Origin of the sequence: Psychrobacter pacificensis (assembly GCF_900101915.1) — a bacterium.
Classification (GTDB): Bacteria; Pseudomonadota; Gammaproteobacteria; order Pseudomonadales; family Moraxellaceae; genus Psychrobacter; species Psychrobacter pacificensis.
Genome location: NZ_FNAL01000007.1, coordinates 1 through 115,343, shown reverse-complemented (window position 1 = coordinate 115,343; position 115,343 = coordinate 1). Strand labels below are relative to the sequence as shown.

116 protein-coding genes and 2 tRNA genes are annotated in these 115,343 nt (G+C 44.5%); 33 read left to right on the top strand and 85 right to left on the bottom strand.

From position 1 onward, the window contains the following. Positions 1–68 precede the first annotated feature (68 nt). Complete coding sequence (locus BLR43_RS06180; protein ID WP_093069599.1) at positions 69–1,640, top strand: DUF2254 domain-containing protein; 1,572 nt, start codon at positions 69–71, stop codon at positions 1,638–1,640. A 48-nt stretch (positions 1,641–1,688) separates the two neighbouring features. After that, positions 1,689–2,963, top strand: coding sequence for a cation:proton antiporter (locus BLR43_RS06175; RefSeq protein WP_093069596.1), 1,275 nt, complete (start codon positions 1,689–1,691; stop codon positions 2,961–2,963). Between the two features lie 88 nt (positions 2,964–3,051). Here BLR43_RS06175 and BLR43_RS06170 read toward each other — a convergent pair whose 3' ends face one another. Genes BLR43_RS06170 through BLR43_RS06160 form a run of 3 tightly spaced genes read right to left on the bottom strand, consistent with a single transcriptional unit; the run spans position 3,052 to position 5,936 of the window. Continuing rightward, a complete protein-coding gene (locus tag BLR43_RS06170) occupies positions 3,052–3,537 on the bottom strand; it encodes a DUF2127 domain-containing protein (RefSeq protein ID WP_227674297.1) in 486 nt (161 codons plus the stop codon). 55 nt (positions 3,538–3,592) lie between these two features. Further along, complete coding sequence (locus BLR43_RS06165; RefSeq protein WP_201587837.1) at positions 3,593–4,804, bottom strand: dihydroorotase; 1,212 nt, start codon at positions 4,802–4,804, stop codon at positions 3,593–3,595. A 58-nt stretch (positions 4,805–4,862) separates the two neighbouring features. Then, positions 4,863–5,936: an aspartate carbamoyltransferase catalytic subunit gene (locus BLR43_RS06160; protein WP_071003207.1), complete on the bottom strand. Its 1,074-nt coding sequence runs from the start codon at positions 5,934–5,936 to the stop codon at positions 4,863–4,865. 384 nt (positions 5,937–6,320) lie between these two features. On the opposite strand from BLR43_RS06160, the gene BLR43_RS06155 reads away from it, so the two are divergent. After that, complete coding sequence (locus BLR43_RS06155; RefSeq protein WP_093069590.1) at positions 6,321–7,304, top strand: class 1 fructose-bisphosphatase; 984 nt, start codon at positions 6,321–6,323, stop codon at positions 7,302–7,304. Positions 7,305–7,400: 96 nt separating this feature from the next. Next, positions 7,401–8,195, top strand: a complete 795-nt coding sequence (locus BLR43_RS06150; protein WP_093069587.1) for a TrmH family RNA methyltransferase — start codon at positions 7,401–7,403, stop codon at positions 8,193–8,195. 223 nt (positions 8,196–8,418) lie between these two features. On the opposite strand, the gene BLR43_RS06145 is transcribed toward BLR43_RS06150, so the two are convergent. The 8 genes from BLR43_RS06145 to BLR43_RS06110 form a co-directional block, all read right to left on the bottom strand. Continuing rightward, entirely contained in the window at positions 8,419–9,351 is a 933-nt protein-coding gene (locus BLR43_RS06145) for an electron transfer flavoprotein subunit alpha/FixB family protein (protein WP_058025379.1), read from the bottom strand. A 151-nt stretch (positions 9,352–9,502) separates the two neighbouring features. Continuing rightward, positions 9,503–10,252, bottom strand: a complete 750-nt coding sequence (locus BLR43_RS06140) for an electron transfer flavoprotein subunit beta/FixA family protein (protein ID WP_071003197.1) — start codon at positions 10,250–10,252, stop codon at positions 9,503–9,505. 455 nt (positions 10,253–10,707) lie between these two features. Further along, positions 10,708–11,271: a DUF421 domain-containing protein gene (locus BLR43_RS06135; RefSeq protein WP_093069585.1), complete on the bottom strand. Its 564-nt coding sequence runs from the start codon at positions 11,269–11,271 to the stop codon at positions 10,708–10,710. A 237-nt stretch (positions 11,272–11,508) separates the two neighbouring features. Then, the gene (locus BLR43_RS06130) at positions 11,509–11,721 is read right to left on the bottom strand and encodes a cold-shock protein (RefSeq protein WP_071003179.1); all 213 of its coding nucleotides are present in this window, start codon (positions 11,719–11,721) and stop codon (positions 11,509–11,511) included. 369 nt (positions 11,722–12,090) lie between these two features. Further along, positions 12,091–12,423 (bottom strand): hypothetical protein, encoded by a 333-nt coding sequence (locus tag BLR43_RS06125; protein WP_227674298.1) that lies wholly within the window; start codon positions 12,421–12,423, stop codon positions 12,091–12,093. Positions 12,424–12,774: 351 nt separating this feature from the next. Beyond that, positions 12,775–13,791 (bottom strand): ketol-acid reductoisomerase, encoded by a 1,017-nt coding sequence (ilvC, locus tag BLR43_RS06120; protein WP_058025375.1) that lies wholly within the window; start codon positions 13,789–13,791, stop codon positions 12,775–12,777. A gap of 139 nt (positions 13,792–13,930) precedes the next feature. Further along, positions 13,931–14,428 carry an acetolactate synthase small subunit gene (ilvN, locus tag BLR43_RS06115; RefSeq protein WP_071003178.1) on the bottom strand — a complete coding sequence of 166 codons (498 nt, stop codon included), beginning with the start codon at positions 14,426–14,428 and terminating at the stop codon, positions 13,931–13,933. Beyond that, entirely contained in the window at positions 14,428–16,260 is a 1,833-nt protein-coding gene (locus BLR43_RS06110; protein ID WP_186475416.1) for an acetolactate synthase 3 large subunit, read from the bottom strand. Before BLR43_RS06110 ends, ilvN begins: the two co-directional genes overlap by 1 nt. An 838-nt stretch (positions 16,261–17,098) precedes the next feature. Here BLR43_RS06110 and BLR43_RS06105 point away from each other — a divergent pair. After that, the gene (locus BLR43_RS06105) at positions 17,099–17,596 is read left to right on the top strand and encodes a DUF4124 domain-containing protein (RefSeq protein ID WP_093069580.1); all 498 of its coding nucleotides are present in this window, start codon (positions 17,099–17,101) and stop codon (positions 17,594–17,596) included. Between the two features lie 18 nt (positions 17,597–17,614). On the opposite strand, the gene BLR43_RS06100 is transcribed toward BLR43_RS06105, so the two are convergent. Next, positions 17,615–19,453, bottom strand: coding sequence for an NAD(P)H-hydrate dehydratase (locus BLR43_RS06100; protein ID WP_093069578.1), 1,839 nt, complete (start codon positions 19,451–19,453; stop codon positions 17,615–17,617). A 236-nt stretch (positions 19,454–19,689) separates the two neighbouring features. On the opposite strand from BLR43_RS06100, the gene queG reads away from it, so the two are divergent. Further along, on the top strand, positions 19,690–20,853 hold the full coding sequence (queG, locus tag BLR43_RS06095) for a tRNA epoxyqueuosine(34) reductase QueG (RefSeq protein WP_093069575.1): 1,164 nt from the start codon (positions 19,690–19,692) through the stop codon (positions 20,851–20,853). Between the two features lie 139 nt (positions 20,854–20,992). Here the strand turns inward: queG and lysM are convergent, their stop codons facing one another. The 6 genes from lysM to BLR43_RS06065 form a co-directional block, all read right to left on the bottom strand. After that, positions 20,993–21,502, bottom strand: a complete 510-nt coding sequence (lysM, locus tag BLR43_RS06090) for a peptidoglycan-binding protein LysM (RefSeq protein ID WP_058025369.1) — start codon at positions 21,500–21,502, stop codon at positions 20,993–20,995. A 258-nt stretch (positions 21,503–21,760) separates the two neighbouring features. Further along, positions 21,761–21,997, bottom strand: a complete 237-nt coding sequence (acpP, locus tag BLR43_RS06085; RefSeq protein ID WP_071003168.1) for an acyl carrier protein — start codon at positions 21,995–21,997, stop codon at positions 21,761–21,763. 264 nt (positions 21,998–22,261) lie between these two features. Continuing rightward, positions 22,262–22,990 (bottom strand): 3-oxoacyl-ACP reductase FabG, encoded by a 729-nt coding sequence (gene fabG, locus BLR43_RS06080; RefSeq protein WP_058025367.1) that lies wholly within the window; start codon positions 22,988–22,990, stop codon positions 22,262–22,264. Further along, a complete protein-coding gene (gene fabD, locus BLR43_RS06075; protein WP_071003166.1) occupies positions 22,987–23,955 on the bottom strand; it encodes an ACP S-malonyltransferase in 969 nt (322 codons plus the stop codon). The genes fabG and fabD overlap by 4 nt, the downstream gene beginning before the upstream one ends. Before the next feature lie 423 nt (positions 23,956–24,378). Continuing rightward, positions 24,379–24,561: a 50S ribosomal protein L32 gene (rpmF, locus tag BLR43_RS06070; protein ID WP_093069572.1), complete on the bottom strand. Its 183-nt coding sequence runs from the start codon at positions 24,559–24,561 to the stop codon at positions 24,379–24,381. Between the two features lie 317 nt (positions 24,562–24,878). Then, on the bottom strand, positions 24,879–25,472 hold the full coding sequence (locus BLR43_RS06065; protein WP_093069569.1) for a YceD family protein: 594 nt from the start codon (positions 25,470–25,472) through the stop codon (positions 24,879–24,881). Between the two features lie 182 nt (positions 25,473–25,654). On the opposite strand from BLR43_RS06065, the gene BLR43_RS06060 reads away from it, so the two are divergent. Together BLR43_RS06060 and BLR43_RS06055 are read left to right on the top strand one after the other, a co-directional pair. Further along, positions 25,655–26,398, top strand: coding sequence for an elongation factor P hydroxylase (locus tag BLR43_RS06060; protein WP_093069567.1), 744 nt, complete (start codon positions 25,655–25,657; stop codon positions 26,396–26,398). A 232-nt stretch (positions 26,399–26,630) separates the two neighbouring features. Continuing rightward, positions 26,631–27,251 (top strand): L-threonylcarbamoyladenylate synthase, encoded by a 621-nt coding sequence (locus BLR43_RS06055; protein WP_093069565.1) that lies wholly within the window; start codon positions 26,631–26,633, stop codon positions 27,249–27,251. Positions 27,252–27,329: 78 nt separating this feature from the next. On the opposite strand, the gene rplQ is transcribed toward BLR43_RS06055, so the two are convergent. From rplQ to BLR43_RS05890, 33 genes are all read right to left on the bottom strand, one after another. Continuing rightward, complete coding sequence (gene rplQ / locus BLR43_RS06050; RefSeq protein WP_068408443.1) at positions 27,330–27,689, bottom strand: 50S ribosomal protein L17; 360 nt, start codon at positions 27,687–27,689, stop codon at positions 27,330–27,332. Between the two features lie 19 nt (positions 27,690–27,708). Next, entirely contained in the window at positions 27,709–28,716 is a 1,008-nt protein-coding gene (locus BLR43_RS06045) for a DNA-directed RNA polymerase subunit alpha (protein WP_068408445.1), read from the bottom strand. Positions 28,717–28,797: 81 nt separating this feature from the next. Further along, the gene (gene rpsD, locus BLR43_RS06040) at positions 28,798–29,439 is read right to left on the bottom strand and encodes a 30S ribosomal protein S4 (protein ID WP_068408447.1); all 642 of its coding nucleotides are present in this window, start codon (positions 29,437–29,439) and stop codon (positions 28,798–28,800) included. A 48-nt stretch (positions 29,440–29,487) separates the two neighbouring features. Continuing rightward, on the bottom strand, positions 29,488–29,877 hold the full coding sequence (rpsK, locus tag BLR43_RS06035) for a 30S ribosomal protein S11 (RefSeq protein ID WP_058368279.1): 390 nt from the start codon (positions 29,875–29,877) through the stop codon (positions 29,488–29,490). Between the two features lie 20 nt (positions 29,878–29,897). Beyond that, positions 29,898–30,254 (bottom strand): 30S ribosomal protein S13, encoded by a 357-nt coding sequence (gene rpsM, locus BLR43_RS06030; protein WP_058025564.1) that lies wholly within the window; start codon positions 30,252–30,254, stop codon positions 29,898–29,900. A gap of 252 nt (positions 30,255–30,506) precedes the next feature. Continuing rightward, positions 30,507–30,623 carry a 50S ribosomal protein L36 gene (gene rpmJ, locus BLR43_RS06025; protein ID WP_011279805.1) on the bottom strand — a complete coding sequence of 39 codons (117 nt, stop codon included), beginning with the start codon at positions 30,621–30,623 and terminating at the stop codon, positions 30,507–30,509. Positions 30,624–30,655: 32 nt separating this feature from the next. Next, positions 30,656–31,987, bottom strand: coding sequence for a preprotein translocase subunit SecY (gene secY, locus BLR43_RS06020; RefSeq protein ID WP_178379273.1), 1,332 nt, complete (start codon positions 31,985–31,987; stop codon positions 30,656–30,658). A 19-nt stretch (positions 31,988–32,006) separates the two neighbouring features. Beyond that, positions 32,007–32,447 (bottom strand): 50S ribosomal protein L15, encoded by a 441-nt coding sequence (rplO, locus tag BLR43_RS06015; protein WP_058025566.1) that lies wholly within the window; start codon positions 32,445–32,447, stop codon positions 32,007–32,009. Then, positions 32,447–32,626 carry a 50S ribosomal protein L30 gene (gene rpmD / locus BLR43_RS06010; RefSeq protein ID WP_071003155.1) on the bottom strand — a complete coding sequence of 60 codons (180 nt, stop codon included), beginning with the start codon at positions 32,624–32,626 and terminating at the stop codon, positions 32,447–32,449. The genes rplO and rpmD overlap by 1 nt, the downstream gene beginning before the upstream one ends. Before the next feature lie 20 nt (positions 32,627–32,646). Continuing rightward, positions 32,647–33,162 carry a 30S ribosomal protein S5 gene (gene rpsE, locus BLR43_RS06005; RefSeq protein WP_075106935.1) on the bottom strand — a complete coding sequence of 172 codons (516 nt, stop codon included), beginning with the start codon at positions 33,160–33,162 and terminating at the stop codon, positions 32,647–32,649. A 2-nt stretch (positions 33,163–33,164) separates the two neighbouring features. Further along, positions 33,165–33,515, bottom strand: a complete 351-nt coding sequence (rplR, locus tag BLR43_RS06000; RefSeq protein ID WP_058025568.1) for a 50S ribosomal protein L18 — start codon at positions 33,513–33,515, stop codon at positions 33,165–33,167. A gap of 11 nt (positions 33,516–33,526) precedes the next feature. Next, the gene (gene rplF, locus BLR43_RS05995) at positions 33,527–34,060 is read right to left on the bottom strand and encodes a 50S ribosomal protein L6 (RefSeq protein WP_071003151.1); all 534 of its coding nucleotides are present in this window, start codon (positions 34,058–34,060) and stop codon (positions 33,527–33,529) included. Between the two features lie 176 nt (positions 34,061–34,236). Continuing rightward, complete coding sequence (gene rpsH / locus BLR43_RS05990) at positions 34,237–34,635, bottom strand: 30S ribosomal protein S8 (protein ID WP_058025570.1); 399 nt, start codon at positions 34,633–34,635, stop codon at positions 34,237–34,239. 11 nt (positions 34,636–34,646) lie between these two features. Further along, a complete protein-coding gene (rpsN, locus tag BLR43_RS05985; protein WP_058025571.1) occupies positions 34,647–34,952 on the bottom strand; it encodes a 30S ribosomal protein S14 in 306 nt (101 codons plus the stop codon). 12 nt (positions 34,953–34,964) lie between these two features. After that, positions 34,965–35,501: a 50S ribosomal protein L5 gene (gene rplE / locus BLR43_RS05980; RefSeq protein ID WP_057758706.1), complete on the bottom strand. Its 537-nt coding sequence runs from the start codon at positions 35,499–35,501 to the stop codon at positions 34,965–34,967. Between the two features lie 21 nt (positions 35,502–35,522). Next, positions 35,523–35,840: a 50S ribosomal protein L24 gene (rplX, locus tag BLR43_RS05975; protein WP_058025572.1), complete on the bottom strand. Its 318-nt coding sequence runs from the start codon at positions 35,838–35,840 to the stop codon at positions 35,523–35,525. A gap of 8 nt (positions 35,841–35,848) precedes the next feature. Beyond that, positions 35,849–36,217, bottom strand: coding sequence for a 50S ribosomal protein L14 (gene rplN, locus BLR43_RS05970; protein ID WP_010196702.1), 369 nt, complete (start codon positions 36,215–36,217; stop codon positions 35,849–35,851). A gap of 183 nt (positions 36,218–36,400) precedes the next feature. Further along, a complete protein-coding gene (gene rpsQ, locus BLR43_RS05965; RefSeq protein ID WP_021813375.1) occupies positions 36,401–36,676 on the bottom strand; it encodes a 30S ribosomal protein S17 in 276 nt (91 codons plus the stop codon). Next, the gene (gene rpmC, locus BLR43_RS05960; protein ID WP_025644397.1) at positions 36,673–36,870 is read right to left on the bottom strand and encodes a 50S ribosomal protein L29; all 198 of its coding nucleotides are present in this window, start codon (positions 36,868–36,870) and stop codon (positions 36,673–36,675) included. Before rpmC ends, rpsQ begins: the two co-directional genes overlap by 4 nt. After that, positions 36,870–37,283 (bottom strand): 50S ribosomal protein L16, encoded by a 414-nt coding sequence (gene rplP, locus BLR43_RS05955; protein WP_025644399.1) that lies wholly within the window; start codon positions 37,281–37,283, stop codon positions 36,870–36,872. Before rplP ends, rpmC begins: the two co-directional genes overlap by 1 nt. Positions 37,284–37,286: 3 nt before the next feature. Beyond that, a complete protein-coding gene (gene rpsC / locus BLR43_RS05950; protein ID WP_058025573.1) occupies positions 37,287–38,015 on the bottom strand; it encodes a 30S ribosomal protein S3 in 729 nt (242 codons plus the stop codon). Between the two features lie 3 nt (positions 38,016–38,018). Beyond that, positions 38,019–38,348 (bottom strand): 50S ribosomal protein L22, encoded by a 330-nt coding sequence (gene rplV, locus BLR43_RS05945; RefSeq protein ID WP_021813373.1) that lies wholly within the window; start codon positions 38,346–38,348, stop codon positions 38,019–38,021. Between the two features lie 10 nt (positions 38,349–38,358). Next, on the bottom strand, positions 38,359–38,634 hold the full coding sequence (gene rpsS / locus BLR43_RS05940) for a 30S ribosomal protein S19 (RefSeq protein ID WP_010196682.1): 276 nt from the start codon (positions 38,632–38,634) through the stop codon (positions 38,359–38,361). Between the two features lie 12 nt (positions 38,635–38,646). After that, positions 38,647–39,474, bottom strand: a complete 828-nt coding sequence (gene rplB / locus BLR43_RS05935) for a 50S ribosomal protein L2 (protein WP_058025575.1) — start codon at positions 39,472–39,474, stop codon at positions 38,647–38,649. An 11-nt stretch (positions 39,475–39,485) separates the two neighbouring features. Next, positions 39,486–39,836, bottom strand: coding sequence for a 50S ribosomal protein L23 (gene rplW, locus BLR43_RS05930; RefSeq protein ID WP_071003149.1), 351 nt, complete (start codon positions 39,834–39,836; stop codon positions 39,486–39,488). After that, a complete protein-coding gene (rplD, locus tag BLR43_RS05925) occupies positions 39,833–40,435 on the bottom strand; it encodes a 50S ribosomal protein L4 (RefSeq protein ID WP_058025577.1) in 603 nt (200 codons plus the stop codon). The genes rplW and rplD overlap by 4 nt, the downstream gene beginning before the upstream one ends. A gap of 14 nt (positions 40,436–40,449) precedes the next feature. Further along, positions 40,450–41,088, bottom strand: coding sequence for a 50S ribosomal protein L3 (gene rplC / locus BLR43_RS05920; protein WP_093069562.1), 639 nt, complete (start codon positions 41,086–41,088; stop codon positions 40,450–40,452). A gap of 49 nt (positions 41,089–41,137) precedes the next feature. Beyond that, positions 41,138–41,449 (bottom strand): 30S ribosomal protein S10, encoded by a 312-nt coding sequence (gene rpsJ / locus BLR43_RS05915; RefSeq protein WP_010196670.1) that lies wholly within the window; start codon positions 41,447–41,449, stop codon positions 41,138–41,140. 408 nt (positions 41,450–41,857) lie between these two features. Beyond that, positions 41,858–43,462 (bottom strand): Rne/Rng family ribonuclease, encoded by a 1,605-nt coding sequence (locus BLR43_RS05910; RefSeq protein WP_093069559.1) that lies wholly within the window; start codon positions 43,460–43,462, stop codon positions 41,858–41,860. Between the two features lie 120 nt (positions 43,463–43,582). Next, positions 43,583–44,269, bottom strand: a complete 687-nt coding sequence (locus BLR43_RS05905) for a Maf family protein (protein ID WP_093069557.1) — start codon at positions 44,267–44,269, stop codon at positions 43,583–43,585. Positions 44,270–44,343: 74 nt separating this feature from the next. Further along, positions 44,344–44,829 carry a rod shape-determining protein MreD gene (mreD, locus tag BLR43_RS05900; RefSeq protein WP_071003141.1) on the bottom strand — a complete coding sequence of 162 codons (486 nt, stop codon included), beginning with the start codon at positions 44,827–44,829 and terminating at the stop codon, positions 44,344–44,346. 132 nt (positions 44,830–44,961) lie between these two features. Then, complete coding sequence (gene mreC, locus BLR43_RS05895; protein WP_093069554.1) at positions 44,962–45,816, bottom strand: rod shape-determining protein MreC; 855 nt, start codon at positions 45,814–45,816, stop codon at positions 44,962–44,964. Positions 45,817–46,046: 230 nt separating this feature from the next. Beyond that, a complete protein-coding gene (locus BLR43_RS05890; RefSeq protein WP_071003137.1) occupies positions 46,047–47,084 on the bottom strand; it encodes a rod shape-determining protein in 1,038 nt (345 codons plus the stop codon). Positions 47,085–47,704: 620 nt separating this feature from the next. On the opposite strand from BLR43_RS05890, the gene gatC reads away from it, so the two are divergent. From gatC to BLR43_RS05865, 5 genes are all read left to right on the top strand, one after another. After that, a complete protein-coding gene (gene gatC, locus BLR43_RS05885) occupies positions 47,705–48,019 on the top strand; it encodes an Asp-tRNA(Asn)/Glu-tRNA(Gln) amidotransferase subunit GatC (protein WP_093069551.1) in 315 nt (104 codons plus the stop codon). Between the two features lie 81 nt (positions 48,020–48,100). After that, positions 48,101–49,597, top strand: coding sequence for an Asp-tRNA(Asn)/Glu-tRNA(Gln) amidotransferase subunit GatA (gene gatA / locus BLR43_RS05880; protein ID WP_093069548.1), 1,497 nt, complete (start codon positions 48,101–48,103; stop codon positions 49,595–49,597). Beyond that, positions 49,597–51,123, top strand: a complete 1,527-nt coding sequence (gene gatB / locus BLR43_RS05875) for an Asp-tRNA(Asn)/Glu-tRNA(Gln) amidotransferase subunit GatB (RefSeq protein ID WP_093069545.1) — start codon at positions 49,597–49,599, stop codon at positions 51,121–51,123. Before gatA ends, gatB begins: the two co-directional genes overlap by 1 nt. A 114-nt stretch (positions 51,124–51,237) precedes the next feature. Next, positions 51,238–51,314 (top strand) — tRNA-Pro (locus BLR43_RS05870). A gap of 214 nt (positions 51,315–51,528) precedes the next feature. Beyond that, on the top strand, positions 51,529–52,497 hold the full coding sequence (locus BLR43_RS05865; protein ID WP_093069543.1) for a DUF1853 family protein: 969 nt from the start codon (positions 51,529–51,531) through the stop codon (positions 52,495–52,497). Positions 52,498–52,559: 62 nt separating this feature from the next. Here the strand turns inward: BLR43_RS05865 and BLR43_RS05860 are convergent, their stop codons facing one another. The 7 genes from BLR43_RS05860 to BLR43_RS05830 all read right to left on the bottom strand — a co-directional run bounded on the left by BLR43_RS05860 (position 52,560) and on the right by BLR43_RS05830 (position 60,799). After that, the gene (locus BLR43_RS05860; RefSeq protein WP_093069541.1) at positions 52,560–53,090 is read right to left on the bottom strand and encodes a DUF2726 domain-containing protein; all 531 of its coding nucleotides are present in this window, start codon (positions 53,088–53,090) and stop codon (positions 52,560–52,562) included. A 298-nt stretch (positions 53,091–53,388) separates the two neighbouring features. Next, a complete protein-coding gene (locus BLR43_RS05855; RefSeq protein WP_093069539.1) occupies positions 53,389–54,531 on the bottom strand; it encodes a LysM peptidoglycan-binding domain-containing protein in 1,143 nt (380 codons plus the stop codon). 248 nt (positions 54,532–54,779) lie between these two features. Beyond that, a complete protein-coding gene (locus tag BLR43_RS05850; protein ID WP_093069536.1) occupies positions 54,780–56,138 on the bottom strand; it encodes a bifunctional folylpolyglutamate synthase/dihydrofolate synthase in 1,359 nt (452 codons plus the stop codon). Positions 56,139–56,324: 186 nt separating this feature from the next. Next, positions 56,325–57,269, bottom strand: coding sequence for an acetyl-CoA carboxylase, carboxyltransferase subunit beta (gene accD, locus BLR43_RS05845; protein WP_201587847.1), 945 nt, complete (start codon positions 57,267–57,269; stop codon positions 56,325–56,327). Positions 57,270–57,753: 484 nt separating this feature from the next. Next, on the bottom strand, positions 57,754–58,578 hold the full coding sequence (gene trpA / locus BLR43_RS05840; RefSeq protein WP_093069534.1) for a tryptophan synthase subunit alpha: 825 nt from the start codon (positions 58,576–58,578) through the stop codon (positions 57,754–57,756). A gap of 139 nt (positions 58,579–58,717) precedes the next feature. After that, a complete protein-coding gene (trpB, locus tag BLR43_RS05835; RefSeq protein WP_223334750.1) occupies positions 58,718–59,992 on the bottom strand; it encodes a tryptophan synthase subunit beta in 1,275 nt (424 codons plus the stop codon). A 135-nt stretch (positions 59,993–60,127) separates the two neighbouring features. Then, positions 60,128–60,799, bottom strand: coding sequence for a phosphoribosylanthranilate isomerase (locus BLR43_RS05830; protein WP_093069531.1), 672 nt, complete (start codon positions 60,797–60,799; stop codon positions 60,128–60,130). 201 nt (positions 60,800–61,000) lie between these two features. Here BLR43_RS05830 and BLR43_RS05825 point away from each other — a divergent pair, with 201 nt between their 5' ends. Continuing rightward, positions 61,001–62,620: a cryptochrome/photolyase family protein gene (locus BLR43_RS05825; RefSeq protein ID WP_093069528.1), complete on the top strand. Its 1,620-nt coding sequence runs from the start codon at positions 61,001–61,003 to the stop codon at positions 62,618–62,620. 1 nt (position 62,621) lies between these two features. On the opposite strand, the gene BLR43_RS05820 is transcribed toward BLR43_RS05825, so the two are convergent. Then, positions 62,622–63,365 carry a DUF4230 domain-containing protein gene (locus BLR43_RS05820; protein ID WP_083328867.1) on the bottom strand — a complete coding sequence of 248 codons (744 nt, stop codon included), beginning with the start codon at positions 63,363–63,365 and terminating at the stop codon, positions 62,622–62,624. A 715-nt stretch (positions 63,366–64,080) separates the two neighbouring features. Between BLR43_RS05820 and BLR43_RS05815 the strand changes: the two genes are divergently transcribed. After that, the gene (locus tag BLR43_RS05815; protein WP_071002226.1) at positions 64,081–65,799 is read left to right on the top strand and encodes a proline--tRNA ligase; all 1,719 of its coding nucleotides are present in this window, start codon (positions 64,081–64,083) and stop codon (positions 65,797–65,799) included. A gap of 74 nt (positions 65,800–65,873) precedes the next feature. Here BLR43_RS05815 and queF read toward each other — a convergent pair whose 3' ends face one another. The 4 genes from queF to BLR43_RS05795 form a co-directional block, all read right to left on the bottom strand. After that, positions 65,874–66,743 (bottom strand): NADPH-dependent 7-cyano-7-deazaguanine reductase QueF, encoded by an 870-nt coding sequence (queF, locus tag BLR43_RS05810; protein ID WP_093069525.1) that lies wholly within the window; start codon positions 66,741–66,743, stop codon positions 65,874–65,876. 84 nt (positions 66,744–66,827) lie between these two features. Beyond that, positions 66,828–67,601: an ABC transporter permease gene (locus BLR43_RS05805; RefSeq protein WP_093069637.1), complete on the bottom strand. Its 774-nt coding sequence runs from the start codon at positions 67,599–67,601 to the stop codon at positions 66,828–66,830. 29 nt (positions 67,602–67,630) lie between these two features. Next, entirely contained in the window at positions 67,631–68,593 is a 963-nt protein-coding gene (locus BLR43_RS05800) for an ABC transporter ATP-binding protein (protein WP_093069523.1), read from the bottom strand. 299 nt (positions 68,594–68,892) lie between these two features. Continuing rightward, positions 68,893–69,534, bottom strand: a complete 642-nt coding sequence (locus BLR43_RS05795) for a c-type cytochrome (protein WP_379542912.1) — start codon at positions 69,532–69,534, stop codon at positions 68,893–68,895. A 367-nt stretch (positions 69,535–69,901) separates the two neighbouring features. Here BLR43_RS05795 and BLR43_RS05790 point away from each other — a divergent pair. Continuing rightward, a tRNA-Arg gene (locus tag BLR43_RS05790) sits at positions 69,902–69,978 on the top strand. 269 nt (positions 69,979–70,247) lie between these two features. On the opposite strand, the gene BLR43_RS05785 is transcribed toward BLR43_RS05790, so the two are convergent. Beyond that, positions 70,248–70,610: a hypothetical protein gene (locus BLR43_RS05785; RefSeq protein WP_093069519.1), complete on the bottom strand. Its 363-nt coding sequence runs from the start codon at positions 70,608–70,610 to the stop codon at positions 70,248–70,250. 35 nt (positions 70,611–70,645) lie between these two features. Here BLR43_RS05785 and BLR43_RS05780 point away from each other — a divergent pair, with 35 nt between their 5' ends. After that, positions 70,646–71,446, top strand: coding sequence for an NAD-dependent deacylase (locus tag BLR43_RS05780; protein WP_093069516.1), 801 nt, complete (start codon positions 70,646–70,648; stop codon positions 71,444–71,446). A gap of 100 nt (positions 71,447–71,546) precedes the next feature. On the opposite strand, the gene BLR43_RS05775 is transcribed toward BLR43_RS05780, so the two are convergent. The 4 genes from BLR43_RS05775 to BLR43_RS05760 form a co-directional block, all read right to left on the bottom strand. Beyond that, on the bottom strand, positions 71,547–72,545 hold the full coding sequence (locus BLR43_RS05775) for an adenosine deaminase (RefSeq protein ID WP_093069514.1): 999 nt from the start codon (positions 72,543–72,545) through the stop codon (positions 71,547–71,549). A 167-nt stretch (positions 72,546–72,712) separates the two neighbouring features. Next, on the bottom strand, positions 72,713–73,237 hold the full coding sequence (locus tag BLR43_RS05770) for a TPM domain-containing protein (protein ID WP_093069511.1): 525 nt from the start codon (positions 73,235–73,237) through the stop codon (positions 72,713–72,715). 138 nt (positions 73,238–73,375) lie between these two features. Then, on the bottom strand, positions 73,376–74,563 hold the full coding sequence (locus BLR43_RS05765) for a TPM domain-containing protein (protein ID WP_093069509.1): 1,188 nt from the start codon (positions 74,561–74,563) through the stop codon (positions 73,376–73,378). A 117-nt stretch (positions 74,564–74,680) separates the two neighbouring features. Continuing rightward, positions 74,681–75,307, bottom strand: a complete 627-nt coding sequence (locus BLR43_RS05760) for a LemA family protein (RefSeq protein WP_093069506.1) — start codon at positions 75,305–75,307, stop codon at positions 74,681–74,683. 1,017 nt (positions 75,308–76,324) lie between these two features. On the opposite strand from BLR43_RS05760, the gene BLR43_RS05755 reads away from it, so the two are divergent. After that, the gene (locus tag BLR43_RS05755) at positions 76,325–77,863 is read left to right on the top strand and encodes an alanine/glycine:cation symporter family protein (protein ID WP_071002236.1); all 1,539 of its coding nucleotides are present in this window, start codon (positions 76,325–76,327) and stop codon (positions 77,861–77,863) included. Between the two features lie 220 nt (positions 77,864–78,083). Here the strand turns inward: BLR43_RS05755 and BLR43_RS05750 are convergent, their stop codons facing one another. Both BLR43_RS05750 and BLR43_RS05745 read right to left on the bottom strand, forming a co-directional pair. Then, positions 78,084–78,704 (bottom strand): fasciclin domain-containing protein, encoded by a 621-nt coding sequence (locus BLR43_RS05750; RefSeq protein ID WP_093069503.1) that lies wholly within the window; start codon positions 78,702–78,704, stop codon positions 78,084–78,086. A gap of 424 nt (positions 78,705–79,128) precedes the next feature. Then, on the bottom strand, positions 79,129–79,683 hold the full coding sequence (locus tag BLR43_RS05745) for a fasciclin domain-containing protein (protein WP_093069500.1): 555 nt from the start codon (positions 79,681–79,683) through the stop codon (positions 79,129–79,131). A 571-nt stretch (positions 79,684–80,254) separates the two neighbouring features. Here BLR43_RS05745 and metH point away from each other — a divergent pair. Both metH and BLR43_RS05735 read left to right on the top strand, forming a co-directional pair. Continuing rightward, positions 80,255–84,058 carry a methionine synthase gene (gene metH / locus BLR43_RS05740; protein ID WP_093069498.1) on the top strand — a complete coding sequence of 1,268 codons (3,804 nt, stop codon included), beginning with the start codon at positions 80,255–80,257 and terminating at the stop codon, positions 84,056–84,058. A 209-nt stretch (positions 84,059–84,267) separates the two neighbouring features. After that, positions 84,268–85,200: a bile acid:sodium symporter family protein gene (locus BLR43_RS05735; RefSeq protein ID WP_093069496.1), complete on the top strand. Its 933-nt coding sequence runs from the start codon at positions 84,268–84,270 to the stop codon at positions 85,198–85,200. 108 nt (positions 85,201–85,308) lie between these two features. Here BLR43_RS05735 and BLR43_RS05730 read toward each other — a convergent pair whose 3' ends face one another. From BLR43_RS05730 to BLR43_RS05695, 9 genes are all read right to left on the bottom strand, one after another. After that, positions 85,309–85,809 carry a hypothetical protein gene (locus BLR43_RS05730; RefSeq protein ID WP_093069493.1) on the bottom strand — a complete coding sequence of 167 codons (501 nt, stop codon included), beginning with the start codon at positions 85,807–85,809 and terminating at the stop codon, positions 85,309–85,311. 26 nt (positions 85,810–85,835) lie between these two features. After that, the gene (locus tag BLR43_RS05725) at positions 85,836–85,982 is read right to left on the bottom strand and encodes a DUF2256 domain-containing protein (protein ID WP_093069491.1); all 147 of its coding nucleotides are present in this window, start codon (positions 85,980–85,982) and stop codon (positions 85,836–85,838) included. Positions 85,983–85,997: 15 nt separating this feature from the next. After that, the gene (locus BLR43_RS05720; protein ID WP_093069490.1) at positions 85,998–86,252 is read right to left on the bottom strand and encodes a hypothetical protein; all 255 of its coding nucleotides are present in this window, start codon (positions 86,250–86,252) and stop codon (positions 85,998–86,000) included. Then, positions 86,242–86,490 carry a hypothetical protein gene (locus BLR43_RS05715; RefSeq protein WP_093069488.1) on the bottom strand — a complete coding sequence of 83 codons (249 nt, stop codon included), beginning with the start codon at positions 86,488–86,490 and terminating at the stop codon, positions 86,242–86,244. Before BLR43_RS05715 ends, BLR43_RS05720 begins: the two co-directional genes overlap by 11 nt. 216 nt (positions 86,491–86,706) lie before the next feature. Next, the gene (locus BLR43_RS05710; RefSeq protein WP_093069486.1) at positions 86,707–87,726 is read right to left on the bottom strand and encodes a PD40 domain-containing protein; all 1,020 of its coding nucleotides are present in this window, start codon (positions 87,724–87,726) and stop codon (positions 86,707–86,709) included. 157 nt (positions 87,727–87,883) lie between these two features. After that, positions 87,884–88,372, bottom strand: a complete 489-nt coding sequence (locus tag BLR43_RS05705) for an META domain-containing protein (protein WP_093069483.1) — start codon at positions 88,370–88,372, stop codon at positions 87,884–87,886. Positions 88,373–88,822: 450 nt separating this feature from the next. Then, a complete protein-coding gene (locus BLR43_RS13920) occupies positions 88,823–88,954 on the bottom strand; it encodes a hypothetical protein (protein WP_257785223.1) in 132 nt (43 codons plus the stop codon). 173 nt (positions 88,955–89,127) lie between these two features. Further along, on the bottom strand, positions 89,128–90,228 hold the full coding sequence (locus BLR43_RS05700; RefSeq protein WP_093069481.1) for a lipase secretion chaperone: 1,101 nt from the start codon (positions 90,226–90,228) through the stop codon (positions 89,128–89,130). Positions 90,229–90,255: 27 nt separating this feature from the next. Next, a complete protein-coding gene (locus BLR43_RS05695; RefSeq protein WP_093069478.1) occupies positions 90,256–91,332 on the bottom strand; it encodes a lipase family alpha/beta hydrolase in 1,077 nt (358 codons plus the stop codon). Positions 91,333–91,631: 299 nt separating this feature from the next. On the opposite strand from BLR43_RS05695, the gene map reads away from it, so the two are divergent. Together map and glnD are read left to right on the top strand one after the other, a co-directional pair. Continuing rightward, positions 91,632–92,423 (top strand): type I methionyl aminopeptidase, encoded by a 792-nt coding sequence (gene map, locus BLR43_RS05690; RefSeq protein ID WP_379542917.1) that lies wholly within the window; start codon positions 91,632–91,634, stop codon positions 92,421–92,423. A 241-nt stretch (positions 92,424–92,664) separates the two neighbouring features. Then, positions 92,665–95,421: a [protein-PII] uridylyltransferase gene (gene glnD, locus BLR43_RS05685; RefSeq protein WP_093069474.1), complete on the top strand. Its 2,757-nt coding sequence runs from the start codon at positions 92,665–92,667 to the stop codon at positions 95,419–95,421. Positions 95,422–95,456: 35 nt separating this feature from the next. Here the strand turns inward: glnD and BLR43_RS05680 are convergent, their stop codons facing one another. Continuing rightward, the gene (locus tag BLR43_RS05680) at positions 95,457–96,128 is read right to left on the bottom strand and encodes a hypothetical protein (RefSeq protein ID WP_093069471.1); all 672 of its coding nucleotides are present in this window, start codon (positions 96,126–96,128) and stop codon (positions 95,457–95,459) included. 253 nt (positions 96,129–96,381) lie between these two features. Here BLR43_RS05680 and dapC point away from each other — a divergent pair, with 253 nt between their 5' ends. From dapC to BLR43_RS05640, 8 genes are all read left to right on the top strand, one after another. After that, on the top strand, positions 96,382–97,614 hold the full coding sequence (dapC, locus tag BLR43_RS05675; protein ID WP_093069469.1) for a succinyldiaminopimelate transaminase: 1,233 nt from the start codon (positions 96,382–96,384) through the stop codon (positions 97,612–97,614). Between the two features lie 142 nt (positions 97,615–97,756). Continuing rightward, positions 97,757–99,703 carry a DUF294 nucleotidyltransferase-like domain-containing protein gene (locus BLR43_RS05670; protein WP_093069466.1) on the top strand — a complete coding sequence of 649 codons (1,947 nt, stop codon included), beginning with the start codon at positions 97,757–97,759 and terminating at the stop codon, positions 99,701–99,703. A 34-nt stretch (positions 99,704–99,737) separates the two neighbouring features. After that, positions 99,738–100,343 (top strand): 3'-5' exonuclease, encoded by a 606-nt coding sequence (locus BLR43_RS05665; RefSeq protein ID WP_201587558.1) that lies wholly within the window; start codon positions 99,738–99,740, stop codon positions 100,341–100,343. Between the two features lie 99 nt (positions 100,344–100,442). Beyond that, positions 100,443–102,431: a D-alanyl-D-alanine carboxypeptidase/D-alanyl-D-alanine endopeptidase gene (gene dacB, locus BLR43_RS05660; protein ID WP_093069464.1), complete on the top strand. Its 1,989-nt coding sequence runs from the start codon at positions 100,443–100,445 to the stop codon at positions 102,429–102,431. Positions 102,432–102,583: 152 nt separating this feature from the next. After that, positions 102,584–103,069 carry an ABZJ_00895 family protein gene (locus BLR43_RS05655; RefSeq protein WP_093069462.1) on the top strand — a complete coding sequence of 162 codons (486 nt, stop codon included), beginning with the start codon at positions 102,584–102,586 and terminating at the stop codon, positions 103,067–103,069. 149 nt (positions 103,070–103,218) lie between these two features. Continuing rightward, complete coding sequence (locus tag BLR43_RS05650; protein ID WP_093069460.1) at positions 103,219–103,767, top strand: DUF421 domain-containing protein; 549 nt, start codon at positions 103,219–103,221, stop codon at positions 103,765–103,767. An 89-nt stretch (positions 103,768–103,856) separates the two neighbouring features. Beyond that, a complete protein-coding gene (rlmH, locus tag BLR43_RS05645) occupies positions 103,857–104,345 on the top strand; it encodes a 23S rRNA (pseudouridine(1915)-N(3))-methyltransferase RlmH (RefSeq protein ID WP_093069457.1) in 489 nt (162 codons plus the stop codon). 82 nt (positions 104,346–104,427) lie between these two features. Continuing rightward, the gene (locus BLR43_RS05640) at positions 104,428–105,321 is read left to right on the top strand and encodes a DODA-type extradiol aromatic ring-opening family dioxygenase (protein WP_093069455.1); all 894 of its coding nucleotides are present in this window, start codon (positions 104,428–104,430) and stop codon (positions 105,319–105,321) included. 49 nt (positions 105,322–105,370) lie between these two features. Here BLR43_RS05640 and BLR43_RS05635 read toward each other — a convergent pair whose 3' ends face one another. Together BLR43_RS05635 and BLR43_RS05630 are read right to left on the bottom strand one after the other, a co-directional pair. Beyond that, positions 105,371–106,864, bottom strand: coding sequence for an amidase (locus BLR43_RS05635; RefSeq protein WP_093069453.1), 1,494 nt, complete (start codon positions 106,862–106,864; stop codon positions 105,371–105,373). A gap of 233 nt (positions 106,865–107,097) precedes the next feature. Continuing rightward, entirely contained in the window at positions 107,098–110,427 is a 3,330-nt protein-coding gene (locus tag BLR43_RS05630; RefSeq protein ID WP_093069451.1) for a DNA translocase FtsK, read from the bottom strand. 546 nt (positions 110,428–110,973) lie between these two features. Between BLR43_RS05630 and trxB the strand changes: the two genes are divergently transcribed. Genes trxB through BLR43_RS05615 form a run of 3 tightly spaced genes read left to right on the top strand, consistent with a single transcriptional unit; the run spans position 110,974 to position 113,277 of the window. Next, on the top strand, positions 110,974–111,996 hold the full coding sequence (gene trxB / locus BLR43_RS05625; RefSeq protein ID WP_093069449.1) for a thioredoxin-disulfide reductase: 1,023 nt from the start codon (positions 110,974–110,976) through the stop codon (positions 111,994–111,996). After that, positions 111,997–112,809 carry a leucyl/phenylalanyl-tRNA--protein transferase gene (aat, locus tag BLR43_RS05620; protein WP_093069447.1) on the top strand — a complete coding sequence of 271 codons (813 nt, stop codon included), beginning with the start codon at positions 111,997–111,999 and terminating at the stop codon, positions 112,807–112,809. Positions 112,810–112,842: 33 nt separating this feature from the next. Then, positions 112,843–113,277 carry a MerR family transcriptional regulator gene (locus BLR43_RS05615; protein ID WP_093069445.1) on the top strand — a complete coding sequence of 145 codons (435 nt, stop codon included), beginning with the start codon at positions 112,843–112,845 and terminating at the stop codon, positions 113,275–113,277. 74 nt (positions 113,278–113,351) lie between these two features. Here the strand turns inward: BLR43_RS05615 and rimI are convergent, their stop codons facing one another. From rimI to BLR43_RS05600, 3 genes are all read right to left on the bottom strand, one after another. Continuing rightward, entirely contained in the window at positions 113,352–113,843 is a 492-nt protein-coding gene (rimI, locus tag BLR43_RS05610) for a ribosomal protein S18-alanine N-acetyltransferase (RefSeq protein WP_227674164.1), read from the bottom strand. 290 nt (positions 113,844–114,133) lie between these two features. Further along, complete coding sequence (locus BLR43_RS05605; RefSeq protein WP_093069443.1) at positions 114,134–114,661, bottom strand: peroxiredoxin; 528 nt, start codon at positions 114,659–114,661, stop codon at positions 114,134–114,136. Positions 114,662–114,929: 268 nt separating this feature from the next. Further along, a partial coding sequence (locus BLR43_RS05600; protein ID WP_342021342.1) for an EF-Tu C-terminal domain-related protein occupies positions 114,930–115,343 on the bottom strand: 414 nt, incomplete at its 5' end.

The following is a 115,343-nucleotide window of genomic DNA, read 5'->3' as shown; positions in this document are numbered from 1 at the left end:
CGCGAATATTGGACAAACACCCTGAAAATGGCTTTTTTAAGCGACTACTCTTATTTTCAGTGCAGAGAATGAAGGCGTTTTCGCAGCTTTGGTCGTTACAGACATTGGCTGACCTGCCCGATCGTTTAAGAAACTTGTGGCAGGAGTTGATCGGCTCTTATTGGTTTATTCCGACTGCTTGCGTCATCGCCGGCATCTTACTGGCGCCGGTACTGGTGACGATAGATCAGCACTTTGATCGTGAAACGGTCCGAGAGATCTCTTTTGCGTTTACAGGTGATGACGATGCGGCGCGCGCTATCATGACCGCTATTGCTGGTGCGGTGTTGGGCGTTGCTGGTACGACGTTCTCAATTACGATTGCCGTGCTGTCGATGGCCTCCTCCCAGTTTGGCCCACGGCTATTACGCAACTTTTTGACAGATACGCCCAATCAATTTGTACTTGGCGCTTTCATTGGTACCTTTAGCTATAGCCTACTCGTCTTAAAATCTATCCACAAATACGATGTGTCCTTTGGCGTACCGCAACTGGCGGTGACCTTTGGGATTATCATGGCGATCATCTGTGCGCTGTTGCTGGTGTATTTTGTACAACATATGGTACATGCCATTCAAGCGTCTCACGTCATCCAAAATGCCAGCAACGATGCGATTAATAATATTTATTCTTGGTACAGCGATCGATGCGACATCCAGCATCAACGTGATGCTGAACATCATGATGTCGAGCAGTTTCACCAGTGGCAGGCAACGCCGATTTATCCGCCGCAATCGGGCTACCTGCAGCACATTTATTTGGAGTCTTTAATCACCCTGACTCAAGAGTATGGCGGCGTGGTGCATCTACAGAGCAACCTCGGTGATTATGTCACTGACAAAAACGTCATTGGGCATTTTTATCAACGTCCGACAGACCATCCCAATAATCGGCAAAAAACCGCAACGCCGCAGTTGGCTGTGGTGCCACGTTCCCCTGATGGTATGTTTTGGCAGCGCTTTGCCGGTTGTATTCGTATCGAGCAGCGACTGGCACACTCCAATGATATTGCCTATAGTCTGGGGCAGATGACCGAGATTGCGGTGCGCGCCCTCTCACCTGGTATCAATGACCCAAAAACAGCCGTCAACTGCGTACAATCGCTCACCAGTTGCCTGAGCATTATGATGCGTCGTCAGCCGCCTAGCCCCTATCATTTTTATGTACCTGCCGAGCACCGTGACAAACCGCCGTATACCGCTAGACCAAAACAAGTGGTGGTGCAGCAGCGCGTGGCTATCTTGACCGTGGTGACTTATACGCCCAAAATATCAGAATTCATCAATACCTCACTTGGAGAGATTCGGCGCTATGCCGCAGCTGATGCCATGGTCCTAAAGGCGCTGTGTCAAGCGATGGTCAATCTCAACTATGCCTGTATCAATCAAGCACAGCAGCAGACCTTGCTGCATGAGCTACAGCTAATTGAGCGCGCAGGAGAAGAAAACCTAAGCTACCAAGAGCTTATCGATGACCTAAGCGCGATGTGCCAGCAAGCCAAAGCCTTTATTATTGATAAAAACTCGCAGCACCAACACTTTTACTATGTCAGTGACTTTGCTGCCAGCATTCGCCAAAGTCTACAGGCGCACACTAAATAATTTGTACTGATTACTTTTACTACTTATCACTCATAAGAGACCTGCTTTATGGCATCTGCAACCAGCCTGACCATACTTGAAATCAGCGCTATCTTTTTATCGATTACTGCCCTGCTGACCTATGTCAATCATCGCTTTATCGGTCTGCCCACGACCATTGGAGTCATGGTCATCTCGATTGTCCTATCTATCGGTGCGATTTTTTTGGGGTTTTTGGGGTTCGACCAGCTCATTGATTATGAAGTGAGCTTACTAGAGCAGCTAGATTTTACCGAGGTGCTATTGGACGGTATGCTCTCGATGCTTTTATTTGCAGGGGCGCTGCATGTCAATATCAGTGACTTAAAACGCTATCGACTGCCCATTGGTATTCTCGCCTGCGTGGGTACCCTAGTCTCAGCCTTGCTAATCGCCACTGCGCTCTATCTTATGTTGCCCTTCTTTGGATTTGGCTTGCCGTTTCTTTGGTGTTTGTTGTTTGGCGCTTTAATCTCGCCGACCGACCCTATCGCGGTGATGGGCATCTTATCATCCGCTGGCGCCCCAAAAAGCTTAGAGACCGTCATCGCAGGCGAGTCGTTGTTTAATGATGGTATCGGCGTCGTTATTTTTGTCCTGCTACTTGGTATTTTATCCAGCGGCGATATCCCAACAGCCAACTATGTGGCCCATACCTTGGCCGTTGAGGCAGGAGGCGGCATTGTGTTTGGTCTGGTGCTCGGGGCGATTTTGTACTATATGCTAAAGAGCATTGACAGTTATCAAGAAGAGGTGCTATTGACGCTGGCGGGGGTGATCGGCGGCTATGCGCTGGCCAGTCATTGGCATCTCTCAGGGCCACTGGCCATGGTCATGATGGGACTGATGGTCGGTAATCGCGGACGAGCACTGGCGATGAGTGATAAAACACGGCACTATATCGATCTATTTTGGGAGCTGATCGATGAGATTCTCAATGCGATTTTATTTGTCTTAATTGGACTTGAGGTGGTGATGATTGCATATTCTGGCAATCTATTTATCGCTGCAGGTTTGACGATTGTTATTGCCTTGCTTGCCCGTTTTATCGTTGTCGGTATGACCACAAAGACCCTTCAGCGGCAGCTTGACTTGCCAACTGGAGCGTGGAAAGTACTGACATGGGGCGGACTGCGCGGCGGCATCTCGGTGGCACTGGTGCTGCAGCTACCAACGGGCGCAGAGCGTGACATTTTACTGGCGCTCACGTATGCGGTAGTGATATTTTCTATCTTGGTACAGGGCCTCAGTGTTGGCAGAGTCGCCAAGAGCATTCGTAAGGATAAAGAAATAACAGAGGCATAAACCACAAATACAGCACGTATAAAAAAGCCAGCCTGAGACATGATGTCTTAGGCTAGCTTTGGCTGGCTTTTTTGAGCAGTTTCAATGGTTATATTAAACCCTTTCTTTTCATATTACGATAAACCACGATAATAATAAGCAGATTAGAAACCAATATTACCAGTTTAAACCAATCAAATGGACTGGTTATCAGATAATAAACCTCTATAGGAATAAAGACACCATAGCCCAGCACACCAAACCAATACGCCCATGTCTTATCGCGCCATAATCCATAGGCTTCTAGGAAGCGCAAACTGGCATAAGCAAATATCAACAATAAAAACACTGGCCAGTTTTTGCTGGCCTGTTGGGCAATACTTACTACACTGTCGATTTGCGGTGCAAGTAGGTGGCCAAAGGTATGGCGCCAAGAGCCAGTCGCGGTCGTCAGCCAATGCTCAAGATCGGTATGCCACGACCACAATGCACCTGCACCTAATAATGCCCCCACACCTTTGACGACTTCATAGATGGCCACTGCTTTGATAGACTCACTGGCTGTGCTGTGCGTTTTTTCTAGAGGGTCAATCATTTCACCCCCTTTATCCTTCGAGGATAGCGGTAGACTATCATCCTGTCGGGGCAAATTAGCCAAAGAACGTCTCCACAACACGTCCTTGCAACTGCTGATTAAAAAATGGTGTGTTTTTACCATTCGATAGCATAGATTGCGCAGTCACTTGCCACTCAAGATTCGGGTCAACCAATACCGCGCCGCCGATCGCTTCATACTGCTCATGAATACCCGCAATCTTTGCCGGATTAAGACAGATTTTATCAACCAGCTCTGAGAGTGTTAGTACCTCATCATTGACCAGCTGACAGGCCAGCGCCATAAAAGTATCAAAATTCGAGATACCTGGCGTACTCTCAGCAAATGGCGCTTTTTTCGCCGTACTGTTCAGTGGCTCGTGATGACTACAGATGGCATCGATAGTGCCATCTTTTAAGCCACGGCGGATTGCCTGCTGGTCGGTATTACTACGTAGCGGTGGCAAGACATATGCCTGAGCATTAAAGCCTTCAAGATTGTCATCAGTTAAATACAGCTGATGCATCGCAACATCACACGTAACAGGCAAGCCTTTATCTTTTGCCCAGCGCATCAGCTCAATCGAAGACTTGCAAGACAGCTGGCTGAAGTGAGCGGCTATCCCCGTCTCTTCAACCATCAACAGCTGCTTAGATAGTGCAACCGTTTCCGCAATCCAAGGAATCCCTTGTAAACCATGATAAGAGGCGATATAACCCTCATGCGCCACGCCATCTCCAGACAGACTTGGCTCATCAGGATAAAAGAATACTTTCATACCAAAAGTCGCCGCGTACTCTAGTGTTCTTAGCAATACTAAGTCATTGCGAAAAGGTCTACGCGCATTGGATACTGCGATACAGCCGCCCTTTTTAAGCCCTGCAATATTAGACGGTCGTTCGCCCTCTAACCCTGTGGTCAATGCGCCCAAAATATGCAAGTAAATACCGCCATCACTCAAGGCGCGCTCACGCAAGCCCTTTAAGAGGGAGCCATTTTCTAAAATAGGATTGGTGTCAGGTGGCGTGACTACATGCAAAAACCCGTTACCACGAGCTGCCCTACCTTCTGATGCCAGCGTACCGTGTTGCTGTTGGCCCGGCTCACGCAAGCGCGCGCATAGATCTACTAATGGTGGTAGTAACCACATCTCATGTTCAGCATCAAGCGTAGACAATTTTTCTGTTACAGTTTGCGGCAATGCATCTTTAAATGCTTTTGGTAAATGGTCAAAGATGGGTGCATCCGTATTAAGCATGGTAGACATAACGTTATTACCGTATCAATAAAATGAAATAAATGAGAATAAGTCGCGCGGCAAGCTGTTACTTGCCAGCCGCTTGATGAGCACGTTGACCTTCCATCGCAAGCGACAAGACCGCCATTCGTATGGCAATACCGTTATTTACCTGCTTTAAGATCACCGATTGCGCGCCATCAGCCACACTAGAGGCAATCTCAACACCGCGGTTCATTGGCCCTGGGTGCATAACTAGCGCATCAGGCTTGGCCAATGCTACTCGCTCTGGCGTGATCCCATAATGCTTATAGTATTCACTTGACGATGCCAATAGCGGCGAACCGATACGCTCATTTTGTATTCTTAATCCCATAATCACATCACAATCAGTGACACACTCATCCATATTTTCATATACTTTTACGCCAAAACGCTCAATACCTTTCGGCAGTAAAGTACGCGGCGCACACACACGGATATCTGTCACACCTAGGGTTTGCAAGGCGCTAATATCAGAACGGGCGACGCGTGAGTGCTTAATATCACCAACGATTGCGATAGACAGCTCTTCAAACGGGCGCGGTGCCTCACGGTGAATGGTCAACATGTCGAGCATTCCCTGAGTAGGATGCGCATGCCAGCCATCCCCCCCATTGATGATAGCAATATCAGGGGTCACTTCTGTCGCCATAAAATGCGCAGCGCCTGATGCTGAATGTCGAACTACAAAAATATCTGCGGTCATCGCCTGTAGATTCCACAAGGTATCGCGTAGACTCTCGCCTTTTTTGGTACTAGAGCGTTCGATATCGATATTAAGTACATTAGCACCCAAGCGTTTTTCTGCTACTTCAAAAGTCGTCCGGGTACGAGTCGATGGTTCAAAGAACAAATTCATGACCGTATAGCCATCTAACTCAGGACGATTGATGAGCTGCCCGTTTTCATCAAAGAAAGTCTCTGCTTTTGCGATAATAGCTTTGAGCTGTGCTTTATTAAGACCTTCAACACCCAAGAAATGCCTGATACTGCCATCGGTGTTGAGCTGCGGACGACTCAGTGAGGTATTGAGTCTTTGATGAATTGTATTGGGATCAAATTTTGCATAATCAGTCGGTGAGACTGGTTGTGTAGCGCTACTATCGAGAGAATTTGACATAATGACGAGTCTTTATTGTGGGTTTATATGAGTCTGTCGTAATCGCTTATTCATCTTTGTTCAATCATTTAGCACCGATAGGCACAGAGACGAGGACATTTTGACGCTTATTTGCTACAATTTACCGTAATCAAATTCGACCAAAACCGCCTCAGCAGACAATCGGAAAGCGTAAATAGACATGCTATATTCTCATAGAGAATAATTCTGACAAATCTATAAATGAATAACAATAGATATAGTGTAGCCGATTTTGTGGTCAGGACAAAGATACCGTATAAGCTATTTAAAAACTCAACCATTTAAGGTGTGCCAAATGCCGCCTATGACCTGACTCTAAGACCATCCATTTTTTACTTTCCATACCCTCTATTAGGAAGCTTTATGACGACCTTAGCAGATTATCTAAACCAACATGCCTCTAGTCCTGCACTCAACGATGTAATTACCACGGTCACTAATGTTGGTAAAACCATCTCACAACTACTTAGAAAAGGTGCTCTGGCGGATATTTTAGGCGAGGCTGGCAATCAAAACGTCCAAGGCGAAGATCAGAAAAAACTAGACATACTGGCCAATGACTTACTGCTAGATGCATTGGCAAAGAATACCCATTGTGCCGGCGTTGCATCAGAAGAGCTTGATGATGCCACCCCTGCTAATGACGATGGCAGTCTATTGGTTTTGTTTGACCCACTAGATGGCTCATCAAATATTGATATCAATATGGCAGTAGGTACGATTTTTTCTGTTCTGCCGTACGAGCGTCAAGGTCAAACCAGTGAAAACAGCGACTATCTACAGGCAGGTAACAAACAGCTAGCAGCAGGGTATTTGTTATATGGCACCTCTACGGTACTGGCGTTGACCATCGCAGATAAGGTCGTGATGTTTAGCCTAGATCCAGAAACTGAAGACTATGTGCTAATAGAAGACAACGTGCAAATCGATGCCGATACGAGCGAATATGCGATCAATAGCTCAAATTATCGCTACTGGCGCGCACCGATGCAACAGTACATCGATGAGTTAATCGCTGGCGAGACAGGCGTACGTGGACGCGATTTCAATACGCGTTGGGTCGCCGCTATGGTTGGTGACGTCCATCGTATCTTATGCCGCGGTGGCCTCTTCACTTATCCGTTTGATACCAAATACGCGCATAAAGCAGGTAAACTACGCTTGATGTATGAAGCCAATCCAATGAGCTTATTGATTGAACGCGCGGGTGGCGGTGCGACAGACGCTGTCAATCGTATCTTAGATATCGAGCCCACTGACATTCATCAGCGTGTTCCTGTGGTGCTCGGTAGCAAAAACGAAGTCAATTATGTTAGAGACTTACACGTCAATTATTCTGAGCAGTAATTGATATAAGTACTTTCTAAAAATAACCAGCTTACAGCGAGATTATAAGCTCGATGCTGGTTATTCGCCCTTCTACTCTTCTCTAAGCGATCCACTATGGTACTAAATCCCACCGAGCTGATTACCTCAGATAAGAACACCACCGTCAAGCTTGTAAAAGCCCTATTGGCACAAGCACGTCAACGCAAAAAGCATGGTCAGACCGTCATAGAAGGTGTTCATCTGATAGATGCTGCGCTGCGTAGCGACTATCCTTTTGCCCAGATACTACTGTCTGAGTCAGCGCGTAGTCATCCTGAAGTTCAGCAGGTATTAACTCGCCTGCCGACTTATACGCCTATTCTTATTTTATCCAATTCACTGTACGAGAGTATTCGTAGCTTAGGTACTGGTATCGATATCATGGCGATTATCAACGTACCAACGCCTAACTTATCAATGATTGATGAAGATTGCTTGATCTTAAATGATGTACAGGACAGCGGAAATGTCGGCACACTCCTGCGTACAGCAGCAGCCGTTGGTATTCGCAACATCTTATGTACCAGTGCTACCGCGCAAGCTTGGTCTCCCAAGACGTTACGAGCCGGTATGGGTGCACAGTTTGCCCTGACTATTTATGAAGGCTTAAGTACGCAAGATATTTTAGATCACGTAAAAGTTCCACTGTTGGCGACCAGCTCACATACCGATACTATCATTTACGATCACGATTTATCTGCGCCTGTGGCGTGGATTATGGGTCATGAAGGTCAAGGCGTCAGCGATGATTTGATGCAATGTGCCACCCCTATCGCTTTACCGCAGCCAAATGGGCAAGAGAGTCTTAACGTGGCGATTGCTGGGGCTTTATGTCTGTACGAAACCTTGCGCCAAAGACAATACTCTTAGCGTCCATTTATAACTACAATTAAAATCTTCTCTATCAAGCAATAAAAAAACCCACTACCGATTGATAGTGGGTTTTTGTTATCTGTCTACTACTAATATAGTCAAAGAAGTCTAAAACGATTACAAGGCAGCCGACTGCAGATTGTACAAGTAGTACCTCTAAGGAGGGTAACGCCGTAGCCGTTTAGTAATTCTGTGACTATATATTAAACCTTGCTAGATATTAAACCTTGCTAGTTAGCTCAGGCAGTGCTTCGAACAAATCAGCTTCTAAGAAATAATCAGCAACGCTAGCGATAGGCGCTTCTGGGTCATTGTTGATCGCAACGATGACTTTAGAATCTTTCATACCAGCCAAATGCTGAATCGCGCCTGAGATACCAGCGGCGATATATAGCTGCGGTGCAACGATTTTACCGGTTTGACCAACCTGCATATCGTTTGGTACATAGCCTGCATCCACAGCGGCACGTGATGCGCCAACCGCAGCGCCTAGTTTATCAGCCAATGGCTCAATGTACTTAGTGAAGTTCTCACCGTTTGCCAATGCACGGCCACCAGAAACCACGATACCAGCTGAGGTCAATTCTGGACGATCAGACTTAGCCATTTCTTCGTTCACGAAGCTAGCTTTGCCAGTTTCTTGTACATTATCGATCGTTTCAACAGTCGCTGAACCACCTTCGCTTGCTACTGGGTCAAACGCAGTCGTACGTACGGTTAGTACCACTTTGTCTTCTGTCGTTTTTACGGTTGCCGTTGCATTACCTGCATAGATAGGACGCTCAAACGTTTGCGCATCGACCACACCTGAGATTTCTGAAAGCATGCTGACGTCAAGTAACGCGGCAACGCGTGGCATAAAGTTTTTACCAGTCGTGGTCGCAGCTGCTAGGATATGGCTATAATCACCAGCCACATCAGCAACCAATAGTGCCACATTGCCCGCCAATTGATGCTCATATGCTGCATTGTCTGCCAGTAATACTTTTGTCACGCCTTCTGCTTTTGCTGCTTCATCAGCAACGGCCTGCGCGCCACTACCTGCCACTAATACATGGATGTCATCACCGATTTGCTTAGCAGCAGCGATGGTGTTCAAAGTTGCCTTTTTTAGACTGGCATTGTCATGTTCTGCATATACCAAAATTGCCATGGTTTTAATCCTTTATTTATTCGTATTATCTATTCATGCGGTTGTTTGTGTACAAAGCCCTTTGAGCAACTATCGTTTAATATAAATAAAGCAGTCAAATTCTTAGCTTTGTACAGGATATGCCGTAGCGAAGTATCTAATCATTGAAAAATTAAATGACTTTTGCTTCATTTTTTAGCTTATCGACCAACTCATCAACTGACCCTACTGTAATACCAGCTTTGCGCTCAGCAGGTGGCATGACTTTAATAATTTCTTGCTTAGACGCCATATCGACACCGAAATCTGCTGGCGTTTTCTCATCAACCGGCTTTTTCTTCGCTTTCATGATGTTAGGCAGTTTCGCATAACGTGGCTCATTCAAACGTAGATCAGTTGTGATGACTGCTGGCAAATCAAGGGCAACGGTTTGTAGACCGCCATCGATTTCACGCGTTACGTTGACTTTGTCGCCTTCAACCTTCACTTCTGAGGCAAACGTACCCTGACCGATACCCATCAATGCCGCTAGCATCTGACCGGTTTGGTTGTTGTCGTCATCAATCGCTTGTTTACCCAACAAGATAATATCTGTGCTTTCTGTTTCAGCGATATTTTTTAGAATCTTGGCAACTTGTAGTGGATACGGTTTTTCGTCACTCACGACTAAAATACCACGATCAGCACCCAATGCTAGGGCTGCACGAATTTGCTCTTGTGACTCTTTTGGACCGATAGACGCGACGATGATTTCATCAATGACGCCAGCTTCTTTTAGACGAACGGCTTCTTCTACTGCGATTTCGTCAAAAGGGTTAATCGACATTTTGGTGTTTGATAGATCAACGCCAGAGTTATCGGCTTTTACACGTACTTTTACGTTATAATCAATGACACGCTTGACCGCTACTAATGCTTTCATACGTTCCTCGTTTATTAATGTTATGAATTAAAAAATATCAGTTAAGAACCAAATTTTCGTTGTGGTTCAAGTCGTCGTTCAAAATACTACTCAAGGTTATTACTATATCAACAGATGTATAACTAATTAAGAAAAATACGCCAATATTCGAAATTATATTAGCATTGCACTTCTTACGGATAAAATCTGCTAAAGCTAAGCCAACCGTTCTTATCAGACCTATGTATCTTGCGTGAGCCTGCAGATAAGGTCAAGACAACGCCGTGAATAATGCGTCATAAATTTGTCACTATTCTATAATAAATAGTTATAAGCACGTGATCTAGTGATTTTTCTTTGACAATAGCCTTAAGAGTCCTCCTCTTTATAGCACTCTCAATGGTATGTTTATTTAATATTTTGTTATTATTTATTTCCTAGGGTTTAACTAATAGTAGTCGCGAAGAACCCAACAGCTATATGTCGCTGTCTTTGTTAGAGCTCATTAACAACTCACTGTCACGTATGTCATCAAACAACGCCCAGTCAGGAGTTACATCATTATTTTTGATGACGCTCATGTCTCCTGTCGTCTCCATAATGACCGCAAATATTTCAGTTTTGGCTTTGATGCCATTTTTGCGCAGCACTTCTTGAACATCGCTGGTCGTAAGATTCGCTTCTTTTAAGTTATCTGAGAAGTATTCGCCATGTGCCATGAGTATGATGGCACGATTGTCTATCAGCGCTTTTAGAGGTTTAATCTTGCGCCTCACTATTGAGATAGCACCTTGAATCAAAAACAATACCGCAACCGCAAACAGTCCTTGCAGTAACGATGGTTTATCCGCCAATATAGTCGACGCTAATATACTACCAATACCAACTGTCATGGCAAAATCATGACTTGATAGTTTGGAAAAGCTGCGCAGACCCATCAGTCGGGTAAAAAGCATTAAACCTATATAGAAACCCACCGCAGACAATGAAATGCCTAACAGCTGTTGCCAGTCAATTGAAAACCAAGTTTCCCATTTCATAATAGAGCCTTATTTATTATTGAGTCAGTACCTATTATGAACTGATAATTATTAAGAAAATCAATCAAACGCTACTTCAGATAAAATGATATAAAAAAAGCAACCTGATAAGAGGTTGCTTTTTTTTAAAGTCTAAACAGTATTTTTATTGTTTTTATAAACAAAAATTTTATGTATATCGTCACTCTCACTGTCATCGAGCGTACTAAACATCAGTGTGCCCAAACAGCAAAGAGATTATAGTGCTTCGATTTGCTCAGCTTGTGGACCTTTTTTGCCCTCACCTAAGATGAACGACACTTTTTGGCCTTCGGCTAGCGTTTTGAAACCGCTACCTTGGATAGCGCTGTAGTGAGCGAATACGTCTTGTCCGCCGTTGTCTTGAGCGATAAAACCAAAACCTTTAGCTTCATTAAACCACTTTACAGTGCCTTCAACTTTATCTGACATAAATTTTCCTGACTCTTTAACTGTTGGCGAGACTTGTGTCATCACCGATTAATTGATATATACCCATGCATCTTTTGCTGAACGCTACGGTTCAAAATTGCAAATAATCTAAGAGAAAACCTGAATTTTTTACCTCAAATACTTTGAGTACAATCTGATTATAACAGTTTTCTATACAGGTAACAGTCTAAATTGATGATTTTTGTAAATAAATTCCAGCTATTAAAACCCATCAAAATAGCTAGCATTTTTGCCGTTATCATATTGATATTGAATAAATTTCTAACATATGAATATTAGGCTACAATTGCGAAGCCATCGTTAAATACGACAAGAAAGACCCTTATAGGTTAAAAACTCATTCATTACCTATTGCAATATCGTTAACCATGGTGAACTTAATACAAGCAAACATAGCCCAAAAAATATCAACGAAAACGACTGACTATAAGCAATATATTTGGCCGGTATGACCATGTCTTTAGGAGAATCAGGGATACCTTTGCGCTTTAGTAGTCGCGTACCGTAAACCCAACCAAAGGTCGTATAAATGCCATAAGCGGCAGGTACAGCAATCGCGAGCGGTGCCAAATCAATCACGTATAGGACAACAACAGAGATAAAGAACCAGATGGTATCTAAGATTGAACTGATTTGGAAAAACTTAGATTTAGGCAGTTTACCATCGGTTTTCTTAAGCATTTCTCCTTCTATCCAAATTAAAACTGCTACGACAGCGCTAAGAGTAATATACACGAATTGCGGCGTTAGCCAGTCTGGATAAGATATTTGCACAACATACAACCTGTAATCTATAGAAAATATGAATGAGGACTCATCTACTTTGATCAATCAAAGATAAATAAGCACAATAAAAGCCCACTGGCTAATGTGAAGATGCCTGCCTATATTGGGCAGTTTTTACTGGTTTTCAACCAACACATATAGCGGTGTAACCATATGTCAAAAGTAGGATATAAAAAACCCGTGCTATCAGGTGATAACACGGGTTACTTAATAAACTACCAAATACTCTATTTAAGTAGTATCGAATTAGTTTTTGTCTTTATCGATAATTTTGTTACCACCGATCCAAGGCATCATAGCGCGCAATTTGGCACCTGTGGTTTCGATCTCATGCGCTGCATTGTTACGACGACGAGCTGTCATTGATGGATAGTTGGTTGCACCTTCAGAGATGAACATTTTTGCGTACTCACCAGACTGGATGCGTTTTAGCGCGTTACGCATGGCTTCACGAGACTGCTCATTGATAACTTCAGGACCAGTCACATATTCGCCGTATTCAGCGTTGTTACTGATTGAATAGTTCATGTCAGCGATACCGCCTTCATACATTAAGTCGACGATAAGCTTTAGCTCATGTAAACACTCAAAGTAAGCCATTTCTGGCGCGTAGCCTGCTTCAGTAAGGGTTTCAAAGCCCATTTTTACCAATTCAACCGCGCCGCCACAAAGAACCGCTTGCTCACCGAATAGATCGGTTTCAGTCTCATCTTTAAATGTAGTTTCGATGATGCCTGAACGACCACCACCAACGCCAGCAGCGTAGGATAATGCTAATTGCTTAGCTTGACCTGAAGCATCTTGGTAGATGGCGATTAAGTCAGGGATACCGCCACCTTTGGTGAACTCTGAACGTACGGTGTGACCTGGTGCTTTTGGTGCTACCATGATAACGTCAAGGTCGCTACGTGGCACTACTTGGTTATAATGGATAGCAAAACCGTGAGCGAAAGCTAATGTCGCGCCTTCTTTGATGTTTGGCTCAATGACATCGTTGTAAAGCTCTTTTTGGAACTCATCAGGTGTCAAAATCATGATAACGTCAGCAGCTTTTACCGCTTCTTCGACTTCAGCAACTTTTAGGCCCGCATTTTCAGCTTTTTTCCATGAGCCTGAGTTGGCACGTAGACCAACCGTTACATCAACGTCTGAGTCTTGTAAGTTAAGCGCGTGCGCATGGCCTTGTGAACCATAACCGATAATGGCCACTTTTTTACCTTGGATAATGGATAGATCACAATCTTTGTCATAAAAAACGTTCATAAATAGAGTCCTTGTCCTCAATCATGGCTTACCATGGATAGTAGACGCTTATACTGTAATCAAGATAGTGATTAAGATAAGCGCTTTGTTGATTTAGATAAATAGTTCTTTAATAAAATAGGATATTTGGGCATTAATTCTAGGTGCTAAGGGTTTTCTCACCGCGGGCAATACCAATCACACCCGAGCGAACCACTTCCATAATACGGTCACGTCCAAGTACGTCAATAAAGCCATCAAGTTTTGCTTTGTCACCAACGATTTGAATCGTATATAAGTTGGCATTCACATCGACAATCTGCGCACGGAAGATATCTGCGCTGCGTTTCACCTCTTCACGTACGCTGCCAGTCGCTCGTACTTTGATGAGCATCAATTCACGCTCAACGTGTACATTCTCTGTCAGATTATGCACTTTAACCACTTCAATCAATTTATGCAATTGTTTGGTGATTTGTTCAATTCTTTCTGGTGAGGTAATGGTCGTTAAGGTCAAGCGTGAAATGCTTGGGTCATCAGTAGGCGCGACGTTGAGCGTTTCGATATTGTAGCCACGTTGTGAGAACAAACCGACTAGACGCGACAACGAACCCGCTTCGTTTTCCATCAATACCGAAATCAGATGTTGTTGTTGCATTAGGTACGCTCCCCTTTTGTTAACCACATATCACGCATGGCTTGTCCAGCGATTTGCATCGGATATACATGCTCATTACGATCGACATAAACATCGATAAATACCAACTTGTCCTTCATGGCCATCGCTTCAGCCAACTGCTCTTCCATCGTATCAGGGTCAGTAATCTTGATACCAACATGACCATAGCTTTCAGCCAATTTGACAAAATCTGGCAAGGAGTTCATATAAGACTGTGCATGGCGACCTTCATACAGCATGTCCTGCCACTGCTTCACCATACCTAGCTGTGCGTTATTTAAATTTAGAATTTTAACTGGCAAGTCATACTGCAAGCAAGTTGACAGCTCTTGGATATTCATCTGAATAGAGCCTTCGCCTGTGATACACACCACATCACGCTCTGGATTAGCAAGCTTGGCTGCCATGGCATACGGCAAGCCAACGCCCATCGTACCTAGGCCGCCTGAGTTCAGCCATTGGCGAGGCTCATTATAAGTATAGTAAAGGGCTGCAAACATCTGATGCTGACCGACGTCACTTGTGATAATAGCGTTACTGTTAGTCACTTTATCTAGAGCTTGTACGACACTTTGTGGCTTAATGCCATTATCTGTGCTGGTGTCATAACGCAAACCATGGCGCTTACGCCACTCATTAATTTGTGACCACCAATCGAGCAATGCGTGTTGCTCTAATTGCTTATCTTCTCCAACGATCTCTAGCATATCGGTTAAGACAGATTTTACATCGCCAACGATAGGAATATGCGCAAGGATGGTCTTTGAGATCGACGCAGGATCGATATCGATATGGATAATCGTCGCGTTCGGACAGAATTTTTTAACATTATTGGTGACGCGATCATCGAAACGCGCACCCACTGCCAAAATAACATCGGCATGATGCATAGTCATGTTGGCTTCATAAGTACCATGCATACCAAGCATACCTAGGAACTGACGATCAGAGCCAGGAAATGCACCAAGACCCATCAATGTATTGGTCACTGGTAAATTAAGACGGTGAGCCAGATCAGTCAACTCTTCGTGAGCATTGCTCCAAATAACGCCGCCACCTGCATATACGACAGGACGCTGGGCAGATAGTAGTGTCTCGACCGCTTTTTTGATCTGACCATTATGGCCTTTGAGCGAAGGCTGGTAAGAGCGTATAAATACCTCTTCTGGATATTTATAGGCAAACTTTTCACTAGGCGCAGTCATGTCTTTTGGCACATCAATAACGACAGGACCTGGTCGGCCAGACTGTGCAATGTGAAATGCCTTTTTGACAATCATCGGAATTTCGCTAGCATGGCGCACCTGAAAACTATGCTTAACGATCGGACGCGATACCCCCACCATATCCGTTTCTTGGAAAGCGTCTTCACCGATTAGACTACTTGGTACCTGACCTGAAATCACGACCATCGGTACTGAATCCATAAAAGCGGTCGCAATAGCGGTAACCGTATTGGTGGCACCAGGTCCTGAGGTTGCCAGTACAACCCCCGTCTCACCAGTAACTCGTGAATAAGCATCTGCCATGTGTCCTGCCGCCTGCTCATGGCGCACTAAGATGTGCTCAATGGCTTCTTGCTGAAATAGTGCATCATAGATGTGCAGAACGGCACCGCCTGGATAACCAAAGATATATTTGACACCTTCGTCTGTCAGCGCTTGTACCAGCATTTCAGCGCCCGATAGCATCACAGGCTGAGCGCTGCCTTCTGCAAGACGTTGTTGTTTTTCTTCAAAATTTTTGGCGGCATTACCCGTTTGGGTATGTCCCGTCATATTCGGACTTTGCGTGGTTTGCGTCACTGTCATCACCTTTTTTTGCGGCGAGAATTCGCAGTATGTTATGACTGAAGATAACCCCTTATAGGTATTATTTTCACGCTCATAAGATGGGTGCCAATTCTTGTCCATATCAAGAATATTTGCCTATCATATTTAAGTAACGTTGTTTTTTTAAGACAGCAAATTACTCAAACATAGCAATGTATGTAAGGTCAGTTTTGTGATGGATGTTTATCGATATACAGTGACAAGATGCGGACGCACCTATGAAAGAAGCTTATTATTGAGTCTTTCTATAAATAAGTACTGATAATAAATTCATGAGTGCAAAGACGTAGAGATAACAGGATATTTATACCCAAATACTATGCATAAGTTACTAAAACTTATAACAGAGGCTTTGGCGTACTTTTTTATAACCAGTACTGTATCGTATTTTGCACAATTGCCAGAATTACATTTAGCACAGTTCAAATAATAAGTTTATCTTAGTCATTGTAGACAGATAAGTCCGGAGACAATGTATAGTTATGAGTAGCCAATGCTACGTGTGCTATATCATCATCACAAAGAAAATAACACTGCATAAACTACCGATAAGTAGCTCGTAGTGATCATTTTCAAGTGCCACGGCAATATCATAAAAGCCGTTCACTGACCAATCAACTTCTATTATATTCGATGGTTTGCCCGCTATTGTCAAGAAAAACTTCTAAAGCCTATCCCAAACTATTAGTTATTAAATAATATACATTGATAAGTATTATTTGTTAGAATCGAAAGTCAGTATATTACTACTGTCAATCAACCATTCAAATGTTATATTTATACGAATCTGCTTTTATCAAACAAAAGGATTGCTGCTATGGCATATGCGTCTAAAATAGCGACTGCTGCTAAATGGCTAACGAGTACCACCTGTATGCTAATGCTATCCATGAATACCAGTCAGGCTATTCAAGTTTATAAATCCATTGGCGCATATGGCGAAGTTAAATATAGCCAGCACGCACCGCAAAATGGTAAAAACGTTGAGTTGATTGAATTTCGTAGTGACGGTAGACAAAACAACGCCGGACAAATGGCTGGCAAAACAGACCCCAGCCAAAGCAATAATACTCAAACGGCAGAAGAACAGCGCGTAGCCGCACTTGAAGCGCGTATCAAAGAGCAAGAAGCGCAAGCCAATGCTCAGCGCTGCCAATCGCTACGTAACAATTTAACGAATCTAAACGTTGGCGGACGTATCTATGAGATGGATGCAAATGGCAAGCGTCAATATCTAGATGGCCGTGAAATTGAGCTAAAACGTGAACGCGTACAGCAGGCAATCGACCAATACTGTAGCAGCGCTACGACCTAGTCTTTATACTAATGATGACTACTCAACTATCATTAATTGCATAACATGACGAATGGCTGCTGGCATATCTTGCGCTTGCAGCCCTCGTTGTCCAATCATAAGTCTGTTTTCACTATGACAATCACTATTTTGGTTGACCAATACATCTCCTGCAAATCCATGAATAAGCACTGCCTGAGATAAACTGTACGACTCTGCTGCTAAGTCTTGTTGTGCTAATAATCCAGCAATCACTCCAGATAGAATATCGCCCATGCCAGCAGTTGCCATACCAGCATTGCCCGCATCACAGACATATACTCGCGCTCGTCCTGATTTTTGCTCCAAAACTAGCGACCCTGCTCCCTTTAATACCCAGTCACCACCATAAACTGCAGCGCATTGTTTTATGGCTCGCAATCTATCACTTTCTACCTCGCTTATTTTTTGATCGAGCAATCTAGCCGCTTCGCCGCTATGCGGTGTCAAGCAAACTCGATGATTGATGCTATGTTCGCGAAGCTCTGTTACCAGTTCATGGCTATCCATTTGCAGCGAGGCCAATTGATAAAGACCATCTGCATCGATCACTATTGATTTTTCATGAGCTATGGCAGCCTGTATATAGTCGATAAATAACATTTTTGCTTTTTCGTCACGGCCCAATCCCATACCAATCGCGACAACACTGACTTGTTCAATCAGTGCCTTTAACCCATCTGCATCGTGCAGATTGATAGTCATCGCATCTGGCAGTGACGTTAATAATGCACCATGAAAAGCCTCATGACAGGCAACGGTTATTTTACCAGCGCCAGTTGCCATGGTGCTTGATGCAGACAGTATCGCAGCACCGCCCATCCCTTGAGAGCCATCAACGCGATTTCCACCAATGATTAGCGCATGACCGTAGCTACCTTTGTAACTGTTTTGGCGGCGCGGCTTCATACTATGTGCAGCCATCAGCAGTATGGCAACAGGTTCAAATGCTTCAATAGTATTTTGCTTGGTATTTTTATCAGATATTTTGTGAGGTTTAGCTGTTTGATAAGGTATTAACGGTATATCGATTATGTCTCCGCTATAATCCGCACCATCTTTGGTGTGTAAACCAAATTTGCGCGCAATCAGACATAAGGTGACATCAGCTTGTACTGCTATACGATCAAATACCGCACCAGTAGAAGCCACCAATCCACTTGGAATATCGACGGCGACTGCTAGTGCGTTTTGTTGCTGAGTAGTACGATTAAAAGCGCTAATAGCCTCCTTATAGACACCTTCTGGCGCACGATCTAGCCCAATCCCAAACAGTGCATCAATATAAATGTCAGCTAATAAAGCCATTTTCTCTGACTCATTTTTCTCTGACTCATTGTGACTGCTATGAATCTCTTCGAAGCGTTGATAATGACAGTTGGCAGATAGCGCTATTTGAAGAGCCTTTGTTGCGTCAGTTATACGGTCATTATTGTGGTCTTTCTTATTAGAGATGGCCGACTGAGTACGAGTATCAAAATCATTGACATCAAAACCGACAGTGACCACTTCTACTTGCCAGCCTGCTTGCTGCAAGTAATAAGCAATGAGCCAACCGTCCCCGCCATTATTCCCCTTGCCTACCCAGACACTTACTCGGCGCAAACGCTCTGTACGATAATAAACGTTGGTATTAGCAGAATGATTAGCATTGAGACATTTTTGTTCATAAAGCAATTCTATCTGCTGTGCCATTTGCCAAGCTGCTTGCTGCATTAAGCCAAAACTATCATATCCTTGAGCAAACCACGCTTGCTCCATGGTATAAATTTGCTCACTACTATAAAGCGCAATAGGTTTTGTATTTTTTATAGGTGATAAATTGGTAAAATTCTTCATTTATTATCCTCGGCCATGTTTTTCTGATATTTTTATAGTGTTGAGAGTCTAGTTTCTAAACTTTGATATCAGCTTAGCAAAAGCTCATGTCTACTTATGTATCAATATGAATGTGAGTTTATTTTCTTTTCTACTTGCGCTCTATGCTCACTGTCTTATCATAATGGTGTTCACACTGCCACTGATTGTGAGAAAATACCGTTTTGAAAATAGACCGCCAATAAGCACCTATCTCTATGCCTACCGATAAAAACAAGATTGCCGTTAGTAACTCAACAGTCTTTGCAACAACAGCAGATGTTAAACAATGGATCAAAGTGCAAGCGCAAACATTAGGGTTTGCTGACTGTGGGTTTTTATCTGTCCATCATCCACTGTTTACTAAGCAAATCGAACAGCTACAGAAGTGGCTGGATAAAGGCTACGAGGGTCAATTGCAGTTCATGCACAATAACCATCACCTGCGCGCTCATCCTGAGCAGTTGGTAGAGGGTGCAAAAACCATTATCAGTGTAAGGATGGACTACCTAACCAAAGCCCCAACACCGCGTGCTGTCACAGACAACGACCATCCCAACCAAGGCATCATTGCGCGTTATGCAAGAGGTCGTGATTATCATAAGACAATGCGTAGCCGTTTAAAGCAATTGGCTCTGAATATCGAGGCCATGCTTCCTGAATGGCAACATCTCGATATTGGTTCAGATAAAGAGTTTGTTTTTAGACCCTTTAGTGATTCTGCGCCTATCTTTGAGCGGCCTATTGCCGATGCTGCTGGTCTGGGCTGGACAGGTAAGCATACGTTATTAATCAACAAACAAGCTGGCTCATTTTTTGTGCTAGGTGAGCTGTTTTTAAGCTTAGAGCTGCCCGATGACCAGCCTGTTAAAGAGCATTGTGGCAGTTGTAGCGCTTGCATTGATGTATGCCCTACCCAAGCGATTGTAGCGCCTTATGAGCTCAATGCCTCTGCCTGTATCTCTTATTTGACGATTGAACACGATGGTATTATTGATACCAAGTATCGACGCGCGATTGGCAATCGGGTGTTTGGCTGCGATGACTGTCAGCTGATCTGTCCATGGAATCGTTATGCCAATCTGACTACCGTTAAGGACTTCGCACCAAGGCATGGTCTCGATAACAGCAGTTTGCTTGAATTATGGCAATGGCAAGAAGCGGATTTTTTGAACAACACACAAGGAAGCCCGCTCAGACGCACAGGCTATATCAATTTCTTACGTAATATCGCGATTGGTCTTGGCAATGCCAATGCCAGTTTGGACGTGGTTGAACAGTTAAAATCCAAGCTCACTATACACAATGCTATGCTCGACGAGCATATCGAGTGGGCCTTGAATGAGCAGCAAAAAAAGCTGAAAGACAGCACCCAAGTCTAAATACTTCAAGTATTAGCCACTATTAGAACTTCATATCCATTGCTATATCATTTTAAATAATAAAAAAGCCTCTTATAAAAGAGGCTTTTTTATCATCGATTTTTTGTACAGATTATTTATTGCTTATATCATCAATTTGTTATGGCTTAGGAATGCGTAACACTTGGCCTGGATAAATCTTATCTGGATCAGATAGCATTGGCTTATTGGCTTCAAATATCTTCATATAATCGCCAGACTCACCGTAAACATCTTTCGCAATCTTAGATAAGCTATCGCCAGATTTTACCGTATACATCGTTGACTCAGGTGCATCTTCTTCGATATCGATATTATCAATGACCTTAGCAACATTTTGTACGTTACCAATAGCAATAATCGCTTTTTCACGATCAGCTTGAGTTTTCGCGTTACCGCTGATTTCTGCTGTATCTGTAGAGCCGTTATATTTGATTTTTAAATTACTGATATTTAGGTTCTGTTGCTGAATACGACGCAACAGAATGTTAGCAACTGATTGAGCTGAAGGCTCGCTGCTTTTTACCGGTGTATTGGCATCTGCCTTGGTCTCTGATTTGGCATCGTGTTTCTCGTCATCACGATTAAAGATTTTATCACCGATATCTTTTGCAAAACTGAACATACCCATATAACTGCTCCTTGAAATATTGTTATTTATTATTCATATTTATTTTCGGTGGTGTGTTATTGAACATCACCGTGCTTTGTACTGTTTACCATGATGAGTATAGACAAACGAACCAAACGTGAATAGTAAGAGTATGTTGAGTAATGTTAATTGACGTAGCTTATGTTAATGCAACTGATCAATTAAATCACCCTCATAAAAAAACCGCCTATCTATTAAGATAAGCGGCATTATAAAATTTGCTAAACAAATGGCAAATTACAGCTGGGCTTGTACGTAATCAATTGCTTTTTGAACAGTAGTCAATTCTGCAGAGTCTTCGTCAGGAATAGTGATACCAAAATCACTTTCAAAAGACATCACCAATTCAACTAGGTCCAACGAGTCCGCACCTAGGTCTTCCATGAATGAAGCATCATTATTGATGTCTTCAACGTTCATACCTAGTTGCTCAGCAACTGCTGATTTTACTCTTAGCTCGATATCATTACTCATATAGATTACTCCATTATCATCTATTATTTTTAATAAACTGCTATAGCGCCTTATTTAAGCTCTATAGCATGATATATAAAATGTATTTGCCAGATCAGCATCGCTGTCTGAGTACTCTATGACTTGTTACACAGTCTGTCTAATAAAGCCCTGTTATCATACAGGGCTTTGACTCAAAAGTATTCGTAATTATAGCATCCTTTATTATAGTTTACACTCGTTCACACAGTTTTTTATTATAACTATGTAACGTCCGTGTATTGACTACATATACATGCCACCATTGACCGGAATGACCGCGCCGGTGATATAGCTGGCTTCATCACTGGCTAAGAAATGTACTGCTGCTGCGATGTCTTCTGGTTGACCAAGACGGCTGATAGGAACGGCATCTAGCATAGAATTCAATAGGCGCTCGTCGAGCTCATCTGTCATATCAGTCTCGATTAAACCTGGTGCCACGCAATTGATAGTCACTTGGCGTGAACCGATTTCACGTGCAAGCGTACGACTGAAACCTTCTACACCAGCTTTAGTCGCGGCATAGTTAGATTGACCTGCATTACCCATTTGAGCAACAACAGAGGTGATATTAATAATACGACCACGGCGCGCTTTCATCATACCGCGTACTGCGCGTTTGCTCATGCGGTAAACTGAGGTCAAATTCGTATCGATGACATTTGACCAGTCATCGTCTTTCATACGCATTAGCAGACCGTCTTGCGTGATACCTGCATTGTTAACCAATACTTGTACCGCTCCATAGACGCTTTCGATCTCTTCAAACAATTTATCAATTTGAGTAGTATCACGTACGTCTAAGACGCGACCGATACCACCACTATCATGAAGATAGTCATCAATAAGTTCAGCACCTTTTTCAGTGGTCGCGGTGCCAATAACAAAATGTCCTTCTTTAGCAAAGCGTTTGGCGACTGCCTTTCCGATACCGCGACTAGCGCCAGTTACTAATGTAATCGTACGGCTCATGATAACACCTCTAATAGTTTTTCTAGACGGGCAGGCTTGTCTGTAGGATAGCTTGCGATTGGCTGCGCTTGACGCTTAGCCAAATTGCTTAATACGTTGCCACTGCCACATTCGATTAATAGATTAATTTGCTTATCAGCCAGTTCCTGCATGGTTTTTGACCACAGTACTGGCTCACTCAGCTGTTCAGTCAATGCTTGTTTGATACCTACTGCACTGGTTTCAACACGCGCATAGCGATTTTGAATCACAGGAATGGTCGCTTGATCAAATTGAATACCTGCTAATATCTCAGCTAAGGCATTACTTGCAGGCTCCATTAATGCACAATGAGATGGCACACTCACTTTTAAGGGCACAGATTTTTTGCCCGTATTTTTGACTTTGTCGATTACAGCGTTAACGCCAGCAGCGTTACCCGAGATCACTACCTGTCCTGGGCTGTTGAAGTTAGCAGCGCCAACAATGGCACCCTCGACATGCTCTGTTGCTTGCTCACACAGATTTTCGACTCGGTTGTCTTCTAGTCCTAACACGGCAGCCATAGCAGTATCGACACCTACAACGGCCTCTTGCATCAACTGACCGCGCTTATGCACTAGGGTGACGGCATCACCAAGCGATATCACATTGGCAGCACACAGGGCGCTGTACTCGCCCAGAGAGTGACCAGCTAAATAGCAAGGCGTCTCTTCTATTTTTTGTTGTAAGACACGCCAAATGGCAATGCTAGCTGTCAGTAGCGCTGGCTGAGTATACTCGGTTTGATTGAGTTTTTCTTCATCCTGACAGATTGCCCACAAATCCTCACCAAGCGCCTCACTCGCTTCGGTAAATGTATCGCGTATCTCTGGGTAGATTTCAGCAAGCTCACTCGTCATCGCGACTGCTTGAGATCCTTGTCCAGGAAAAATGACCGCGATACGAGCGGGTTGCTTTTTTACCATATCGGGTACAGAAGCCATAACCAATATCCCTTATCTGATTAGAAATATCCCTAAAACAATGGGGTGTATTATATTATTAGATGTGATACAAAGCCGCTAGTTCAATTATTTATCTAAGAAAACGGATTGTCAGTAAACTATACACTGACACACACTATTATCATAGCGGATGCAGACCGAACAACGATAGGAAAACACAGTACCAATCAAAATCACTAACGTTTGAGTACGTGTTTCTATCTGCTAAAAATAAAAAGTCATCTAAGCAATGAGTTTAGTCATAAATAACAAAAAGCCAAGTTATCCAGCCACATAATATATGATAGCGAAATAACTTGGCTTTTTTTAGCTCAAAGCTTATTGACCAATGATAGCCAGGTAAATACAACAACAGTCACCAGTACTGTCACTATTTTACCTAGCTATCATAGGGCCAATGTCTTAGGCATCTTGACTAGCTTTGAATAGCTGACGACCACGGTAGAAACCATCTTTAGTCATGTGATGACGACGATGTTTTTCACCAGTGGTAGCATCTACGCTTAGTTCAGCAATTTCCATACGGTGATGTGAACGGCGCATGTCACGACGAGAACGGCTTTTACGACTTTTTTGAACAGCCATGATATAGCTCCTATACTTAAAAGGGATAAGCTTGAAATTCAGCTTTAGTCGATACTGACAGAGGCTATATAATCACAACAACCTAAGTCTGAAGCATCATTAGTTAAATAGATTGTTACTTACATAAAGCGCTAACTATGTCTGAAATTTATAAAAAATTTACCTAGTCAGCTTCTATCAGCACGCAACAGGTTGCTCGAATGCAATAAACCGGACATTATACGCATGTTTATTAGATTAATAAAGCCCTGCCTTGCACTCTTCTGTACAAAGCAGATAGAAGGCTTCTCAAATACTTGAATAAATAAATTTGGCTCTTATAGCTTACCTTTTAAGGAGGCTAAAGCAGCGAATGGATTTTCATTCTCTTCTTCTTCTGGTATCTCGCCAAACTGCTCAACTGACATCTCACAATCATCATGCTTTGGCGCCATTGGTATTTTGAGCAATATCTCATCTTCTACCAGTTTTTTAAATGGTAATAGACGCTCCGGAGACTGCTCAGTGACGATTTCATCAAGTAACAAGTAGTCTTGCTCTTCATCAATCAAGCGTACTTGGCTGTCATTTTCGAGTAGTGCAATGTCATAATCATCAGATAAGTCTATCGCAATTGGTTGTAAACAGCGTTGACACGTTAGCCAAACATCACCTGTCAACGTAAATGCCAAATGCAAAACATTATTACGGCGATAGAGTTCAGCGTTTAACTGAGTGTTTGACTGATCATGCTCGGCGCTCAACGTCGTGGCAAGACGTTCAAAAGAGTTTGGATCGACTTCTCCTGACCACTCAAAACCCGTGTCTGCCCATTTGTCCAAAGAAATGTGCTCAAGCATGCTAGTAGATACAGGCGCTTTTTTATTGTCAGCGTAAGGTGCTGACGGTTTAGTTTCTGGAGTGCTTGACATGCGCGGCCTCATTCATAAAAACGGTGTATAATATTGCCTGCCATACTAACGGAAAGTGCCATATTCTGCTAGCGCTAGTATGTTAAGATTTTTTGATAGCAAATATGTTCAAGCTTTTTTACTACTTACTTTTTTACCTAAAATTTTTTGTCTTTAATATTTATTAAGTCAATGTCTTCTCTATGAATCTACCTGATAATAAAATTAATTTTTCTGATTTACTTTCTCCTGCTACAGCAAGTTCGTTGCTGCAATATCTTACTCAACTAGATCGTCATACTGAAAATGCTCTTAGCAATAGACTGTGCCTCGATGAAGATGAGTATTTAAGAGAATGGAGAAGTCAGTGGCAAAAGTTATCTACTACTCAGCCTGACAATACTTACTCAGCAGGGTTGATAATTGATAGCGAACGATTAGCCACTGATTGGCTCATACAGCTATTTAATACTTTATTTACTAACCAGCAAGTGATATTGGTTCGTAGTGAGGGTGAGCCAGAGTATTTCCCTGCTCAAGACAATGAGCCTGCCAGAATTGAATTCGCTCATGGATTTTTTGCCAGTGCCCTGCACGAGCTGAGTCATTGGTGCCTGGCTGGTGACGCTCGTAGACAATTACCTGACTTTGGCTACTGGTATGCTCCAGACGGTAGGACAGAAGCTCAGCAGCAAGCATTTGAGCGCGTAGAGATCAAACCACAGGCATTAGAATGTTTATTCACCTTAGCGTGTGGTCGAAACTTCCAAGTCTCACAAGATAACTTGTTTGCCGACTTCGACACTAGCAGTAGTACCTTTGCTAATGATGTCTATCAGCAAGTAGAAAGCTATATAGCCAAACCTTATACTCTGCCGCGTGACGCTAAGACTTTACTGACTGCTTTAATTAGCGTTTGTACTCCTTCATCTGAAATCAACGCTTAATTCAAATTACTAAGTGTTCCTACTTATTAACGATTTTCTACGGTTGGTAACGCCTTGCCACTAAACTTATATTTGCTTTAAGCTATACTGATAACTAAAGTAGTATGTTAAAAATACAGATTTTCTTAATTTTTAAAATAACTTTTTTAATATGTCTAATGATTGAACTACATCTAATTAATGAAAAAATTGTCTCAATTAAAAACCAATAATTAAAAAATAAGGAAAAATCATGCAAGTATTTTACATTCATCCGGACAACCCACAACCGCGGCTTATCGAACAAGCAGCGGATTTATTACGTAATGATCAATTAGTTATCTATCCTACCGATACCAGTTATGCGTTTGGCTGCCGCTTAGGCGCTAAAGACGCGCTAGAAAAATTAAAACATATCCGTGAGCTTGATGATAAGCATCAATTTACCTTGTTATGTCGCGATTTAAGTGAAATTGCCAACTATGCCACGGTAGACAATGTGCAATTTAAACAGCTAAAAGCCCATACACCGGCACCGATTACCTTTATCTTAAACGCCACCAAAGATGTACCTAAGAAGTTGGCGCATCCTAAGAAAAAAACCATTGGTATTCGCGTGCCAAGCAATCCTATTGCGCAAGCATTGCTAGCAGCGATGGATGAACCTATATTGACCAGTTCACTCATATTGCCGCATCGAGATGAGATATTGGATGATCCATTTGAGATTGAAGAGTTACTCGGTAATCAAATAGATGGTCTCATTAATGCTGGTATCAAAACCACCAAACTGACTACTATCGTCGATATGACCACTAATCAGCCCGAAATCATCAGACAAGGTGCTGCTGACGTCAGCTCACTCGTACCATAAAAAAATTTTAAGAATAAAAGGCATAAAAAAAGCTCCAAATTATTGGAGCTTTTTTTATTATACAATGAGCGTATAAAATTAGTCACGATCAACCAATTCTACATAAGCCATTGGCGCATTGTCACCATCACGGTAACCGCATTTTACGATACGCAAATAACCACCTGGACGAGTTTGGTAACGAGGACCTAACGTGCCAAATAGTTTGCCTACCATAGTTTTGCTACGCATGCGGCTAAATGCCAAACGGCGATTAGCAACGCTGTCTTCTTTAGCCAAAGTGATTAATGGCTCAGCAACACGGCGCAATTCTTTTGCTTTTGGTAAAGTTGTTTTGATCAGTTCATGCTCAAATAATGAGTTGGTCATGTTCTGAAACATTGCCTTACGATGACTGCCGGTACGACCCAGCTTGACTCCACTCTTACGATGGCGCATAGTCAAAAATCCTTAAAGTTTAACGGCTACGATAAGAAAAGCGATCATCGACACGAAGGTCAGCTGGTGGCCAATTGTCTAGGCGCATACCGAGCTCTAAATCTTTAGACGCTAATACGTCTTTGATTTCGGTCAATGATTTCTTACCAAGATTTGGGGTTTTTAGTAGTTCAGTCTCTGAACGCTGTACCAAATCACCGATATAGTAAATGTTTTCAGCTTTCAAGCAGTTGGCTGAGCGAACCGTTAGTTCAAGATCGTCCACAGGGCGTAATAGCACCGGATCAACCTCTTCTTTTTCTTTCACAGGCTCAGGCGCTTCTTCAGCTTCTAGGTCAACAAAGATAGAAATCTGTTGTTGTAAAATAGTGGCTGCTTTACGAATTGCTTCTTCTGGATCGATAGTGCCATTAGTTTCAAGCTCGATGATAAGACGATCAAGATCAGTACGTTGTTCTACACGTGCGTTCTCAACCTGATAAGCAACACGCAGTACTGGACTAAAACTTGCATCAAGCTTTAAGCGTCCAATCGCTTTAGTGTCGCCATCTTCACGGCGCTGGTTTGCTGGCTCATATCCACGACCCATTACCACACGCAAACGCATCTTAAGATGACCACGGTCGCTTAATGTACCCAATACCAATTCTGGATTGATAATGTCGACATTATGCGGCAACGTGATGTCTGCAGCAGTAATAGTGCCTGGACCTTGTTTATCCAAGGTCAAGAATACTTCATTTTGGTCATGAAGGGTGATTGCCAAGCCTTTTAAGTTCAAAAGCAAGTCAAGCACGTCTTCTTGTAGTCCTTCAAGCGTTGAGTATTCATGGTCAACACCATCAATCTCAGCTTCAATGACTGCAGCACCAGGTAATGAAGATAACAAGATGCGACGTAAGGCATTACCTAAGGTATGCCCAAAGCCGCGTTCTAACGGTTCGAGCGTGACTTTCGCAATCGTTTCATTAACCGTATCCACGTTAATGGCGTTCGGCGTTAGAAACTCAGTTGCACTTAGCATCATGATGTCACCTCGATTTATTAAACTGGTTTAATTAACGTCAATTGCTCAATGCTATTGTTATAACATCGAGCAGTACGTTACTTACTTAGAGTATAGCTCAACGATCAAGCTTTCGTTGATTTCAGCAGGTAGATCAATGCGATCAGGCGCTTGTTTAAACGTGCCCTGTAGCTTGCTGTGGTCAACATCTAGCCATTCTGGAATACCACGTTGTGTCGCTAGTTCAATAGCGTTTTTAATACGTAGTTGTTCGCGAGACTTCTCACGGATAGCGACGACATCACCATCTTGCAACTGAATTGATGGAATGTTCACACGAACAAACTCATCGCGGCCAGCTTTTTTTACCATCACAGTGCGATGGCTAACGAGCTGACGTGCTTCAGCACGAGTTGAGCCAAAGCCCATGCGATATACTACGTTGTCTAAACGGCTCTCAAGCATGGCTAGTAGGTTCTCACCAGTAGCACCACGCTTACGAGCAGCTTCTTTATAGTAGTTCGCAAACTGACGCTCTAGTACACCGTAGATACGCTTAACTTTTTGTTTTTCACGTAACTGCAAAGAATACTCTGAGCTTTTGTTACGGCTTACACCATGTTGACCAGGTGGACGAGCCGCTTTTTTCGTTTTTACGTCATATGGTTTAACACCAGACTTAAGGCCTAAGTCTGTACCTTCACGACGTGATAATTTGAGTTTTGGTCCAATATAACGGGCCATTGTTATGTCTCCTATAAGCTCTTATGATAAAAAGCTTCGTCTTTAATATTAGACGCGGCGCTTTTTCGGCGCACGGCAACCATTGTGTGGGATTGGGGTCACATCAGAGATGCTGTTAACTTTATAACCCAATGCACCAAGTGCTCTTACCGCAGACTCACGACCCGGTCCTGGTCCTTTGACCAAAACGTCGATATTCTTAACACCGTATTCTTGAGCCGCTTTACCAGCGACTTCAGCTGCAACCTGAGCTGCAAATGGTGTAGATTTACGTGAACCACGGAAGCCTTGTCCACCTGAAGTGGCCCAAGCCAGTGCATTACCTTGACGATCGGTAATCGTAACAATGGTGTTATTAAAAGACGCATGGATATGGGCAACGCCCTCCGATACTGAACGACGAGTCACTTTTTTGCGACTACGAGTGTCTTTAGCCATCTTTTAGCTTCCTAAGTTAATTATCTTTTGAGAGGGCGTGTCGGACCCTTACGAGTACGAGCGTTGTTCTTGGTGTTCTGACCTCTAACTGGCAGGTTACGGCGATGGCGGATGCCACGGTAACAACCAAGATCAACCAAGCGCTTGATATTCATCGACACTTCACGACGAAGATCACCTTCAGTCATGTAATTTGCAACTTGTGCACGGATAGCATCTAACTGTGTATCATCTAACTGGCTAACTTTAGTAGTAGGGGCAATGCCAACTGCTTCTAAGATTTTCTGAGCAGTGGTACGACCGATACCAAAGATATAAGTTAGTGAAATAACAGCATGCTTATTATCCGGAATGTTTACGCCGGCAATACGAGCCATTGATTTCTCTCCATTAAAGAAAAATAAGCGTTATTTATCAATAAGGCATTATTCTTCAGATTTGTTGCTGTTAATACTAGATTCTTTATAACGATAGTCGTTCTTTTGACTTAGTTAAAAGCCTATTGATCGAAAACATTATAAGACATTCTGCATAAACACGGCAAGTGGCGGATGATATCCCATCCGCCGTTATTTTTCAAGTATTAATTTAATTAGTAACAAAAGTTAAAAAACTTATGCTATCAAATATTAACCTTGACGTTGCTTGTGGCGAGGTTCTGCGGTACAAATAACATGTACACGGCCTTTACGGCGCACAACTTTACAGCTACCACAAATCTTCTTAACTGATGCTTGAACTTTCATAGCATACTCCTTTGAGATATCGTACCGCTCATTTAAGGTTGAGTGGGCGATTGAATTAACGTCTGATCATGATATTGATGGGTCATCAAATGCGCTTGGATTTGCGAAATGAAGTCCATTACCACAACCACCATAATCAGTAATGACGTACCACCAAGTTGAAACGGCACACCAAACGATGACTGCACGACCATTGGCATTAAACAAATAACCGTCATATACATCGCGCCAATAAAGGTCAGTCGGTTTAATACATGATCGAGGTAACGCTGAGTTTGTTGTCCGGGGCGGATACCTGGGATATACGCACCACTACGTTTAAGGTTTTCTGCTACTTCACGCGGGCTAAAGACCAATGCCGTATAAAAATAACAGAAGAAAATAATCATTGCGCCAAACAGTACTAAATACAGCGGTTGCCCTGGAGACAATACCAATGCCATATTTTGTAGTATTTTTTGTACGAAGGTAGGATCTGTTGATTGACCAACCCACTGTCCTAAACTCGCTGGAAACAGCAGCAAAGAACTGGCAAAAATAGCTGGGATTACCCCTGCCATATTAAGCTTTAGCGGCAGATGTGACTGCTGCTGAGCATATATTTTACGGCCTTGTTGCTGTTTCTGTGCATAGTTAACAGGAACACGGCGCTGAGCACGTTCAATATAAACGATACCAGCAGTGACCGCGATGCCTAACAATACAAAAATAAATAGTACAATCAAGTTCATCTGACCTTGATTGACCTGTTCGATAGATTGCGAAATCATACCTGGCGTACCCGCCACAATACTCGCAAAAATGAGCATTGAGATACCATTACCAACGCCGCGTTCTGTAATCTGCTCACCAAGCCACATCAAGAACATTGCGCCCGCTACCAATGAAGTAACGGCTGGAATATAGAAAGTCAGACCAGATGATAAGGTAAGATTTTGGCTGATTAAGCCAGCACACATTCCTAATGACTGTACTAGTGCTAAAGCAAGCGTTCCTTGACGGGTATACTTGTTCAGCTTGCGTCGTCCCGCTTCACCCTCTTTTTTGAGAGCTTCAAGCGATGGCAATACCGCAGACATCATCTGTACGATAATCGATGCTGAGATATATGGCATAATGCCAAGCGCCATAATAGACATACGCTCTAGCGCACCACCTGAGAACATGTTGAACATGCTCAAAATGGTATTTTCGTTGCGCGAAAACAGATCAGCCAGATTAACCGGATTAATACCCGGGACTGGAATGTGCGACCCTAAACGATAAACAATCAATGCGCCGATTAAGAATAATAAACGCGACCATAGCTCATCATACTTACGTATAAATGCGAATGGATTAAGCGGTATACCAGCCGATGACATTGATTGCTTTGACACGTTACTACTCCTCGATGCTACCACCAGCAGCTTCGATTGCTTGCTTAGCACCTTTAGTCACTTTGATACCTTTGAAAGTATAAGCTTTAGTGACTTCACCTGATAGCATTACACGAGCACGTTTCATATCGTGACGGATAAGGTTAGCAGCTTTAAGTGTTTCAAGGCTAACTACATCGCCTTCAATTTTATTCAGTTCAGAAAGACGTACTTCAGCAGTCTTCATAGCCAGTTTACTGGTAAAACCAAATTTTGGTAGACGACGATATAAAGGCATTTGACCACCTTCAAATCCTGAGCGAACGCTAGAACCTGAACGAGATTTCTGACCTTTTACACCACGACCACCAGTCTTACCAAGACCTGAACCGATACCACGACCACGACGTTGGGCAGTTTTCTTTGCGCCAACACCTGGTGATAATTCATTTAATCTAAGACCCATTACGCTTCCTCCACTTTTACCATGTAGTTAACGCGATTAACCATACCACGGGTTGAAGGAGTATCTTCAACGACCACACTATGACCAATACGGCGTAAACCCAATCCTTTCAAGCTCGCTTTGTGGCTCTTTAGGCGATGGGCACCCGATTTAAATTGAGTGACTTTCATTTTTTTCATCGTAACTCACCTAGTCTAAGTTAACCCAAGATTTCGTCTACAGATTTACCACGTTTAGCTGCCATCTTCTCTGGAGTTGACATATCACGTAAACCGTTAAACGTTGCACGAACAACGTTAGCAGTATTGGTAGAACCATAACATTTAGTCAAAACATCTTTGACACCAGCAACTTCTAATACAGCACGCATTGCACCACCAGCGATTACGCCAGTACCTTCAGATGCAGGTTGCATGTAGACTTTACTAGCACCATGACTTGCTTTGATCGGATGATACAAAGTTGCATCATTTAGCTCAACAGTAATCATATTACGTTTGGCAGCTTCTAGTGCTTTTTGAATAGCAGCTGGCACTTCACGCGCTTTACCACGACCAAAACCAACACGACCATTACCGTCACCCACTACAGTCAACGCAGTGAAAGAGAAAATACGACCACCTTTAACAACTTTTGCAACGCGATCAACGGTAACTAAGCGTTCTACTAGACCGTCAGTCTGTTCATTTTTATCATTTTTATCATTTCTAGCCATGATTAAAACTCCAATCCGTTTTCGCGAGCAGCTTCTGCTAAAGCTTTAACTCGACCATGATATTTGAAACCACTACGGTCAAAGGCAACTTTAGTAATGCCAGCTGCTTTTGCACGTTCTGCGATCATTTGGCCTACAGACGTTGCTGAATCAGCGTTACCAGTCGCGCCTGAACGCAAGCTGCTGTCTAAGGTAGATGCCTGAGCAATCACTTCACCACCATTTGGAGAGATAATCTGGGCATAAATATGTTTTGACGTGCGGTTAACCGTTAAGCGATGAACGCCTAGATGACGGATATGCGCGCGTGTTTTCTTAGCTCGACGCAGACGAGCTGCTTTTTTATCAAACATTTCAACTCACCTTATTTTTTCTTAGCTTCTTTGCGAATCACATGCTCGTCACTATAACGAATACCTTTGCCTTTATAAGGCTCAGGTGGACGGAAACCACGGATATCAGCCGCTGCTTGACCAAGCTGCTGTTTATTGTTTGATTTCAAAACAATTTCAGTTTGCGTTGGGGTTTCAGCCGATACACCTTCAGGTAGCGTGTATTCTACTGGATGAGAGTAGCCAACGTTCAAGGTTACTTTGTTACCAGCAACTTGTGCGCGATAACCAACACCAATCAATTGAAGACGCTTTTCAAAGCCTTCATTTACGCCAGTAACATAGTTGTTAACAAGAGCGCGCATGGTGCCAGTGTGCATCATAGCTTCTTGTGAATCGACTGCAGGTGAGAAAATGATAGCATCATCTTCCTGTTTCAGCTCGACCAATTCATGCAGGTGTAAAGACATAGTACCGTTCTTGCCTTTAACTTCGACCTGCCGATCGTTCAAAGTAACGCTTACGCCATTTGGCAGCGTTACTGGGGCTTTAGCCACACGAGACATAGGAATATTCCTTAAAAAATTTAACTTGCTTTTATTAGCGAAAAAACTAACAGGCTAAAAAGCGTGTTAGTTTAGCATAGTTGACTGTGTTAGACACCTATCAATTTGAAATAATTAAACATTACTCAATCGATAGAAGCCTAACCACCATCAAATAGACTTCATCGTCGTATAGCTTACGCTACAAATGCAACGATTTCACCACCGATACCAGCAGCGCGTGCAGCACGATCGCTCATGATACCTTGGCTTGTAGATACGATAGCAACACCCATACCTTGCTTAACAGTAGGGATTTCGTCTTTACCGCGGAACTGGCGTAGACCAGGGCGGCTATAACGTTGAATAGTTTCGATAACCGCACGGCCTTCGAAATATTTTAATTCAATAGTAAGGGTTGCTTTGTTGTTTTCTTCTTCAGTAACAACAGCGCTCGCCACATAACCTTCGCTAACTAGCAAATCAGCAATTGATTTACGTAATTTAGAGCTCGGCATTGCTACCGATACTTTGTTAGCCATTTGTGCGTTACGGATACGGGTTAGCATATCCCCAACGGTATCTTGCATACTCATATAGTTACTCCTTACCAGCTTGCTTTACGAACACCAGGCACATCGCCTTGCATGACACGCTCACGCAGCATATTGCGTGATAAGCCAAACTTGCGGAAGTAACCGTGAGGACGACCGGTGATAGCACAACGATTACGCAGACGTACTGGTGATGAGTTGCGTGGAAGAGCTTGTAGCTCTAACATCGCGTCCATACGCTCTTCGTCTGATGCGTTGATATCACTGATAGTTTCTTTTAGCTTGATACGCTTTTCAGCATATTTAGCAACCATTTTTTCGCGCTTTAATTCGCGGTTAATCATGCTCTTCTTTGCCATAACGTCTTTACCTTATTTAAATGGGAAGCCGAATGCTTTAAGCAACGCACGACCTTCTTCATCAGATTGAGCTGACGTGGTGATTGTCACATCCATACCACGGATACGGTCAATCTTGTCAAAATCTACTTCTGGGAATACGATCTGTTCTTTGATACCCAATGAGTAGTTACCACGTCCGTCAAAGGCTTTAGGTGAAAAACCGCGGAAATCACGAATACGAGGAATTGCAATGGCAACGAGACGATCTAAAAATTCGTACATTTGCTCACCGCGTAGCGTTACTTTACAGCCAATTGGCCATTCTTCACGAATCTTAAAGCCAGCAACTGATTTACGCGCTTTGGTGACAACAGGTTTTTGACCAGCAATCGCGGTCATGTCAGCTACAGCACCTTCAAGCAATTTCTTGTCTTGAGACGCGCCGCCTACACCCATGTTAAGTGTGATTTTAGTGATTTTAGGCACTTGCATCACATTGTCCAAACCAAGATCTTCTTTGATTTGCTGCTTTAATTTATCGTTATATAAAGATTTTAATCTTGCCATTACCATTACACCCTTAGTGTCTTACGCAGTCGCCACTACTTCACCGTTTGAACGATAGACGCGTTGTTTCTTGCCATCTTCGCCAAACTGATAAGTAATACGGTCTGCTTTTTGGGTTTGCGCATTTAAGATTGCGACATTTGAGATATGCATAAAAGCTTCTTGCTTAAGAATGCCACCTTCAACGCCAGTCGCCTGATTTGGCTTCTGATGTTTAGTAACAATATTAACGCCTTCAACTTTAATACGATCGTTTTTTACAGCTTGTACAGTACCTTGCTTGCCTTTGTCTTTCCCAGCAATCACGATAACTGTATCGCCTTTACGTAATTTTGACATGGATTACCTCACAATACTTCTGGTGCTAGTGATACAATTTTCATAAACTGATCACCACGTAGTTCACGAGTTACCGGTCCAAAAATACGAGTTGCAATCGGCGCTTTATTTTGGTTCAACAATACCGCAGCATTGTCATCAAAACGTAACACAGAACCATCTGGACGACGAACGCCTTTTTTGGTGCGTACAACTACTGCATTCATCACGTCGCCTTTTTTTACACGACCACGAGGAATGGCTTCTTTAACCGTTACTTTAATAATGTCGCCAACTGATGCATAACGACGATGAGAACCACCCAGTACTTTAATGCACTGAACTCGCCTTGCACCGCTATTGTCTGCAACTTCCAGCATTGACTCAACCTGAATCATAGCGTTACTCCACACGTATGAGCAATAAAAACCAGTTGCTGCCGCTAGCACAGAATGAGTAGGACGGCATTTTAATATAAATAACCGCAGCTTACTCTTAATGTGAGTGATATGCGACGGGCGCAATCAGCATCCTTAAAAAGGCGGCTATTTTAACAGCTTCTGGCTTTCAATGCAATTTACTTAGATTTTTTCTACTTTTTCAACCACATCAACTAAAGTCCAAGACTTAGTTTTTGAGATTGGACGCGTTTCTTTGATGCGGACAAGGTCGCCTTGTTGACAAACATTGTTCTCATCATGTGCTTTGATTTTAGTAGAACGACGAAGCTGTTTGCCATACAAAGGATGACGAACCAGACGCTCAATCAAAACTGTGATGGACTTGTCCATCTTGTCGCTGACAACTCGTCCTGTCAATACGCTAGCATTGGTAGCTGTTTGATTGTTATCGCTCATGAGTCGCCTCGTTGTTTCTCGTTAATCAAAGTCTGAAGCTGAGCAATCGTACGACGATTGGCACGTACTTCATGGGTATTACCCAACTGACCAGTTGCTTTAGCCATACGAATACGGAAAGCATCAAGCTGCTTTTCATCAAGTAACTGGGTCAGTTCTTCTAATGATTTATCACGTAATTCACTGATCTTCATTACATTATCGTCCGCTTAACAATGGTAGTTTTAAAGGGCAGTTTTGCTGCAGCAAGCGTTAATGCATCGCGAGCAAGCTCTTCAGATACCCCTTCAATTTCATATAGCACTTTACCAGGCTTGATTTCGCATACCCAGTACTCAACTGGACCTTTACCTTTACCCATACGTACTTCTAATGGTTTGTTGGTAATAGGCTTGTCTGGGAATACACGAATCCAAATCTTACCGCCACGCTTGATTTTACGAGTGATGGTACGACGTGCTGCTTCGATTTGACGGGCTGTCATACGACCACGCGTCAATGATTTTAGACCAATTTGTCCGAATGCAACGGTGCTTCCACGATGAGCTAGCCCAGTGTTACGACCTTTATGCATTTTACGAAACTTGGTACGTTTTGGCTGTAACATAGTTTAACCTCTGTCTGAGTTTCGACGGTTTCCGTTTCCGCGACCACGGCGTTTTGGCGCACGAGTCTGCTCTTCTTTGACGGGATTATAAACACTGTTCATACCGTCAAGGATCTCTCCGCGGAAAATCCAAACTTTAACACCGATGGTGCCGTAAGTTGTCTCTGCACGAATTGACGCATAGTCAATATCAGCACGAAGTGTATGCAAGGGCACACGGCCTTCACGATACCATTCGCTACGAGCAATCTCAGCACCGCCAAGACGACCAGACAGCTCAACTTTAATACCTTTAGCACCAGAACGCATGCTGTTCTGTACAGCGCGTTTCATCGCACGGCGGAACATAACACGACGCTCAAGCTGGCTTGCGATACCCTCTGCTACCAAACGTGCATCAAGATCAGGTGACGTGATTTCTTCAATGTTGACCTGAGCAGGTACGCCCATAATTTTGGTCAATTCTTTTTGAAGTCTTTCGATATCTTCGCCTTTCTTACCGATAACGATACCAGGGCGCGCAGTGGCGATGGTAATCTTAGCAGCGCCAGTAGGACGCTCGATCATGATGTTGCTGATCATTGCGTTATCTAGCTTTTTACGTAGATATTCACGAACTTGAATATCGTTGATTAGGTATTCTGAGTATTGTTTAGGATCAGCATACCAGTTTGCGTTATGCTTTTTTACAACACCAAGACGAATTCCGATTGGATGTACTTTTTGACCCATAACTTATTCTCCTACCTTTATAGTGATGTGACAAGTACGCTTGCTGATACGATCAGCGCGACCTTTGGCACGTGGTAGGATACGTTTTAGCGTAATGCCTTCATCAACATAGATAGTAGCGACTTTTAGGTCGTCAATATCTAGGCCGTGATTATGTTCGGCATTGGCGATAGCTGAGTTAAGACATTTCTTAACAAACACAGCGCCTTTTTTATTGCTATACGTTAGGATATCCAAAGCACGCTCAATAGATTTGCCACGAACTTCATCAGCAACGAGTCTAACTTTTTGTGCCGATATGGCGGCACCGCGTAATTTTGCAGTTACTTCCATGGTAAGCACCTTATCTCTTAGCTTTTTTGTCAATGCCATGACCACGATACGTACGAGTCGGGGCAAATTCACCTAGTTTATGACCAACCATCTGCTCACTTACGATAACCGGTACGTGAGTACGGCCGTTGTGGACAGATAAAGTCAGGCCAACCATTTGTGGTAGGATCATCGAGCGGCGCGACCAAGTTTTAATTGGCTTGCGTGAGTTGGTGTCTAATGCATTCTCAACTTTAGCAAATAAGTGCGCGTCTATGAATGGACCTTTTTTCAATGAACGAGGCATGAAATTCTTCCTTTATTTCTTCTTGGCGCGGCGGCGGATGATCATGTTGTCAGTACGCTTATTATGACGCGTTTTAAGTCCTTTAGACTTCTGACCCCAAGGGCTAGTTGGATGGCGACCTTTGTTACGACCTTCACCACCACCATGTGGGTGATCAACCGGGTTCATCGCGACACCACGAACTGAAGGACGAACACCACGCCAACGTGAAGCACCAGCTTTACCAAGTGATTTCAAGTTGTTTTCAGTGTTAGAAACTTCGCCAATAACAGCACGGCAATTTACGTGTACACGGCGAGTTTCGCCTGAACGTAGACGTAAAATAGCGTAGATACCGTCACGGCCTAATAACTGAACGCTAGCACCCGCAGAACGAGCCATCTGTGCACCTTTACCGATTTTAAGTTCGATATTGTGAATCACAGTACCCAATGGAATGTTTTTTAGCGGTAGGCAGTTACCTGGACGTATTGGAGATGTTTCGCCTGACATTACTGTATCGCCAACTGCTTGTTTTTTAGCAGCGATGATGTAACGACGTTCGCCATCAGCATACTTAAGTAATGCAATATGTGCAGTACGGTTAGGATCGTATTCAATACGCTCTACCACAGCTGGGATATTGTCTTTAGTACGTTTGAAGTCGATAATGCGATAATGTTGCTTATGACCACCGCCAATGTGACGAGTAGTAATACGACCATTATTGTTACGACCACCTGACTTACTTTTTGATTCTAGAAGCGCTGCATAAGGACGACCTTTATAAAGGTGTGGATGCACCACTTTTTCAACAAAACGACGGCCTGGTGATGTTGGCTTTGCTCTTACGATAGGCATGAGTGTAATCCTTATTCGTTATTCGCTGTTTCACTAGTAGAAGCAGTCGTGTTTGCGACTTCTTCACCAGCATCAGCCATTTGTACATCTTGACCAGCTTTTAAGGTAACATAGGCTTTTTTATAGTCGTTACGACGGCCGATACTTTTACCAAAACGCTTTGTCTTACCTTTAACATTCAAAGTGTTTACTTTAGTAACTTCAACACCTTCAAACATCAACTCAACTGCTTTTTTGACTTCAAGCTTAGTAGCGTTAGAGTCAACTTTAAATACCTGCACACCAAGTGAGTCGCCAAGCATTTGAGATTTTTCTGAGAATACAGGCCCTCTTAAGACCTGATAAAGTCTTGCGTTGTTCATGCTAGTGCTTCCTCAAATTGTTTCGCAGCTTCAACTGACATGATCACTTTATCAAATGCGATCAAGCTCACTGGATCCACTTCGTTTGTACCAAGTACATTGACGTGCGGAATGTTGCGAGCAGCTAAGTATAAGTTTTCGTCAACTTCTTTGGTGACGATCAATGCACGTGGTGCATCAAGCTCATTTAGCTTTGCAATCAGTTCTTTAGTTTTCGGCCCAGAAACGCTCAACTCTTCTACCAAAATCAGACGCTCTTGACGAATCAATTCTGCTAGGATGCACTGCATCGCACCGCGATACATTTTACGGTTTACTTTCTGTGACCAATCTTGTGGTTTTGCAGCGAATGCACGACCACCTGAACGCCAGATTGGGCTACGAATAGAGCCCGCACGAGCGCGACCAGTACCTTTTTGGCGCCATGGCTTGATACCACCGCCAGAAACTTCGGCACGGGTTTTTTGAGCGCGTGTACCTTGGCGAGCACCAGCTAGATAAGCGGTGACGACTTGGTGCACTAATGCTTCATTGAATTCACGACCAAAAGCCGTGTCAGAAAGCTCAACCGCTGCACCTGTAACTGTTTTTAAATCCACGTTAATCCCCTTGCTTAGGCTTTGACTGACGGACGTACGATAACATCGCCACCGGTGGCACCTGGGATAGCACCTTTGATGACAAGTAACCCTTTTTCGGCATCAACCGAAATCACTTCTAGGCCTTGAACAGTAACACGCTTGTTACCCATCTGACCCGCCATCTTTTTGCCTTTGAATACTCTACCTGGTGACTGGTTTTGACCAGTTGAACCATGTGCACGATGAGACACTGAGTTACCATGAGTAGCATCTTGCATACTAAAGTTGTGACGTTTGATTGGACCTTGGAAGCCTTTACCTTTGCTTTGTCCTGTCACATCAACCTTCTGACCTTGTTCAAACAAGTCAGCTAGAATCTCACCGCCAATCTCACGACCTTCAAGATCGCTATCGTTGACACGAAATTCCCAAACACCACGACCAGCTTTAACGCCAGCTTTCGCGAAGTGACCTTTTTGTGCAGCAGTTACGCGACTGTCACGACGGGTACCTGTGGTGACTTGGATGGCTTGGTAACCATCTACATCAGTATTTTTTACTTGAGTAATGCGGTTTGCATCGACCTCAACCACTGTTACAGGAATAGATGCGCCTGTTTCAGTGAAGACACGGGTCATGCCGCATTTTTTACCGACTAAACCGATCGCCATTTTAGACCTCTTTATATCTTATATTAATGGGTTGGGTGTGTAATGTGCATTAACCCAAAGCAATTTGGACGTCAACACCCGCCGCTAAATCTAATTTCATTAGCGCATCCACAGTTTTGTCAGTAGGCTGAACGATATCAACCATACGCTTGTGAGTACGGATTTCGTACTGATCACGCGCGTCTTTGTTAACGTGTGGTGATGTTAGAACGTTGAAGCGCTCAATGCGAGTCGGCAACGGTACAGGACCACAAACTTGCGCACCGGTGCGCTTTGCAGTATCAACAATCTCTTGTGCAGATTGATCAATCAGACGATGATCAAAAGACTTAAGACGGATACGGATTCTCTGGTTAGCCATGCCAGCAAGCTCCTAATATGTGCTTTCGTCATTCTTGGTTTGCAAGACTATGATCAAAAGCAGTTTGGTTAAATATTCACTTAAAGCGGCCTTCTGTTCTTAACCAGAATCAGTTCTTTATCCGAACTTATAGCGTGCCAAAAGCAAAATAGTTTAAAGCCCCGCCAACTCTCCTGTAATGGATGTCAGCAAAGGCATAATGAAATAGTGCCAGAAACGATGCTCCAGCTGTCATAGCGCCAGCTTTTTTAGTCAGCTGCGCATATATAATTCAGTGGTGTGTATTATACAGAGTATTTTAGGTATTGCAAGGGCAATATCTAGCGTAATTAAAGACCTCAATTTTCAGAAAACTGTTTTGTTGGTCAAGATACTTGTAACAAGTCTCTGGCAGTAGGCTCAGTAATCTCAGTCCAAAACAATATCATACTGCTCTTGGGTATAGAGATTTTCTACGTCAAATGTAATCACTCGACCCAGTAGATACTCTAGATCGGCTACTGTATCTGACTCTGATGTCAGCAATAAATCAATGACTGCCGCATGAGCCACTACTGTGAATTTCTTAGGAGAATTATAAGTACGAGCGCAGCGCATGATCTCACGGAAAATCTCAAAGCAAACGGTCTCTGCGGTTTTAACGAACCCACGACCTTGGCAAGTTGAGCACGGCTCACAAAGCTGCTGACCCAATGATTCACGCGTGCGCTTGCGTGTCATCTCCACTAAGCCAAGTTCACTAACCTGCGTAATTTTGGTTTTGGCATAGTCTTGGGTTAGCTGCGCCTGTAAGCTCTCTAGTACATCATCCTTATGCTGCTGCTCTAGCATATCGATAAAATCTAGAATAATAATGCCGCCTAGATTACGCAGGCGCAGCTGACGTGCGATGGCATGTGTGGCTTCTAGATTAGTCTTATAAACGGTGTCTTCTAATGAGCGACCGCCTACAAAAGAGCCTGTATTCACATCAATCGTCGTCATTGCTTCTGTTTGGTCAATAATCAGATAGCCACCAGACTTCAAGTCAACACGACGTTTCAATGCGTCACGTAAATCATCTTCAACCCGATGCACGTCAAACAGTGACTGCTCTGCCGTATAATGCACGATTTTATCGTAAATGAACGGTACAAACTCTTTGGCAAAGTATCTGACTTGTTCATAAACTTGCGTATTATCGATGATGACTTTTTCGGTATCAGCATGTACCAAGTCACGAATAGAGCGCAGTGGTAGCGATAGTTCTTGATAAATCAGCTCTGAGCTTTGGTGATGATTGATCTCTTGGCGACGAGCACAGATGGTACGCCAAAGCTGCAACAGGTAATAAATATCCTCTTCTAGCTTGTTTACAGGAACACGCTCGGCGGCAGTACGAGCGATGAGTCCACCTTTTAGATTGACCGTTTGCATTAAGCTACTAAGCTCAGTTTTTAGACGCGTGCGCTCTTCTTCACCATCAATACGCTGTGATATACCGATATGATCGCTTGATGGTAGATAAACCAGATAGCGAGATGGCAACGATATATTGGTCGTTAAGCGAGCACCCTTACTGCCTAATTGATCTTTGGTGACTTGTACCAAGATACGCTGGCTTTCGTGTAATCGATGCTGAATCAAGGTCTTAGAAACAGGCACGACCTCCGTACTTTGAGCACTGACAACAGGTGGCGTGACTGCTAAGCTATCCGTGGATGTTTCTAAGATGGCGCTATTGTCACTATTATCTTTTTTGATATTTGTAGCGGCTTTGCTTTTGTCTTCTGCAACTGGGCGAGGCTCACGCTGCATATCATTAACATGTAAAAACGCTGTCCGCGATTGACCGATATCAACGAAGGCTGCCTGCATGCCTGGAAGGACACGTACGACTGTGCCCAGATAAATATTGCCGACCAAACCCAGTTTGTGATGTCGCTCAATATAAATCTCACCCAAGATGCCATTATCTAAAACCGCAACACGGGATTCCATTGGACTAATATTAATCAGCAGCTCTTCGGACATAGTTTTTTCTCTTATCTCTCAGCTTTCTTATCAGACGGTCACCGTCTATTAGATTGACAGTGTAACAAATGCGCCTTGCTCTTGCCCATTGCCCTACCGTGTCATTATGTGCATATATAATTATAACGGGTCAACGATATCCTCACTGCCTTCTGTCATGTCTTTGATTAAGGCCAGCGTTTGCGCCAGTGGAAATCCAACGACATTGGTGTAACTGCCGTTGATACGGCTGACCCAAGCAGCACCCAAACCTTGAATACCATAGCCACCCGCTTTATCAGCAGGCTCTCCACTGTCCCAATAATTGCTCATCATCTCTGTAGTCAATGGTATAAAGGTTACTGCTGTACGCTCAGTAATTTGCTGCTGGTCGATAATTTGAAATGCCTGAGTGCGCTTTGATGCATTGTGTTCTGTTCCTTTAGGTAGCCGCTGTATTTTGGTGGCTTGTACGGCAGTCCATACTTCATGGATATTATCTGACATCTGCTGCCACATGCTATAAGCATGCTCACGATCGGTCGGTTTGACCAGTACTGTCTTGCCATCTGGTAACACTCCGATGGTATCAGAGGTCAAAATGATAATTAATTCGTTGGTACCGTTCTCATCGATTTCTAATGTGCCGTTTAGTTGCTCTATGGCAGCCATGGCTTTGGTAGCGACCATACGCTCAATATAGTCTTTGGGTAATTCATCATCTTGCGGCGTTTCGTCAATATCTACACTCAATACTCTAAAATCTAACTGTGCTCTTGCTAGTAGCTCTCGACGGCGCGGCGAACCAGACGCTAAAATGATATCCATCGCTCTTCTCTTTATTTACAGATTTATGAGGTATGTATTTTTTAGATATTTTGCATATAAGTTAATAAACCTCATTAACGCGCAAACTTGCGTAGAGCCAGTAAGACAAGTGGCCAGCTGATGATACTCATCATAAGCGACAAAGCAGATTTTGCGATAAAGGTATTTTGGATAAACATCTGCAGCATCCATAAATTTAGCTGAAAAACAATTAATCCTAAACTGGCTATCAACCATGCGCTGATGGTATTTAGTTGTCTAACATAGATACTAGTAATTTTGATCACTAGTGCCACCACGACAGCGGCAAAGGCTTGTTGTCCTAGATGGGTGTCCATCAGCAAATCTGTAATAAGCCCAATAGTAAATGCGGTAAAGATACCCACATAGCGCGGCTGGAACAGTAGCCAATATATCAGCACCATAATCATAATCATGGGCCGTAATGTTGCCATACTTGGGCTTAACGGATAGACATTGAGCGATGAAGCAATGATAAAGCTTAGAACAATGACCACAATCAACAGTGCCGTTGAATTCTCAGAATCAGGATACGACATGAGTATTTACCTTCGATTGTGTAGCGACCGCTGTTATAGGATGCATTGGGTAATAATGAGATAGTACGATAGGCAAAATTTTGATAAAAAAGGCAGCTGACATTATTGGTTAAAACGTTATGACATCAGAATTCATTGACTACTGCTCTTACTCTTAGTGAGCATCTTGTCTTGTAATATCAAGACATAAGCGTTGTCAATAAAGTTTGCAGAAGGCGTGACCTCAATGATTCTAAAGTTATCCGCTTGCCCATCTTTGATGTGAGCAATACGGCCAACACGATAGCCCGCTGGAATTCGCCCACCCAAACCAGATGATACCAACTCATCACCCACGCGCACGTCTGAAGTCTTAAAAACATAGTTTAGGCTCAGTGCAGATGGGATACCTTGGCCTGTCACAATAGCCCGCTGACCAGTACGTTTGACAGTGACAGCCACTGACTGCTGGTCATCTGTAATCAATAACAAACGGCTCGTATTAGGATAGACGTTAATGATCTGTCCTAAAATACCATCTTCATCGATAACCGTTTGTCCCACTTGTACACCATCTTGCTTGCCTTTATTGAGCACAACAATCTGTCTGAGTAAGTTGGTATCTGTACCAATGACTTGCGCCAAATTCAAATCAAACTGCTCAGGCTTCGTGGTGGATAAAATCCCTTGCAAGCGTGCGTTTTGCGCCAAGATATAATCTTGTTGCTGCAGTTTGGCATGTGCATGAATGAGTTGCGATTTTAGCTGCATGTTTTCGCGGCGCAGCGCTTCTTTTGACTGCAAACTACCACTCGCCCAATGCTTGGCATAGCTCGGTAATAAAGACATCTCATAAATAGGCTGCATGGCAGCATGACTGGTACTACGTACTGGATTGAACCATTCCGAGTTTTTGCTATCAAACCACATCAGTATTAAGGCTGCTATCAATACAATGGCAGTCTTACGAAGGGATAAAGCTTGGCGCGCAAAGATACTTGGAGTCATAAGTCGTCTAATTTAAGAATTCTAAAATGAACAATAGCACTTATTTAGAGCATAAATGTTTATCGGTGATATTGGGTTCTAGCATGGATTAATGCAATTAAAGGCAGCGCAGTCGGCTACCTTTAATTTATATACTTGTCATCGCATCGGCTACATCAATGATTGATGCATAAGCCATGAGGCATTATAGATATCCTAACAGGGAAACCATGCTCATGAGCAAAAGCTATTTAGACAAAAATCATATTCAAGCTTTTGTTATTGATGAAATCAAGGGCGATACCACCACCACGGCTAACGCAGGTTAATGGGTCTTCTGCTACGGTCACTGGCAAGCCTGTCTCTTGTGAGATAAGCTTATCTAAATCGCGTAGCAATGCGCCACCACCCGTCAATACGATACCGCGCTCTGCGATGTCTGATGACAACTCTGGCGGTGTCTGCTCAAGAGCGACTTTGACTGCACTGACAATACCGCTTAGTGGGTCAGTCAATGCTTTTTGTACTTCTTCTGAATTGACGATAAAGGTTTTTGGTACGCCTTCTGCCATACTACGACCACGAACCTCTACTTCTAGCTGGCTATTTTCATTCAATGCAGAGCCAACTTCTTTTTTGATGCGCTCAGCGGTCGTCTCACCGATCACACAACCATGCGTACGGCGCACATGTGTAATAATCGCCTCATCAAACATATCGCCACCGATACGGATAGATTCAGCATAGACGCAACCAGATAGCGCGATAACAGCAATCTCAGTGGTGCCACCACCGATATCGACGACCATAGAACCACTGGCTTCATGAACAGGCATGCCAGCACCGATAGCCGCAGCCATTGGCTCTTCTAGCAATAATACTTTGCTCGCGCCTGCTGATGATACTGCCTCACGAATCGCCTTACGCTCAACCAAGGTAGACTTACATGGTACACAAACCACCACGTTAGGCTGTGCCATAAAACGCTTGGCTTTTACCTTAGTGATGAAGTGTTTTAGCATTTTTTGCGTCACTTCAAAATCAGCAATCACACCGTCTTTTAGCGGGCGAATCGCTGTGATATTGGCAGGCGTACGACCCAGCATTTGCTTGGCATCGATACCCACAGCAGCGACGGTCGGGTTTTGAGTACGATTGCTTCGTAATGCGACCACCGTAGGCTCGTCAAGTACGACGCCTTTATTAGGAATAAAAATAAGGGTGTTCGCAGTACCGAGGTCGATAGCGATATTATTTGATAAAAATCCAAACAGGTTCATGACTAATATATCCAGCGTCTTACGAATGAGGCGAATGAGATTGACTGAGGTGTTACTCGTCAGTGTTGAGCAGGTCGTCGTTAGACATTAACGGGAGCGAAAGTGAATCATCGCAACCAGTCAAACCTAAGCAATAATGATGAAATGAAAAACTGAGCTAAATTATACCGATTTAGCTCAAAAAAAACATAGGTATTTGCATCAGTAAGCAAGGATTTTTGTCTGAGACGCTAAAAGTTGTTACAAAGTTTGAAATAATAGTAGTGACTATCATTCAACTCAATGAAACTGCTTTTAATGTGATAACTAACAAGGCTCTACAGGCAGATAATTGTTTTGCTTAGTAGTAGGTGCATACTGTAACGTATTTTAGAACCTAATTGGGAAGCAATTGAAAATCAATCATGAATTATGCGGTCAGTTTTGCAAGTATTTGCGTATTGCTATGCCGGCACTCTGCCCTGATTGATACGGATGTTGATTGATATTGTGCATCAATCAAGCCTCATACTCTGTAAACTTGGGTCAGATGCTTTATAATAAGCCAACTTTATAGCCAATTACATTTGAGCGCTTATATATTTGCCTTATCCCTACTCTAACAAAAACTGTCCTTAACTGGAGAAACTATGTCTCAGCAATCAGCAACGTCTGACAACACTGTCAGCCGTGAAGAAATCCTGGAAGTTGCCAACCTTGCACGCTTGGGTGTCAATGAAAGCACGGCCGATAGCTATGCCGCCGATATCAGTAAAGTATTAAAATTGATGCATACCTTATCTAACGTTGATACAACAGACATCAAACCACTAGCCAATATCCATGAAGCTTGCCAAGAGTTACGTGCTGACGTAGCCAAACACGATATCAATCGCGAGCGCAATCAGTCAGTCGCGCCTGCCGTTGAAGATGGCTTATACCTTGTACCTCAGGTGATTGAATAATAGTGGCTGAATAATACAACCACGCATTTGCCATTATCCTATTTTATTTTATGCTATTCACATTTTGACGGACGACACCTTATGTCTGAACTTCATTTATTAAGTACCGAGCAGCTAATTACTGGCTTGCAAGACAAACAATTTAGCAGCGCAGAATTAACCGAGCATTACATCAAGCGTATCGATGCGCTAGATGGCAAAATCAATAGTTTTATCACGCATACTTCTGAGACAGCACGTGCACAAGCAAAAGCCGCTGACGAGATGCGTGCACAAGGCGATCAGCGTCCACTACTTGGCGTACCAATGGCGCACAAAGACATCTTTTGTACCCAAGGCGTATTAACGACTTGTGGCTCTAAGATGCTGCATAACTTTGTCTCACCATATGACGCGACTATCGTCTCTAACATCGACAAAGCTGGCATGATTAGCTTAGGTAAGCTCAATATGGATGAGTTTGCCATGGGCTCAGACAACAGTAGCTCATACTACGGCACCGTACAGAATCCTTGGAACCTAGAGCGCGTCCCTGGTGGCTCATCAGGTGGTAGTGCCGCTGCCGTTGCCGCAGGTTTTGTCCCTGTTGCGACTGGTAGTGATACGGGCGGCTCTATTCGCCAGCCTGCTTCATTCTGTGGCCTAACCGGTATCAAACCGACTTATGGCCGTGTGTCACGTTTTGGTATGATTGCTTATGCCTCAAGTCTAGACCAAGCGGGTAGCATGGGACGCAGCGCTAAAGATTGTGCTTATTTGCTACAGCCAATGATTGGGCACGATCCGCGCGATGCCACTTCTATCAAATACGATATGCCCAACTACGTACAAGACATCAATGATGCAGAGGCTGCGGCTGGTGATAAGCCATTTGACGGTTTGCGTATTGGTGTGGCAAAAGAATATTTCAGTACAGGGCTTGATAGCGAAATCGAACAAGCAGCACGTGCCGCTTTAAAGAAATACGAAGAGCTGGGCGCAACGATTGTAGAAGTGAACATCACTGACCCTGAAATCACGCTCGCCACCTATTATATGCTAGCACCTGCCGAAGCGTCTTCGAACTTGTCACGCTTCGATGGCGTACGCTTTGGCTATCGCTGTGAAAACCCAAACGACCTGATTGATCTATATACACGCTCACGTTCTGAAGGCTTTGGCCCTGAAGTACAGCGCCGTATCTTGACAGGGACTTATGCGTTATCTGCTGGCTACTTCGATGCTTACTATACTAAAGCACAAAAAATCCGCCGCCTAATCGTCAAAGACTTTGATGATGCTTTTGCCAATTGTGACGTCATCGCCAGTCCCACCGCGCCGACCGCAGCTTATAAGCTGGCAGAAGACCTTGACCCTGCGACCATGTACCTAGGCGACGTTTATACCATCGCGGTCAACCTAGCGGGTCTACCTGCGCTCAGTCAGCCAGTAGGTTTGACGACAGAAGGCCTACCTATTGGCTTGCAATTAATCGGTAAGCACTGGCAAGAGAGTCAATTGCTCACGACTGCGCATTTGTTCCAGCAGCATACCGACCATCATCTACAACACTCTACCATCGCAAAGGAGACGGTATAATGAGTACAGCTACTACTGATAACAGTGCCGTCCGCGAGCACGCTGTGCGTAAAGAGCTATTCGTCGATAGCTATGAAGTGGTCATCGGTATCGAGATTCACTGCCAGTTGAATACAGAAAGCAAAATATTCTCAAGTGCGCCAACTGTCTTCGGTCATGAGCCAAACAGCCAAGCCAGTATCGTCGATTTAGGCTTACCTGGTGTATTGCCAGTATTAAATGCTGGCGTGGTCGATCGCGCGCTAAAATTCGGTATCGGTGTCAATGCTGAGCTGGGTCTGTTTAATACATTTGATCGTAAAAACTACTTTTATCCTGACTTGCCTAAAGGCTATCAAATCACTCAGATGGCCAATCCTATCGTGGGTGAAGGCTATATCGATGTCGTGGTCAACGAAGGCGAGAAAAACGAATATCCAAAACGTATGGGTATTACCCGCGCCCATCTAGAAGAAGATGCGGGTAAATCTGTCCATGACGCAGTCGATGGTATGACGGGTGTGGATTTGAACCGTGCGGGTACGCCGCTGATCGAAATCGTCTCTGAGCCAGACATGCGCTCTGCTCACGAAGCGCTTGCCTACATCAAAGCCATTCACCAGCTGGTCACGTGGCTCGGTATCTCAGACGCTGTGATGGCTGAAGGGTCATTCCGCTGTGACTGTAACGTCTCTGTACGCAAGCCAGGCGCTGAGCTTGGTACCCGTACTGAGCTAAAAAACCTAAACTCGTTCCGCTTTATCGAACGTGCTATCAATCGTGAAATCGAGCGTCAAATCGACATCCTAGAAGATGGCGGCAAAGTCGTACAAGCAACGATGCTATATGATCCAGAGCGCGATGAAACACGCACCATGCGTACCAAAGAAGACGCCAACGACTATCGCTACTTCCCTGATCCTGACTTGCTACCTGTCCGAATTGAGCAGCATACCGTTGACGCGATCAAAGCAGCCATGCCAGAGCTACCCGTCGCTCGCCGTGCACGCTTTGAAGAAGCGCTGGGCCTGTCAGAATATGACGCTCGTATCCTAACGGCCAGTCGTCAGATTGCTGATTATTTTGAAGCTGTGGTCGCAGAAGTTGGGCAAGCAGATGCCAAAATGGCTGGCAACTGGGTCATGGGCGACTTGCTCGGCGCACTGAACAAAGACGATAAAGACATCACCCACTCCCCTATCAGCGCCAAACAGTTGGCTGGTATGCTAAAACGTATCAAAGATGACACGCTATCTGGCAAATTGGCCAAAAAAGTCTTTAGTGCCTTATATGAGCGCGAAGGCGGCGACGGCGATGACGCAGCAGATAAGATCATCAAAGAAAAAGGTCTCAAGCAGGAAACTGACACGGGCGCTATCAAAGCCATGGTCGAAGACGTCATTGCAAAAAATGAAGCGATGGTCGAAGAATATCGCGGCGGTAAAGAAAAAGCCTTTAACGGTTTGGTCGGTCAAGTCATGAAAGCCAGTCGCGGTAGTGCTAACCCGCAGCAAGTGAACCAAATTCTAAAAGAATTGTTAGGTTAACACGAGCAGCGTAGCAATTAGACTGATTATGCTAGGCAGAAAGGTATTGTAGATTTTGACTAATATAAATAGCCCTTGCAATATACATAATTTTGCGTAAAATAGTCAGTCATTCGGGGCGTAGCGCAGTCTGGTAGCGCACTACACTGGGGGTGTAGTGGTCGCAGGTTCAAATCCTGCCGTTCCGACCAAACATAGCAGTAAAGAGAAAAGCCAATCATTGTTTTCAATGGTTGGCTTTTTTTTGTGCTAAATTTTACTGTTATCAACATTCATATCCATCACATTAATATCATATTTTGAAGCCAAAAAGCTTAGCACTGCCATCGCCGATACTCGTGTCCTATAGACTTTTATAGAGCGAGCCGTTAGGGTAAATGCCTCACCACAATGATGGTTTATCCTATGTCCGATCCTATCAATCAGCCCACACATAATCGCCTCATAAATAATGCTCCTTGGGAGCGTTTCCGCCGGCCCTACGTGCGCGATTTGGCTTATGTACTGGCATGTCCTAATGTCTTGACCACGTGGCTAGACTTTGCACCGCATCAGAGCACACATACCGTTGCTGTGCATAGTGCACAATTTTGGCAAACACAGTTTGAAGCGTATGAGCAACGATTAACAGAGCTAGACACCACTGCCGCCTATCAAGAGCTGACCCGCTATTTACTCAAACGCCCTAGTCCCAATCGATTGGGCTTTCATTTTGAGGGACTACTATCGTTTTGGTTAGAGGATGGGTTTGCGCGTAATCTGCATCCGTACGAGACACTAGCTAATAATGTACAGCTGTACAATGGTAAGCAGACTGTCGGTGAGCTTGATTTGATTTTGTATAATCATGAAGAGGATCTGGTGGAGCATTGGGAACTAGCCATTAAATTTTTTATGGGATCAGCACCTTTTGAGCCTGTGAACTGGGTAGGGATTAACTCCAATGATAATCTACAGCGTAAGATGACGCACATGCAAACCAAGCAATTTCGAGCCGTCTGGGTAGATACGGAAGATCACGGGCAGGTCAAAATAGACAAGCGCTATGGTGTGATCAAAGGGCGATTCTTTTTACCGATTAACACAACCAACCTTGGCGATTATGATTGGCCTCATTGGCTAACACCCAGCTTTCCGATACATGAATGGTGTGACAAGAGAGATAAAACCGCTCTTGCGACGATTGACACCACTTCATTGCGAGCCGCGCATTATATTGAATGGTTCACTAAGCGCGACTTTTATGACCGCTATGGTCGGTTTCAGCCGCCCCTTACCTACCCTGACACGCCAAACCTCAGAACAGGATTGTACTTCGAAGGTGAGCGACTGATTGTCATTTATCCAAGGCAGTTAAGCCAAATAAAAGAATAGTCTAAGCTAGATAGTTTGAATAACTGTCTCATTTTAACAACCAAAGAAGCTTAGTGAGCCATTTAATAACTCTCTATCACCTGCATTAGCTCATATCTCAGCATATCGGCACTAGGCATACGCTCAGCGTGAAAACGAACGATGGCGATGCCTGCACTCGCCAGGGCTTTGTCTTTTTTATCATCAGCCTTTTGCCGCGCTTTGCTGCTATGTGTCCAGTCATCAAGCTCGATGGCAACTAGCGTGGTCTGAGCGTCAACATCCACGATTACATAATCAACGCTCTGACGGCAAATACGATTGAACCAAAAGCTGCGCTCGGATGTCTCGTCACTATTGGCTTCAATGATTCGTGACAGCTGAACTTGCACGAAGATATGATACTCTGGCAGCGCATTTTTTAATTTATTAAAAAATATCACTTCAGTGTCGGTCATGATTGGCATTGGGGCAAATGGCCAGATAGCGAGATCATCACCGCGCACAGGCTTTGGGTCTGGCTCTGCGACTGGACGTCTGGCCAATAGCTTTGGTAACGTAATCAGCCCTAAAAACCCAACGGCCAAGATTAAAAATATAGCGCCAAATGACATGGTTTTACCTTATACAATATAACAGTGACCGGCTAGCGTTCAAGACTCTGAAGAGTCAATGATCGGCTGATCACCACAGGGCAACCTATATAGGCTGACAGGTTATACAAAAATGAGTAATAAAAATGGTGCTCATCGTAACCAAGCTTGCGCCAATCGGCAAACGATAAAACAAAAAACACGACAGCGAATGTCGTGTTTTGATCATTAAATAATAATTCAAGTCAGTACTAAAGAAAATATCTCACTTATCTACTCATCAATCTCTGAAGACAGTCGCTGAGTCTATAGTTATAGCTTAACGCCAGTAAAGCACCCAAGCACCGGTCGTATTGACGTTAGAATCACTATTGATCTTATCTTTTAGTGCCAATGCGGCGACCTTTCCACGTTCAGGACCAACAATGACGCGTACACCGCGACTGGTCGGACTGGTCTTCACTTGATATCCAGCCTCTTTGAATTTTTTCGCTAGTTGATCCGCTTTGGCCTGATTATCTGCGAGCGCTACTTGCACCCCAAAGCTGCCTTTCGCATCGGTTTCTTTGACTTCTTGACGAGCCTCACGAAGCTTTTGCTGAGCCTCTCGCTTAGCCTCAGCCGCTTTTTCGGCAGCAGCGGCTTCTCGCTCCAGACGTTGCACTTGACTGCGCGAAGGTATGGTAATGTTTTGACCCAGCTGTAATGAGGTCGATGGTGAGATGTTATTTGCTTGAGCCAAGACTTCGACAGGCATATTGTACTGTCTTGCAAGCTTAATCAGCCCATCGCCTTTTTTGACTTGATAATCAGAGGGCGATTTTGGTGGTTCATTTTTAGCCGCTTCAGCTGCCTCTCTCTTTTTTTCGGCCGCAGCTTGAGCGTCCGCTTGTCTTTTCGCTTCTGCTTCTTTTTTACTTTCTGCTAGTTTTTCAGCAGCGGCTTTTTCTTGTTTTGCTTTGGCTTGTTGCTGCTCATCTTCCGCCTGCTTTTTTGCTTTGGCTTCATTCACTGCATCATCGGCTGCCTTAACCAATTTTTCAGCATCTTGCACTTCCTTACTTTTGACAATTTTGTCTGTGTCTTTTACGTCTTCTGAACTCTCACTCTGTTCATTTGTCGCCGCGATATTTTTGACATACTGCTGGCTTTCAGCACGGGCTTTGGCCAACGCTTCTGCTTCAGCCACTTCTTGTTCTGTCAAAAACTCCTGTGCGCGTCTCTCCTGCTCGGCAACACGAGCCGCACGTTCTTTTTGCTTTTGCGCAAGGATACGTTTTTCTGTCTCAATGTCAGTCGTTAGCGGTTGCGGAGATTCTTGCTCGGTCGTTGGTTTCTCTATCATCGCTGATGTTGGCTGTGGCTGGTTGCTCTCGCTAATCTGCTGCACCATGGCGTATAACATCACGCTACCGCCTAGAATCATCCCAATGCCCAATAAGGCTTGTCTCGAAAAGTTCATCCGTTTACGTCTCTTAGTTGGTGATAAGGTTGATTGAGCGGCGCAGGGACTGTCTTACAGCAATATAGATAATTGCGCTAATAAATACCTCGTACCGCCAGTTACTGCCATCAGTGTTCAAAATCTATGCCGACCCATTTATGCCAGTCTTGCAAATCATTTTGATTATAAAGCATATTTTTCGTGCTGTCTGCTATCAGGCAAGTACTAAGATTAACACTAAACAGGCGCCACTTTAACTTAAATGATCATACGGCGAGTGCAGCAAGCGCTTCGCCAATCGTATGAAACGAACCACATACGACGATTAGATCTTGTGGCTGACTATCAGCTATTACCGCATACGTCGCTGCATGCAAGCCATCGAATTGATATATGTTGGCGCTATCCACATATTGAGTTAAGACGCCTTGTAGCTGCTCGTTACTCGCGGCACGAGGATAATCAATCTCAGCAATGAACCAATCACTAATCGGCAAGCCTGCTTGAGTCAGACGTTGTACTACTTTGTCGATATCTTTATCACCCAACATAGAGAACAACATTTTGATTTTTGGAAGGTCTCTATCAGATTGGCTGCCGTGTTTACTCAAATGCTGATGCCAAAATGGCAATAACTGCGCTAATAAAAATTCCACACCTTGCTCGTTGTGCGCCACATCAAACAACCAATGACGATGATGGCTTTCACGATAATCAAAGCGCCCTGCCAGTTTGACAGTTTGCAATGCCTGCTCGATGGCACTTATATCGACTTTCAACGGGCTTGCAAGTACCGCCGATAGTGCATTAGCAGTATTGGTCAAGGATAGCGCAGGGCGTGGTAATTGCAAGGTAACTGCCGCATTACTGTATTGCCAAATCATTGAGTCAATATCGCGGTAGCTAAAATCTTGCCCAATTTGATAACAAGTCGCTTGCTTATTATTGATAGCGTGCTGCACGCTAGATGGCATTTCAATAGCACCATAAACTAAAGAGATACCTTGTCGCAATATACCTGCTTTCTCGCGACCGATGTCCTCAACATTGTCACCGAGCCAGTCGACATGATCGATACCAATATTAGTAATCACTGCCATATCAGGATCAATAATATTGACCACATCTAACCGTCCGCCTAATCCAACTTCTAACACCCATACATCACAGTCTGCCTCAGCAAATATGAGTAATGCTGCCAGCGTTGTCATCTCAAAGAATGACAAGGTCAAATCGCACTCTAAACGTGCTGCTTCGACTTTGCTAAAAGCATCAATCAGCGTCTCATCGCTGACCATTTTGCCATTGATACGCACGCGCTCATTAAATACGCTCAAGTGCGGCGATTGATATAGTGCCGTCTTATAACCTGCGGCTTTACACATTTCGGCGATAACAGCGGTCGTAGAGCCTTTACCATTGGTGCCTGCCACAGTGAAGACATAAGCGTCATCTTTAGCTGACTTTACTACTCCTAGCGCTTCGGCAACAGGCAATACACGCGATAGTCCCATATCTATCGCAGACACATGTATTTGCTGCATATAATTTAGCCATTCGGTCAAGCTGACCAAACCAACGTTGTCGTTAGGGCTACTAGAGTTGGACGCTACAAGATCAGACATGGATAAAACCTATAGTAAATTTAATAAGAAATAGAAATATATGTGTTGGCTAAAACCAAAAATAGCATTTACCGTGCAATGACGATAAATGCTATTAGAGGGTCTTGCATATGCAATAGATGTTAGCACGCGGCTAGGCGTTTATGCACTCAATAATTGACTCATGATACTGAGCCATACATCTTATTAAGCATCTACATTAGGTACGTGGCACAGTTTTGCGAGCAAACGATAGATCGTATCAATCAGTTGATGACGATGCACCACTTCATCTACGACGCCATGCTCTAATAAGAACTCTGCACGCTGGAACGGCTCTTCTAACGTCTCACGCACGGTCTGCTCGATTACACGCTTACCCGCGAAGCCAATCATCGCTTTTGGTTCTGCCAGATGGATATCACCCAGCATCGCCAATGACGCAGTCACACCGCCGTAGACAGGATTGGTCAATACCACAATATACGGAATACCAGCGATTTTTAGACGTTCAATCGCTGCCGCCGTGCGTGCCATTTGCATCAATGATAACAGACCTTCTTGCATACGCGCACCGCCAGAAGCAGCAAAGCACACTAACGGTACTTTTTGCTCAAGCGCTCTTTCAGCGGCTTGTACAAAACGATCGCCAACCACTGAACCCATCGAGCCGCCCATAAAATGGAAATCAAAGGCACAAGCGACAATATCAAGGTTACGCAGCTTGCCGTACATGGCAACCAGCGCTTCACTCTCGCCCGTTTTTTCTTGTGCTTCGCTCATACGCGCAGGATATGGCTTGCTATCCACAAAGCTAAGCGGATCTTTGGCAGTGAATTCTTGCCCTGTCTCACCGTCTATTTGATCAAGCAACCAATTTAAGCGCTCACGAGCACTCATCGGTAAATGATGATCACAGTGCGGACACACATAGCAGTTAAAAATCAGTGCGGTGTTGGTAATCACAGAATGACAATTGCTGCATTTGGTCGACGGTTCAGTCTCTACCGCGGTCAATTGCGCAGTTAATTGCTGCTTGATACCTGGTATAGGACGGTTAAACCATGACTGCCTATCCGCGTTGCTGTTTGGCTCGGCTTTAGCAGTATTATTATCGAGTTTTGTTGCTGTATCAGTCATATTATTTGCCATCATAAAAGGCTTATTGACAAGTTGGCTCATTCGCTTGTCATTGAGAGTTTAATGGTTGTCTAAACAAAGCGTCAAACCCAGTCATAACATGAGCAATTATGCGACACGCTAATGTATCAATCTTACGTGTCGATCATTTGGTTAGGTGCTTGTTGATAGATGATGTGCTTGTTGAGACTTTTTGGCAAATGCTTTTTGGCAGATGCTTTTTGAAACTAGTCACTGACAAATCACGGCTATCAGACGCCATATAATAGTCATGTTAGTTTACACTCGTAAACTAAATTTAGCAAAGTCATTTAACGTCATCTTTCAGTAACGTTTTTGAGTCATTGATTCCCATTATTTAACTTCGCGATTCAAGGACAACTACTCAAAATAACCCCTTCAAACCAGCTATTACCTTTATCAAATTGCCTCAATGAGATACTTAAAACATCTTGCCGCTGTTAGATTAATAAAAGCGATACTAGGATAATGAATATTAAGCACTCAGACTGTCTAATGCTGCACGCAGCTCATCCATTTTTGCCATGATGTTTTGCTGAGCCTTGGCCACAGCCGCGGTATCATTGGCATCAATATCTGCAAAATTCTGTACCAATGCACTACCCACGATAACGCCATCCGCATGAGTACCAATTGCTTTTGCAGAAGCGCCATCACGGATACCGAAGCCTACACACACAGGCAGGTCTGTCTCTGCTTTGATCGCTTGCACTTGCGTCGCCACATCATCGGTATCGAGCGTGGCTGAACCCGTCACGCCTTTTAGCGATACATAGTAAATATAACCACCGCAATGGGTCAATACTTGCTCGCGGCGCTCAGGCAAAGTGGTCGGCGACAGCAAGAAAATCTCATTCATCGAATGGTCGGTCAAATGCTGCGTAAAGCTACCCGCCTCTGCTGGTGGCAAATCTACCATTAGTAGGCCATCAACGCCTGACTGCTCGCATAGCGTGACAAAATTGTCATAGCCGATAATCTCTACAGGATTGAGATAACCCATTAAGATGATTGGCGTTTGCGTGTCGGTTTGGCGAAACTCTGCCACCATCTTTAGCGTGTCACGTGTGCTCGTACCTGCGGCTAAGGCACGCTCACCTGCCAGCGATACGACTGGACCATCTGCCATCGGGTCAGAGAACGGCAGACCGACTTCGATCATATCTGCACCGTGCTTCACTAAATCGTGCAATAGACCGACAGTGGTTGCAGGATTAGGATCGCCTGCCATGACATAAGGAATCAGGGCTTTTTTATTTTGTGATTTTAAAGTTTCAAAGGTGCTTTCAATTCTGGTCATAGTGGTCTCTTAATTATTATAAACTGGCTTGTCTGACCCTTTATCTAATACTTCTTGTTAAATAAAGGGTCTAAGCGATTTTTCTTATGAGGAAGTGGCTAGCAACTTATAAATTGATCATTCATCAAATGACTTGTTACTACATCTCAATCCCTTCTGCTTTCATTACTGAATGCAAATCTTTGTCACCGCGACCTGACATATTAACGATGATTGTCTGATCAGGCGTCATGGTTTTCGCCAGTTTCAATGCATAAGCGATAGCATGAGAAGTCTCAAGCGCAGGGATGATACCTTCTTTGCGCGTGGCTTCATGGAAACCTTCTAGCGCCTCTTTGTCAGTACAGCCGACATACTCAACGCGTTTCATGTCTTTTAGGAAGCTGTGCTCAGGGCCAACACCAGGATAATCAAGACCGGCTGAGATAGAATGCGTCTCTTGAATCTGACCATCATCATCTGCCATGAGGTAAGTACGGTTACCATGCAGCACGCCAATACGACCTGCAGCCAATGGCGCAGAATGACGACCTGACTCGATACCATCACCCGTGGCTTCGACGCCATACATCTTAACGTCAGTATCATTGAGGAAATCAAAGAACAAACCAATAGCATTTGAACCACCACCAACACAAGCAACCAATGCATCAGGAAGCTTGCCTGTTTTTTCTAAATGCTGAATGCGCGCTTCTTTCCCAATAATCGCTTGGAAATCACGAACCAATAGCGGATAAGGATGCGGCCCTGCGACCGTACCAATAATATAATACGTGCTATCAACATTGGTCACCCAATCACGCATGGCCTCGTTCATCGCGTCTTTTAGCGTGCGTGAGCCAGACGTTACTGGCACCACTGTCGCACCAAGCAAACGCATACGATAGACGTTCATTTTTTGACGTTCAACATCGTCAGCACCCATATATACGATACACTCTAGCCCCAAGCGTGCTGCAATCGTTGCGGTCGCGACACCATGCTGTCCTGCGCCAGTTTCGGCGATGATACGTTTTTTGCCACACATCTTGGCAAGCAATGCTTGTCCAATGGTGTTGTTTACTTTGTGCGCGCCAGTATGGTTCAGGTCTTCACGCTTAAAGTAAATTTGCGCGCCGCCGATCTCATCACTCAAGCGTTTGGCGTGATACAGCGGCGTTGGACGACCGACATAATTGACCAAATCGTTATGATACTCTTCCCAAAACGCTGGATCTGCTTTGACTTTGGTATAAAGCGTCTCAAGCTCTTCTAATGCGGCCATCAGCGTCTCAGAGACAAAGCGTCCACCATGTACACCGAAATGGCCGCGTGCATCAGGGTATTGGTTAAAATCTTGCACGTTTTCAGGATTGGTAAAGGTGTTTATAGATTGTGCTGTAGTAGATAAATCTTTGTTCGCGACATGACTCATGGTAATTCCTACTGTAATAAGTGGTATTTTTTAGAATAAATATAAAGAGAAAAATGAAATAAGATTGGAACGGATAAATCGGAATAACGACCAAATAAGCCTATTATATATAGAAAATAACCTACGATAACAAACTTAAATGGCGTCAGTGACCGTAGCGTTTTGCCATCGGTCGCGCTTGACCGCTTTCATAAAGGCACGCATCTTAGCAGCATCTTTTTTGCCTTTATCAACCTCGATACCACCACTGACATCAACGCCGTAGATGGGCAGATTTGATGTCTCTGCGACATTTTGCGCATCAAGACCACCAGCCAGTACAATGGGTAACGCGCTGTCATGGGGAATGAGACTCCAGTCAAAGCGCTGCCCTGTCCCGCCATATGCCGCTTGATGATACGCATCCAGCAAAATACTACTGGCACCTGCATCAGCAAACTGTGCAACCTGAGCACGAACGCTATCGGGCGTGTCTTGCTCTACATTGATACGCAATGCTTTGATCCAGCGTTTATTGACACGGCTTGCCAGCTGCTCGCATTGTTCGGGCGTTTCATCACCGTGAAACTGAAGGATATCAAAAGGTACATCGTTTGCTAATTTGACTAGCTCTTCTTTAGGCATATTGACCACTAACGCCACCACGCTCACAAAAGCAGGCACGGCAGCACTCAATGTCTGTGCTTGCTCTATCGTGACCGCACGCGGACTTGGCGGATAAAACACCAAACCGACTGCGTCTGCACCTAACTGTGCCGCAGTCTGTATGTCACTAAGCTGAGTAAATCCGCAAAACTTAACGTGCATTTTGTGACCTTGGATTTTATATACATAAATCTGACATCGATTATAGCGGCATCAGATAGCGTCAGACTAAAGATAAATCGTGAGATATGATGAGAATTTGTTACGCAAACGGCAAAGCCATTGCATCCAAAAACTTATCCTAGCATACTTTTATGCCGAGTTTTGTTTATGATTGCGATTGATTCATATAGGGATACTTTGATGTCAAAGACTACTAACAACAATGGTAGCAATAATAAAAACAATGACAGTAGCGATAGCGACAGTCCGTTGCATTACTTGATGTGGTTTCGTCGAGATTTGCGCATTCATGATAATACTGCATTGGCAGCACTGTGCGAGCGGGCTAATGAAGACAATGCATCGGTATCCGCCATATTCTTTTTGACACCTGAGCAGTGGCAACAGCATGACACCTCTCTGGTGCAAGTCGACCATATTGCCCGTACGTTACCTATACTAGCAAAGGATTTGAAATCACAACTGAATATCACTTTAACAGTACAGCTCTGTCCAAGCTTTTCTGACTGTATAGAGTCTCTGACGAGCTTATGCAAGGACAACGACATCAGCTGCGTCATGGCTAACCATGAATACGAAGGCAATGAGATTGATCGTGATGAGGCATTGAGTGAGCAGCTTGCAAAAGACGACATCGAGTTTGTCCGCTGGCATGACCAATGTAACTTGCCACCGCTGAGTATTACGACAAATGACGGCGATAGTATGTATAAAGTCTTCACGCCGTTTTATAAGAAATGGCGACATACGCTAGACGTTAGCACCATTCAAATGCATGACGCACCAGCAGTCGACTGCGATGATAAAATCGAGCTAAAATCATCGAAAAATAGTGCCTATACAGCTGACGATATCAAAGCCCTCAGTGAAGAAATGCTTGGTGATTATCAAAAGACGCTGCAAAAAGAGGACTCGTTACAGCATATCGATATAAAAGCCCAACTCACTGCCGCAAGGGACGCCTATCCTGCAGGGGAGTCTGCTGCTTGCCAGCGCTTAGATGAGTTTGTCGCTGATGATATCAATGACTATGATGTCAGCCGCGATGTGCCGCACCTGCATGCCACCAGTCAGCTATCCGCTTATCTCACTATAGGCACTATCAGCCCTCGGCTCTGTTATTTACAAGCCAGCAAAGTACAAGAAAAGCTACACGGTAATGATGGCGATAATGAAGATATCGACCGCTGGATAAGCGAGCTTGCTTGGCGAGATTTTTATCGTCATGTGCTGATCGATAAGCCAAACCTGATTCGCCATAAAGCGTATAAAGAGGACACTGACACCAAAGTGAGTTGGTCATACGATGAAGAGGATTTTCAAGCATGGTGCACGGGCAAAACAGGCGTACCACTCGTTGATGCGGCGATGCGCTGTCTAAACGCTACTGGATTTATGCACAATCGACTGCGCATGGTCACAGCAATGTTTTTGACCAAAGACTTGTTGATTGATTGGCGCTTGGGTGAGCGCTACTTTATGCAGCAGCTCATCGATGGGGATTTTGCCTCCAATAATGGCGGCTGGCAATGGAGCGCATCAACAGGTACTGACTCAGCACCCTACTTCCGTATTATGAACCCCTTTAGCCAAGGCAGCACTCATGATAAAAAAGCGATATTTATCAAAACGTGGCTACCAGAACTAAAAGACATCCCCGCGAGCACTTTGCATAGTGAGGATAAAATGCGTAAAGCACTGGCGAAGGGCGGCAAGTTTGCTGATATCGACTACCCTGTGCCGATGGTCGAACATAAATCAGCACGTAAGCTCGCCATTGCTGAATTTAAAAAAGAGTAAACTAGCTATTAGTGACTGCTGGCAACTGACATGCGCCTGCACCCTGCGTGTTGACCGTCACGACAGCACCCGTTAAAGCAAACAGCTGCTGCAATTGCGTTTGAGCATTTTGCAGCGCCATATTCATGACATCTCCTCGGCAGGCACGCTCTAGCACTTCTTTTTTTGCCATGGTTTGTGCTTGCGCCAATATCTTAGGATCAACTTGCATCATGCCAAAAGCGCCTGTCTGCCAGTCATAAATCTCGATATCATCTAAATATACTGAAAATATCTCTGTAGGTGGTAAGGTAATATTGATTTGTGGCATGGCTGAGGCAGGTGCATTATTCGCTGCTTGCTCATCCTCTGCATCAGTTATAGTCTGAGTAGGCTGAATGACCTGCACCATCTCAGGCGTCAAAGCACTCAGATCAACCCCTGCTTCGACGCGGCCATGAGCAATGAACAGCGCTTTTTGTTCATCTTGCCACAACTTCATCCAACTCCCTGGACGCTCACTCGTAATCACCGTATCAACACTAAACGCGACGGTATGGAGTCTGTTTAATTGCTGGATTTGCGTGACCACGCCTTCTCGAGTGATGGTTTCTATCGGTTCTTCTTCTGTGATTTTTTGCGCGCTATAAATAGCAAAAACGATGGCTGCTAAGCCAATGAGTAATATTACCCAAGACATCATGGCAATAGGCTGCTTCGCTGGCTTGTGGGTGCCATTGGTATTGTTCATATCAGGACTACTCATAGAAGTTACCTTTATAAAGGTGCATCGTTATAAGAGTGCATCGTTTTTCAGATGACCAACGGTTTTATATAATTAAAACAAATACTTAACCTGTAAATGCGACTATTGTGCAGTTAATTCAAGTAGTGGCTACCAATCTTCTACATAATACGTAAATTGTGTTCATCTTAAAATCTTATAAATATAGTGAATTCAGTATAAAAACGACACAGTGGGACTGGGATAAATTTTTCGCAGCATCGAGCAGCGTAGGCACAGCACGCAAGGAAAATTTAGACCAGTTCCACCTTGATATATAATGTATCTGTTTTATTTAGGATTGACTATAACTCAATTATTCGAGTCTCATCTCAGCCTTTGTATAACGTTCGGTCTGAAAAGATAAAAAGTCATTGCGTCTTAGGCGAACTTTACCTAACATAGTCAGATTGTATGTATAAAATGTCAGTCTTTTAGCATTATCAGGCTCTTGCCCTGAATATATTGCATTTCGGCATATTCATACCTTAAATCAAATTTGCCTCTCTTGTTTACTCTTATAAGAGGGGTTCTTACTGATGTGCTTTTTTATACCAGCATGTGAGTAACTAGGAAATACCCTAGAATATTGCTAAGTGATAAAGGTAAGCTTGCGGCGGCAATGAAACGATTAGCCATACGCTCAACATCCTACTATTTCTTATTTTTTTATCAAAGATAAGGTTACGCTTTATTTATGAAAGCCAGTCAATTTTTATTTGCCACACTAAAAGAAACCCCAAGTGATGCCGACATCGCCTCAAGCCAATTGATGGTGCGTGCTGGTCTTATCCGCAAGATCGCTTCTGGATTGTATATTTGGTTGCCCATGGGTCTGCGTATTTTGCAAAAGGTTGAGCGCATCGTTCGTGAAGAGATGCAAAACATCGGCGCACAAGAGTTGCTGATGCCGATGACGCAGCCTGCTGAGCTATGGCAGACCAGCGGACGCTTTGAAGACTACGGCCCTGAGCTACTGCGTTTCAAAGACCGTCATGATCGTGACTTTGTGCTGGGTCCAACGCATGAAGAAGTCATCACCAATCTGGCAAAAGGCGAGCTACGTAGTTATAAGCAACTACCGATTACTTTCTTTCAGATTCAAAGCAAATTCCGTGACGAGATTCGTCCACGCTTTGGTGTGATGCGCGCACGCGAATTTACCATGAAAGATGCTTACTCGTTCCATATCGATCAAGCCTCACTTGCTGAGACTTATCAAGATATGTACGACGCCTATACTCGTATCTTTAGCCGTTTGGGTTTTGACTTTCGCGCGGTACAAGCGGATTCAGGCTCTATCGGCGGCTTTGCCTCACATGAGTTTCATGTTTTGGCAGACAGCGGCGAAGATGACATTGCCTTCTCCACCATCTCTGACTATGCGGCCAATATTGAGCTTGCTGAAGCCATTAGCACAGGCGAGCGTCAGCCTGCGACCCAAGAACTGACCAACGTTGATACCGTTAATATGCCAACCTGCGAAGCAGTTGCTGAGCATTTAGACATTCCACTTGCCACCACCGTGAAAACCTTGATTGTTAAAGGTCATACGCCAGAAGGCGAAGAGCAGTTGGTTGCGCTGGTACTGCGCGGCGATCATACGCTCAACGACATCAAAGCGGAAAAAATCGAAGAAGTAAACACGCCGCTGACTATGGCGAGTGAAGAGGAGCTAAAAGCCGCAGGACTGCTCAAAGGCTATATCGGTGTCGATCTAGATATCCCTGTGTTCGTCGATCGCGCAGCGGCTATTCTCTCTGACTTTGTCGCTGGTGCCAACGAAGTCAACAAGCACGCAACCGGAGTCAATTGGGATCGTGACGCGCACATCACACGCATCGTTGATATCCGCAACGTACTCGAAGGCGACGCCTCACCTGATGGTCAGGGAACCCTACAAATTAAACGCGGTATCGAAGTTGGTCATATCTTCCAGTTGGGTGATAAGTACTCACAAGCACTTGGCTGCAGCGTCTCAGGCGAAGCTGGCAAGCCTGTAACCTTGATGATGGGCTGCTATGGTATCGGCGTCAGCCGCATCATCGCTGCTGCCATCGAGCAAAACCACGATGATAACGGTATCATATGGCCACAAACGCCTGATGTAAAAGACTCACTTGCGCCTTTTGAAGTGGCTATCGTACCGATGAAGTCAAAAGAAGAGACGGTCATGCAGACTGCCACTGAGCTTTATGAGATGCTAAAGGCCAAAGGTGTCAACATCCTACTGGACGATCGTAACGAACGCCCAGGAGTGAAGTTTGCTGATTTAGAATTGATTGGTATTCCACACCGTATCGTCGTGTCTGATCGTAACATCGCTGAAGACAAATACGAATATGTCAATCGTCGTGACGGTGAAAAAGAGTTGCTTAGCCGTGACGAGCTACTGGCAAAATTGGGCTGCGAGTAAACTGGTTAATACACAAAAAGCGCCTCATAAGTAGGCGCTTTTTTTATGTCTGTCATATCATGATTGAATGATCACTACTGGCGAATCAAACGACTCGGCGCAGGCAATAGTGCCATATCACTGACACGGCAAGGATTGATATCGATACCGCCGCGGCGTGTATACCATGCGCGTACCATCAACTCACTTGGCTGATAATACTGACTCAAATCCGCAAAAATCTGCTCAACACACTGCTCATGAAAGCCGTTATGCTGACGGAAACTTAATATATAACGTAGCATATTTGCGTTGTTAAAAGTCTTGTCAGTCGTTATCGACACAGCTAGTGTGCCCCAATCTGGCTGATTGGTCACAGGACAGTTACTACGCAGCAGATTAGAATAAAAAACATAAGGCTGATTGCTGTTATTTGCCACACGTTCACTGCTCGCTTCTGTTTCATCATTACTCAACAGTGATGCATCAGGATGCTCAGTTAACGCGATTTTTCCCGTGCTACCTGCCAATGCGTCATCAATACAAATACCTGTTGGCTGGGCTATTAGCAGGCTTGCTGCATCATTCAGCGTAAATAACTCCACCTGTACTTCCGCTTGCAAACAGGCTGACAGGTCTTTAGCGATCAACGCTTGAACGTCATTCCAACTGGCGAACTCAGTAAAATTGATACTGTTCAAATATAGCTTGAGCGATTTTGACTCGACGATAAAGGGCGAGCTGGCAGGAATACTAAACCGCACCATCGCCACTTGCGAAATACCTTGTAGATTTAACCAAGAGAGCTCGAATGCCTGCCACCAATCTACGCCGACCGTTAGTTTGTCAGCGTGCCAGCCAATCACATCACGTCCCATACTACGTGCAATAGGATATAGCGTCTCTGGGCTATACTCAGTCGGATAATCGGTGGTTTGCTCACCTAAAATGCCATGAATACTCATTTACTTTCCTACTATTTAATCGTTAAACCCTAACTGCTCAACCGACAGCGCTTTGGGCATCGCTATCGCTTCACACGCTGACCATCACAAGCGCACGCGTGAGCCGTTATCAAGCAGACGATAAGCGATGATATAAAATATCACGCAAAATACAAAAATCGCTGCCATCGAATACCAAACGTTGACATCAGAGTAGCCCAAGATACCGTAACGGAAAGAGTTGACCATATAGACGATAGGGTTAAGCAATGAGATGTTTTGCCAAAATGGTGATAAATTTTCCATCGAATAGAACACGCCGCCAAGATAGGTCAGCGGCGTCAATACAAAGCTTGGAATGATTGAGATATCATCAAATGATCGCGCAAACACCGCATTGATAAAACCGCCTAATGAAAACAAGGTAGACGTGCCAAGTACCGTAAATACAGTGACAAATAAATGCTCAATACCAAGGTCAGTAAAGAATAGCGCGACAATCGAAACAATGACACCGATGGCCAGTCCACGGAAGATACCACCGCTGATATAACCCATCAAAATTGCATGTTTGGACACAGGCGAGACCAAAAGCTCTTCAATACTAGATGTAAACTTGGCACTAAAGAAACTCGAAACCACGTTCGAGTAACTGTTGGTAATGATCGACATCATGATCAAACCTGGTACGATAAACTGCATGTAGGGCACGCCACCCATCTCACCTACGCGCGAGCCAATCATCTTACCAAAAATGACAAAGTACAAGCTCATCGTAATCACTGGCGGTAAGAGCGTCTGCGGCCAAATACGCAGAATACGGCGCACTTCTTTGAACCAAATAGTACGAAACGCAATCCACTTTTTACTCAGTGACATCGTTTTATTATGATCGATTAGTTCCTGACTCATAATCCCGCCTCCTTCATGCTGTTTGCACTTTCAATATTTTTGTCAACCAAGCGCATAAACAACTCTTCTAGACGGTTGGCTTTATTACGCATACTGCCGACTTTGATGCCTTTATCAGACAACTGATCAAAGACACCATTTAATGACTCGCCTTCTGTCAGGGTGACTTCTAGCGTCTGCTTATCTGGCTGGGAGATGTCTGTCACTCCGGTCAGAGCCAATTGCTCATTGAGCGGCGTCTCTAGATCAAAGACAAACGTCTCTACAGATAACTGCGCCAATAAACCTTTCATTTCTGTATTGATACGAATCTCACCGTGATCCAAGATCGCAATGCGTTTACACAACTGCTCGGCTTCTTCGAGATAGTGGGTGGTCAAAATAATCGTGGTGTTTTCTTCGATATTGATCTGCTGCATAAACTCCCACATCGAGCGGCGCAGCTCAATATCGACACCCGCTGTGGGCTCATCGAGAATCAGTAATTTTGGTTTATGAATCAAGGCGCGCGCGATCATCAGACGGCGTTTCATACCGCCAGATAAATCACGCGATTTGCTATCACGCTTGTCCCATAGCCCCAGTGCTGTCAGCAGCCTTTTTGCGCGAGGTCTGGCTTCTTTTGCTGGAATACCAAAGTAACCTGCTTGCGTAATTAAGATATCTTCGACTTTCTCAAACATGTTGAAATTAAATTCTTGCGGTACTACGCCAAGGTACTGTTTGGCAATCGAAGGGTTCTCTAATAAATCTGTCCCAAAAATATGGACACTACCCGTTGTTGGCTTAAATAGTGAACTGATAATGCCAATCATGGTGGACTTACCTGCGCCATTTGGGCCAAGCAGTGCAAAGAACCCACCTTGTGGTACGGTTAAATCAACCCCTTTTAACGCCGAAAACCCATTGTCATAGGTTTTGGATAAGCCTTGGATAGAAAGTGCTGGTACATCAGACATGAAGACCTCTTATTTTTTATCAATTTGTATAAAACACGATTTTAGAATAATAGGCCGTGTTGAACATTCGACTGTCATTATCATACTGACCGAGGCCATATAAAAATGTTCAACACGCTCTACTATCTAGAAGACACGGTGTAATCTCATAAAATGAGGCTGCTAATCGCAAATTTCAACTGCTTTATATTTGAAGTACCGTATTAATAATACTTATTATAAAAAAGCGCCTATCTCATTACTGAAATAGGCGCTTTATCGATAACTGTTGTAAGAGCCAGCAAAGCCGCTAGCAAAAATTAGCTGGCTTCTGCAACCATATAGTCTACAGCGTTTTGGACTTCTTCATCAGGAATGTCCGCGCCGCCTTTGGCAGGCATCGCATTGAAACCGTTGATAGCATGGGTATATAGCGTATCTTTACCTTTCGCGATACGTGGTCCCCAAGCGCCAGCATCACCAAAGATAGGTGAACCTAACAAACCAGAGGCGTGACAAGTATGGCATACCGCATTGTATACTGCTTTACCATCACGAGGACCGTCGCCAGCAGATGGGCCAGATGAGCGTGCTGTTACGTCACACACTTCATCGTCTTCAAAACATACAGTTGCAACAGGTTGAATACGCGCAATCAGATTAGGATACAAAGCAATCAGCTTTTGTACTTGCGGCGTATCTTGCGGAATCGGCTCTTCGTCAGTGGCAGGCGCTGCAGCGGCGGTCTCTTCACCTTCTGCTGGAGCGGCACCATCAGCAGGTGCAGCGCCATCTGTTGTGTCTGCAGCAGCTTGGGGCTCACCACCTAGCGTTTGAGGTGCCTCTTCTACGACTTCTTGGCCTTCTGCGACGTCAGTCACAGTTACAGGCGTGTCGACAATATCTTCAGCTTGGCTCACCGCGATACTAGCGATTCCTAGAATGGCAGCTGCCGATAACATAACTACTTTTCTCATTCGTCACGTTCTCTTATTACGTATACAAGGACTAGCACGGCGCGGACATTCTGTCTGTCCTCCTTTGACGACCTCTAAGTCCTCAATAGCAGACAGCCATCCCGCGTGCCAGCGCACTTGCAATCGGTGATTATAAATATGAATTCTCCCCAACATTATAAGGGAAAAGGCAGGTAAATTGCCATGCTTGTTTAATGACTTGGCTGTTTTTTCTTAAAAAACCTCAATCACGACTGTCATTTATTGGCTTTATGCGTTTTATTTGTTAGACTAAGCGGTCTTTATTTCTAGGCATCTTATGCTGGTTATCATGCGCATCTAAGCGTGACAGTCAGACATATCGTTATCATATGCGCTCGTAGCTCAGTTGGATAGAGTATCGGTTTCCGAAGCCGAGGGTCGTGGGTTCGATTCCCGCCGAGCGCACCAATCATCGTATTTCACCCTTCCTCAGTATTACCTAAAACCTCTAAAGCCCTTTAATATCAAAACTTTAAGTCTTTTGATATTACTTGTCATTACCTAGTAGCCTCTATCAAGTGTTGTTAAATTTACTCGCAGCCTCTGACTTGTTATTCGTCACGTGACTATTTAATTGAGCCGCTTCTTTTAAACGGCCAGCTTGTTAAATGACCAGCTCTAAAAAAACTTTCTCTTAAAATACCCACTTGCTCTTTATCCACTGATACAAGCACCGCCTACTCTGCCTCTTGCAAATGAGTAGCAAGCTGGGCGCGGCTAGGCACACGGTGATAATTAATCACTGGCACCTCACCCAAACGACGCTTACCTTCAGCAATTTTTTTATCAATGGTAATCATCGCGATTTTTTTGCCTTGTTGGCTGATGAGCAAATGATTTGCCTTACGAGTGACTCGATAAGCAGGAAAATACTGCTTTAATAATGCGGATGTTTTTTGCAGGGCATCATTCGGTACTGTATTTTTTGACTTGGCACTACCGTGCTTTTCGCCTGCTTTTGCCCCGCGCGATTTTGCCACCAACCATAAAATTACGATGATGGCGATTAATATGACAAGCCACCAAATTCCGTCTATCATAAGTAAAAATATCCATTACTAACAAAGGTTGGCTCATGTTAGCAGAATTATCACCAGCGGTAATAGCAGAAGTAAAACTTGCGGCAACATTGTTGGCATCGAAAGAGCGCATTTGCATTTTGACAGGGGCAGGCATTTCAGCCGAAAGTGGTATTCCGACGTTCCGAGATAAGCAAACGGGCTTGTGGGAAAACTACGGCGTCGAGGATTTGGCCACTCCTGAAGCATTCGCTCGCGATCCAAAGCTTGTATGGTCGTGGTATCAGTGGCGCAGGCAAGTGGTCGCAGATAAAGTACCAAATCCAGCCCATCATGCATTGGCTCAGTGGCAGTATCATGCGCAAACCTCCGATCAAACAGTGACACTCATCACCCAAAATGTCGATGACCTACATGAGCAGGCTGGAAGCGCAGTGACTCATTTGCACGGTCATCTGTGGCGTGATCGCTGTGCTCAGTGTGAGATACCTTATCCAGAACAATCAAGAACCGCCTATATTAAGCAAGATACGATACGTTTTGATGATAAGCTGATTACTTGTCCGCATTGCGTCGGTTACATCAGACCAGATATTGTGTGGTTTGGCGAAGCACTACCTGTACAAGCATGGCAGACTGCCGAAGAGGCTGCGGCTAACTGTGATGTGTTTATCAGTATCGGTACCTCAAGCTTGGTCTATCCTGCGGCCGGACTCTCACAGCTAGCTAAGCAAAATGGTGCGCAAGTTATCGAGATAAACCCTGACCCAACACCGAATACCATCGTCGATATCACGCTAATAGAAAAAGCTGGAGTGATTTTGCCGTTACTTATAGAAGAGATTACTGCGTTATAACTGCGACTGCTTAATGTCATTACCTGATAAACAATAAAAAAGGCTTAACGATTGCTATCAACCGTTAAGCCTTTACTACTAAAAATAAGCTCGCTAAAGCTTATTGCAATACCGCGTCCACTTTCGCCAAGTAATCTTCTTTTAGCTCGTCGCTGATAAATGCCGATCTAAATGAGTTTTTTACTAACGTAATAATATCCTCTTCTGTTATCGGTAGATTCTCATATAAGTTGATAAAATTTTGGTTCACATAGCCTTTGAAATAGGCAGGATCGTCTGAATTGACGCTGATATTAAGCCCATAGTCTAAAAGCGCTTTGATATTATGCTCTTTGTAATTATCAAAAACTCGCAGTTCGATATTTGAGTTCGGGCAAACGGTTAGTGGCATTTGCTCGTCTTTGAGTCTCTGCATCAGCTCTGGGCTTTTTATCGACTGCACACCATGGTCGATGCGGTTGATATTCAATAAGTCTAGCGCTTCGTAGATATATGAAAAGTCCGCTTCTTCGCCTGCATGAGCGACCAGTTTAAAGCCTGCTTCTTTAGCTTTTTGAAAGACTTCTTTGAACTTCGATGGTGGGTTACCAAGCTCTGATGAATCAAGGCCAACACCGATGATGTCCTCTTTAAATGCCATTGCTTGCTCTAATGTTTCAAACGCTGCTTCTTGCGATAAATGGCGTAAAAAACACATGATGATACAAGAGGTGATGCCGTATTTTGCTTTGGCATCTGCTAGTGCTTCTTTGATACCTGTGATGATCGCTTCAAAAGCCACGCCGCGCTCGGTATGGGTTTGCGGATCAAAGAATATTTCTGTGTGGATGACATTGTCTTCAACACACTTAAGAATATACTCCCACGTCAAATCATAAAAGTCGTCTTGGGTGAGTAAGACATTTGCGCCAGCATAGTAGATATCTAAAAAACTTTGCAGATTATTAAAGTTATAGGCGGCGCGCACGTCTTCTACGCTGTCATAAGGGATCTCTACGTTGTTCTTTCTTGCCAGTCTAAACATCAGCTCAGGCTCTAATGACCCTTCGATATGTAAATGAAGTTCCGCTTTTGGTAGTTTCTGTATTAAATCAATCATAGTATTCCAATAATGGTGTCATCGAGACGAGCCGTGGACAATTTATATATTTGTACCGTCTTTAAACGGTACGAACATTTTGCGTGCGATATTTTAGCATCAAAACCCTAGAGACGAGAACAGTCACCTTCGACTCTATCAATAATGCGCTTCAAGATGCCGTATTACTATTTTAAAAATACCACGGTATCAGACAGCTCATTGCCTGCTGGATTGTGCTCAAGCTGATAGTACTGGCGCAGCACTTGTCCCACTTCATCCAACAATTGGGCCAAGCTCTCTTCTGTCTTCTTGTTGCTGATACCTGATACTGCTTTTTCGCACATAGCACTCCAGACAGTTGGGCTTACATGAGTGCTGATACCGCGATCCGCCACAATCTCTAACTGATGCTCGCAGATATTGACATAGATGAGAACGCCTGTGTTCTCTTCGGTATCCCAAACTCGATATTCACTAAACAGATCAATTGCTCGCTTGCGGCAATCCATATGATAAGCGTCTTGAATCGGTAAATGATTCTCTACAATCAAAAACACCTCACCGCGATGCCCACGCTCAGCGCGTGTCACCTCATCTGTCAGGCGTGCTTTGGCTTCTGCTGTCAGCCACTTGCTATGTAGCAAAGGGACAAACAAGACCTGACGCCACCATCGAGCAAAGCTAGAAGTTGAAGCATGATTTTCTGCCATTATATTTTTCCTCAATTACGTCATTTTTGATGGTTATTTGGGTCTATGTACTGGGACTCTATTTTTGGCTTTTATTAATTTGAGTCTTTACTAATCTGAGCTTCTAATAACTAAGCTGAGCTTTTAATAAATAGACACTTACCACGAGCCACCAGCACCGCCACCGCCAAAACCGCCGCCACCACCACCAAAGCCGCCACCACCGAAACCACCACCGCCAAAGCCGCCACCACTTCCGCCGCCCATACCGGGTAAGAAAATCATGCCACCGCCTCTACGCCCACCTTTACCGCCGCCGCCTTTGCCACCACCGCCGCCACGGGAAATCAAGAACATCCATATAAATATCGCCATGATCAATGTCATAAAAAAGCCGCCGCCAAGCGCTAATGAACCGGCGAAAAAGCCGCCTGCCGTGATAATAGAACCAAATACTCGGCCCAAAATATTGGTAATAAAGCTACCAAATATCATCGCCATAATAAATAAGAAAATAGGTGATGGTAGCTCATCTGAGCCTTGCACGGCACTACGCTCAGCAGCTTGGGCATCAGCACGCGCCAATACCTCAGGGTCAGCCGTTAGACGTGCCTTGAGTGCATCCACGCCAGCCAGTATCCCAGCACCATAGTTGTTTTGCTTAAATAATGGTGTGATGTCCTCACGGATAATACGATTGACCGCAGCATCTGGCAATACACCCTCTAACCCATAGCCTGTGAGGATATACATGTCACGGTCATTGACTGCTACGACGATGAGCAGACCATCGTCAATATCTTTGTCGCCCAATTGCCATTTTTCTGCAACCTGTAAAGCATAGTCAAATATAGGCAAACCATTGGTTGTTGGTACGATGACCACTGCTGCTTGTGCCAAACCCTGCTGATAAATATTTCTTAGCTGCGCCTCTAGACGCTGTTTTTCTTGCGGATTTAAGATATTGGCTTGATCAACGACTGGTTCATTCAGTATTAGTTTGTCAGCATCAATGCTCTGGGCACTTGAGGTTACTGGTGGCTGAGCTGGCGCTTGCGCACTAGCGGTTGCCTCATCATTTGCTGCGCTTTGATTAATAGCGTCATTACCAAGCACCGCACCATTGATGGCATCATTATTTAATACCGCATCATTGATCGCTTCATTGGATTCACCAGCTTTGGCAATGGCTACCAAGTCTTCAACACTACGATTTTGCAGATTTGAGGGGCTATCTGTCGCTACAGCCGTGCCAACATCGTCACCAGGCGCAGCATGTGACATCGATACACCACTGACACTCAGTGTAAACAGTAATGCTGATAAGATTGCTTTTGAATTATTCATCTAATCTCTACCACCTCAAATGACATCTTTATAAATTAATAGACATTAACTAATAGTCATCAGCTAAATAAATAGAGCGGCATACACCGCTCTATTTTTGTATATATCAATTGCGCTCTACTCTGCTTTTGCAGAATCGCCAAAATCAACACTTGGCGCTGTCGAGATGGCATCTTCATTAGCAACGGTAAAGTTTGGTTTGGTATCCATGCCAAATACTTTTGCGGTGATATTGGTTGGGAACTGGCGCACGGTGGTGTTGTAGCCTTGCACTTCTTGGATATAGCGGTTACGAGCAACCGTGATGCGATTCTCAGTCCCTTCTAGCTGCGCTTGCAGATCTTGGAACAGCGCATCTGATTTTAGCTCAGGGTAACGCTCAGACACTGCCATCAGGCGTGATAATGCGCCTGTCATTTGCTCTTGCGCAGCAGCATAACGCTCCATTGCTTCTGGGTCATTGAGCACTTCAGGCGTCACCGTGATGCCGCCCGCACGCGAGCGCGCTTGTGCCACTTGGGTGAACACCTCTTGCTCTTGTTCAGCATACTGCTGTACGACTTTGACCAAGTTTGGTACCAAATCGCTGCGGCGCTGATATTGGTTGACCACTTCTGACCACGAAGCCGTTACTTGCTCGTCTTGCGCCTGCAGATTGTTATAACCGCAACCACTCAAACCGACAGTAGAGGTCGTCAATAGTGCTGCTAGCAACATCGGCTTCATAATAGATTTACGCGTCATCGTTGTTTCTCCTAATAATGATAAATAACAAATATCTGGTAACACGTTTTTTAATAATTTTTTTGCGCTTATGCCTTCAAAATCATCTAACGGTCATATGCGTTCTATATTTTATATAAAGGCACGTGCTTGTAGCTTTTATATCTACAGACACAACATGAAAAACCACTCATGCATATTGCTCAGTCTTATAAGCTACAAGATATACTGCTCATAATGACGCTATCATGATGCTTTTACAATTGACCGTTACCAAAACACAACCGCAACAACTGGGTGTCATTTTTTTGGTTATACCTTTATGTAGTGCTATTACTTTTTAGATAGACGAAAGTTTATTAAATGAATTGCCAGTTCATAAATTCGCTTCTTTATTAAGGCTAATGATGCATAAATCGATGGTCCAAAAATAAAACTTATCCGTCCATACACAAAGAAATTTCTAGTAATTAGGACAAAAATATGGCAAATTGCAGTTACGTAGCCGTATGGTTTGAATACATTTGGTAGTGGACTTATAGCTTGATACGTATTAGCGAGTTGATCGATGTGTAAAGAAGACATTATTCAACTTACGAATACTCCACTAATACCATCAATTCGCCCTACCAACAGTGTAGTCAATCGGGACGGCTCATAGCAAATTAAATACCCTTATCATGAAGAGTATTTAATTATATAACCGCCTGTTTTATCCGCGGACTTATAACTCATCTCATTCATAACGTGATGATAGGACACCGCAGTAGTTGAGGCTGTAGAACAATCAAACACACAGCTGATATTAATGCTATCAATGACAAGCGCTATAAAAATAGTCTATGTCACTGATGAAGCCAAGCGGATAAATACAGACAACTACAGTCCATTCTTGGTGGCTAAGCACGTATGAGACTTAACTAATATAGATATGAGTCGATGCAGCTAATTTAACTGCTTAACTTAAATAAGTAAGTTAACCAGTTAATTTACTCCTAGCATACAGAGCCACCTTGAGACAGTACTAGGAATATACATATGGAAGGTTTAGTTAACTTGGTAAACGGAATTATCTGGAGCCCAGCACTGATCTATCTGTGCTTGGGCGCTGGTCTGTTCTATTCCATCATGACGCGCTTCGTACAAGTACGTCTATTCGGTGAAATGATCAAACTACTATTCACTGGTAAGTCCAGTACTGATGGTATTTCGTCATTTCAGGCACTAGCCGTTTCCCTCGCAGGACGTGTGGGTATGGGTAACATCGCTGGGGTAGCTGCTGCTATCGGCTTCGGTGGTCCAGGTGCTGTATTTTGGATGTGGATCGTGGCGTTCTTAGGCGCGTCTACTGCCTATGTCGAGTCTACCCTTGCACAGATTTACAAAGAAAAAGATGTGGTAACTGGCGAATATCGCGGTGGCCCTGCTTATTACTTTGAGCGTGCGCTTGGTCAAAAATGGTACGGCATCCTCTTCGCCATCGCTTCTATTTTATCATGCGGTATGTTCTTACCTGGCGTACAGGCCAACGGTGTTATCAGTGCATTCGCACAGTTAATGGGCGAAGGTACGATCATGAACGTTGCAGGCCTAGAAGTTGGCTCTATGCGCTTGGTTGGCTTGGCCATTATCTTAGTCGTATTAGGTGTCATCATTTTCGGTGGTATTAAGCGTATTGCAACCTTTACTGAGTTTGCCGTTCCATTTATGGCACTTGGTTACATCGTCCTCGCCTTAATCATCATGCTCAGCAACTTCAGCTTGATTCCAGATGTATTTGGCATGATCATTGGCGATGCATTCACTGCACAAGCAGGTTTTGGTGCAGCAATCGGTTGGGGTGTTAAGCGTGGTATTTACTCTAACGAAGCCGGTCAGGGTACAGGTCCTCACGCTGCCGCAGCTGCTGAAGTTGAGCATCCATCACAGCAAGGTCTTGTTCAGGCATTCTCAGTATATGTTGATACATTGTTGGTTTGTTCTGCGACTGCATTCATGATCTTATCTACTGGCATGTACAACATTCAAGGTACACTACCAGATGGTCAGTTCATCGTTCAGAACGTTGCCGCTACGACTGAAATCAATGCGCCTGCGTTTACGCAGATGGCAATGGAATCGGTATACGGTACATTTGGTAACGCGTTTATCGCAATTGCTGTATTCTTCTTTGCCTTTACAACTATCCTAGCGTATTACTACATCGCTGAAGTAAACGTCGCTTACTTGACACGCTTCCTTGGTCGTAACGCAAACAAAACTGGTCTATTCCTCGTTAAAGTATTGATCATGGCGATGGTTGCTTATGGGGGTCTTAACTCAGCTGGTTATATCTGGGCCATCGGCGATATCGGTGTTGGTCTTATGGCTTGGCTCAACATTGTTGGTATCCTTGTTATCTTTATCGTGGCTCGTCCAACGCTTACCATGCTTAAAGACTACGAAGCACAACGTAAAGCTGGTGTGGCACGTTACAGTTTTGATCCTGCAAAATTCGGTATCAAAAACGCACCTTATTGGGAAGAGCGTCATCTAGCAGACCAAAAAAGAACGAATGTAGACCCACTACGTAAGTAATAGAGATAATATGCGCTAACGTAGCTACTGCTCAATCTTATTCAGTCTTCCTAAAAGCCCGAGGCAATGGTCTCGGGCTTTTTTATTGCAAATAAATAACACAGATTTTTAAGATACCGCTGTTACGTGCCACCATCTTATAGACACAAAAAAGCCCAGCATTATAGCTAGGCTCTTTTACTCTTCTTAAGTCTCAGAGTAACTTAACTAAATATTAATCTTACTCAGGCATCAATACTGTGTCGATTGTATGAATCACGCCGTTGCTTGCCATGATATCAGTACCTGTGATGTTGGCTGTGTTACCAGCCGCATCAGTAATAACATTGTCTTCGCTGATTGAGATGGTTTTGCCGTTCGCCGTTTCGATATCGGTACCATAAGGGATATCAGCTGCTTTCACTTCCATTGGAACAACATGATAAGGCAATACGGTTTTTAATAAGTCTTTATTAGCCAATAGCTCGTCTTTGGTCACGCCTAATTTTTCTAATACAGGGGCAAATGCATCATCAGTTGGTGCAAATACAGTGTATTTGGTGTCTTCCATCAACATGGTGTCAAGACCCGCTGATTTTAGTGCCGCTGTCAGAATAGTGAGATTGTCGTTGTTTGCAGCGATTTCTGCGATGGTTTGTGTCGCTTCCATATTCATGTCATCTGCCATTGGCTCGGCTTCAACCATTGGCTCGGCTTCGGTCTCTGCTACTGGCTCAACCACCACTTCTTCAGTAGTAGCCTCAGGCTCAGCTGGGTCTGCGACTGTTTCAGTATCGTTACATGCTGCTAATGACATCGCTGCTGTTACTACTGCGATCGATAATAAATTCTTCTTTAACATGGGTCATTCCTTTTAATAATTGGATGTCTGGTTTGTCTAGCGAATAACTGTCTTTACTACATGAATAGCTGACGCTAATACGTATATCAATAATTGACATTTTTTAGCTATAGACAATTTGCTGTAAGTAATTATTCGCTATATCAATAGTTTCAATTCTAAATGTTTAATTTTTAATTGATACTTACTTAAGTAGTAGCACTGTATCAATCACGTATATACCATTGTTCACTTGTATATCGGTTATTGTGATGTATGAAGGATCGCGCTTATTGGTCATGCTCACTCATTAAAATAGGCGTTATTTATATCTAAATCATGCCAATTAAATAGTAAAACAGCCGTTATCTAATGAAAAATTCATCAAATAATGGCTGCTCACTAAATCTTCATAATATAAAAAATAATTATTTTTTAATGAATCTTATTTAGGTAGTAGCACTCTATCGATGACATGGACAACGCCATTGGTCGCTGAGATATCTGTTTTTACGATATTGGCAGTGCGACCGTTTTCGTCCATCAACTTACCTTGATTCGTCACCATTAGCGTGTCTTTGCTTGCGGTCATGACATTACCAGGTTTGACATCTTTGGCATACATGGCCATGTCGCCACTGATGACATGATAACCTAGTACTTTTCTTAGCATTGCTTTATCAGCAAACAGTTGCGCTTTAGTCATGCCAGTCTCTTTCATTGCCTGCATAAACGCCTCATTGGTTGGGGCAAATATGGTGTAGTGAGCGTTAGGATCAGACAGCATACCCGTTAGACCTGCTGCTTGTACCGCTTCTACTAAGACTGAAAAATCAGAATTACTTTGAGCAACTTGTACCACGTTCATTTTTGCCATTTGTTGGCTATGCATTGGCGGCTTCATATCTGCGCTTTTTGCTGGCATCATATTGTTACAAGCACTTAAGCCAGCGATAGAGATAGCTAGCGTGCCGATAGTCGCAATTTTAGTCAGTTTCATAACATTATCCTTAATGATTGAGTATGTATTCGCTTATTGTCTTATAGGTTATATTGTCTTCTGATATCAGTTGCTCGTGCTATTCAAACGCTTATTTCTTGATAAGCAAAATCTAGATAGACCAACAGAACAATAATAAATTTTTGCCCATAAGTTATTTATAAGAAAAACTTAACAAATGAATGATTGTCATTAAATAAAATTAACATGTATAAAACCTTTATCAACCTGCCTTTACGCAACTTTTTGTAGTACCGGTGTAAACTCTGTTGGACTTTTAAGCACAAGCGTTGGCTTTCATTTGCATAAGCAAAGCTTTATGTAATCCATAAACGAAATGATATTCATTTGTGCACATATTCTTTACGAAACAGAATTTAATGCTATGCTCAGCAGTTCAATGAATAGGTATCTGCTTGTCTATGGTAAAAGTAGAATGAACAGTATCCATGTGTGCTATATTTTTCATGCTAAAATAATTCAAATTTGATGTTTTCCTTTATAAGACTTTGTACTCTATTGGTTTGTTATTCCTTCCTTTTATAATATTGACGATATAAGCAGCGCACCTATGACTCAAACGATGACCTCACCGACCTCTTCTCAATCTGATACTACTTCTGATGCATCATCCGCTGATGACTTTATTTTGACGCCACCTGCTGTCTTTCCTTATAAGGAACAGCAGCTCACCGCGCGCGCCCGTATCACTGAGCAGATGGCTTCACGCATCTTGATGTTGGACGGTGCAATGGGTACGCAGATTCAGACCTATAAACTAGAAGAGTCAGATTATCGTGGTGAGCGTTTTGCCGATATCGACCAAGATGTGCGCGGCAATAACGATCTGCTCGTGCTCACGCAGCCGCAGATGATTACCGATATCCATCATGACCACCTAGCCGCTGGCGCTGATATTATTGAGACCAATAGCTTTAACGGTACGCGGCTATCGATGGCTGACTATGACATGCAGTACTTGGTGCCTGAGCTCAATAAGACAGCAGCCAAGATTGCGCGCGAGGCGGCCGATGAATTTACCGCCAAGACGCCTGAGAAACCGCGCTTTGTCGCCGGTGTGGTGGGGCCAACCTCACGCACGTGCTCGATATCACCTGATGTCAATGATCCTGCCTTTCGTAATATTACCTTTGATGAGTTGGTCCTAAACTACCGTGAAGCAACCTTGTGCTTGATAGAAGGCGGCGTCGATCTTATTTTGATTGAGACAATCTTTGATACGCTCAATGCCAAGGCAGCGATATTTGCCATCACGGGTGTGTTTGATGATATTGGCTTTGAGCTGCCTATTATGATTTCGGGTACGATTACTGATGCCTCAGGTCGCACGCTATCTGGTCAAACGGCAGAGGCGTTTTATAACTCGATCCGCCATGCCAAGCCATTATCCGTTGGCTTTAACTGTGCGCTTGGCGCGGATGCGCTGCGTCCGCACATCCAAACGCTATCGAACATTGCTGATACTTACGTCTCTGCGCATCCAAACGCGGGGCTGCCCAATGAGTTTGGTGAATATGACGAAACCGCTGAAGAGACCGCCGCCCTACTCGAAGGCTTTGCCAAAGCGGGAATCTTAAACATCGTTGGTGGCTGCTGTGGTACCACCCCTGAGCATATCCGCCACATTGCAGATATGGTGGCGAACTATCCGCCGCGCGCCATCCCAGAGATTGCGCCTGCCTGCCGCCTCTCAGGGCTTGAGCCGTTTAACATCACGCCTGATAGCTTGTTCGTCAACGTCGGTGAGCGTACCAACGTCACAGGCTCCAAGAAGTTTTTGCGCCTAATTAAGACCGAAGCCTATACCGAGGCGCTCGATGTCGCGCGTGATCAAGTCGAGGGCGGTGCGCAGATCGTCGATATCAATATGGACGAAGGCATGCTCGACTCGAAGCAAGCCATGATTCACTTCGTCAACCTCGTCTCAGGCGAGCCAGATATCAGCCGTGTGCCCCTCATGATTGACTCGTCCAAATGGGACATCATCGAAGAAGGCCTCAAACGTACGCAAGGTAAATCTGTCGTCAACTCCATCTCGCTAAAAGAAGGTCATGCTGAGTTCGTTGAGCGCGCCAAATTATGCATGCGCTACGGCGCTGCCATTATCGTCATGGCATTCGATGAAGACGGTCAAGCCGATACCTACGAGCGCAAAATCGAGATATCTAAACGCAGCTACGATGTATTGGTCAACGAAGTAGGCTTCCCTAGCGAGGACATTATTTTTGACCCCAATATCTTTGCGGTCGCCACGGGTATCATCGAGCACAACAACTACGGCGCGGACTTTATCAATGCCACGCGCTGGATCACAGACAACCTGCCCAATGCGATGGTATCAGGCGGCGTGTCCAACGTTTCGTTTAGTTTCCGTGGTAATCCGATTCGTGAAGCGATCAACTCTGTGTTCCTATTTCACGCGATCAAAAATGGCCTGACCATGGGTATCGTCAACCCGTCGATGCTTGAAGTCTATGACGACATCCCTGTCGAGGCGCGCGAGGCGATTGAGGACGTCATGCTCAACCGCAATCAAGGCGAAACTGGTCAGGATGCGACTGAGCGTCTGATGACGGTTGCTGAAAACTACCAGGATGGCGGCAAGAAAAAAGACAGCACCGTCGATATGAGCTGGCGCGAGGGCACGGTAGAAGAGCGCATTGCCCATGCACTGGTCAAAGGTATCACCACCTTTATCGAAGAAGATACAAAAGAAGCGTGGGAGAAATACCCCAAACCGCTAGAAGTTATCGAAGGGCCACTCATGGACGGTATGAATATCGTCGGTGATTTATTTGGCTCGGGTAAAATGTTTTTGCCGCAAGTGGTCAAGTCGGCGCGCGTCATGAAACAATCGGTCGCGTGGCTCAACCCGTATATCGAAGCGGAAAAAATCGAAGGCGAAGTCAAAGGTAAAGTCCTGATGGCAACCGTCAAAGGCGACGTCCATGATATCGGCAAAAACATCGTCGGCGTGGTCCTCGGCTGTAACGGCTACGATATTGTCGATCTGGGCGTGATGGTGCCATGCGAGACCATTCTCGATACCGCTATCAGAGAGAAAGTCGATATCATCGGCCTATCAGGACTGATTACCCCGAGTCTCGATGAGATGGTCTATGTCGCCAAGCAAATGCAAGAGCGCGGCATGACCCTGCCACTGATGATCGGTGGTGCCACCACATCTAAAGCGCATACGGCCGTCAAGGTCGAACCGCAGTATCAAAACGATGCGGTCATCTATGTCTCTGATGCCTCGCGCTCAGTCGGCGTGGTAACCAAGCTGCTATCCAAAGAGCACCGTACCGCCCTCATCGATGAGACCCGCGAAGAGTATGTCAAAGTCCGCGAGCGTCTGGCAAAGCGTCAACCAAAAGCGGCGAAGCTGACTTATGCTGAATCAGTTGAGGGTGGTTTTCAATACGATTGGGACAACTATACCCCGCCTGTACCGAATCAGCTCGGTCAGGTGATATTGGACGACTACCCTATCGATAAGATGCTGCCCTATATCGACTGGACGCCGTTCTTTATCTCGTGGGGTCTGGCAGGTAAGTATCCAAAAATCTTGCAAGATGAGGTCGTTGGTGAAGCGGCGCGTGATCTGTTCGATAATGCGCAAAACCTGATGCAAAAAATGATTGATGAAAAGTTAATCATCGCTAAAGGGGTGTTTAAAATTGCTCCAGCCAAACGCACTGGCGCAGATACGATTAGCGTTTATGACAAATCGCCTACAGATGGTGGCCAACCTACGCATACCTTTGAGCATCTGCGCCAGCAGTCGGACAAAGCCAGCGGCAAGCCAAACTTTAGCTTGGCCGACTTTATCTCACCGTCGGACACGCACACTGATTATCTAGGCGGCTTTACCGTCTCCATCGTCGGCACAGAAGACCTCGCTGAGCAGTACAAAGCGGCAGGCGATGATTATAATGCCATCATGGTACAAGCGCTGTCTGATCGCCTCGCCGAAGCCTTTGCCGAGCATCTGCATGAGCTGATTCGTAAAGAATATTGGGGCTATCAGGCTGATGAGACCCTCACCAATGATGAGCTGATTAAAGAAAAATACGTTGGCATCCGCCCAGCGCCTGGCTACCCTGCCTGTCCTGAGCATACAGAAAAAGGCAAATTGTTTGACTGGCTTGGTACGGTCGAGGCAATTGGCACGACGCTCACCGAAAGCTATGCAATGTGGCCAGCGTCTTCGGTCAGTGGCTTTTATTATTCGCATCCTGAGAGTGAGTACTTCAATGTCGGTAAAATCGGCCGAGATCAGTTGGAGGATTATGCCACTCGTAAAGATTGGGATATAAAGACGGCTGAGAAGTGGTTAAATCCGAATTTGTAAGAACATACAAATCAGTTAACGCCTAGATCATTTATCGCTATTTTTTGGCTTATTCATTTAACATGATTAAGCCTTTTTATTGTGTCCTCTTCTGTCTGCTCTCAGCAAACTTATCGCTGCACGTATCACAAAATACTTTTATCATTCGCTGCCAATAACCATGTTAAATTATTGTCTATTTTATCCCTTTTATCGTTGTGAGACAGGCTATGAATCAGATTGCATTACTCTCTAGTTGGATTGGCAAAACGTTTGCAATCTGGGCATTGGTCAGTGCTATTTTAGGATTTGTTTTTCCTGAATTTTTTGCCTCGTTGGCATTTTTGATTGTCCCAATTCTTGGCATTATTATGTTTGGCATGGGCATGACGCTTAAAACAAAAGATTTTCTAGAGATTGTCAAACGTCCCAAACCCGTGTTGGTAGGACTATTGGCACAGTTCACGCTGATGCCATTGATTGCCTATTTACTGACGGTCATCTTTAACCTTGATCCTTTAATCGCGGTGGGCGTTATCTTAGTTGGCTGCTGCCCGGGCGGTACGTCGAGTAACGTGATTACGTTCTTAGCTAAAGGGGATGTGGCGCTGAGCGTGGCGATTACCTCTATCTCTACCCTACTTGCACCTTTTTTGACGCCTATCCTGTTAAACGTGTTCGCGGGTCAGCTGATCGACATCGACCTAGCCAGTATGATGATGACGATCACTAAAATCGTCATCTTGCCTATCTTATTGGGTATTATCTTTCATAAGTTTTTGGGTAAAAAAATCGAGTTCGTTAGCGAGGTATTGCCAATGGTGTCAGTCTTGGGTATCTCTATTATCATCGCAGCTGTAGTCGCCGTGTCTAAAGCGACGATCTTAGATAGCGGTGCAATCGTCTTTATCGTGGTGGCTCTGCACAATATGCTGGGCTATACCTTAGGATATGTGATCGCGCGCTTGTCTGGGTTTACGGAGAAACAGCGCCGCGCCATTATGGTGGAAGTAGGTATGCAAAACTCTGGTCTGGGCGCTGCCCTTGCAGCGACTTATTTCAATCCTGTCGCCGCCTTACCGAGTGCGATATTTAGTGTCTGGCATAACTTTAGTGGCGCGTTGGTGGCGAATATTTTTGCAAAAAGGGATGATGTTGTTTAAATAGACAACTGGTTTAGATCATTAATAATGGTGTATTCAAAGCGATTTGGATACGCTATTTTTTATGATTTGTTATTATCAGCCTATCAAAAGCAATAATAACTGACCTTAACTCTTTGGAACAAACAAAACGTCATATAAAGCTTCGATACTATCGTAACGATCAAATCGACCTCTATTGATAGTGCGGATATTAGGCCGTTCAGCTTTTATACCATCCGCATTAGCTTTAGTATGTTTTGCAATTTTAGCATTCTCTAGCCCAGTTAGTGGTTTTCCAGCTTCAGACCCAAAAAAATAAAACGAACATAGTCCTAAAGTATGTTCATCAAATTCTATCCAAACAATACATCCCGAGGGCTTGTTAGCTAAACGTACGTTAACATTTTGACCTGATTTTTTAGCACCAAGTTTTGAAGTTTTTAGCTGGATATGACGAATGATATTATTCTCTTCAAGGACAATGTCACAACCAGCGTTATCGACTTCAGGTTTCATGACTTCTAATTGGCAATCATCTTTTTGCCACGAAAGTTTAAGCATTTCACCAATAAATAAGTGTTCAATAAGCTTTTCTCGGAAGCTTGAATGTTCATAATGCTTGCTCATAATTTACCTTAATACTTTGTAGTAACTCAATCAGCTTTACTCTTCCCCCGCCGACACCGTTCCGAACAATAAATTACATTGTCCCAATCCTTCTCCCACTTCTTGCGCCACGTAAACGGACGCTGGCAGACGGGGCAGGTTTTTTGTGGTAGGTTTTGTTTTTTATGTGCCATGATGACCCTTACCGATTACTCATAACCGTCAAATATTTTATTTAGGCGATTGAGACTGTTGACGATCAGCTTACCAGATTGATCAGTACTACTATCAATCGCGAGCTTCTCATCCATGCGCATCGTCATCAGTGGTGCCAGCGCCTGCTTGAGGGCATTGGCCATCAGTGTGGTCTGCTCATGGATATCAGGCGCATCGTTCTCTACGGCTTTACTGTCATCGTTCTTAATCAGACTTTCGGCTAAGCTACGAGACAAGCTATCTGCCATATTGTGTGGCAATTTGTGGCAATTGCTCCACGGCATCGACCAGCTGATCCATCAGCGCTTTTTGCACGTCTTGGTTTTGCTTGAGGTACTCGCCTTCCGCTTTATGGTTATGCTTATATATTTGTAGCAATTGGCTCACGCTTTTCTCAAAGCCATTATCAATGCTATCGCTGACGACTTTGGCATTATTGATCACGCTATCCGCGAGGATTTTTTGTGAGGCGAGCTGCACCTTCATCTGAGTTTCTAACTGAGCCTTACGCTCTGCTTCTCGTAAACGCGCGATTTGCTCTGGATCGTTTTTGGTTTTTAATCACTCAGTTACATAGTTTGGTATGACATGAATGACGATTGCTCGACTTGATGCCGTTATATTTCTATTTTTAGAATCGACTTATGTTTCTTTATAGGTGATTATATATACATTTCATTACATAATATATAGCTGTGGCTATTAACGACCCCATATCGGTGAGCGTACGACGCCACCATTTTGGCTATTAATGGCGTAACTTGTGTGCCCTAAGAGCGAATGAATAACCAAATCGCCACCTTTTTGACGTCCTAAACTTTGACCGCCTACTTGCCCGCTGACTTTTGAAAAACGCGTTGGGTAGACCGCATAATTTCCAGAAGGAGATAGACGTGCCGGTTCATCGAGTCCAGTTTCTGCCAGGCTGACTACTTGTCCAGTCGTCAGTGTCATGACAGCCGCCTTACGACCATTTAGATAAGCCATACGCTGACCATCTATACTGAGCTGAGGACTGGCGACATAACCATTTGTCGGTACAGGTACGGCTTTACCAGTCGCGAAGTGATAGCGATAGATACGGGGACGACCAGCACGGATTTTGTCACTGGTATAAACAAAGCTTTTGCCGTCAGCGGCATAGCTGGGCTGTACCTCAGTGCTCGGTAGTGTCGTTAATTGCTCAGTTGTCCCATCACTTAGGCGCATCTTATAAATATCAGCATTGCCGCCGACCGTTGAGCTATAGAGCAGATATTGACCGTCAGGTGAAAATGACGCTGACAGATTACTGCCTTCAGCATTGACGACCAGATTGCGCGTTTTGCTGCTTTTATCATAAATATATATTTTAGGATGCTCGCGCGGGGCTTGTTTGCTATAAGCAAGCAGTTGACCATCAGCCGACCACGCTGGCGCATAGATATAGCCTGTGATCTGATCGATGAGCTGACGATCACTGCCATCAGGGCGGATGCTATAGAGTGTCGATACTTTTGCGCTCCCTGACCCTTGCTCTTCCACATAAGCAATGTGTCCTTGACGATCAATGGCAGGCATAGCAGCAGTCAGTGGATTGCTATTCACTGTGCTGGTCGGCTTTTTCATTTCAGCACTAGGCAGTGTCTGACAGCCAGTGAGAGCCACCAATATAGCGATCGTCGTCGCCCTTTTTATCGTGATGTTATTCGTGGTTGGTTTTGACATAATAGTTTTAAACATAAAATAGTATCCAATAAAATCGCTAAGGTGTAACAGCAGCTTTACACTAGTGTAGCGCAAAATTCGACAAACTTTGGACGAAAAAAAGACCCCACTTATTAGTGAGGCCTTATCAAATCTAACCAGAATGTCTATATCGCTTTACTCAATCACCAAGTTATTTAGAGACAGCTTTAAAGTAAGCCACTTGGTTATCATTTTTGATGGTTAAGACAGGGACATTTTTGGCATTTTTACTGAGGCTGTATTTGCCTTGTACGGTTGCTAGGGTTGCTGTGTCAAAGCTGGCTTGCGGCTCAGGACAGGCCATCATTGTGCTGATGCCGTTTTTGATCTGCACATCACCATTGACGACACTGTAGCCCGCGCTCATATTGTTGCACGTGTTCATAAATGCCACGTAGTTTCTACCATTGTCGTTCATGAAGCTCAAAGTGAGCGGCTTGGCTGGATCAAAGAACAGCTGAGACACCTGTTCACCGTTGCTACGTTTGGCATCAACCAGCTGCCAATTGTGCGCTTGTAATGCCTCTACAGTGACGGGCTGACTGACTGGCGCAGGTAATGTAGGCGTTGTCTGACAACCAGCGGCAAGAGCACTAACTGAAAAGGTAGCTGCCATCATCAATTTAGTCATATTTTTCATATACATTCCTTTTTTATTGAATCCAAAAACCTTGCCGAGCATAAGGTCATACTTGACACAAGACCCAACAAGCGCATTCAGAATTTTGATTTATTATGGTAATTGTCTTATTCACTGTTTCAGACAGTAGCGATATTTTGTTTGACTCACCAGTGACTGTCATTATCAATTGAGTAAGTATTTAGCGGATATTTTTTGCCTCATACATACTACTGACTACTGACTACTGACTACTGATATTTACTATTGACGCTATTTCCCAGTGATAATGTCACTCTTCTTGATGAGGTTTTATTTAAACCTTCTCTTGGCAGATGTCAGCTGATATGAAAACACCCCACTAAATAGTGAGGTGTTTTTATCGTGCGACTATCGCATCTGATGACTGATATCGTTTATCGAAACCTTAAGTAATACATATAGGTCTCAGTACACGTATTAGCAACTGCTTTAGATCACATCTGTACCAGTAATGTTTGGCTCTTCAGTCGCAGGCGCTGTCATACTTGACATCGACTGGCAACCGACGAGTACCGTTACCATGACAATACCAGTCATCAATGCTTTGGTTAAGTTTTTCATATAAGCTCCTAGAATAATTTTAATAAACGGTTGGTTTTAACAAAGTATCACTATCGTTGTATTAAAGCCACAGCCATTGGATCGTACTTCTCCCAATGATCATAGCTTATTCACACTTTTAGCATACCCATCTCTTATATTGCTGTAAGTTAATTAATGTTAAGGAAATATGCTTACTGAGTTTTGGTTTCCTGCAACGCTGCATAACCGGATAAACGCTTGCGCTCAGCATCATTAAACAACTGCTGCTCAAGTTGGTCTATCTGAATTTGCGCCTCTGCTGGATTGGCACTTTGATTTAGTAAGCGCTGTTTTTGCGTTTGATACTGAGTGAAGCGCTGATCGAAGTCGGCATCTTCTTGCTCGACTTGTGCCAGTCTCTCTGCCGCTGGTGCGCCCACTAGCTCTCGACGCATATTGTATAGTGCCTCAGGGCTGGCACCTGCCGCTTTCATCCGTTCAGTACGAGCCATAAGCTCATTAAGATTGGCTTGCTGCATGATATTGGTTTTGATCGCACCATCTGGTAGACGGCTCACATAATCTTGTCTGGCAGCCTGTTTTTGTGCCTCACTCATTTGCTCATTTTGATTGATTCTGACCATCTCCATACTATAGTCATCATAACTATCGCTAGCACCAAAGAAGGCTTCGATGGTGGTTTTGTCAAAATACTGCTGACGTAAACTCGCCACATCCTGCTTTTGCTGAGCAATGGCATTCAAATCTAGCTCACCATTTTGGGTCGCTTGCAGTTGCAGATTGCCATAACGCTTTTCTATCTCAGGAAGCGCTTTGAGATACGCCACATATTTGCCAAAGATAGCGACCGCTTGGCTGGCAGCTGGCTCTGGCGTGTGGTGACGGATATAACTCTCGACACGCGCAAAAATAACGGCTTCGTCCTCCTCTCCTATTGCTGATAAAAAATAATCGAATAAACGCCGCAGACCTTCAGTGACGACCAACTGCTTGTTTTCATCGATGATGATTTCGCCGTCCACTTGCGTGCCCTTTAATGAGGCTGGCAAACGCTCTAACCCAGTGACAAATAAAGCATCGCTTTGAGCAAATGGTGCCTCAGCTTGAGTATTGCTTTGCGCCGTGGACAGTGTACTCTCAGACTTATCAGTGGGTGAAGCAGATAGCGACTGCTGAGTCGCCATCGGTTTATTATCTGGTTTAAACCACACAATCACCGCCGCCGCGATGACTATGATGACCACAGCGATGATAGCGATTGGTAAATAGGCTGGACGGCGATTATTCGACATAGATGAGAGTTCTTTTTACAAGTCAGCTTAAAGGTTGGCGTTTTTTAGGCGATTGACCTGAGTACGATAGATAGATTTTGGCTCAGACTCGCCCCATGCGGTCAAACCTAATACCTGATCGGCTGAATCTAGATGGTTCATGATGTAGTTGTCACGAATCACATACCCAAGTCGGCTTGAGCAGACAGAGACCAGACCATCATTGGCATCAGATAAAAACGGTACGCCTGTTACTGCAAGCAGATAATCACTAGGGTCAAGGGATCTCATGACTTGTCCGACGCCACTAAATGAGTAATATTTGATACCGTTTGCAGAGGTACTGGTTGGCTGACCACAGTAACTTGTTGGCATTGCTGCGGGGAATTTGGCATTGAATTTGGCCGCACCATCGGTTGATAGCGCCATGAGTGCTTGCCAGCCATCTTGCGCTTGTATCTCTTTAAAGCTGATGCCTGATCCCACATCTGTAAAGCCGCCAATCAAATTAAACACCCCTGATACTAGCTGTGTCGTGACGTTTGATGGCTCACCTGTGTCATTGTTTGGTTCAAGGACGTTTTTGACAAAATCGGCTGTTTTTGAGCCTTGCTCTGGACTTGATACGGCGGTGACCGAGGCGACGTATTTTGGTGCAACGCCAGCGACATAGCGGATGTCTATACCGCCTTGACTGTGCCCAAACAAATTGACTTTTGGATCGCCTGAAATGGCAGTGATAGTTTTGACTTGCTGTAATAGCTGCTCGCCGCGAACTTCGCTATTATTCACCGCTGATGTTTTGGTGGTGTACACCTCTGATCCACCTTTCATCAGCTCACTAGGAATCCCGTTGAAATAATCTAAGACCCCAAACATCTTGGTAAAGCCGCCAAGCCCATGCGCCAGGACCACTGGATACTGAGTCTTGGTATAACTGGAGGTAAAGTATTTGCTATCGACTAGCGTGCAGCCATTGGCGTTGGCACAATTATAGTACTGCCCTGCCGCTTGCGCTGAGGTGGTTTGCATGGTCATTAATAAAACGCCAGTACTGATAGAGCCCAGTATTGGTAAAAAAGTGCGCGGCGTGAGCGCAGCACGAACGTACGAAAAGAGCGTCATAACAACATCCTTGTCATCATTAATGGTGAGTGCCTTTACCTCATAACATCGGCAAAGACTGCTGCTAATCCCTTTAGCATGCAAAATTACATTACTTCTATCTTTTACAAGATTCAACTAAATTGTCAAAATATGAATATATTATCGTGACTGGAGGGTCATAACGGCTCAAATGGGGCTGTAAAGCAACTATTGTCAATAATAATGATAGATTTAATATCACTTATCATAAAACTGCCATTCATCCATTTATGGTATAATCTCCCCACATTAAACCCATAATTATAAGACACAAGATGATGACTAAAAAATCCCTTATCCAGTCCCCAGAGGCCATAGAAAAAATGCGTGTGGCCGGCAAACTTGCCAGCGACGTCCTTGTCATGCTCGACGAACATGTCAAAGTTGGCGTCAGTACCGAAGCCCTCAACCAAATCGCTCATGACTATATCGTCAATGTGCAAAAAGCCATTCCTGCTCCGCTGAACTACAATGGCTTTCCTAAATCTATTTGTACCTCAGTCAACCACGTGGTCTGTCACGGCATCCCAACCGAAAGCAAGCTACTCAAAGATGGTGATATCATCAATATTGATGTGACAGTGATCAAAGACGGCTACTACGGCGACACCTCAAAAATGTGGATCGTCGGTAACGGCTCTATCATGGCGCAGCGTATCTGCAAAGTCGCACAAGACGCGCTATATGCTGGCATGAGTGTGGTCAAAAACGGCGCGCGTCTCGGTGATATTGGTGCAGCGATTCAAGCAGTGGTCGAGCCTGAGCGCTTTAGTATCGTCCGTGAGTTTTGTGGTCATGGCATCAGTGATGAATTCCACCATGAGCCACAAGTCATGCACTACGGCAAAAAAGGCACAGGCTTTGAGCTAAAAACGGGCATGACCTTTACCATTGAGCCGATGATTAACCAAGGCACGTGGCAGACTAAGATTTTGCCAGATGAGTGGACAGCGATTACCAAAGACCGCAAACTGTCCGCTCAGTGGGAGCATACGATGGTCGTAACCGACAATGGCTGTGAAGTATTTACCACGCGCCCTGAAGAAGATTTGAGTTTTTTGACACAGTAAGACCATAAAAGATCGCCTAGGCGGTCTTTTTTTTGGCCGATGGTTAGCGTGTATCGAGTTAGGACAGATTGAGTATTGTGCTTACTGGCTTTTTGTCTTTATACTCGATGATGTAATCCCTTATTGTGGTGCCTTTATTCATGCATGCTATTTGAGACTTTTATCAGCATTCAGTATGCTGTTGGTGCGCCGCTTTTTAGCCCAAACGTTTTATTTTTAAACTCTTAACTGGATAACACTCATGTTTACTTGTGATGTCGCTTCTATTGATCTAACGCCCCTACCGCTACTATCAAATGATACGGCGACAGATAACTCGCTGTTGTCAGAGCAAAATACGACAGATAAAGCGCTGCTTGGCATTCCTGAATGGTTGGCACAAATCAATGAGGATATCAGCCGTGCCCTTGAGCGTGGTGCCAATATCCGTCAATTGGTCGAAGCACGTGCCTGCGCGATTGATAGCTTACTCATTGCGCTATTCAAATGGTTTGAGCTAGATAAGACGGATTTGGCATTGTTTGCAACGGGTGGCTATGGACGCGGTGAGCTGTCGCTTTATTCAGATATTGATATCCTGCTGTTATCTCCTGACGAAATTGGCGCTGATGCCAGTGGTAAGATTGATAAATTGGTCGCATTGCTGTGGGATATCGGGCTGGAGCCTGCGCTATCTGTGCGGAGCGTCAACGATGCGTTAGAAGCTGCACTTGACCATACGATAGCCAGTGCCCAGCTCGAAGCTCGATTGTTAATCGGCAACGAAGCACTGCGAGATATGCCCATCCAAATCGTTAACAAGCAGTGGTCTCCTCGTGCCTTTTTTGATGTAAAAATGGAAGAGTCCAAGGCCCGTTATCTACAACATAATGCCACCGAGTATAATCTTGAACCCAATATCAAAACGGCCCCAGGTGGTTTGCGTGACATTCATATCATCGGCTGGGTGACCAAACGCTATTTTCGCGTGGGCAAGCTCTATGACTTGGTACAACAAAACTTTTTGACCGAAAAAGAGTTTGATGAGTTAAGCTTTGCAGAAGGCTATCTATGGCAGATACGGCATTATCTGCATGTGCTGACCGGACGTAACGAAAACAAGCTGTTGTTTGATTATCAGCGTGAGATTGCTCAATTAATGGGTTACGAGACCCAGCCAGATGACCAGCCCAATGCGGCCGTTGAACGCTTTATGCGTGATTACTATCGCTGTGCCATGCAAATATCAACGCTGTCTGAGATGCTGACCAACCACTATTATGAGACCATCATAGAGCCCAGCCTGCCTGATGATGAGCGCCCCAAAAAGCAGCCGATCAATGCAAGATTCAACCGTGTCGGCGATCATATTGCTATAGCGCACCATCGGGTTTTTGCTCAGCATCCTGAGTCTATTTTAGAGATGTTTTTATTGATGGGTCAGCATGGTATCGACAAAGTTCGCACCCATACCTTGCGTGCACTCAAAATTGCGGCGCGCGGCATTGACCAGACCTATAGAGACAACCCTGTTCACAAAGCGTTATTTTTATCTAATCTAAAAGAGCAAAACTATCTGTTCCATCGTCTGCGCACCATGAATCGCTATGGGGTATTGGGCAACTATATTCCTGCTTTTGCGCAAGTCACGGGTCTGATGCAATATGATTTGTTCCATCGCTATACGGTGGACGCGCATACTTTATTTTTGATTCGAATTTTGCACCGCTTTACCGATCCTATGTTTTCTGAAGAGTTTCCACTGGTCAGCACTATTTTTCAGCGCATCGAGCGCAAAGAGATTTTGGTACTGGCCGCGATGTTCCATGATATCGCCAAAGGTCGTGGCGGCGACCATAGTGAGCTTGGTCAGACAGAGTCCATTGAGTTTTGTCTGTCACATGGCATGAGCTTAGCCGACGCCAATTTGGTTGGCTGGCTGACTCGCTACCATCTATTAATGTCGATTACCGCACAGAAAAAAGACATCTCAGACCCTGAGGTGGTGACTGTCTTTGCAGACCTTATCGGTAATGTGACGCACTTGAATCATCTGTACGTACTCACCGTTGCTGATATGAATGCAACCAACCCGCAGCTTTGGAACAGCTGGCGGGCAACGCTGATGAAACAACTCTACTCGCAGACACGGCGCATTTTGCGCGCCGATATTGATGCGCCGACCAATCGCCAAGATATGATCAGTGCCACACGTGCGCAGGCGCTCGCGATGCTAGACAATGTCAATAATCAGCACATGAATCGCGATGAAGTATTGCGACTATGGGACGATTTGGGCGATGAGTACTTTTTGCGAGAGATTGCAGAAGACATCTTGTGGCACACCGAAGCCATCTTAAACCATCCACCGATTGGGCTTGCTTCTAATGCGGATAGTCCGCCACTGGTGGTTTTGCGTGAGCATCGCGAGCTGGCACTGGATGCCGTACAGGTTTTTGTCTATACCCAAGATCAGATGAATCTGTTTGCCGTTACGATGGCGGTGTTCGATCAAATGAATCTTGATGTATTAGATGCGCGTATTATTACGGCTACCCGCGACTTTGCCTTGGATTCTTATGTGCTGCTAGATCCTAGTGGTACGCTGTTGGTCGATGAAGACAGTCAGCAAGAGCTTAAACAGCGCCTGATTAATGCCTTTAAAGATCCAACAGTACTAAAGCTCACCAACAAACGTATGCCACGTCAGCTCAGGCATTTTGAAGTGGCTACGGTGATTAACTTTGAGTTTAATGAGGCATCTGACCAGCATATCATGAGCTTAGAGACACTGGATCAGCCAGGACTCTTGGCTCGGGTTGGACAGATATTTTTGCAGGAGCAAATTGAGGTTCATGCGGCTCGTATTACGACCTTAGGTGAGCGCGCAGAAGATATGTTTTATATCAGTGACCAAAATGATAAGCCCTTATCTGCTGAACGACTTGATGCGTTAAAATCAGCACTGCTCGCCAGCCTAGCGACCAAAAGAGAAAACAACGTGGTTTATAGCTATTAATTGAATGACAACATCTTTGGTGACAAGGGCGCGCTTTACAGCGTGCTCTTGTATATTATATTGTCAGCATGTTCTATCAGCTCTACATCAGCAAGCTCTGGTGGCAAAACACCTACTTCAAGTAGCTGCTGCTCCATGATTAATCGTCCAGCCTTGATTTCTTTTTGTAATAAGCAATGCAAGCTTGATAAATGAAACTCGCCATTAAGATAGTCACCCAGCTGCCTCAAAGAAATAGGCGACTTGGCATGCACGTCAGGATACAGACTATCCTCTGCCAAAATAATCATTTCATTGAACGCCTCTTCACCTAGCAGCTCATCTTTATCTATCTCATTCTGCAACTTGTTCGCTAGACGGCCTTTCGCTGCAAGAATACCGACAAAAAATATGGTCTGTAAGATAAATAAGGCAATGTATTGCCATAAAGATAACGATATATTCAACATATTATTTAGCAGCATCAGTGCCATGGCGACAACCACGTAACCAACCAACTGCCATAGTAACCACATGATTAAGCTATTTTCGCCATACCAAAAGATTTTCTTCTCTTGATGCTCAATCAATTGCTGCCTCGCCTGCCACCAGCACGCTTCACGTTCTTTTAGCAGCGCATATACGTTAATAGGATGCGCACCTGCATCAGGAGTGTCATTATTGATATTTTTAGCGATGAAGTTATTATGATTTAGTACACTAGGCATATCAAACTGTCCTTAAAATGATCTGTCTCTGGCACTGACAGTCATCTTTTATATTGTTATAAGTTATCAGACGCGAAGCGTTCAATGCGCTTTGTAAGTACGACTGAATGGGCTATGATAAGGTCAGCCGTTCAAGCACAATAAATTCGCATTCACGTTATGAGAAGAAAAAGGCAAAAGAGGTATTACACTGCTCTAATGTAAATTTTCTTTATAACTTTATTATTAATTGTCTATTATAGTTATCACACTTATGAATCACAACTTAAAGCATCTACATCCTTATCCCTTTGCCAAGATGGTAACCTTACTCGCTGACAGCATACCTGCCGACGGTTACAGCGAAATCAAACTGGGTATTGGTGAGCCAAAACATGAGCCACCAGCATTTGTACTGGACGTACTACGCGAAAACTTGGACAGAATAAGTCGTTATCCGACCACCAATGGTATGTTTGAGTTACGTCAGACGATTGCGCACTGGTTAGAGAAGCGTTTTTTTCTTAGCCATGTCGATGCCAACACCCAAGTTTTGCCAGTAATGGGTACTCGCGAGGCCATTTTTAGCTTTGTACAAGCCGTCATAAATCATGATGCCGCTGATAACGAAAGCACGTCCTCTTCAGCCTCTAATGCCTCGCCTTTGGTTGTCATGCCCAATCCGTTCTATCAGATATATGAAGGTGCAGCAATATTGGCACAAGCGACGCCCCATTTTGTTCCCTGTACGTTAGACAATGACTTTAAGGGGGATTATCGCGCGGTGCCAAAAGACGTTTGGGCACGCACGCAGCTTGTATTTGTCTGTAGTCCGAATAACCCAACGGGTTCGGTTATGACTATGGAGGATTGGGAATATCTCATTCGTTTATCAGACCAATACGGTTTTGTCATTGCCAGCGACGAGTGCTATAGCGAGCTGTATTTTGATACTGCTCCGATTGGCTTACTGCAAGCTTGCGCGAATCTGGGTCGCCGTAATTTCAAAAACTGTATCGTATTCCATTCGTTATCCAAACGCTCGAACCTACCTGGTTTACGCTCTGGGTTTGTGGCGGGCGATGCCAAGATTTTGCAGTCTTATTTGCAATATCGTACTTACCAAGGCTGTGCGATGCCGATACCGCATCAGCTTGCCTCTATCGCTGCGTGGCAAGATGAAAAGCATGTCGCACACAATCGCGCCCTTTATCAAGAAAAGTTCGCGCTATGGATGTCAGAGCTTGGCGAGTTGCTAGATTTGCGCATGCCAGAAGCTGGATTTTATTTTTGGATAAAAGTACCTGAACCGTTCGATGGCGATGATGAAGTATTTGTCAAAGCATTATACGAGCAGGCCAATATCCATGCATTGGCAGGACGCTACTTGTCACGCGAGGTTGATGGGAATAATCCTGGAAAAGGCTATGTCCGTGTTGCTTTGGTCGCGAGTGTCGAGGAGAGCCGCGAAGCAATCAGTCGTATTCGAAAGTTGCTGGCGGCATAAACAGCCACTCAAAAAGCTTTTATCTTGAGCTAATAAAGCAGCCTCTAATAACCACAATATAAATAGGGTTATTAGAGGCTTTTTGCATGAATAGTGCTATAGTAAAGTCTCTACTGCAAAATATACCATCAAGGATGATGCCATGCCCCATCTTGACTTTACCCAGCCGCCCTTTGACGTACTGAGTCTAGCTGAACGTCAAAGCATCAGAAAAAACACGAAGATCCGCTATCTTGCTAGAGATGAGATCCTACCCGCAGCAGACTTGCAGTATCTATATGTGGTCATCAAAGGACAAATTGAGCAATCACTGGGTGGTGAATTTGTCGCCTCTTATTTGGGCAGCAACCATTCTGATGAGCCAAACAATAATGACTGGTTTGATAGTCGCCGCTTACCTGAGTCACTCATAAAAAATGGTGTGCCAGAAAGTAAAAACACGCCTATACAGCCGTACCAGTTTCGGGCCAGTGAGGAGACATTGCTGCTACAAGTCGATGGTGCGACTGTCGATAAAATCAGCGCGCAAAATCATCTGGTACGCCAAATGCTATCAGACAAGCTACCCGAAAGACTAAAGGCATTGCGACAGCGCCGTAGCAACAAAGCCCTAAACCCTGCTGGCTATACCCATCAACAAGAAGTGCAGCAAATCATGCTGCAACCTGTCAGCGACGTCCATTTATTGCCAGTACATATTGTCGATGCCAATAACAGCTTGTACGAAGCTGCGCGTATCATGACCGAGGCTGGGCTAAAACACGTACTGGTACGACCGCTGAACTATGTAGAAAATATACGAGACACTGAGCAGCCAAAACTGCTGTTAGGCATTCTCACCGATACGGATATTTGTCGCGCTGTGAGTGACAGACAAGATCCCGCTATTACGCTTTGCCAGCGCTATACCAATTTTAACCTGCGTACGATCAAGGCCACTGACGAGATTGGCGATGCGTTGCTCACTATGACTCGCTATCGCATTCACAGGCTGCCAGTCATTGATAGCAGTGGTGATGTCGTCGGCGTGCTTGGACAAAACGATATGCTCGCCCACATTGGTCATCACTCACAGCTCATTAGTATTCAAATCGAGCAAGCAACCGATCTATCAAGCCTAGATACCGCAGTCGAGCTTATCGGTCGCTATATTCGTGCGCAGCATCAAAACGGTGTCAAAATCGGTAATATCAGCCGCATGGTGCAGACGTTGAATGCGCAAGTATTTACCAAGCTCTGGCAGCTGATCGTGCCTGATGAAGTGATAAGCAATACTTGTCTCATCGTCATGGGCTCAGAAGGTCGCGGCGAGCAAATCATGCGTACCGATCAAGATAACGCCCTGATCATTCGTGATGGCTATACGCATCCGGATTTGGCACAGTTTGCCGATACCTTTAATAATCACTTGGCAACGCTTGGCTATCCACTGTGCGATGGCAATATCATGATGACCAATTCCATGTGGCGACAACCACTCAAGCAGTTCAACAAACAGATCGCCTCATGGTTTAGGAACACTGACCCCATGCATGGCATCTACTTGTCCGCCATAATGGATGGCGAATACGTCTGCGGTGATGAAACCCTACTTACACAGGTACGTCAGCATTTAAGAATGGCTCACAGACAAGCCGATCCAATGTTTATCCGGCAATTTGCCCGTGCAGCATTGCAGTTTGGCGATGTCAATCAGTGGTGGCAAAAGTTTGTACCTTTGATAGGGGGTAAATCTATATCAGCAGATATTGATCTAAAAAAAGCAGGCATCTTCCCATTGGTTCATGGTATTCGTACCTTGGCATTAGAAAATGATGTGCTCGATGTGCCTAGCAGTAAAGATCGCCTAAAAGCATTGGTGCAGTCTCATGCCCTGACCCAAGAGCGCGCCGATACATTATTGGAGGCGCTTGAGTTTTTTATGGCGCAGCGGCTATCCGTAGTACTCTCGACCGAGGACAAGCAGGCAAGGCAAGTCGATCCAACGACACTAACCGCACTAGAACGCGACCTGCTTAAAGAATGTCTGGCCGTGGTAAAAAGTTTTAAAAATCAGCTGCGTCAACACTATCAGTTAGAAATAGCATAAATATAGCAATAGAATAAATAAATGGATGATCAACATGAGCTGGTTACAGCAGTTATCTTGCGCTTGGCAAAAGACGCAGTTACAGCGTCCGGAGCTGGCATCAATGTTCACCATACCGTCGGCTGAGCAGTGGGTAGCGATTGACTGTGAAATGACTGGCCTGAACCCCAAAAAGCACCATTTATTATCCGTGGCAGCGATACAAATCAATGGCAATACGATCGATACGGGTAATGGCATGCACTTAGTTTGCAGACCGCCTGTAATGCCAGATCGGGATACAATTGTCATTCATGGTCTGCGTACTGCTGATGTCGAGCATGGCATGAGTTATGACGAGATGCTGGCTCTCTTGTTACCTTTTATTGATAACCGACCCATCGTCGGATTCTGCCCGCAGCTCGACATGGTATTTTTAAATCCTTTGGTCAAACGCTATATGGGAACGACCCTGCCCAACAAAGTCATCGATGTGCGTCAATTATACAGTCGACGTATGGGCGACCGTACGCAAGGTATTCCCAATCAAACGCAGCATTTGACTAATATTCTGGCGCATTATGGTATTCCTGAGCTTGGTGCCCATGATGCTTATAACGATGCAATAATGACGGCGATGGCATTTTTGCATGTACGCTAGCCTTTATTATTGACGATAAAATTGAGCTTCTGAGAGCATATCCGAAAACAGCAACTCATGTTACCATAAGCAGTTTTTGCCACCTGATGAAAGATGCTCATGCGATACCGTTCAAAGCGCGACCATCAGTCGCCCATTACTGCCAAAACTGCCGCAATTTGTAGCCGTGTATTACCCTCTCACTTATCTAATAAACGTCTGCCTACCCTCACGCTATTCGCTGCGATGATCATAGCGCCTGCTTATGCACAGGCGGCTCTACCAGCCCCCATTGAAGCATCATTGTCACGTGCCAATCTGACAGCGTCTGATATCAGTCTTATCGTAACGCCTGTGGGTAACAAAAATGCCAGTCGACTGCCCGCGTCTGTGCAAGTGATTGATAGCCGTGATACGGATCGCCAATCGACGCGACCCTCTGACTATAACGCTGTGACTGCTAATGAAAACAATAGCAGCCAAAACGTGACAAAGACAGATAATCTAGCGACCAACATCACCACTCATACTGACTCACAAAGCGCGCTAATCACTATTGAACAGCGTACGATTGAACAGCATGAGCGAAAAATACATACGTATACTAATGATCCTTATACGTATCAGAGTGTAGAGGGCATACCGACGGTTGTACCTGATGAGAACCCCTCCCTTACTAATGATGACAATAGCGCAGTGAGCACGGATAATGCCTCGGTAAAAATCTCCTTTTCACCACTATTGAATCATCAGCCTGATGTACCGCGTACGCCTGCCAGCACCATGAAGTTGGTACCCACTTTTATCGCGCTTGATACATTGGGGGCAGGTTTTGTATGGCACACGCGGGTTTATCATACGGGTATACAAGTCGGTGATACCTTGATGGGCGACTTGATCATTCAAGGCAGCGGCGACCCTAAGATGACTCATGAGCGATTAAAGCAGCTCCTTTATCAAGTGCAAGCGACGGGTATTCGCCATATCAATGGCGATATCATCGTTGATAGCAGCATTTTTGAGTCGGTGAGCAAAGATCCTGCCGCCTTTGACAATGCGCCACTGCGTCCTTACAACGCCAGTCCAGATGGGTTTTTGGTGAACTTTAGCACCGTCGGTATCAAGACTCACCCTTTGGGCAACGACCACGCAAGCTTGACTTATAAGCCGCGACTGGCTAACTATCAACTCCCTAATAAGATCCGCACACGCGACGCGGCTTGCGGACAGGTAAGCTACAGCCTATCGCCGCAGTGGCAAGCGGAGCGGCTAGCACTCAATGCCAGCCTGCCAAAAAGCTGCGGTGAGCATGTGTTTTATGTGGCGTATCCTGATGCCAAAACGTTTGCCGCACACGTCATTGCTGCTAAATGGCAAGCGCTTGGCAATACACTGAGCGGACAAGTGATCTCACAAGAAACCCCTTACAATGCCAAAAATACTTCAAAATTAGTACATGGTCTCACGGCTATTACCATGTCGCCTTTGCCTATGGTCAGCTATCCTTCATTGGACTTAACGCAGCAAATTTATGACATCAATCATTTTTCAAACAATGTCATGACAGAGCAAGTTGCCTTATCCATCGGCGCTTATGACACAACTGAGCGCGCCAATATGCCTGCTAAAAACAGCACGCAAAAGGCCGCCAGCTTGTACCAGTATCAGCCGATGCATACTGACTATCCTGCAGCGCTAACACACATCAGCCAATGGTGGCAAACCAACCTAAGCACACCGCCACCTTATTTGACCAATGGCTCGGGACTATGCCGCGACTGCACCATCACCGCTGCCAATCTAAGCGAGCTGTTGACCTATGCTTATAATCACCCAAGCTTTGATGCGTATGTAGACTCGTTAGGTATCGCTGGAGTCAGTGGCACCATTGCCGCTCATAGTGAGCGATTACCTGACTCAGCAGCGATTGGCCGAGCATGGATAAAGACAGGCACATTAAATAACGTCACCTCAATGGCAGGCTATGTCAAAGGGTTGTCAGGTCAAGACTATGTCGTTGTGGGTATGATTAATACAGATCAAGCGCTCAATCCTTATACGGCAAGACCTGTATTAGATGCAGTACTCGACTGGACCGCTCAGCGCTAATGGTTTTGCTAAAGCGATGCTTAGTGAGCAGTAGTAAAGCAGCAGCAGATATTTTGACGCAAGTGGTATGATTATTTGCACAGCAATCATGATTGCTATGTTTATTCATATATTTTTAAAACTTTTATTTTTACCTTTATAAAGGCCAGCTTATGTCACGCCAGACAACCCATCTCAGTAAGCCTCGAACGCTTGCGTCAAGCCAGACTAAACTGGCGCAATATATTGGTTTTTTTGCCATTGGTTACATCCTTGCCAGCGCCATCTTTATGATGATTCAGACCAAGATTGCGCTTAATTCGCAACTGGTCATGGTCGTCTCTATCATCGTCGGTGCTTATATTGCGGTCAGCAAATTCATCAAGCATCAGCAGCGTGCTTTGGCTAAAAATGAAATCAACCGGCTCATGTTTGGCGGTGTTGCGGTGGTTTGGTTATTGACGGTCCTTTATTTTTTAGCCATATGGTTTTGGTTATTTGATGGGGTTAGCCGTGAGGTATTACTCGAGATGGCTATGGCGCGGCCTTTGCCCTTGCTTTCTTCATTGGTGCTGATGCTGGTATTCACCTTGGTCAGTACGCGTATCAGCCTATGGGCCATCAACCATTTCTTGAACCCTGCTCCCAAAACAGTATGAACACAGCCAACTATCTACAACGAGCATAACCGACCACCTACAAGGTAATACAAAGTTTTCTCCTACTCATAGGTAAAATCCGTTAGGCTAACTTTGAGCAGTCAAATTTTAGCGGTTATTTGTTTTACTTTATAATAGGAGCAAACATCATGGAAACGGTTTTTTTTGACAACATAGATAAGCTCGGTCGCATTGTTTTAACGACTGTTATGATCTACGTGTTGATTGTGTTGGTGACCAAAGCCTCTGGTAAACGATCGACGTCACAGCTCAATAACTTTGACTGGATCGTGACCGTCATGATTGGCTCATTGGGTGCCAGTACCATTTTGCTCAAAAACATCCCTTTCATCGAAGGGGCTTCGTCGATATTGGTACTCTATCTCTTACAGTTTTTGATAACCAAATACGCCTCTATCTCACCGCAATTTAGCAGTGTTATTCTGTCTGATCCACGTATTGTCTTTTATCAAGGGCAGTTTTTGCCAGAAGCGATGCGGGCCGAGCGCCTGACTCGTCAAGAAATCGAATGTGCGATGCGCGCTGAAGGGGTCAATAATTTTGATGATATCGAAGCTATTGTCTTCGAGTCTGATGCCAAACTCAGCGTGATTCCAAAACAACGCCAAGCCGATACGAGTGATGATGAGCAGGATGTAGATCACAGCGTGTCAGAGACCATTACCCCTTTGATGTAATGATTAGATAATTGAGCACTGATGGCTATCAATACTCAGATTCAGTGCTCGAATGTAAAAATTTTTCAATTTAAAAAATGGTACGTACTATGAAGGTTAGAATTTTGACCGTTGGCAATAAGATGCCTAGCTGGGTGCAAACAGGTTTTGATGAGTATTTTAAGCGTATTCAGCCCATGCTGAGCACAGAGATTGTAGAGATTGCCGCTGCCAAACGGGCAAAAAACCCATCAGATGCCAATCTAGCACAGTACCGTGAGCAAGAAGGCCAAGCGATATTGGCCGCTCATAATGCCGCGAGCCGTGAGCAATTATGGGTACTAGACGTCAAAGGTAAGATGATTTCAACGGAAGGATTGGCTGATAAACTCGCTGATGGCATGCAGCAAGGTGATGATATTGCGTTGGCCATCGGCGGTGCAGATGGTGTATCACCAGCAGTGTTAGCAAAAGCCGACGCAAAGTTATCATTATCAGCACTGACATTGCCGCATCCGCTGGTACGCGTGGTACTAATGGAGCAGCTATACCGCGCGATGAGTATCAACAATAACCACCCTTATCATCGCGGTAATTAACCACACCCCAAGCTTTTTTTTGATTTAAAACGTCAATCCCAAAATAGATTGAAAAACTGGCGCATGCCCTAATAAATGGAACATGACATATCCAAAACGCGCGACATCCAAAGCCTCTCAGACTACGCATCAGCGTGATCATCATCACGACACTGTACAGACACCTATTACCTCTGCTGCGGCATGGGAAAGTGCGTCTGCTATAATGCCTAATGCATCCAAACTACCTGCGTTGTTTATCTCGCACGGGGCACCCACACTTGCGATTGAGCAATCTGCCACGACCAGTGCATTGGCCCGTATCGGGCAAAACTTACCTAAGCCACGTGCCATCGTCATTATGTCGGCGCATTGGCAATCAGCAAAGCTTGAGATTAGCAGTAACCCGCAGCCAAAAACGTGGCATGATTTTTCGGGTTTTGCGCCTGAGCTTTACGATCTTCAATATCCTGCATCAGGTCAACCAGCGCTGGCTGAGACACTTGCTCAGCAGCTCAGCGCACGCGGTATCACATGTAGCGTCAATCCTGTACGTGCCTGTGATCATGGCGTTTGGGCACCGCTCAGACACCTGTACCCAGAGGCAGATGTGCCTATCGTTCAAGTGTCACTGCCGCAGCATTACGATAGCATTGCTTGCTATCAATTGGGCGCGCAGCTCGCGCATCTGCGTGATGAGAAAATTCTTGTTATTGGCTCAGGTAATATCACCCACAACTTACAAGCACTGCGCTGGGATGCCGATAGCATTGACCAAGCTGCCAAATCCTTTAAGCAGTGGTTGCTCCAGCAGCTCAAGATAGACATACCCACTGCCCTGGACTGGCAGCAATATCCAGAGTACAAAGACATTCATCCAAGTGACGAGCATTTGCTGCCATTGTTTTTTGCGTTAGGTGCCGGTCAGCGCGTCTCGGTTGTTCATCAGAGCATGGCCCATCATAGTTTGGGTATGGATATTTACCGCTTTGATTAGCTTCTATTTACTATTTCCTACTTATCTAATTAAAGCACACAAACCAAACCTACTTCTCAAAGGCAGGTTTGGTAAATAAACCCGCACGCTCCATCTCACCTGCCAGACTAAATAGCGTCGCCTCATCATTCATACGCCCAATCAGCTGCATGCCAATTGGTAAGCCTTTTTTACTCATGCCGACTGGCACCGACATGGCTGGCAATCCTGTGACGTTGCCCAACAATGTGAAGCCCATTTTTCCTAGCACAGGCGCGCTTAGCTTTTCGATCATGCCTGACTTAAAGGCATATTTACCCATGTCAAACCCTTTATTGAGCACCCCAGCGCTACGCATCATCATCTCATCCATGCGGCTGGGTGGTAGCACGCCGTGTTTGACCGCAGGCGTCGGTACCGTCGGGGACAAAATCATATCGTAGGTTTCTAATAACAGCCCCGTTTGATACTGACTGTGATGCCAGCCATGCTTGGCATGAACCAAGTCCACTGCTGATAGCGAACGTCCGAGTAGCGCCATATTGTAGGTTTGCGGCTCTAGGTTTTTGATATGGGCGGGCCCAAACTCACGCTCGATATTATCAATCGTAAAGGCGGTATGCGCGCAGACCACGACGATAAAGTCATGCCAAAACTGCTCGATATTGATATTTGGCTCAGCGGGTATCACTTGATGCCCCATCGATTCTAGCTGCTTAGCGGTTTGCTCCAGTACAGCAAATACTTCTTTGTCCACTACGGTATTGGCAATCAATGGCTGCTGCTGCAAAGCGATTTTCAATGGCCTTGGCGCGCGCATCGCCGCCTGCAAAAACGTGCCGTCTGGCGGCGCAATGACATAAGGCGCGCCAATCTCTACACCACTGGTGGCATCGAGCATCGCGGCACTATCACGTACCGAGCGCGTAATCACATGATCGGCCACTGCCCCATCCCAACCTTCACCAAGATTAGGGCCAAGTGGATTGCGGCCACGGCTTGGTTTTAAGCCAAACGCACCGCACCAGGCAGATGGAAACCGTATCGAACCGCCACCATCACCGCCGCCTGCCATCGGTACGATACCGCTCGCCACTGCCGCGGCACTACCACCTGACGAGCCACCAGAGCTATAGCCTTTTTTAAACGGGTTGTGAGTGGCGCCATGGGCTTTTGGCTCAGTGGTGATAATCAAGCCAAACTCTGGCGTATTGGTTTTGCCAAAGGTATTGACGCCTGTCGCTTTCATGCGTTTGACGATTTCGCTGTCTTTTTCTGAGAGGATATTGACGCTGCGGCTGCCCATCGTAATAGGCTCACCTGCAAAACTAAATGAGAGATCTTTTAGCAAATACGGCACGCCAGTAAATACGCCAGAAGGCAGTCCTGCCTGCGCCGCGTTGTAAGCGCGCTCATCGAAACGGTGAATAATGGCATTTAGCTTGGGATTGAGTTTATTGGCCTGATAAACGGCGGCGTCTAATAGCTCCTTTGCACTGACCTCACCTGAGTTAACCAGTGCCGCTAAGGCGAGTGCATCGTACTGGGTATATTCTTTAAACATAACCAACCTTCCTTGGAGAGTAATTGTAGTAAGATTTTTTAAATATCTATTTCATCAGTAACTGTCAGTTTATTATAAAAAACCACGACTTATGGTTGATAAACAAACTCACTGGTCATTTGAAAGTTTTGGTAGCTTATTCGCTTATGAGTGAATTAATCTTGAATCTTTTTCACAAAAAAAACGAGCCATTGTCGTGACTCGTTTTTTCATTATTCATTCAATACTAAGCACTACATTAACAGTTCGCGCTTACCACTTTTGCCCATCGAGCTGACCAGTCCAGCGTCTTCCATTGAGTCGACAATACGGGCGGCACGGTTATATCCGATACTGAACTTACGCTGGATACTAGAAGCTGAGACCTTACGCGTTTCCATAATAAAGGCGACGGCGTCATTATATAGATCATCATCTTCACCAGAGGCATTAGCCGTGCTACCACCGCCCGGACTAGATAGCTCAAAATTTCCTGCCATGTTGTCAATATAATCGGGCGCACCGCGCTCACGCCATGCGTCACAGACACGGTTGACCTCTTCATCACTGACATAAGCACCGTGCACACGATCTGGTTCAATCTGACCTGGCCCCAAGAACAACATATCACCGTTACCGAGCATGTCCTCAGCACCGCCACTATCCAGAATCGTACGCGAATCGACTTTTGAGTTGACTCGTAGTGCTGCACGCACTGGGATATTGGCTTTAATCAAACCCGTGATGACATCGACTGATGGGCGCTGAGTAGCTAGCATTAAGTGAATACCAGCCGCACGTGATTTTTGTGCCAAGCGCGTGATTAACTCTTCGGCTTGCTTGCCCACCTGCATAATCATATCGGCAAACTCATCTGCGACGATGACAATCATGGGCAGAGTTTTGAGCTTTGGCGCTTGGCTGATACTTACGCTGTCGTTTGGTCGCCATAACGGATCGAGCATTGGATTGCCTGATTTCTCTGCCGCGATGACTTTTTTATTAAACTCGTTGAGCTTACGAACCTTGAGTAAGCTCATCAACTGATAGCGGCGCTCCATCTCGGCCACGCACCATGACAAGCTGCTAGCGGCCTCAGTCATGTCAGTGACAACTGGGGTAAGCAGATGCGGAATGTCATTATAGTTGGCAAGCTCCAGCTGCTTTGGATCAATCAAGATGAGTCGCAATTGATTGGGCGTGTACTTGAGTAACATCGATAATAGCATTGAGTTGACCAATACCGATTTACCAGAGCCTGTGGTACCAGCAACCAGCATATGCGGTGCACGCGCCAGATCAGTAATAATGGGGTTACCACCGATATCTTTACCCATCGCCATGCTGATTTGTGCTTTAGGGTCTTTGAACATCTCGGTACTAAGTAGCTCGATTAAGCGCACCATTTCACGTTTTTTATTGGGCACTTCAATACCGATGTACGGTTTGCCTGGTATGACTTCGACCACACGCAAAGAGGCCATTGATAATGAGCGCGCCAAGTCACGTGAAATACCAGTAACTTTGCTGGCTTTGACACCAGCTGCCAGCTCCACTTCAAAACGAGTCACCACAGGCCCTGGGATAGCGTTGACGACGTTGGCTTTTACATTGAACTCTTGGAGCTTGATCTCAAGCAGCTCAGATAATTGTTCGAGCTCAGCGACGGTATAGCTAGGCTTACGGTCAGGATCAGGCTTGTCCAATATAGACACTTCTGGAATAGGGGTTAGGCTACTGCGATAGGCAGCCGTCTGCATAGAGCGTGATTTTTTGCTGAATGCTTCGTCATCGCTGATATGCGGCATAACGGGTGCACTATCGTCAGTACTATCCTCCTCCGGCATCATATCTGTGATATGGTTGCTACTATCACCTTCTGGTACCGCAAAGCTGACAGAAGGTTTAGCTGGGACTGCAGGCTGTGCATTTGAGGCCGAACTGACCGCTTCCACAGTCGGCGCCGCTTTTGGATTGGCAGGCGGCGTATTGGTCGGTGTCATATCCGAAATTTCTGATACTGATGCGGCCACTTCTACTGATGGCTGAGCCACTGTGGCCTCAGGTACAGGCGATGACTCATTACGTTGTAATAGTTCGAACTGTGCAGCAGAGAACCCATAAGAGTCGTCACTTAGAATGCTATTAGTGGCGTCTGACGTAGGCCTTGATAGCTCTTCTTGCGGAATTTGATTAGTGACATTAGTTTCCTCAGCAGTAGCAACCGACGATTTTGCAACAGGTTCTGATATATTGCCATGCTCCGCCAACCATGCTTCTGCCAACTTATCGACATTCTCCGTTGTATCATCTGGATGAGAGTCTTCCGGCTCAGTAATAGCCTGATTGACAGCTTGAGCATTCGTTGATTCATCCATTGAGGATTGAGTAGCTAGCTCTTGATTAGATAAATCTGATTGAGTTTCTGTTTCTACCATCGGTGCTGCCACAGAGGTTTGTACTGCTTCTTCTAATGACACGTCAGTGACGACTTCACTCTGTGCATAGTTAGGCACAGTAGAATTATCTATGCTGTTAGTGCTATAAGCCATCTGTTCACGCGCGAGCAGATCAGCAACCGTATTTGCATCATTCCATGCAAAGCTTGGCTCGACTTTGCGAGCAGGTGCTACGATAGGGTTTGGTATCGTTGATGTGTTGGTGTCACTGACTGTACTGCCAACCGTAGCATTAGCAGTCGCTGCGACCGCGTATGGTGACTCACTTTTTTCATCGCTAGACGTTGCTGCTGCTTTTGCTGTCGCCATAGATGCTTTCACACTATCAGCCAATCCTGACGTCGACAAAAAATCTGATAATACATTGCTGAATCTGCCACTATTATCTACTGCGTGAGCACTATTCGCATCGTCAGCTGATTGCAACTCAAGTGGCAGCTGCTCATACTCGGCTGTTTGATTGGGATTTCCCTCTTTGATACTGTCACGGTCTTGCGACACCTCACTTTGCTCATCCAACTCGGCAGCATCTTCTTTATTTTTTAACCCTGAGCCAAGCCAAGATAATGCTGTAATCTTCTGATATATAGCGAGCCAATGGATGTTAAAGGCAAAGGTCGCGGTAATCACAACGAACACCGCCAAGAAAACCACACTGCCCCACTGCGATAGCAACTGTGTCAAACGTTCCTGCAACTCAAGACCGATGATACCACCAGCCACGCCTTCAAGTCCCATTGATGCAGGATTGGCTACTTGCTGAATTAAGGCAACCAGTTGTGCAAATAATGCACTGGCGCTCAACAGCAAAAACACATAAGCGACCAGTCGCATGAGCCAAAACGTCGGCTTATTGTCCCACCAAATAAGGATAGACTCATAAACCACAAACGCTAAAAACCACCATGCACCATAGCCAAAAAAGCTATAGAGCAAGTCGGACAACCAAGCGCCCGTCTGGCCACCCATATTGTTAATAGTCGTCATATCACTACTGATGTGCGACCAGCTAGGATCATTGCCTGTGTAAGTCATTAAAATAACAAACAAATAAACAGCCAGTATTAACCCAAGGAGGGTAAATATTCCCTTTTTTAAATACTCAATAAGCGGTGCTGATATCACGTAAAATCTGCCTTGTTGTTAATACTAAATGGTCGCCAGTGCATGACTAAGTCTAATCATGCTGACATAAAGTGCTGACATATAAAGGTACCTAGCAAAGTGTTTGGTTGAGATTCACCTCTCAAAAGGCCTGAGCATAGCAGTCATCGCTTAAGCTCTATCACACTTGGCATAACTTCTTATAATAACAAATACATAGGTACAGTGGCGACACTCTTATAAAGAAAGCGTGCAAGAAAGTAAATCAATATACGATTTGCGCAAAAAATCTGCGAATAATCCAAAAGTTACTAACAGAATACTGCTAACAATTTTGTATAGACCCTATAAAATACCAGCTGTTTCTAGCACGAGTATTTCAAGGTTATCATGCTTTGATTCTAATGATAGCTGTGTTTGTTTTAGCAAACTTGCACTTTTTGCTATCTACCCTTATGTTATTATCACACAGCAATTAGAAAAACCATATTAGTAGCAACGCTTGACGTTTTTTTATTAGATTTATAACTCATATTTTTCATTCGTATATTTAGAAAGGAACCACTTATGGCAACTGACACTACTACTTCACGTCACGAAAAGCTCATCATTTTAGGCTCAGGTCCTGCCGGTTATTCGGCTGCGGTCTATGCGGCACGCGCCAACCTTAAACCTGTTATGGTAACGGGTATTGAAGTGGGTGGCCAATTAACCACCACCACCGAAGTCGATAACTGGCCAGGCGATGCGCATGATTTGACCGGTCCTGCATTAATGGAGCGTATGAAAGCACATGCTGAGCGTTTCGGTACAGAATTGGTTTATGATCATATCAATGATGTTAACTTGAATGTACGTCCTTTTGAGCTGTCAGGTAACAATGGCACCTATACTTGTGATGCCCTGGTTATCTCAACAGGTGCCTCTGCTCAGTACCTAGGTCTAGAATCAGAAACCAAATTTAAAGGGCTTGGCGTATCCGCTTGTGCCACTTGTGACGGTTTCTTTTATAAAGATCAAAAAGTCGCTGTGATTGGCGGTGGTAATACAGCCGTTGAAGAAGCCTTATACCTCTCTAACATTGCCTCTGAAGTCACTTTAGTGCATCGCCGTGATAGTCTGCGCTCTGAAAAAATCCTACAAGACAAGCTGTTTGAAAAAGCCAAAAACGGTAATGTTAAAATCGAATGGAACCATCAAGTCAAAGAAGTGGTCGGTGATGACATGGGCGTCAATGGTGTCGTTATCGAATCAATGATTGATGGCAGCACCAAACAACTGGATGCAATGGGTATGTTCGTCGCCATCGGTCATAAGCCTAATACCGACCTATTCAAAGGTCAATTGGATATGAAAGATGGCTATCTGGTCGTCAATAGTGGCTTGAATGGTAATGCCACGCAGACCAGTATCGAAGGGGTGTTTGCCGCAGGTGACGTGGCTGATCATGTCTATCGTCAAGCCATTACCTCTGCTGGTACTGGCTGTATGGCAGCGCTGGATGCTGAGAAATATTTGGATGCTATCGGTGAGGCAACGGCGAAAGACCATACCTATGCGTCAACGCTGACTGCTGATCAAGAAGACTAAATGAATAACTTTGCGCAGCATGGCGATCATGATCAATACATCACGCCTGAGACTTTACAAAGTCTTGGGCGTTATGACTTTCCTGATCCTATCTCTATCGATCCTGAGGGCATCGGTATTGTCGCGATGGGTGGCGATCTTGCACCCGATACATTAATATCTGCTTATGCACAAGGACTGTTTCCATGGTTCAATGAAGATGAGCCTATCGCTTGGTGGTGTCCTGAGCCACGTTGTGTGATCGTCCCATCTGATTATCAACCGAGTAAGTCACTGCGCAAGCAAGCAAGTCGCACGCGTTGGCAACTAACACTCAATCAAGCTTTTGATGACGTCATACATGCCTGTAGTCTGCCGCGTAGCGATGGTCTTAATAATGACCTGCCCGAAGGCGAACACACTTGGATTCATGAAGAGATGATTGAGGCCTATACCACAATGCATGCACAGGGCTTTGCCCATAGCATTGAGGTGTGGGACGAGACAGGTCAGCTCATTGGTGGACTGTACGGGCTAAAAATAAACGGCATCTACTTTGGCGAATCCATGTTTCATCGTGCCTCTAATGCATCTAAGCTGGCGTTTTGGGGGCTGATGCGCTTATGTGAGCAAAGCCATGTTGCACTTGTCGACTGCCAGTTACCTAATGATCATCTCATGAGCTTGGGTGCCACTACTCTACCGCGTCCTGACTTTCTTGCTCAATTAGACCGCTTAATAAGCAGTCTCTCCATCAATTGGCACAATAATTTTCATCAACCATTGGCCGTATCCCTTCTCGATACAGCAAATCCTTGGCAGCATCAATCATGAAATCTATAAAAGCTAAACAATTAAGAGAGTCTTATGGCGCTTGATGATTCATTTTTATTGATTGGCGCGTTGGCAGCACAGGCCAATACGACCAAAGACACCGTGCGTCACTATGAACAGTTGGGCCTATTAAGGTCACGTAAGCGTCAAGCAGGCTCACGTTTATATACTGAGTTTCATCCCGAGTGCGTCGAGCGTATTGAGCTAATCAAAAGCGCGCAAGCCATTGGTTTCACCCTTACTGAAATCAAAAACAGCTTAAACGATTACTATGATGGCCAATTGGATATTGATTTGCAGCTCATGCTGACTCAGCAAAAGCTAGAACAGGTTAAAAAACAGCAAGCCAATATAAGCGTGATGGTAGAGTTATTGAGCGAGCGTATAGATGTTCTTGCACGGATGAAAGCAGACAGCAATTATCAATTAGACACTAATATCTGTAAAAAGAAAATACCATCAAGTTAAACACGATAACGTTGGTTGAGATAAATAATTTATCTTTAAAGAAACTACGCTTAACACTTGAGAATTTACTCTCTTCACTCACCATAGACATGTTGCATAATGAGTGCATCAACTGCGGACTGATTCGGTGACTTATAATAGCCTTTGCGTCTATGAATGACTGCAAATGCTTGCTTTTCATATAACGCTATCGCAGCATGATTGTCTGCTCGTACTTCTAACAACAAATTTTCCACCTGATTACTCTGCAATACTTCATGCAACTTATCAATAATTTGTGAAGCAATGCCTTGTCGTTGATAATCAGGATGCGTGCCAATACGCAAAATTTCTGCTTGCTCAAAAATCACTTGATAGAGGCAGTAGCCAATGACTTTATTATTATCGGCTTTATCTTCTTGTTTATAAACTATGAGCATATGCATACTATCTTGCGCGAGCATCTCAGCCAACGTCTGCTCAGTCCATGCGTCGTGCGGCTGTACGAGCGCTTCGATATTTGCAACGGCTTGAAGCGCTTGTTGCCGCTCTGATGTATTGATTGCTAATTTCTTTATAATAAACACCGCCTCTCCCTTTATTTTTCTTATGCAATAAATGCTATCTTATCGTCATTTTTATAATTACTCAGAAATGACATTATTTATGTCATAAACACCCGCTTTCGCGCCTCATATTTAACACTATCTTAGGTATTTCTTTTAATATTGCCAAAATTTTTGTAGAAAACATAAAAAAACTGCTTAGCCCTTATACTTAAGGATTAAGCAGTTCGACAGTATTTGAGCTTCAGCATTCAAGTATTTATCGACGCCTGATGATACCAGTCAAACGTCAACACACTTAAGAATTGTGATTAAGCATTACTTTTCAGATATTCTAACATGGTATCTGCATCTGATACTTCAAATGGATCTGTTGGACAGTTGTCACCGAAGTTAGGTTCTTTGAACACCTTTTTGATTTCTTTATTATCGACATACATCGAATATCGCCATGAACGCATACCAAAGCCAAGATTGCTCTTATCAACCAGCATGCCCATTTTACGAGTGAACTCACCATTGCCGTCAGGAAGCAAGAAAACGTTTTCACGGTTTTGCTTCAGGCCCCACTGGTACATGACAAAGGCATCATTGACAGAAATGCAAACGATTTCGTCTACGCCTAATGCTTTAAATTCATCGTAAAGCGCTTCATAACGAGGTAGATGGCTGATCGAACACGTTGGCGTAAAGGCACCTGGTAGAGAGAAAACCACCACTTTTTTATTGGCAAATAACTCATCTGTGGTTAAGTCATACCATTTAAATGGGTTGTCTCCGCCGATAGATTCATCACGAACACGAGTCTTAAAAGTCACATCAGGTACATGGGTAATCATGATTTACTCCGATTTAAGTTATTGTGTTTTTATTTTTAAAATCCTGCCATTATATAATAAGGGTTATAGCTATCTATAAGCAAATCTTTAATCTACTATATATGAAGCAGTCCTTGTAATTTATAGCTTTGGAATTTATTTTTTCAAATGAGAGAAAAACCCTAGTATTTAACCCCTTCTCCTCATTCACACCCCCAAAAAAAAAGCCACCCTAGATAGGGTGGCTTTTTTATGACTAATTCATAATCTCATTACTGAGACTTAAGTCTTAGTTCAATACGTTAGCAACAACACCAGCGCCTACAGTACGGCCACCTTCACGAATAGCGAAGCGTAGACCTTTGTCCATAGCAATTGGGTGGATAAGCTCTACGCCCATCTCAACGTTATCACCAGGCATGACCATTTCAGTACCGTCTTGTAATTGGATTGCGCCAGTTACGTCAGTGGTACGGAAGTAGAACTGTGGACGATAGCCGTTTAGGAATGGTGTGTGACGACCACCCTCTTCTTTTGACAGTACATATACTTCTGCGTCAAATTTGGTGTGAGGCGTGATTGAACCTGGCTTCGCTAGTACTTGGCCACGTTGTACGTCTTCACGCTTAGTACCACGTAGTAGTACGCCACAGTTTTCGCCAGCACGACCTTCGTCAAGCATTTTACGGAACATCTCTACACC

Bases quoted from the DNA above. Each gene is read 5' to 3' on its own strand.
- BLR43_RS05735 (WP_093069496.1), top strand. From the start codon at position 84,268: ATGAATCAGATTGCATTACTCTCTAGTTGGATTGGCAAAACGTTTGCA.
- BLR43_RS05780 (WP_093069516.1), top strand. From the start codon at position 70,646: ATGTTAGCAGAATTATCACCAGCGGTAATAGCAGAAGTAAAACTTGCG.
- trpB (WP_223334750.1), bottom strand. From the start codon at position 59,992: ATGAGTCATGTCGCGAACAAAGATTTATCTACTACAGCACAATCTATA.
- rpsK (WP_058368279.1), bottom strand. From the start codon at position 29,877: ATGGCTAAAGACACTCGTAGTCGCAAAAAAGTGACTCGTCGTTCAGTA.
- rpmJ (WP_011279805.1), bottom strand. From the start codon at position 30,623: ATGAAAGTTCAAGCATCAGTTAAGAAGATTTGTGGTAGCTGTAAAGTT.
- BLR43_RS05680 (WP_093069471.1), bottom strand. From the start codon at position 96,128: ATGCCTAGTGTACTAAATCATAATAACTTCATCGCTAAAAATATCAAT.
- gatA (WP_093069548.1), top strand. From the start codon at position 48,101: ATGTCTGAACTTCATTTATTAAGTACCGAGCAGCTAATTACTGGCTTG.
- mreC (WP_093069554.1), bottom strand. From the start codon at position 45,816: ATGACTCCAAGTATCTTTGCGCGCCAAGCTTTATCCCTTCGTAAGACT.
- BLR43_RS06165 (WP_201587837.1), bottom strand. From the start codon at position 4,804: ATGTCTACCATGCTTAATACGGATGCACCCATCTTTGACCATTTACCA.
- BLR43_RS13920 (WP_257785223.1), bottom strand. From the start codon at position 88,954: ATGAAAAACTTAACCAAAGCATTGATGACTGGTATTGTCATGGTAACG.
- BLR43_RS06175 (WP_093069596.1), top strand. From the start codon at position 1,689: ATGGCATCTGCAACCAGCCTGACCATACTTGAAATCAGCGCTATCTTT.
- fabG (WP_058025367.1), bottom strand. From the start codon at position 22,990: ATGAGCCGTACGATTACATTAGTAACTGGCGCTAGTCGCGGTATCGGA.
- BLR43_RS06150 (WP_093069587.1), top strand. From the start codon at position 7,401: ATGGTACTAAATCCCACCGAGCTGATTACCTCAGATAAGAACACCACC.
- mreD (WP_071003141.1), bottom strand. From the start codon at position 44,829: ATGTCGTATCCTGATTCTGAGAATTCAACGGCACTGTTGATTGTGGTC.
- gatC (WP_093069551.1), top strand. From the start codon at position 47,705: ATGTCTCAGCAATCAGCAACGTCTGACAACACTGTCAGCCGTGAAGAA.
- BLR43_RS05820 (WP_083328867.1), bottom strand. From the start codon at position 63,365: ATGAGTAGTCCTGATATGAACAATACCAATGGCACCCACAAGCCAGCG.
- BLR43_RS05710 (WP_093069486.1), bottom strand. From the start codon at position 87,726: ATGTTTAAAACTATTATGTCAAAACCAACCACGAATAACATCACGATA.
- rpmF (WP_093069572.1), bottom strand. From the start codon at position 24,561: ATGGCTGTTCAAAAAAGTCGTAAAAGCCGTTCTCGTCGTGACATGCGC.
- rpsS (WP_010196682.1), bottom strand. From the start codon at position 38,634: ATGCCTCGTTCATTGAAAAAAGGTCCATTCATAGACGCGCACTTATTT.
- rpmD (WP_071003155.1), bottom strand. From the start codon at position 32,626: ATGAAAAAAATGAAAGTCACTCAATTTAAATCGGGTGCCCATCGCCTA.
- acpP (WP_071003168.1), bottom strand. From the start codon at position 21,997: ATGAGTAATGATATCGAGCTAAGAGTAAAATCAGCAGTTGCTGAGCAA.
- BLR43_RS05910 (WP_093069559.1), bottom strand. From the start codon at position 43,462: ATGTCCGAAGAGCTGCTGATTAATATTAGTCCAATGGAATCCCGTGTT.
- dapC (WP_093069469.1), top strand. From the start codon at position 96,382: ATGAATCACAACTTAAAGCATCTACATCCTTATCCCTTTGCCAAGATG.
- BLR43_RS06065 (WP_093069569.1), bottom strand. From the start codon at position 25,472: ATGTCAAGCACTCCAGAAACTAAACCGTCAGCACCTTACGCTGACAAT.
- ilvC (WP_058025375.1), bottom strand. From the start codon at position 13,791: ATGAACGTTTTTTATGACAAAGATTGTGATCTATCCATTATCCAAGGT.
- BLR43_RS05855 (WP_093069539.1), bottom strand. From the start codon at position 54,531: ATGAACTTTTCGAGACAAGCCTTATTGGGCATTGGGATGATTCTAGGC.
- BLR43_RS05770 (WP_093069511.1), bottom strand. From the start codon at position 73,237: ATGGCAGAAAATCATGCTTCAACTTCTAGCTTTGCTCGATGGTGGCGT.
- BLR43_RS05760 (WP_093069506.1), bottom strand. From the start codon at position 75,307: ATGACGCGTAAATCTATTATGAAGCCGATGTTGCTAGCAGCACTATTG.
- BLR43_RS05755 (WP_071002236.1), top strand. From the start codon at position 76,325: ATGGAAGGTTTAGTTAACTTGGTAAACGGAATTATCTGGAGCCCAGCA.
- BLR43_RS05665 (WP_201587558.1), top strand. From the start codon at position 99,738: ATGAGCTGGTTACAGCAGTTATCTTGCGCTTGGCAAAAGACGCAGTTA.
- rlmH (WP_093069457.1), top strand. From the start codon at position 103,857: ATGAAGGTTAGAATTTTGACCGTTGGCAATAAGATGCCTAGCTGGGTG.
- rplX (WP_058025572.1), bottom strand. From the start codon at position 35,840: ATGTCAAAATTACGTAAAGGCGATACAGTTATCGTGATTGCTGGGAAA.
- BLR43_RS05815 (WP_071002226.1), top strand. From the start codon at position 64,081: ATGAAAGCCAGTCAATTTTTATTTGCCACACTAAAAGAAACCCCAAGT.
- BLR43_RS05800 (WP_093069523.1), bottom strand. From the start codon at position 68,593: ATGTCTGATGTACCAGCACTTTCTATCCAAGGCTTATCCAAAACCTAT.
- queG (WP_093069575.1), top strand. From the start codon at position 19,690: ATGCCTACCGATAAAAACAAGATTGCCGTTAGTAACTCAACAGTCTTT.
- queF (WP_093069525.1), bottom strand. From the start codon at position 66,743: ATGAGTATTCATGGCATTTTAGGTGAGCAAACCACCGATTATCCGACT.
- BLR43_RS05640 (WP_093069455.1), top strand. From the start codon at position 104,428: ATGACATATCCAAAACGCGCGACATCCAAAGCCTCTCAGACTACGCAT.
- BLR43_RS05905 (WP_093069557.1), bottom strand. From the start codon at position 44,269: ATGGATATCATTTTAGCGTCTGGTTCGCCGCGCCGTCGAGAGCTACTA.
- rplW (WP_071003149.1), bottom strand. From the start codon at position 39,836: ATGAACAACGCAAGACTTTATCAGGTCTTAAGAGGGCCTGTATTCTCA.
- BLR43_RS05705 (WP_093069483.1), bottom strand. From the start codon at position 88,372: ATGAAAAATATGACTAAATTGATGATGGCAGCTACCTTTTCAGTTAGT.
- BLR43_RS06160 (WP_071003207.1), bottom strand. From the start codon at position 5,936: ATGTCAAATTCTCTCGATAGTAGCGCTACACAACCAGTCTCACCGACT.
- rplP (WP_025644399.1), bottom strand. From the start codon at position 37,283: ATGTTACAGCCAAAACGTACCAAGTTTCGTAAAATGCATAAAGGTCGT.
- rpmC (WP_025644397.1), bottom strand. From the start codon at position 36,870: ATGAAGATCAGTGAATTACGTGATAAATCATTAGAAGAACTGACCCAG.
- BLR43_RS05695 (WP_093069478.1), bottom strand. From the start codon at position 91,332: ATGACGCTCTTTTCGTACGTTCGTGCTGCGCTCACGCCGCGCACTTTT.
- BLR43_RS05765 (WP_093069509.1), bottom strand. From the start codon at position 74,563: ATGAATAATTCAAAAGCAATCTTATCAGCATTACTGTTTACACTGAGT.
- rplB (WP_058025575.1), bottom strand. From the start codon at position 39,474: ATGCCTATCGTAAGAGCAAAGCCAACATCACCAGGCCGTCGTTTTGTT.
- BLR43_RS06130 (WP_071003179.1), bottom strand. From the start codon at position 11,721: ATGTCAGATAAAGTTGAAGGCACTGTAAAGTGGTTTAATGAAGCTAAA.
- BLR43_RS05700 (WP_093069481.1), bottom strand. From the start codon at position 90,228: ATGTCGAATAATCGCCGTCCAGCCTATTTACCAATCGCTATCATCGCT.
- BLR43_RS05860 (WP_093069541.1), bottom strand. From the start codon at position 53,090: ATGTCATTTGGCGCTATATTTTTAATCTTGGCCGTTGGGTTTTTAGGG.
- BLR43_RS05865 (WP_093069543.1), top strand. From the start codon at position 51,529: ATGTCCGATCCTATCAATCAGCCCACACATAATCGCCTCATAAATAAT.
- BLR43_RS05785 (WP_093069519.1), bottom strand. From the start codon at position 70,610: ATGATAGACGGAATTTGGTGGCTTGTCATATTAATCGCCATCATCGTA.
- BLR43_RS06045 (WP_068408445.1), bottom strand. From the start codon at position 28,716: ATGATGCTAAGTGCAACTGAGTTTCTAACGCCGAACGCCATTAACGTG.
- BLR43_RS06170 (WP_227674297.1), bottom strand. From the start codon at position 3,537: ATGATTGACCCTCTAGAAAAAACGCACAGCACAGCCAGTGAGTCTATC.
- rplQ (WP_068408443.1), bottom strand. From the start codon at position 27,689: ATGCGCCATCGTAAGAGTGGAGTCAAGCTGGGTCGTACCGGCAGTCAT.
- BLR43_RS05750 (WP_093069503.1), bottom strand. From the start codon at position 78,704: ATGTTAAAGAAGAATTTATTATCGATCGCAGTAGTAACAGCAGCGATG.
- BLR43_RS05650 (WP_093069460.1), top strand. From the start codon at position 103,219: ATGGAAACGGTTTTTTTTGACAACATAGATAAGCTCGGTCGCATTGTT.
- BLR43_RS06155 (WP_093069590.1), top strand. From the start codon at position 6,321: ATGACGACCTTAGCAGATTATCTAAACCAACATGCCTCTAGTCCTGCA.
- aat (WP_093069447.1), top strand. From the start codon at position 111,997: ATGAATAACTTTGCGCAGCATGGCGATCATGATCAATACATCACGCCT.
- rplN (WP_010196702.1), bottom strand. From the start codon at position 36,217: ATGATTCAGGTTGAGTCAATGCTGGAAGTTGCAGACAATAGCGGTGCA.
- BLR43_RS05655 (WP_093069462.1), top strand. From the start codon at position 102,584: ATGTCACGCCAGACAACCCATCTCAGTAAGCCTCGAACGCTTGCGTCA.
- BLR43_RS06055 (WP_093069565.1), top strand. From the start codon at position 26,631: ATGCAAGTATTTTACATTCATCCGGACAACCCACAACCGCGGCTTATC.
- BLR43_RS05850 (WP_093069536.1), bottom strand. From the start codon at position 56,138: ATGTCTGATCTTGTAGCGTCCAACTCTAGTAGCCCTAACGACAACGTT.
- BLR43_RS06140 (WP_071003197.1), bottom strand. From the start codon at position 10,252: ATGAAAGCATTAGTAGCGGTCAAGCGTGTCATTGATTATAACGTAAAA.
- BLR43_RS05745 (WP_093069500.1), bottom strand. From the start codon at position 79,683: ATGAAACTGACTAAAATTGCGACTATCGGCACGCTAGCTATCTCTATC.
- BLR43_RS05830 (WP_093069531.1), bottom strand. From the start codon at position 60,799: ATGCACGTTAAGTTTTGCGGATTTACTCAGCTTAGTGACATACAGACT.
- rplR (WP_058025568.1), bottom strand. From the start codon at position 33,515: ATGTTTGATAAAAAAGCAGCTCGTCTGCGTCGAGCTAAGAAAACACGC.
- BLR43_RS05775 (WP_093069514.1), bottom strand. From the start codon at position 72,545: ATGATTGATTTAATACAGAAACTACCAAAAGCGGAACTTCATTTACAT.
- BLR43_RS05670 (WP_093069466.1), top strand. From the start codon at position 97,757: ATGCCCCATCTTGACTTTACCCAGCCGCCCTTTGACGTACTGAGTCTA.
- glnD (WP_093069474.1), top strand. From the start codon at position 92,665: ATGTTTACTTGTGATGTCGCTTCTATTGATCTAACGCCCCTACCGCTA.
- rplF (WP_071003151.1), bottom strand. From the start codon at position 34,060: ATGTCTCGTGTGGCTAAAGCCCCAGTAACGCTGCCAAATGGCGTAAGC.
- secY (WP_178379273.1), bottom strand. From the start codon at position 31,987: ATGTCATCGGCTGGTATACCGCTTAATCCATTCGCATTTATACGTAAG.
- BLR43_RS06180 (WP_093069599.1), top strand. From the start codon at position 69: ATGAAGGCGTTTTCGCAGCTTTGGTCGTTACAGACATTGGCTGACCTG.
- BLR43_RS05805 (WP_093069637.1), bottom strand. From the start codon at position 67,601: ATGTCACTGAGTAAAAAGTGGATTGCGTTTCGTACTATTTGGTTCAAA.
- rpsM (WP_058025564.1), bottom strand. From the start codon at position 30,254: ATGGCTCGTATTGCCGGCGTAAACATTCCGGATAATAAGCATGCTGTT.
- rpsJ (WP_010196670.1), bottom strand. From the start codon at position 41,449: ATGGCTAACCAGAGAATCCGTATCCGTCTTAAGTCTTTTGATCATCGT.
- BLR43_RS05795 (WP_379542912.1), bottom strand. From the start codon at position 69,534: ATGTTATCGGCAGCTGCCATTCTAGGAATCGCTAGTATCGCGGTGAGC.
- rplO (WP_058025566.1), bottom strand. From the start codon at position 32,447: ATGGGTCTTAGATTAAATGAATTATCACCAGGTGTTGGCGCAAAGAAA.
- BLR43_RS06100 (WP_093069578.1), bottom strand. From the start codon at position 19,453: ATGAAGAATTTTACCAATTTATCACCTATAAAAAATACAAAACCTATT.
- BLR43_RS05615 (WP_093069445.1), top strand. From the start codon at position 112,843: ATGGCGCTTGATGATTCATTTTTATTGATTGGCGCGTTGGCAGCACAG.
- BLR43_RS05715 (WP_093069488.1), bottom strand. From the start codon at position 86,490: ATGAAGGTGCAGCTCGCCTCACAAAAAATCCTCGCGGATAGCGTGATC.
- BLR43_RS05825 (WP_093069528.1), top strand. From the start codon at position 61,001: ATGTCAAAGACTACTAACAACAATGGTAGCAATAATAAAAACAATGAC.
- rpsQ (WP_021813375.1), bottom strand. From the start codon at position 36,676: ATGAGCGATAACAATCAAACAGCTACCAATGCTAGCGTATTGACAGGA.
- trpA (WP_093069534.1), bottom strand. From the start codon at position 58,578: ATGACCAGAATTGAAAGCACCTTTGAAACTTTAAAATCACAAAATAAA.
- rpsH (WP_058025570.1), bottom strand. From the start codon at position 34,635: ATGAGTATGCAAGATACCGTTGGGGATATGCTAACCCGTATCCGTAAC.
- BLR43_RS05725 (WP_093069491.1), bottom strand. From the start codon at position 85,982: ATGGCACATAAAAAACAAAACCTACCACAAAAAACCTGCCCCGTCTGC.
- lysM (WP_058025369.1), bottom strand. From the start codon at position 21,502: ATGGGTATGTTCAGTTTTGCAAAAGATATCGGTGATAAAATCTTTAAT.
- metH (WP_093069498.1), top strand. From the start codon at position 80,255: ATGACTCAAACGATGACCTCACCGACCTCTTCTCAATCTGATACTACT.
- gatB (WP_093069545.1), top strand. From the start codon at position 49,597: ATGAGTACAGCTACTACTGATAACAGTGCCGTCCGCGAGCACGCTGTG.
- rpsD (WP_068408447.1), bottom strand. From the start codon at position 29,439: ATGGCCCGTTATATTGGACCAAAACTCAAATTATCACGTCGTGAAGGT.
- fabD (WP_071003166.1), bottom strand. From the start codon at position 23,955: ATGGCTTCTGTACCCGATATGGTAAAAAAGCAACCCGCTCGTATCGCG.
- map (WP_379542917.1), top strand. From the start codon at position 91,632: ATGACTAAAAAATCCCTTATCCAGTCCCCAGAGGCCATAGAAAAAATG.
- rpsE (WP_075106935.1), bottom strand. From the start codon at position 33,162: ATGGCTAGAAATGATAAAAATGATAAAAATGAACAGACTGACGGTCTA.
- dacB (WP_093069464.1), top strand. From the start codon at position 100,443: ATGCGATACCGTTCAAAGCGCGACCATCAGTCGCCCATTACTGCCAAA.
- rpsC (WP_058025573.1), bottom strand. From the start codon at position 38,015: ATGGGTCAAAAAGTACATCCAATCGGAATTCGTCTTGGTGTTGTAAAA.
- BLR43_RS05730 (WP_093069493.1), bottom strand. From the start codon at position 85,809: ATGAGCAAGCATTATGAACATTCAAGCTTCCGAGAAAAGCTTATTGAA.
- ilvN (WP_071003178.1), bottom strand. From the start codon at position 14,428: ATGCAACAACAACATCTGATTTCGGTATTGATGGAAAACGAAGCGGGT.
- BLR43_RS06105 (WP_093069580.1), top strand. From the start codon at position 17,099: ATGGCATATGCGTCTAAAATAGCGACTGCTGCTAAATGGCTAACGAGT.
- BLR43_RS05635 (WP_093069453.1), bottom strand. From the start codon at position 106,864: ATGTTTAAAGAATATACCCAGTACGATGCACTCGCCTTAGCGGCACTG.
- rplE (WP_057758706.1), bottom strand. From the start codon at position 35,501: ATGGCAAGATTAAAATCTTTATATAACGATAAATTAAAGCAGCAAATC.
- BLR43_RS05720 (WP_093069490.1), bottom strand. From the start codon at position 86,252: ATGGCAGATAGCTTGTCTCGTAGCTTAGCCGAAAGTCTGATTAAGAAC.
- BLR43_RS06060 (WP_093069567.1), top strand. From the start codon at position 25,655: ATGAATCTACCTGATAATAAAATTAATTTTTCTGATTTACTTTCTCCT.
- BLR43_RS06125 (WP_227674298.1), bottom strand. From the start codon at position 12,423: ATGCTTAAGAAAACCGATGGTAAACTGCCTAAATCTAAGTTTTTCCAA.
- accD (WP_201587847.1), bottom strand. From the start codon at position 57,269: ATGGCAAATAATATGACTGATACAGCAACAAAACTCGATAATAATACT.
- BLR43_RS05605 (WP_093069443.1), bottom strand. From the start codon at position 114,661: ATGATTACCCATGTACCTGATGTGACTTTTAAGACTCGTGTTCGTGAT.
- BLR43_RS06110 (WP_186475416.1), bottom strand. From the start codon at position 16,260: ATGACAGTGACGCAAACCACGCAAAGTCCGAATATGACGGGACATACC.
- rplC (WP_093069562.1), bottom strand. From the start codon at position 41,088: ATGGCGATCGGTTTAGTCGGTAAAAAATGCGGCATGACCCGTGTCTTC.
- BLR43_RS06135 (WP_093069585.1), bottom strand. From the start codon at position 11,271: ATGAAATGGGAAACTTGGTTTTCAATTGACTGGCAACAGCTGTTAGGC.
- rpsN (WP_058025571.1), bottom strand. From the start codon at position 34,952: ATGGCAAAGAAGAGCATGATTAACCGCGAATTAAAGCGCGAAAAAATG.
- trxB (WP_093069449.1), top strand. From the start codon at position 110,974: ATGGCAACTGACACTACTACTTCACGTCACGAAAAGCTCATCATTTTA.
- BLR43_RS06145 (WP_058025379.1), bottom strand. From the start codon at position 9,351: ATGGCAATTTTGGTATATGCAGAACATGACAATGCCAGTCTAAAAAAG.
- rplV (WP_021813373.1), bottom strand. From the start codon at position 38,348: ATGGAAGTAACTGCAAAATTACGCGGTGCCGCCATATCGGCACAAAAA.